109 protein-coding genes, 1 other RNA gene and 2 riboswitches (1 of these 112 running past the window's edge) are annotated in these 115,343 nt (G+C 56.2%); of the genes, 41 read left to right on the top strand and 69 right to left on the bottom strand.

Annotation, left to right across the window (positions count from 1 at the left end; translation table 11 throughout):
* The 5 genes from WC600_10365 to WC600_10345 all read left to right on the top strand — a co-directional run.
* A protein-coding gene (locus tag WC600_10365; protein ID MFA4903139.1) for a hypothetical protein crosses the window boundary here: on the top strand, window positions 1–100 show its final stretch. The gene continues 968 nt to the left of window position 1, outside the view; 100 of the gene's 1,068 nt are visible here — the last part of the coding sequence; its start codon lies off the left edge, out of view; it ends in the stop codon at window positions 98–100.
* Entirely contained in the window at window positions 97–1,836 is a 1,740-nt protein-coding gene (ispH, locus tag WC600_10360; protein MFA4903138.1) for a 4-hydroxy-3-methylbut-2-enyl diphosphate reductase, read from the top strand. The genes WC600_10365 and ispH overlap by 4 nt, the downstream gene beginning before the upstream one ends.
* A 226-nt stretch (window positions 1,837–2,062) precedes the next feature.
* On the top strand, window positions 2,063–3,502 hold the full coding sequence (locus WC600_10355) for a hypothetical protein (GenBank protein ID MFA4903137.1): 1,440 nt from the start codon (window positions 2,063–2,065) through the stop codon (window positions 3,500–3,502).
* 94 nt (window positions 3,503–3,596) lie between these two features.
* Entirely contained in the window at window positions 3,597–3,968 is a 372-nt protein-coding gene (locus WC600_10350) for a four helix bundle protein (GenBank protein MFA4903136.1), read from the top strand.
* Window positions 3,969–4,060: 92 nt separating this feature from the next.
* Entirely contained in the window at window positions 4,061–5,167 is a 1,107-nt protein-coding gene (locus tag WC600_10345) for a hypothetical protein (protein ID MFA4903135.1), read from the top strand.
* Between the two features lie 145 nt (window positions 5,168–5,312).
* On the opposite strand, the gene serS is transcribed toward WC600_10345, so the two are convergent.
* The 11 genes from serS to tsaD form a co-directional block, all read right to left on the bottom strand.
* Complete coding sequence (gene serS, locus WC600_10340) at window positions 5,313–6,590, bottom strand: serine--tRNA ligase (GenBank protein MFA4903134.1); 1,278 nt, start codon at window positions 6,588–6,590, stop codon at window positions 5,313–5,315.
* A gap of 126 nt (window positions 6,591–6,716) precedes the next feature.
* Entirely contained in the window at window positions 6,717–7,475 is a 759-nt protein-coding gene (locus tag WC600_10335; GenBank protein ID MFA4903133.1) for a prephenate dehydrogenase/arogenate dehydrogenase family protein, read from the bottom strand.
* An 86-nt stretch (window positions 7,476–7,561) separates the two neighbouring features.
* Complete coding sequence (aroC, locus tag WC600_10330) at window positions 7,562–8,614, bottom strand: chorismate synthase (GenBank protein MFA4903132.1); 1,053 nt, start codon at window positions 8,612–8,614, stop codon at window positions 7,562–7,564.
* Window positions 8,604–9,179 (bottom strand): shikimate kinase, encoded by a 576-nt coding sequence (locus WC600_10325; protein ID MFA4903131.1) that lies wholly within the window; start codon window positions 9,177–9,179, stop codon window positions 8,604–8,606. The genes aroC and WC600_10325 overlap by 11 nt, the downstream gene beginning before the upstream one ends.
* Window positions 9,180–9,428: 249 nt before the next feature.
* Window positions 9,429–9,701, bottom strand: a complete 273-nt coding sequence (locus tag WC600_10320; protein MFA4903130.1) for a TMEM165/GDT1 family protein — start codon at window positions 9,699–9,701, stop codon at window positions 9,429–9,431.
* A gap of 77 nt (window positions 9,702–9,778) precedes the next feature.
* Window positions 9,779–10,621, bottom strand: a complete 843-nt coding sequence (locus WC600_10315; protein ID MFA4903129.1) for an MBL fold metallo-hydrolase — start codon at window positions 10,619–10,621, stop codon at window positions 9,779–9,781.
* Window positions 10,622–10,687: 66 nt separating this feature from the next.
* Window positions 10,688–11,746, bottom strand: coding sequence for a DUF1786 domain-containing protein (locus WC600_10310; protein MFA4903128.1), 1,059 nt, complete (start codon window positions 11,744–11,746; stop codon window positions 10,688–10,690).
* Window positions 11,739–12,521 (bottom strand): nucleoside phosphorylase, encoded by a 783-nt coding sequence (locus tag WC600_10305; GenBank protein ID MFA4903127.1) that lies wholly within the window; start codon window positions 12,519–12,521, stop codon window positions 11,739–11,741. The genes WC600_10310 and WC600_10305 overlap by 8 nt, the downstream gene beginning before the upstream one ends.
* Before the next feature lie 21 nt (window positions 12,522–12,542).
* A complete protein-coding gene (locus tag WC600_10300; GenBank protein ID MFA4903126.1) occupies window positions 12,543–13,154 on the bottom strand; it encodes a DedA family protein in 612 nt (203 codons plus the stop codon).
* Window positions 13,155–13,158: 4 nt separating this feature from the next.
* Window positions 13,159–14,574, bottom strand: a complete 1,416-nt coding sequence (locus tag WC600_10295; GenBank protein MFA4903125.1) for a nicotinate phosphoribosyltransferase — start codon at window positions 14,572–14,574, stop codon at window positions 13,159–13,161.
* Window positions 14,575–14,713: 139 nt separating this feature from the next.
* A complete protein-coding gene (gene tsaD / locus WC600_10290) occupies window positions 14,714–15,712 on the bottom strand; it encodes a tRNA (adenosine(37)-N6)-threonylcarbamoyltransferase complex transferase subunit TsaD (protein MFA4903124.1) in 999 nt (332 codons plus the stop codon).
* Between the two features lie 320 nt (window positions 15,713–16,032).
* Between tsaD and WC600_10285 the strand changes: the two genes are divergently transcribed.
* Window positions 16,033–16,818, top strand: a complete 786-nt coding sequence (locus WC600_10285) for a carotenoid biosynthesis protein (protein MFA4903123.1) — start codon at window positions 16,033–16,035, stop codon at window positions 16,816–16,818.
* 98 nt (window positions 16,819–16,916) lie between these two features.
* On the opposite strand, the gene WC600_10280 is transcribed toward WC600_10285, so the two are convergent.
* The 7 genes from WC600_10280 to WC600_10250 form a co-directional block, all read right to left on the bottom strand.
* Window positions 16,917–17,660 (bottom strand): hypothetical protein, encoded by a 744-nt coding sequence (locus WC600_10280; GenBank protein ID MFA4903122.1) that lies wholly within the window; start codon window positions 17,658–17,660, stop codon window positions 16,917–16,919.
* 59 nt (window positions 17,661–17,719) lie between these two features.
* Complete coding sequence (locus tag WC600_10275) at window positions 17,720–18,457, bottom strand: hypothetical protein (GenBank protein ID MFA4903121.1); 738 nt, start codon at window positions 18,455–18,457, stop codon at window positions 17,720–17,722.
* 1,366 nt (window positions 18,458–19,823) lie between these two features.
* A complete protein-coding gene (locus WC600_10270) occupies window positions 19,824–20,033 on the bottom strand; it encodes a cold-shock protein (protein ID MFA4903120.1) in 210 nt (69 codons plus the stop codon).
* A 287-nt stretch (window positions 20,034–20,320) separates the two neighbouring features.
* Entirely contained in the window at window positions 20,321–21,427 is a 1,107-nt protein-coding gene (locus tag WC600_10265) for a hybrid sensor histidine kinase/response regulator (GenBank protein ID MFA4903119.1), read from the bottom strand.
* A gap of 148 nt (window positions 21,428–21,575) precedes the next feature.
* Window positions 21,576–22,082: a response regulator transcription factor gene (locus WC600_10260; GenBank protein ID MFA4903118.1), complete on the bottom strand. Its 507-nt coding sequence runs from the start codon at window positions 22,080–22,082 to the stop codon at window positions 21,576–21,578.
* Between the two features lie 205 nt (window positions 22,083–22,287).
* A complete protein-coding gene (locus tag WC600_10255) occupies window positions 22,288–22,959 on the bottom strand; it encodes a response regulator transcription factor (protein ID MFA4903117.1) in 672 nt (223 codons plus the stop codon).
* A 100-nt stretch (window positions 22,960–23,059) separates the two neighbouring features.
* Window positions 23,060–24,961, bottom strand: coding sequence for a PAS domain S-box protein (locus tag WC600_10250; protein MFA4903116.1), 1,902 nt, complete (start codon window positions 24,959–24,961; stop codon window positions 23,060–23,062).
* A gap of 584 nt (window positions 24,962–25,545) precedes the next feature.
* Here WC600_10250 and hypF point away from each other — a divergent pair.
* From hypF to WC600_10220, 6 genes are all read left to right on the top strand, one after another.
* Entirely contained in the window at window positions 25,546–27,864 is a 2,319-nt protein-coding gene (gene hypF / locus WC600_10245; GenBank protein MFA4903115.1) for a carbamoyltransferase HypF, read from the top strand.
* A 180-nt stretch (window positions 27,865–28,044) separates the two neighbouring features.
* A complete protein-coding gene (locus tag WC600_10240; GenBank protein ID MFA4903114.1) occupies window positions 28,045–28,266 on the top strand; it encodes a HypC/HybG/HupF family hydrogenase formation chaperone in 222 nt (73 codons plus the stop codon).
* Complete coding sequence (gene hypD, locus WC600_10235) at window positions 28,253–29,341, top strand: hydrogenase formation protein HypD (protein MFA4903113.1); 1,089 nt, start codon at window positions 28,253–28,255, stop codon at window positions 29,339–29,341. Before WC600_10240 ends, hypD begins: the two co-directional genes overlap by 14 nt.
* Window positions 29,342–29,485: 144 nt before the next feature.
* On the top strand, window positions 29,486–30,484 hold the full coding sequence (gene hypE, locus WC600_10230; GenBank protein MFA4903112.1) for a hydrogenase expression/formation protein HypE: 999 nt from the start codon (window positions 29,486–29,488) through the stop codon (window positions 30,482–30,484).
* Between the two features lie 77 nt (window positions 30,485–30,561).
* The gene (locus tag WC600_10225) at window positions 30,562–30,684 is read left to right on the top strand and encodes a hypothetical protein (GenBank protein ID MFA4903111.1); all 123 of its coding nucleotides are present in this window, start codon (window positions 30,562–30,564) and stop codon (window positions 30,682–30,684) included.
* Window positions 30,674–30,892: a type II toxin-antitoxin system HicB family antitoxin gene (locus tag WC600_10220; protein MFA4903110.1), complete on the top strand. Its 219-nt coding sequence runs from the start codon at window positions 30,674–30,676 to the stop codon at window positions 30,890–30,892. Before WC600_10225 ends, WC600_10220 begins: the two co-directional genes overlap by 11 nt.
* 22 nt (window positions 30,893–30,914) lie before the next feature.
* Here the strand turns inward: WC600_10220 and WC600_10215 are convergent, their stop codons facing one another.
* The 8 genes from WC600_10215 to WC600_10180 all read right to left on the bottom strand — a co-directional run bounded on the left by WC600_10215 (window position 30,915) and on the right by WC600_10180 (window position 41,540).
* Entirely contained in the window at window positions 30,915–34,070 is a 3,156-nt protein-coding gene (locus tag WC600_10215; GenBank protein MFA4903109.1) for an efflux RND transporter permease subunit, read from the bottom strand.
* Window positions 34,071–34,088: 18 nt separating this feature from the next.
* Window positions 34,089–35,237: an efflux RND transporter periplasmic adaptor subunit gene (locus tag WC600_10210; protein ID MFA4903108.1), complete on the bottom strand. Its 1,149-nt coding sequence runs from the start codon at window positions 35,235–35,237 to the stop codon at window positions 34,089–34,091.
* A 146-nt stretch (window positions 35,238–35,383) separates the two neighbouring features.
* Window positions 35,384–36,520 (bottom strand): ABC transporter permease, encoded by a 1,137-nt coding sequence (locus tag WC600_10205; GenBank protein ID MFA4903107.1) that lies wholly within the window; start codon window positions 36,518–36,520, stop codon window positions 35,384–35,386.
* 74 nt (window positions 36,521–36,594) lie between these two features.
* Window positions 36,595–37,257 (bottom strand): MarC family protein, encoded by a 663-nt coding sequence (locus WC600_10200; GenBank protein ID MFA4903106.1) that lies wholly within the window; start codon window positions 37,255–37,257, stop codon window positions 36,595–36,597.
* 35 nt (window positions 37,258–37,292) lie between these two features.
* Window positions 37,293–38,426, bottom strand: coding sequence for an ABC transporter permease (locus WC600_10195; GenBank protein ID MFA4903105.1), 1,134 nt, complete (start codon window positions 38,424–38,426; stop codon window positions 37,293–37,295).
* A 102-nt stretch (window positions 38,427–38,528) separates the two neighbouring features.
* Window positions 38,529–39,464: an ABC transporter ATP-binding protein gene (locus WC600_10190; GenBank protein MFA4903104.1), complete on the bottom strand. Its 936-nt coding sequence runs from the start codon at window positions 39,462–39,464 to the stop codon at window positions 38,529–38,531.
* 83 nt (window positions 39,465–39,547) lie between these two features.
* Window positions 39,548–40,552: an ABC transporter ATP-binding protein gene (locus tag WC600_10185; GenBank protein MFA4903103.1), complete on the bottom strand. Its 1,005-nt coding sequence runs from the start codon at window positions 40,550–40,552 to the stop codon at window positions 39,548–39,550.
* Entirely contained in the window at window positions 40,518–41,540 is a 1,023-nt protein-coding gene (locus WC600_10180; GenBank protein ID MFA4903102.1) for an efflux RND transporter periplasmic adaptor subunit, read from the bottom strand. The genes WC600_10185 and WC600_10180 overlap by 35 nt, the downstream gene beginning before the upstream one ends.
* A 662-nt stretch (window positions 41,541–42,202) precedes the next feature.
* On the opposite strand from WC600_10180, the gene WC600_10175 reads away from it, so the two are divergent.
* Window positions 42,203–42,901, top strand: coding sequence for a hypothetical protein (locus WC600_10175; protein ID MFA4903101.1), 699 nt, complete (start codon window positions 42,203–42,205; stop codon window positions 42,899–42,901).
* A gap of 320 nt (window positions 42,902–43,221) precedes the next feature.
* Window positions 43,222–43,935: a hypothetical protein gene (locus WC600_10170; GenBank protein MFA4903100.1), complete on the top strand. Its 714-nt coding sequence runs from the start codon at window positions 43,222–43,224 to the stop codon at window positions 43,933–43,935.
* Window positions 43,936–44,054: 119 nt separating this feature from the next.
* Here WC600_10170 and WC600_10165 read toward each other — a convergent pair whose 3' ends face one another.
* A complete protein-coding gene (locus WC600_10165; GenBank protein ID MFA4903099.1) occupies window positions 44,055–44,996 on the bottom strand; it encodes a GNAT family N-acetyltransferase in 942 nt (313 codons plus the stop codon).
* 221 nt (window positions 44,997–45,217) lie between these two features.
* Between WC600_10165 and WC600_10160 the strand changes: the two genes are divergently transcribed.
* The 4 genes from WC600_10160 (at window position 45,218) to WC600_10145 (ending at window position 50,538) form a co-directional block, all read left to right on the top strand.
* Entirely contained in the window at window positions 45,218–45,517 is a 300-nt protein-coding gene (locus tag WC600_10160) for an AF1514 family protein (GenBank protein ID MFA4903098.1), read from the top strand.
* Window positions 45,518–45,835: 318 nt separating this feature from the next.
* Window positions 45,836–45,921, top strand: a riboswitch (cyclic di-GMP riboswitch).
* 394 nt (window positions 45,922–46,315) lie between these two features.
* Window positions 46,316–49,126, top strand: a complete 2,811-nt coding sequence (locus tag WC600_10155; GenBank protein MFA4903097.1) for a PAS domain S-box protein — start codon at window positions 46,316–46,318, stop codon at window positions 49,124–49,126.
* Between the two features lie 127 nt (window positions 49,127–49,253).
* Complete coding sequence (locus tag WC600_10150) at window positions 49,254–49,673, top strand: metalloregulator ArsR/SmtB family transcription factor (protein MFA4903096.1); 420 nt, start codon at window positions 49,254–49,256, stop codon at window positions 49,671–49,673.
* 85 nt (window positions 49,674–49,758) lie between these two features.
* Window positions 49,759–50,538, top strand: coding sequence for a 4Fe-4S binding protein (locus WC600_10145; GenBank protein MFA4903095.1), 780 nt, complete (start codon window positions 49,759–49,761; stop codon window positions 50,536–50,538).
* 25 nt (window positions 50,539–50,563) lie between these two features.
* Here WC600_10145 and WC600_10140 read toward each other — a convergent pair whose 3' ends face one another.
* The 12 genes from WC600_10140 to WC600_10085 form a co-directional block, all read right to left on the bottom strand.
* Window positions 50,564–51,112, bottom strand: a complete 549-nt coding sequence (locus tag WC600_10140) for a YbhB/YbcL family Raf kinase inhibitor-like protein (GenBank protein ID MFA4903094.1) — start codon at window positions 51,110–51,112, stop codon at window positions 50,564–50,566.
* A 37-nt stretch (window positions 51,113–51,149) separates the two neighbouring features.
* Window positions 51,150–51,542: a DUF488 domain-containing protein gene (locus tag WC600_10135; GenBank protein MFA4903093.1), complete on the bottom strand. Its 393-nt coding sequence runs from the start codon at window positions 51,540–51,542 to the stop codon at window positions 51,150–51,152.
* Between the two features lie 82 nt (window positions 51,543–51,624).
* On the bottom strand, window positions 51,625–52,461 hold the full coding sequence (locus tag WC600_10130) for a tetratricopeptide repeat protein (GenBank protein ID MFA4903092.1): 837 nt from the start codon (window positions 52,459–52,461) through the stop codon (window positions 51,625–51,627).
* A 292-nt stretch (window positions 52,462–52,753) separates the two neighbouring features.
* Window positions 52,754–53,824, bottom strand: a complete 1,071-nt coding sequence (gene corA, locus WC600_10125; GenBank protein ID MFA4903091.1) for a magnesium/cobalt transporter CorA — start codon at window positions 53,822–53,824, stop codon at window positions 52,754–52,756.
* A 138-nt stretch (window positions 53,825–53,962) separates the two neighbouring features.
* Window positions 53,963–54,793, bottom strand: coding sequence for a phosphate ABC transporter ATP-binding protein PstB (gene pstB, locus WC600_10120; GenBank protein ID MFA4903090.1), 831 nt, complete (start codon window positions 54,791–54,793; stop codon window positions 53,963–53,965).
* Between the two features lie 59 nt (window positions 54,794–54,852).
* Complete coding sequence (gene pstB / locus WC600_10115; GenBank protein MFA4903089.1) at window positions 54,853–55,710, bottom strand: phosphate ABC transporter ATP-binding protein PstB; 858 nt, start codon at window positions 55,708–55,710, stop codon at window positions 54,853–54,855.
* An 18-nt stretch (window positions 55,711–55,728) separates the two neighbouring features.
* On the bottom strand, window positions 55,729–56,571 hold the full coding sequence (gene pstA, locus WC600_10110; GenBank protein ID MFA4903088.1) for a phosphate ABC transporter permease PstA: 843 nt from the start codon (window positions 56,569–56,571) through the stop codon (window positions 55,729–55,731).
* On the bottom strand, window positions 56,568–57,503 hold the full coding sequence (gene pstC / locus WC600_10105) for a phosphate ABC transporter permease subunit PstC (GenBank protein ID MFA4903087.1): 936 nt from the start codon (window positions 57,501–57,503) through the stop codon (window positions 56,568–56,570). The genes pstA and pstC overlap by 4 nt, the downstream gene beginning before the upstream one ends.
* A gap of 79 nt (window positions 57,504–57,582) precedes the next feature.
* Entirely contained in the window at window positions 57,583–58,635 is a 1,053-nt protein-coding gene (gene pstS / locus WC600_10100; GenBank protein ID MFA4903086.1) for a phosphate ABC transporter substrate-binding protein PstS, read from the bottom strand.
* Window positions 58,636–59,067: 432 nt separating this feature from the next.
* Window positions 59,068–60,843 (bottom strand): ATP-binding protein, encoded by a 1,776-nt coding sequence (locus WC600_10095; GenBank protein MFA4903085.1) that lies wholly within the window; start codon window positions 60,841–60,843, stop codon window positions 59,068–59,070.
* A gap of 90 nt (window positions 60,844–60,933) precedes the next feature.
* Window positions 60,934–61,620: a response regulator transcription factor gene (locus WC600_10090; GenBank protein ID MFA4903084.1), complete on the bottom strand. Its 687-nt coding sequence runs from the start codon at window positions 61,618–61,620 to the stop codon at window positions 60,934–60,936.
* Window positions 61,621–61,658: 38 nt separating this feature from the next.
* Window positions 61,659–62,240, bottom strand: a complete 582-nt coding sequence (locus WC600_10085) for a PAS domain S-box protein (protein ID MFA4903083.1) — start codon at window positions 62,238–62,240, stop codon at window positions 61,659–61,661.
* Between the two features lie 219 nt (window positions 62,241–62,459).
* Between WC600_10085 and WC600_10080 the strand changes: the two genes are divergently transcribed.
* Complete coding sequence (locus tag WC600_10080; protein MFA4903082.1) at window positions 62,460–62,849, top strand: thioredoxin family protein; 390 nt, start codon at window positions 62,460–62,462, stop codon at window positions 62,847–62,849.
* 87 nt (window positions 62,850–62,936) lie between these two features.
* Here WC600_10080 and WC600_10075 read toward each other — a convergent pair whose 3' ends face one another.
* Window positions 62,937–63,377 carry a universal stress protein gene (locus WC600_10075; GenBank protein MFA4903081.1) on the bottom strand — a complete coding sequence of 147 codons (441 nt, stop codon included), beginning with the start codon at window positions 63,375–63,377 and terminating at the stop codon, window positions 62,937–62,939.
* 250 nt (window positions 63,378–63,627) lie between these two features.
* Between WC600_10075 and WC600_10070 the strand changes: the two genes are divergently transcribed.
* The 3 genes from WC600_10070 to ccsA all read left to right on the top strand — a co-directional run bounded on the left by WC600_10070 (window position 63,628) and on the right by ccsA (window position 66,338).
* Entirely contained in the window at window positions 63,628–64,032 is a 405-nt protein-coding gene (locus WC600_10070) for a glycine cleavage system protein H (protein MFA4903080.1), read from the top strand.
* 102 nt (window positions 64,033–64,134) lie between these two features.
* On the top strand, window positions 64,135–65,481 hold the full coding sequence (locus tag WC600_10065; GenBank protein MFA4903079.1) for a cytochrome c biogenesis protein ResB: 1,347 nt from the start codon (window positions 64,135–64,137) through the stop codon (window positions 65,479–65,481).
* On the top strand, window positions 65,478–66,338 hold the full coding sequence (gene ccsA, locus WC600_10060) for a cytochrome c biogenesis protein CcsA (GenBank protein ID MFA4903078.1): 861 nt from the start codon (window positions 65,478–65,480) through the stop codon (window positions 66,336–66,338). The genes WC600_10065 and ccsA overlap by 4 nt, the downstream gene beginning before the upstream one ends.
* 89 nt (window positions 66,339–66,427) lie before the next feature.
* Here the strand turns inward: ccsA and WC600_10055 are convergent, their stop codons facing one another.
* From WC600_10055 to WC600_10045, 3 genes are all read right to left on the bottom strand, one after another.
* Complete coding sequence (locus WC600_10055) at window positions 66,428–66,664, bottom strand: hypothetical protein (protein MFA4903077.1); 237 nt, start codon at window positions 66,662–66,664, stop codon at window positions 66,428–66,430.
* Between the two features lie 144 nt (window positions 66,665–66,808).
* Window positions 66,809–67,717: an LD-carboxypeptidase gene (locus tag WC600_10050; GenBank protein ID MFA4903076.1), complete on the bottom strand. Its 909-nt coding sequence runs from the start codon at window positions 67,715–67,717 to the stop codon at window positions 66,809–66,811.
* Between the two features lie 2 nt (window positions 67,718–67,719).
* On the bottom strand, window positions 67,720–68,244 hold the full coding sequence (locus tag WC600_10045; GenBank protein MFA4903075.1) for a hypothetical protein: 525 nt from the start codon (window positions 68,242–68,244) through the stop codon (window positions 67,720–67,722).
* A 225-nt stretch (window positions 68,245–68,469) separates the two neighbouring features.
* Here WC600_10045 and WC600_10040 point away from each other — a divergent pair, with 225 nt between their 5' ends.
* A complete protein-coding gene (locus WC600_10040; GenBank protein MFA4903074.1) occupies window positions 68,470–70,050 on the top strand; it encodes a glycosyltransferase family 39 protein in 1,581 nt (526 codons plus the stop codon).
* On the opposite strand, the gene WC600_10035 is transcribed toward WC600_10040, so the two are convergent.
* The 6 genes from WC600_10035 to ilvA form a co-directional block, all read right to left on the bottom strand.
* Window positions 69,950–70,348: a response regulator gene (locus WC600_10035; protein MFA4903073.1), complete on the bottom strand. Its 399-nt coding sequence runs from the start codon at window positions 70,346–70,348 to the stop codon at window positions 69,950–69,952. The two genes, WC600_10040 and WC600_10035, sit on opposite strands and share 101 nt — an antisense overlap.
* A 342-nt stretch (window positions 70,349–70,690) precedes the next feature.
* On the bottom strand, window positions 70,691–71,062 hold the full coding sequence (locus WC600_10030) for a DUF721 domain-containing protein (GenBank protein MFA4903072.1): 372 nt from the start codon (window positions 71,060–71,062) through the stop codon (window positions 70,691–70,693).
* A 137-nt stretch (window positions 71,063–71,199) separates the two neighbouring features.
* Window positions 71,200–72,429 carry a pyridoxal phosphate-dependent aminotransferase gene (locus WC600_10025; GenBank protein ID MFA4903071.1) on the bottom strand — a complete coding sequence of 410 codons (1,230 nt, stop codon included), beginning with the start codon at window positions 72,427–72,429 and terminating at the stop codon, window positions 71,200–71,202.
* A 1,156-nt stretch (window positions 72,430–73,585) separates the two neighbouring features.
* Window positions 73,586–74,866, bottom strand: coding sequence for a hypothetical protein (locus tag WC600_10020; GenBank protein ID MFA4903070.1), 1,281 nt, complete (start codon window positions 74,864–74,866; stop codon window positions 73,586–73,588).
* Window positions 74,853–75,443 carry an HAD-IA family hydrolase gene (locus WC600_10015; protein MFA4903069.1) on the bottom strand — a complete coding sequence of 197 codons (591 nt, stop codon included), beginning with the start codon at window positions 75,441–75,443 and terminating at the stop codon, window positions 74,853–74,855. Before WC600_10015 ends, WC600_10020 begins: the two co-directional genes overlap by 14 nt.
* A 546-nt stretch (window positions 75,444–75,989) precedes the next feature.
* Complete coding sequence (gene ilvA, locus WC600_10010) at window positions 75,990–77,204, bottom strand: threonine ammonia-lyase (GenBank protein ID MFA4903068.1); 1,215 nt, start codon at window positions 77,202–77,204, stop codon at window positions 75,990–75,992.
* A 125-nt stretch (window positions 77,205–77,329) separates the two neighbouring features.
* Between ilvA and WC600_10005 the strand changes: the two genes are divergently transcribed.
* On the top strand, window positions 77,330–77,752 hold the full coding sequence (locus tag WC600_10005) for an HIT family protein (protein MFA4903067.1): 423 nt from the start codon (window positions 77,330–77,332) through the stop codon (window positions 77,750–77,752).
* Window positions 77,753–77,811: 59 nt separating this feature from the next.
* Here WC600_10005 and WC600_10000 read toward each other — a convergent pair whose 3' ends face one another.
* From WC600_10000 to WC600_09985, 4 genes are all read right to left on the bottom strand, one after another.
* The gene (locus WC600_10000; protein MFA4903066.1) at window positions 77,812–78,651 is read right to left on the bottom strand and encodes an aminotransferase class IV; all 840 of its coding nucleotides are present in this window, start codon (window positions 78,649–78,651) and stop codon (window positions 77,812–77,814) included.
* 187 nt (window positions 78,652–78,838) lie between these two features.
* Window positions 78,839–80,227, bottom strand: coding sequence for an aminodeoxychorismate synthase component I (gene pabB, locus WC600_09995; GenBank protein ID MFA4903065.1), 1,389 nt, complete (start codon window positions 80,225–80,227; stop codon window positions 78,839–78,841).
* 397 nt (window positions 80,228–80,624) lie between these two features.
* The gene (locus WC600_09990) at window positions 80,625–81,263 is read right to left on the bottom strand and encodes an aminodeoxychorismate/anthranilate synthase component II (protein ID MFA4903064.1); all 639 of its coding nucleotides are present in this window, start codon (window positions 81,261–81,263) and stop codon (window positions 80,625–80,627) included.
* Window positions 81,264–81,362: 99 nt separating this feature from the next.
* A complete protein-coding gene (locus tag WC600_09985; protein MFA4903063.1) occupies window positions 81,363–82,160 on the bottom strand; it encodes a HAMP domain-containing sensor histidine kinase in 798 nt (265 codons plus the stop codon).
* Window positions 82,161–82,982: 822 nt separating this feature from the next.
* Between WC600_09985 and WC600_09980 the strand changes: the two genes are divergently transcribed.
* Window positions 82,983–83,726 (top strand): hypothetical protein, encoded by a 744-nt coding sequence (locus WC600_09980; protein ID MFA4903062.1) that lies wholly within the window; start codon window positions 82,983–82,985, stop codon window positions 83,724–83,726.
* 178 nt (window positions 83,727–83,904) lie between these two features.
* Here WC600_09980 and WC600_09975 read toward each other — a convergent pair whose 3' ends face one another.
* Window positions 83,905–84,261, bottom strand: coding sequence for a hypothetical protein (locus tag WC600_09975; GenBank protein MFA4903061.1), 357 nt, complete (start codon window positions 84,259–84,261; stop codon window positions 83,905–83,907).
* Between the two features lie 339 nt (window positions 84,262–84,600).
* Between WC600_09975 and WC600_09970 the strand changes: the two genes are divergently transcribed.
* The 11 genes from WC600_09970 to WC600_09920 all read left to right on the top strand — a co-directional run bounded on the left by WC600_09970 (window position 84,601) and on the right by WC600_09920 (window position 94,483).
* Complete coding sequence (locus tag WC600_09970; GenBank protein ID MFA4903060.1) at window positions 84,601–84,771, top strand: hypothetical protein; 171 nt, start codon at window positions 84,601–84,603, stop codon at window positions 84,769–84,771.
* Window positions 84,772–84,917: 146 nt separating this feature from the next.
* A complete protein-coding gene (locus tag WC600_09965; GenBank protein ID MFA4903059.1) occupies window positions 84,918–85,079 on the top strand; it encodes a hypothetical protein in 162 nt (53 codons plus the stop codon).
* A 38-nt stretch (window positions 85,080–85,117) separates the two neighbouring features.
* Window positions 85,118–85,750: a metallophosphoesterase family protein gene (locus WC600_09960; GenBank protein MFA4903058.1), complete on the top strand. Its 633-nt coding sequence runs from the start codon at window positions 85,118–85,120 to the stop codon at window positions 85,748–85,750.
* A gap of 197 nt (window positions 85,751–85,947) precedes the next feature.
* Window positions 85,948–87,984 carry an elongation factor G gene (fusA, locus tag WC600_09955; GenBank protein ID MFA4903057.1) on the top strand — a complete coding sequence of 679 codons (2,037 nt, stop codon included), beginning with the start codon at window positions 85,948–85,950 and terminating at the stop codon, window positions 87,982–87,984.
* A gap of 143 nt (window positions 87,985–88,127) precedes the next feature.
* Window positions 88,128–88,547, top strand: coding sequence for a nucleoside-diphosphate kinase (ndk, locus tag WC600_09950; protein ID MFA4903056.1), 420 nt, complete (start codon window positions 88,128–88,130; stop codon window positions 88,545–88,547).
* Window positions 88,548–89,059: 512 nt separating this feature from the next.
* Window positions 89,060–89,791 (top strand): RibD family protein, encoded by a 732-nt coding sequence (locus tag WC600_09945; GenBank protein MFA4903055.1) that lies wholly within the window; start codon window positions 89,060–89,062, stop codon window positions 89,789–89,791.
* On the top strand, window positions 89,792–90,817 hold the full coding sequence (locus WC600_09940) for a zinc-binding alcohol dehydrogenase (GenBank protein ID MFA4903054.1): 1,026 nt from the start codon (window positions 89,792–89,794) through the stop codon (window positions 90,815–90,817). It abuts the gene before it with no gap.
* A gap of 246 nt (window positions 90,818–91,063) precedes the next feature.
* Window positions 91,064–91,444 (top strand): 6-carboxytetrahydropterin synthase, encoded by a 381-nt coding sequence (locus tag WC600_09935; GenBank protein ID MFA4903053.1) that lies wholly within the window; start codon window positions 91,064–91,066, stop codon window positions 91,442–91,444.
* 5 nt (window positions 91,445–91,449) lie between these two features.
* Window positions 91,450–92,523, top strand: coding sequence for a glycosyltransferase family 4 protein (locus WC600_09930; protein ID MFA4903052.1), 1,074 nt, complete (start codon window positions 91,450–91,452; stop codon window positions 92,521–92,523).
* Window positions 92,524–92,701: 178 nt separating this feature from the next.
* Window positions 92,702–93,691: a methyltransferase gene (locus tag WC600_09925; GenBank protein MFA4903051.1), complete on the top strand. Its 990-nt coding sequence runs from the start codon at window positions 92,702–92,704 to the stop codon at window positions 93,689–93,691.
* A gap of 180 nt (window positions 93,692–93,871) precedes the next feature.
* The gene (locus tag WC600_09920) at window positions 93,872–94,483 is read left to right on the top strand and encodes an HAD-IA family hydrolase (GenBank protein ID MFA4903050.1); all 612 of its coding nucleotides are present in this window, start codon (window positions 93,872–93,874) and stop codon (window positions 94,481–94,483) included.
* Window positions 94,484–94,636: 153 nt separating this feature from the next.
* On the opposite strand, the gene WC600_09915 is transcribed toward WC600_09920, so the two are convergent.
* The 9 genes from WC600_09915 to WC600_09875 form a co-directional block, all read right to left on the bottom strand.
* Complete coding sequence (locus WC600_09915) at window positions 94,637–95,230, bottom strand: hypothetical protein (GenBank protein MFA4903049.1); 594 nt, start codon at window positions 95,228–95,230, stop codon at window positions 94,637–94,639.
* Between the two features lie 264 nt (window positions 95,231–95,494).
* Window positions 95,495–96,091, bottom strand: a complete 597-nt coding sequence (locus WC600_09910; GenBank protein MFA4903048.1) for an NAD(P)H-dependent oxidoreductase — start codon at window positions 96,089–96,091, stop codon at window positions 95,495–95,497.
* 189 nt (window positions 96,092–96,280) lie between these two features.
* Window positions 96,281–96,542: signal recognition particle sRNA large type (gene ffs / locus WC600_09905), an RNA gene on the bottom strand.
* A 19-nt stretch (window positions 96,543–96,561) separates the two neighbouring features.
* Window positions 96,562–96,837, bottom strand: a complete 276-nt coding sequence (locus WC600_09900; protein ID MFA4903047.1) for an HU family DNA-binding protein — start codon at window positions 96,835–96,837, stop codon at window positions 96,562–96,564.
* A 784-nt stretch (window positions 96,838–97,621) separates the two neighbouring features.
* Window positions 97,622–99,901 carry a hypothetical protein gene (locus WC600_09895; protein MFA4903046.1) on the bottom strand — a complete coding sequence of 760 codons (2,280 nt, stop codon included), beginning with the start codon at window positions 99,899–99,901 and terminating at the stop codon, window positions 97,622–97,624.
* A 64-nt stretch (window positions 99,902–99,965) separates the two neighbouring features.
* Window positions 99,966–100,496, bottom strand: a complete 531-nt coding sequence (locus WC600_09890) for a transposase (protein ID MFA4903045.1) — start codon at window positions 100,494–100,496, stop codon at window positions 99,966–99,968.
* A complete protein-coding gene (locus tag WC600_09885; GenBank protein MFA4903044.1) occupies window positions 100,489–100,788 on the bottom strand; it encodes a hypothetical protein in 300 nt (99 codons plus the stop codon). Before WC600_09885 ends, WC600_09890 begins: the two co-directional genes overlap by 8 nt.
* 95 nt (window positions 100,789–100,883) lie before the next feature.
* Window positions 100,884–101,564 carry a hypothetical protein gene (locus WC600_09880; GenBank protein MFA4903043.1) on the bottom strand — a complete coding sequence of 227 codons (681 nt, stop codon included), beginning with the start codon at window positions 101,562–101,564 and terminating at the stop codon, window positions 100,884–100,886.
* A 63-nt stretch (window positions 101,565–101,627) separates the two neighbouring features.
* Window positions 101,628–102,977 carry a sigma-54 dependent transcriptional regulator gene (locus WC600_09875; GenBank protein ID MFA4903042.1) on the bottom strand — a complete coding sequence of 450 codons (1,350 nt, stop codon included), beginning with the start codon at window positions 102,975–102,977 and terminating at the stop codon, window positions 101,628–101,630.
* 224 nt (window positions 102,978–103,201) lie between these two features.
* Between WC600_09875 and WC600_09870 the strand changes: the two genes are divergently transcribed.
* Window positions 103,202–103,906 carry a (Fe-S)-binding protein gene (locus tag WC600_09870; GenBank protein ID MFA4903041.1) on the top strand — a complete coding sequence of 235 codons (705 nt, stop codon included), beginning with the start codon at window positions 103,202–103,204 and terminating at the stop codon, window positions 103,904–103,906.
* Between the two features lie 39 nt (window positions 103,907–103,945).
* Complete coding sequence (nagZ, locus tag WC600_09865; protein ID MFA4903040.1) at window positions 103,946–104,992, top strand: beta-N-acetylhexosaminidase; 1,047 nt, start codon at window positions 103,946–103,948, stop codon at window positions 104,990–104,992.
* Window positions 104,993–105,630: 638 nt separating this feature from the next.
* On the opposite strand, the gene WC600_09860 is transcribed toward nagZ, so the two are convergent.
* The 4 genes from WC600_09860 to WC600_09845 all read right to left on the bottom strand — a co-directional run bounded on the left by WC600_09860 (window position 105,631) and on the right by WC600_09845 (window position 108,761).
* Complete coding sequence (locus tag WC600_09860) at window positions 105,631–106,623, bottom strand: glycosyltransferase family 9 protein (protein ID MFA4903039.1); 993 nt, start codon at window positions 106,621–106,623, stop codon at window positions 105,631–105,633.
* Window positions 106,624–106,836: 213 nt separating this feature from the next.
* A complete protein-coding gene (locus WC600_09855; GenBank protein ID MFA4903038.1) occupies window positions 106,837–107,226 on the bottom strand; it encodes a DUF1622 domain-containing protein in 390 nt (129 codons plus the stop codon).
* A gap of 175 nt (window positions 107,227–107,401) precedes the next feature.
* Entirely contained in the window at window positions 107,402–108,019 is a 618-nt protein-coding gene (locus tag WC600_09850; protein MFA4903037.1) for a hypothetical protein, read from the bottom strand.
* Window positions 108,020–108,026: 7 nt separating this feature from the next.
* The gene (locus WC600_09845) at window positions 108,027–108,761 is read right to left on the bottom strand and encodes a 4Fe-4S dicluster domain-containing protein (protein MFA4903036.1); all 735 of its coding nucleotides are present in this window, start codon (window positions 108,759–108,761) and stop codon (window positions 108,027–108,029) included.
* 321 nt (window positions 108,762–109,082) lie between these two features.
* On the opposite strand from WC600_09845, the gene WC600_09840 reads away from it, so the two are divergent.
* Complete coding sequence (locus WC600_09840; GenBank protein ID MFA4903035.1) at window positions 109,083–110,306, top strand: glycosyltransferase family 87 protein; 1,224 nt, start codon at window positions 109,083–109,085, stop codon at window positions 110,304–110,306.
* A gap of 13 nt (window positions 110,307–110,319) precedes the next feature.
* Here the strand turns inward: WC600_09840 and WC600_09835 are convergent, their stop codons facing one another.
* The gene (locus tag WC600_09835) at window positions 110,320–111,741 is read right to left on the bottom strand and encodes an NAD(P)/FAD-dependent oxidoreductase (GenBank protein ID MFA4903034.1); all 1,422 of its coding nucleotides are present in this window, start codon (window positions 111,739–111,741) and stop codon (window positions 110,320–110,322) included.
* Between the two features lie 113 nt (window positions 111,742–111,854).
* On the bottom strand, window positions 111,855–113,180 hold the full coding sequence (locus WC600_09830; protein ID MFA4903033.1) for a hypothetical protein: 1,326 nt from the start codon (window positions 113,178–113,180) through the stop codon (window positions 111,855–111,857).
* Window positions 113,181–113,428: 248 nt separating this feature from the next.
* A riboswitch (cyclic di-GMP riboswitch) is annotated at window positions 113,429–113,513 on the top strand.
* Between the two features lie 146 nt (window positions 113,514–113,659).
* Here WC600_09830 and WC600_09825 point away from each other — a divergent pair.
* Window positions 113,660–113,836 carry a Flp family type IVb pilin gene (locus WC600_09825; GenBank protein ID MFA4903032.1) on the top strand — a complete coding sequence of 59 codons (177 nt, stop codon included), beginning with the start codon at window positions 113,660–113,662 and terminating at the stop codon, window positions 113,834–113,836.
* Window positions 113,837–114,354: 518 nt separating this feature from the next.
* Window positions 114,355–115,161 carry a Flp pilus assembly protein CpaB gene (gene cpaB, locus WC600_09820; protein ID MFA4903031.1) on the top strand — a complete coding sequence of 269 codons (807 nt, stop codon included), beginning with the start codon at window positions 114,355–114,357 and terminating at the stop codon, window positions 115,159–115,161.
* The last annotated feature ends 182 nt before the right edge of the window (window positions 115,162–115,343 follow it).

Below are 115,343 nucleotides of genomic sequence, written 5' to 3'. Positions count from 1 at the left end.
TTTGCAGGATGCCGGCCGGGAAATGGTAGCGGGCCAGATGGCTCGCTATCTTAAGGCGCCGGGTTCGCACACCGCCGGAGTGGGAGGAAGTCCTCGTTGAAGGTAGTCCTGGCCGAAACCGCCGGGTTTTGCATCGGCGTCAAGCGGGCCTTGGAACTGGTCCTCAAGGCCATCAATGAAAAACAGACCAAGATCTACACCTATGGGCCGTTGATCCACAACCCCCAGGTCTTGGAACTCTTGCGGGAGCGGGGGATTTCGATCCTTGAACCCGGAGAAGCCGTGCCACCGGGACTGGTGGTGATCCGGGCTCACGGCATTCCCCCCCAGGAACGGCACCTGCTGGAGATGGGCGGTGGCCAGATCATCGACGCCACTTGCCCCCGGGTGGCCAAGGTGCAGGCCATCATCCGGCGCTGGGCCGCCAAGGGCTCCGCCACTCTGATCGTGGGGGATGCCGATCATCCGGAGGTCCGGGGTTTGCTGGGCTATACCGAGGGGCGGGGCTACGTGGTCTCCACCTCCCAGGATGTGGCGGACCTTCCGGACCTGTCTGAATTGATCGTGGTGGCCCAAACCACCCAGAGCAAGTGCCAGTTCGAGGCCCGGGTCCAGGAAATTACCGGCCGGTTTTCCCGGGTCCAGATTTATAACACCATCTGTGATGCCACTGCCTCCCGCCAGGCCGAGGTCCAGGAGCTGGCCCAGCAGGCGGAAGCCCTGGTGGTGGTGGGAGGGCGCAACAGCGGCAATACCCAAAGACTGGTGGAGATCTCCCAGGGGACCGGGATTCCTACTTACCATGTGGAGACCGAACAGGAACTGGACCTGGTGGAGATGAGCCGGTATCAAGCGGTAGCGGTGACCGCCGGCGCTTCCACGCCCCACTGGCTCATCGGCAATGTGGTGAACACCTTGAAACATGCCTGGGCCTTTCGCCCCGGCTCCTGGACCAACTATCTGTACCGGGCCTGGCGCTTTTTCCTTAAATCCAATATTTATGTGGCCACCGGCGCCGGTTCCCTCAGTTACGTCTCGTCCTTGCTTCAGCAAGTGGAACCTCAGTTTATCTATTTTTTCGTGGCCTTTTTCTATGTCTATTCCATGCACCTGCTCAACCATTTTACCGACAAGGCCTCAAAGCTCAACGACCCGGTACAGACCATGTTTTATGGCCGCCACCGGCGCTTTCTGTTGGTTACCGGCATGGCTTCAGCGTTCATGGCCTTAATCTTGGGAGCTTATTTGGGTCTGGTGCCTTTTGCCTTTATCCTGGTGATGAGCGCCATCGGCTTGCTCTATAATTTCAAGATCATCCCGGACCGCATCGCCCGGGTCACGCTCATCACCACCCTTAAAGAAATCCCCGGCTCCAAGACCATGTTCACCGCGGTGGCCTGGGGCGTCCTGGCGGCGCTGATCCCGGTAGTCTGCTCCGACCAGCCCATCTCCGGCGCCACCGCCATCGCCTTTTTCTTCGTGGCGGGGATGATCTTCATCCGCTCCGGCATCTTCGAGATCATGGCCATCGAGGGGGACCGGGTGGTAGGCAAGGAAACCATGGCCATCGCTTTAGGCAAGGAGCGCACCTTCACGCTGCTCTTTGTGAGTGCCATGGTCTTTATCGCCGTGGTGCTGGGGGCCGCCTGGCGCGGGGTCATCCCCTCCCTGGGTTACTCCCTGAGTCTGTGCGGGTTTTATATGCTGGCTTATCTCGTCCTCTACCACCGCGACCACCTGGAATCCAGCCTGATGCTCGAATCCCTGATTGAAGGCAATATGATCCTGGCGGGAATTCTTGCCTTCATCTGGGACCCCTATAACGTGATTTTCTAAGCCTGGCCCTCCCAAAATCACCTATCGTCACCCCTGGCTGAGGCTCCCTTAGGGGGTGCATTTTTTTGCAATTTTTTATTGACAAAAGTCGCAGCCCAATTTAATATGGCCGTGGATAAAACCGATAGGCGGAAGGAGGTGGGCGAGAAATCAACAATTACTGTTAGTTAGGTGAAAACGGAAAGGAGAATGTGGTTAGCACTTTCCTAAATTAAAGGGGGGAACAATGAAAAAGATTTTGGCTTTTGCTGTAGTTTTGGCCCTGCTGCTGCCCGCAGCCGCATTTGCGGCAGCGGAATTCACTTTGGGCGGTTTCATCAAGTTGGATACGTTCTGGTCTTCCGTCCAGAACGGCAAGAACGCCAACACGCCCATCGCTCGTAACAACGACCTTAACGGGCACCATGGCCGGTTGAAATTCACCGCCCAGGGCTCCCGGTTTAACCTGACCATCAAGGGACCTGACCTCTGGGGCGCCAAGACCTCCGGTTTCATTGAAATGGACTTTGATGCGAATGAAAACCCGGGTTTAGGCGGTGCTTTAAGCGCATCCAACAACTATACCCCGCGGCTCCGCCATGCCATGTTCCGGTTTAACTGGCCCACCACTGAATTGCTGTTCGGCCAGTACTTTTCCATGTTCTGCGAATTCTACAATGAATCCGTCCAGGACGGTCCGTTGCAGGGCTTCGGCATGCCCACTGCCCGTCTGGCCCAGATCCGGGTGAGCCAGAAGTTCGGTGACGGCTTCACCATTGCCGCCTTGGTTGGTGAACCAACTGGCGTGAATGGCGTTAATGGTCTTAACTATACCCTACCGAATAACGGTGAGAACTCCGAAACCCCTCAGGTCCAGGCAAAACTCATGTATCAGAAGGACCTCTGGGGCAAGGCCGCCTATTACGGCGCTCCCATGCCCTTCACGGCCCGGGTCATCGGTGGCTGGCAGCGGAATGTCTACCGTAGTAATGCGACTTTAGTGAACACCGCCGTCAACACCTTTGGTCAAAACCAATATAATGCGACTACCGTCTCTTTTGGGAACCATCAGTACCTGGACCCCTGGATGTTGATGGCTAACGTGTTCCTGCCCGTCATCCCCACCCACTCCGCCAACCTGGCGGGGACCGCTTCTTTAAGTGTCCAGGGTTTTATCGGCCAGGGCCTGGGAGCGTTTGGGAACAACGCTGTCGGGGTTAATGATGTGTATGGCGCCTATGAAGCGACTTCTGTAGCCCCTGGCGTGGTCAATATTCACGCTTTTAATGAGAAACTCTACCAGCAGTTTGGCGGCTACGTTCAGGCTCAATATTACTTCACCAACCACTGGTTCACCAACGTGACCTATGGTATGCAAAAGCAATTCGGCGTATCTCAGAGCACGTATAATCAGCTGGCACGGTTTGCGACACCAGCCGGCAGCAACGCTGGTGGCTATGGGTGGGCCGGGGCTGATAACCCGAATTCCCAGCAGGAAGTTGACGTCACTCTGTGGTATCGTCCCATCCAGGCCTTCAAGTTTGGCTTGCAGTATACCTGGCAGCGGACTCAATGGATGCAGATTCTATCCGGTGGTGCGACACCAACTACTACGTCTAATGGCACCAACGCCACTAACGTGGGTACCGCCTCTCGGGTAGAGTTCGTCGGGTTCTTCTACTTCTAAACTCTTAAGCGGTTGACTTCCAAAAGCCCACGGGGTAATATCCCTGTGGGCTTTTTAATTCGTTTTTGGTTTTTCGTTTTTGGTGTTGGTGATAATGGCTGAAGCAAGAAAATCAAGGTCATATAAGGATCTGGAGGATTGGCAATTATCACTCGAACTCGCGAAGGACATTTATCGGGTAACAGCCGATTTCCCTCCTTCAGAGAAGTTTGGGCTGGTCCAACAAATAAGAAGAGCCGCAGTATCTATTCCATCCAATATAGCCGAAGGTCAGTTCAGGAATTCCTCCAAAGAATTCAGACAATTTTTGTCAGTTGCCTTGGGATCGTCAGCCGAATTAGAGACCCAATTGATAATTGCACGGGAAATAGAATACTTATCTACTGAAGGGACTGCTGTGCTTCTGATTACTCTGGAAAGATTAATGAAAATGCTCAAAAAATTGTCTCTCAGCTTGAAAACCTGATTCATGCGATACGAAAAACCAAAAACGACAAACGGGGTTCCAGCATGTCAAGAAGCTTACTGAAGTCATTGAGAATGGGTTTATTGTTGCTTATGTCAGTCGCTCTGTTGGCGGTGGGCTGCTCCACGGTGAAAAAATGGACCGGGTATGACTCCGGCGATGATACGGATGCAGAGATGGCCCCCCCTGAGTCTCAACAAGAGACCGTTATCATTGATGGCAAACCCTTTATACGCAGTAAAAACCCCTATTGGATGAGCGTCGCCGACTCGCCCGAATATCTCTATGTGCAAAAAGGGGAGCAGTTCGTGGGGGCCCAGCAGCACCTGATCAACTCCCTGGTCAAGGCCGTCGGCTTACAGCAGGAAAAGGCCGCGGGTAAGGGGATTCCCCCGGATAAGCTCCAGGAAATGGTCCGGTCTGAAGTGGACCGCATCCTCCGGGAGCAGGGGTTGGGAGGCTTTGTTTCCCAGGCCAAAGGAAGAGGCGATACGGCCGTGGTGGGCCGGGCCGTGGCGGTCATTCCCGACCTGGATACACCTAGCAACTTAGACGGCTTGAACCGAACTTTGGGCATGGCCCTGGGTGATGCCTTGGGGCGGACCAAAGACCTTAGAGTGAGCAGCCCGGTTCAGGTCGACGAGGCCCTGCGTAAGGCCGGAGTAGCCGATAAAAAGACTATTACCACCAAAATCAAGGACTTAGGGGATGTCCTGGGGGTTCAGGGTATTGTCCTTACTGGACTGGTTCCCCCGCAGAGTGGGTCTCAGGGGGCGCTGGTCATGCAAGTTTATGACACCTTCACCGGTGTCCAGGAAGATGCCATTGTGGCTTCTGCGCCCGCGAGCGGGCTGACCCCCGAAAACGTTACCAAGTTCGCCCAGAATAATACTCTACGGGTATCCGGAGACCTCGTCAAGATTGCCTGGTTTGGCCGGGTGGAGTTCGTCAAAGAAGGCAAGGTCTACCTGAACCTGGGACAAAACTCGGGCCTTAAGGTGGGTGACCGCCTGAAGGTTGTGCAACCGGGCAAAGAGGTGGTGAACCCCACGACGCATAAAGTCCTGGGTTACACGGCCGATGTCCCTCAAGGGGAGATCAAGGTGACGGAACTTCTGGGCAACAGCGGTGCGGTGGCCCAGCCTCTGAGCGGGGGGCCCTTCAATGCCAACGATAAGGTGAAGGCCGCGGCCAAATAAAGAAGGTTTTCAGTTTTCGGTTTTCAGTAGCAAAGGAAACAGACAATTACCTTCGTTCCCAAGCTTCGCTTGGGAACGATTTTTATTGCCTAAGCTGCGCTTGGGCACGACTATTAATGATTTTTTCGAAAAACGGCACACTTCCCTACCCGATCTTCTCTGTTCCCCCCATATACGGTCTGAGGTTCTCCGGGATCACCACGCTGCCGTCGGCCTGCTGGTAGTTCTCCAGGATAGCCACCATGGTGCGGCCCACCGCCAGGCCGGAGCCATTCAGCGTGTGCACCAGTTCCGTGCCCTTGGACCCGGCGCGGCGGAAGCGGATGCCAGCCCGCCGGGCCTGATAATTTTCAAAATTGCTGCAGGATGAAATCTCCCGGTAGAGGTCCTGTCCCGGCAGCCAGACTTCGATGTCGTAGGTCTTGGCCGCGGCAAAACCCATATCGCCGGTACACAGCAGCACTACCCGGTAGTGCAGGCCCAACTCCTGCAAGACCTCTTCCGCATCGGCAAGCAGGCGCTCCAGCTCGTCGTAGGAATTCTCCGGTAAAGTAAACTTCACCAACTCCACCTTGTTGAACTGATGCTGGCGAATCAAGCCCCGGACGTCCTTGCCGTAAGAACCCGCCTCGGAGCGGAAACAGGGGGTGTAGGCCGTATAATATAAGGGCAGGTCCTCCCCCTTAAGTATTTCATCCCGGTGGATATTGGTGACCGGCACCTCCGCGGTGGGCACCAGGTAGTAAGGCAGCCCTTCCAGCTTGAAGAGATCCTCTTGAAACTTGGGAAGCTGCCCGGTGGCTCGCAGGGAATCTGCATTGGCAATAAATGGTGGCAGCACTTCCAGATAGCCGTGCTTCTTGGTGTGCAAATCCAGCATGAAGTTGATCAGGGCCCGTTCCAGCCTCGCCCCGGCTCCCTTCAGGAGAGCAAAGCGAGCCCCGGTGATCTTGGCGGCCCGTTCGAAATCCAGGATGCCCAGGTTCTCACCGATGTCCCAGTGGGCTTGAGGAGTAAAGTCGAACTCCGGGGCCTGCCCCCAGGTTTTTACCACCGGATTATCCTCGGCGGAAGCCCCCAGGGGAACCGACGCGTGGGGAAGGTTGGGCAGGTTGAGGAGGAATTCCCGCACCCAGGCATCCTGGGCGTCCGCCTGGGCCTCCAGGTCTTTACTTTCCTCATTGATGGCGGTGACCCGGTTTCGCAGAGGCTGGGCCTCGTCGCGCTTGCCGGCCTTCATCAAGTCCCCCACCTCTTTGGACAGGGTGTTGCGTTCATGGCGCAATTCTTCCACCCGGGTGAGCAACTGGCGGCGCTCCGTCTCCCGCCAGCGGTATTCATCCAGGGAGATCTCCTGGCCCCGGTTTTTCAAGGCCTGTTCCACTTCTTCCAGATGTTCTCGTACAAATTTGATATCTAGCATGAGTAGGTTCCCGTTACGAAAAACTCCCGAGTAAATGGAGGACAGCCTCGGATGTTCTCAAAGGCTGATTTTTAATTTATTGATAATCCTTATTCTTTTAACTGAAACTGAAAACCTGAAACCGTATTATTTAATCTCCTCAATCAGACGCACCAGCCCGTCGGCGTCCTGGCGTTGAATGAAGTAGAGAATATCGGCCACCGCCCCCTCCAGGGCCCGCAATACTATCCGGTTGGCAGGATTCTGTAACTGGATGCAGGCGTACAGTTTGGCGTCCTGGCTCAACAGGCGGCGGGCCAGATTGTGCAGGGTGGCAAAAGTAGGGGTGGAAAATTCCTCCAGGTCTTCCGGGGAAACGCCCAACTCCTGAATGACTGAACCGAAAGAGATGAGCAGGAAATGCGCCAACCCCTGCACCACAGCCATGAGGCGGTCATGTTCGGCCGCGCTGGTGACCTTCACCCGGGCACCGGCCTCGGTCAACAGGTCCTTCAGCCACAGGAACCAGCGCTCTCCCCGGCCCTGGCACAGGACCACGGTCCGCCCTTTGATGCTTTCTTCTCCGGGGCCGAAAAGGGGATGGGTGCCCACCACCTCTCCGGTGAACGCCGACAACATGGCCGCCATGGGCCTCTGCTTCACGGAGGTCAGGTCCATCAGGGCCGCGTCCGGCTTGAGAAACGGGGCCACTTCCCCGGCCAATTCGGTCACTTTGGGAATGGGCACCGAAAGGATCACCACATCGGCCAAGGCCGCGACCTCTGGCGCCGTCTGCGGAGTGTCGACGTCCGCCACCAGGACCTCAATGTCATGGCTTACAAAGAAGCGCTTAAACCAGCGGCCCATCTGGCCGTTCCCGCCAATGATGGCTATGGTTGGTTTCATAGTAGTTATGGGCACTTAAAATTGCCTTTCGAAAATCCGATTTTTTTGCTGAAACCTGAACCCTGGAACCTGGAACCTGACAGCTTTCATCTGATGGCCCTCTGACGCAGGAGAAAGTCCGCCAGGGTGAGGCGCACCATGGCGGCAATGACCGGGACGATGCGGGGAATGGCGCTGATGTCGTGTCTGCCCTTTACTGAAAGGGTGCGCGGCTGACCCGTCAAATCGATGGTTTGCTGCTCCCGGGCGATAGAAGGAATCGGTTTTACCGCGGCGGTCAGCACAAGATCATCGCCGTTGGAGATACCCGCCAGGATACCTCCGGCCCGATTGGAGGCGAACCCCCCCGGGATCAGGGGATCATTGTTTTCTGAGCCTAGCATCCGGGCGGCGGCAAATCCTGCGCCGATTTCCACGCCTTTCACCGCACCCACGGACATCACCGCCTGGGCTAAGGCCGCGTCTAGTTTATCAAAAACCGGCTCCCCCAATCCTGGTGGGCAGCCTTTGACGCGCACCTGGACCACCCCGCCCAGGGAGTCGCCCTGGGCCCTGACTTCGGAAACCCGGGTCTCCATGGCCGCAACGGCCTCGGGGTCGGGGCAGGCGTAAGGGTTATCCCAGATGCGGCCCTCGTCCACGCTTTGAGCCCGCACCCCTCCCAACTCCAGGGTATAGGCCAGTACCTGGATGCCTTCTTGGTCCAAGAGCTTTTGGGCTACTGCGCCCGCGGCCACCCGGGCTGCGGTTTCCCTGGCCGAAGCCCGGCCCCCGCCCCGATGGTCCCTTATGCCGTACTTGGCCTGATAGGTAAAATCGCCGTGGCCGGGACGAAAGAGGCGCCGCAGTTCGTCATAATCCTGACTTTTAACATCCCGATTATAAATGATCAAGCTGATGGGAGTGCCGGTGGTCAGGCCCTCGAATACTCCAGACAGAATCTCAACTTTATCGGGCTCCCGACGGCTGGTGGCATGGGCCTGCACTCCGGGGCGCCGTCGGGCCAGTTCCGCTTCGATATCTCCGACGCTTAAGGACAAACGGGGCGGACAGCCGTCAATGACGGCTCCTAAGGCCGGACCATGGGATTCACCCCAGGTGGTCACTCGAAACAGACGTCCAAAGGTATTACCTGCCAAGGTTTCCGGCCTCCTTCAATTTTACGGCCGCCAGCACCGCGTCCACTACCTGGGCCACATCCCGGTGCGTCGTGTCCACCGTAATCTGTGCCGCGGCCTGATAGAGGGGATAACGCTGCTCCAGCACCGCCGCTACTTCCCGGATAGTGTCACCCCCGGTAAGACTGGGGCGATTGGGGTCCCGGGGCAGATCTATCGTCAGGCGAGCCTGGATGGTCTCCGGGTCCGCGGTTAGCCAGATGATGATGCCATTTTCCCGCAGGGCCGAGATATTGTCCGGGTCCAACACCACACCGCCCCCGGTAGCCAGCACCTGCCCCTGGGTACGCCGGAAGCTGGCTGCCAGCTCTTTTTCCCGCCGCCGGAACTCGGCCCAGCCGCCTTTGGCCACGATGTCTACAATGGACTCACCGGCCTCCTGAACCAGCACCTGATCCAGGTCCACAAAAGGACGGCCCAGGACCCGGGCCAGCCGTGCGCCCACGGCAGTCTTGCCGGTGGCCCGATAGCCGATGAGGACCAGGTTGGGTTGACGCAACTCCTGATGCTTATTCAAACTCGCCATGAAGTGATCGCAAAAAAAGGTTAATAAAGGCAATCAGTTAGCTTAGTCTACTAAATTTCGCTCAGGAAATAAAGGGGCTGAAGGCTGAAAACCTGCGAGAACCGCGGAAACCAGGTCTTGAATCAGGCGGCTTTAATGAGGATTATATTCATTGCCAAAAAGTTTTTCTTATTAGCCCTTCACCCTACCCTCTCCCACAAGGGGAGAGGGGAATAAAAGGAAAAAACTTTTTGGCTATCGCTATATCTGTTACCATTTTCCCAACAGAATTAATCCCCCGATAACAATGAAGCTCGCTCCGGCGATTTTTTTCAGCAGGCCCTCGGGCAGCCATTGGGACGCAAGGCCACCGAGGGCTACCCCCAACAGCGTAACCAGGCATAAGGCCGCGCTGGCTCCCAGGAAGACCGACAAGGGCAGGCGGGTCTCTGCGGACATGGTAAGAGCCGCCAGTTGGGTTTTGTCCCCCATTTCCGCCAAAAAAATCGTCCCAAAAGTAACCCAGAAGACTTTCCAATCCATATAGACATCCTTTCTCAAAAGTCTGCCAGTCCTGGCAGTAAGGTATGGGGATCTTACTGAGAGTCCAGAACCCGTTCTTAAGGCAGCCGGTAACAAGCCCCTTCCCGGGCAGCGTCGATAACATGCAGTCCGTTATGTTTGGCCGACATTTCCCGGGACAGGGCCACGATCTCTTTGACCTCCGCATCGCTGCGGCAGGGATCGTGATGTGTGAGTATCAGGTTGTGCACCTCCGCCTCGTGAGCCAGGGCCACCACCTCCTCAAAGGTGGAGTGTCCCCACCCCCGCCGCCCCGCAATTTCCGACGGTAAGTACTGAGCATCGTGGATCAACAGGTCGCATCCCTGGCAAAATTCGACAAATTCCGGGATGCGCTTGCCCCGGGCCGCGCCCAACTCGTTATCGGTAATAAAGACCATGGTATGCCGACCTTCCCGAAAGCGAAACCCCAACCCCCCTTGGGGATGGTTGAGGCGCATGGCGTCAATGAGCACCCCATCTAAATCCAGAGGGTCGTGGGCCAGGGTATTGAGATAATCGATCCTGGCCTTGAGATGGTCGAAAGCCACCGGAAAAAAGCCGTCCCCCATGTGACTGTCGAAGACCCGGGTCATGGCCTGGAAGGCGGGAGGCCAGCCGTCGACGATAACCTTGGTGGATTCGTGGTAGATGGGCTCGAAAAACGGAATACCCAGCAGGTGATCCCAGTGACCATGGGTGAGAAGCAGGTGAAACTGGCTAGAAATCTTGTTCTCGATCATATGCTGGCCCAGGAGCCTGAGGCCGGTGCCGCCGTCGATCACAACTCGTTGCCCGTTGTTCAGGACCACTTCAACACAGGTAGTATTTCCGCCGAACTCCAGGGTTTGGACACCGGGAGCCGGGATTGAACCCCTGGTGCCCCAGAATTTAATCTCCATATGGTCCGTCTCCTGCTGAGCGAGTCGTGAGAAAAGGATTCTCACATCCCCTTAATGGCGTCCCTGTTAATTATCTGTCAGATCCGCCGGATAGCCTTCCTGTTCCAAATAAGCCGCCACCAGGCCGAAACAGCCGGACAGCATCATGTCGCCGAACGGCGCGGCCATGACCCCAGGCCAACCTTGGGCCAGGCGCCGGCGGGGGCCGGTGATAACGGTGAAAGCATATTCGCCTTTGGGGTTAAAATTCGGAACATAGGCGCAGCCATGCCCCTGGCCCTCAAAAATTTCAGCGTTGCCCAGTTCGCCCTGTTGAAACCTTTCCAGATGAGAAAAGAATTTCTCCGGACTTAAAAGCCCGGTGTGATGTTCGTAAATCCCGCACATATGCCCCCCCCGGACCAAAGCCGCAAAGGTGTGGGCATTGCCCGCATTGACCACCGTGAGCCCGCTATCCAGGTGTTCTGCCGCTTGGGGGTCCAGGAGCGCCCCCCGGACGCCTGCGGCGCAGGTATCCATCAGCAAGGCTCCGGGCAGGGTTGCGGCTACGGCCGCCATCCGGGTAAAGTGGCTGGGGGGCTGGCGGTAGGCCAAGTCCGCCAGTCTGCCTCCCTGAGCCAGAAAGTCTTCCCAGCACTGGAAGCGGAAGCGCCGGTTGCTGCCCTGAGGATAAAAGCCGTGGTCCTGCACCGCCACCGCAAAGTGGTCAGGGAAAGGGACCTCAAAGGCCGCCAGAACCTGGCGCAGGGCCTCCACATCAACATCGCCCAGGCTCAGGGTAACGGTCTCGGGAGGCGGGGTCTCGGTGATGATTACGCCCCAATCCTCCGGGACCTCCAAGCGGTCGCTGAAGGTGAAAGCCGCCTGGGGCGTAGCATACACCGGCAGGCCGTGGCCCATATGGTTGCGCACCGCCTGCGTCACCGCGCCGCCGCCCATGACCCGGCCAGTCAGAAAAATGGGCAGCGCCTGCGCGGTGAGGCGTCGTATCCGCCGGCCCAGGACCTGGGTAGGGGACGGCAGGACCAGTTTGACGCCGTTTTCCACGGTCTGGCCCGGCTGCCAAATAAAGATATCCTGGGTGCCGCCGCCTACGTCAATGGCCAGGACAGAGCCGTTAAGCATGGCTTCCGTCCCATTGGGCCGCCGCGGCCAACACCAGGCGGGCAGCTTGATCCCGCGCCCGGCGAAACCGCTCCGAACGGTAGCCCGGGTTCCAGTGCAGGGTGGCCAATTCATCGGAAACCACCAAGAGACCGGCCACCGGCACCCGCCGGAACCGGCCTAGGGTGAACAAGGCGGCCATTTCCATATCCACCCCCAGGACCCCTTGGGCCTGGTAGTGCTGCACCAGTTCCACCGTCTCCCGGTAAAAGCCGTCGGTGGACCAGACCGTGCCCTCCTGGCAACTGGCGTCCGTTGTTTCCAAAAGGTTTTGCAAGATCCGGGCCAGACCCGGGTCAGGGTCCGGGGGTTGGCCGTCCAGGGGATAGTGCCGGGAAGTGCCTTCGGTACTCACCGTGGTGGTGGGGAGCACCAGATCGCCGATGGCCAGATGAGGCTGGAGGGAACCGCACCAACCCAAAGCCAGGACCATACGGGCTCCCAGGGCGATTAGTTTTTCCAGCACCATGACCGCATAGGGCGCCCCCAGGGCCGGGGCCATGAGGGTGATGGTCCGGTTTTCCCAGTGGCCTTCCCGCACCGCGCAATTGTAAATATAACGAGGCGGCTCTTTAGGTTGCGTGAGGCGGCAGAGATACCGGTAGTCCGGCAGAGTGAACGTCAGGATGACCCGATCCGTTACCGGCGGGTCCCATGGTTCCCGAGTCGGGTTGATGATGGCCTCAGAAGGCAGGCTGCTCCGACGCTCCTGAGGCTTGGGTGCATCAACCCTCACAGCCACCCCCAATCCCACTGCTTATGCGGGGTTCCGGGCATTTTTGAGCTTCCAACACAAGTAAACTACCACGGCGAGGAGGGCTGCGACCACAAAATAGTCCAGAATATGGGTATACCGCTGAATAACCATCCAATTTTCTCTGAGTCGCATTCCCAGGAAGGTAAGAAATCCGTTCCATAGGGTGGCGCCGGCAAAGGTAAAGAGAATAAACGGGATCAGCGGCATACGAGCCAGGCCCGCAGGAATGGAGATGAGATGGCGCACTACCGGGATAAACCGGGAGATGAAAATCGTCTTACCACCATGCCGGAAGAAGAATAACTCGGTCCATTCCAGGTGATGTTTATTGAGCAACAGGTAGCGGCCGTATCGTAATACTACGGGCTCTCCCAAGGTTCCCATACCGTAGGACAAAAGTGACCCCGCAATGGACCCCAGGCTGCTGGCCACCATCACCCATACGGGATCGAACTGACCTGTGACGATCAGAAAGCCGGCAAAGGGCATGATCAGTTCGCTGGGAATGGGGAAAATCATGGACTCCAGGGCCATAAGTATGAAGATGCCGCCGTATCCTAAGTAATGGATGAGCAGCGTATTATAGTGGACAAGAAATTCGGTCAATCCCATGAGGTTAACTCTCTCCCAATTCCCGGTGCCGGATGTCCTGTTCTACCCGGGATTGCAGCTTCTTAAGCCCAACGCTCAGACTCACCGGGTAACGGGCCGGGTCCTGGAGGGTCTTGTAGGTTTCGGGCAACTTAGCAAACTGGGCCTGGAAATAGTCCCGGCTTGCGGAAAGCGTCGGCAACTTCCCGGTAATTCGGCCGCCCGCCATCACCGGCTCAAGCAGTGGGCTGCCTTCCGAAACCGCTTCATCCTTGAGGGCGATGACGTCCCTCTGCATGGCGCCCTGAGCGTTATAAGTGCGCCAAACCTGCTTTTTGTCCACTAAGGTCACCTTGCCGCTGGACAGCTTCATCACCGGCCGATCGGCGTAGCGTACCAGTTTATAGGCGATATCGAAATACGGGGCGTCTGCCGAGACCCCCATCTTGGTGCCCACGGCAAAGGCGTCAATTTTGGCCCCGTCGGCCAGCAGCCCGGCGATTTTGTGCTCATCAAAGCCGCCGCTGGCCAGGATGCGGACATAACCCAGGCCGTTATCATCCAGGATGCGGCGCACGTCCTTACTGATGGCCGCCATATCGCCGCTATCCAGGCGCACAAACCCAAGGCGCTGGCCTTTGGCCTCCAGCTCCTTGGCCACGGTTACGGCGTGCTGCGCCCCGGATATATTGTCATAAGTGTCGATCAACAGGGTGGGGCCGACCGGAAAGTTCCGGACGAACGCCCGGAACGCCTCTATTTCGCTATTAAAACTGGTAATGTAGGAATGGGCCATGGTCCCGAAAATGGGCAGGCCGTAGAGCTTTCCCGCCAAAACGTTGCTTGTGCCACCAAATCCCGCCAGGTAGCTGGCCCGGGCCACCTTGAGACCCGCGTCGCTGCCCTGGGTCCGCCTCAGAGAAAAGTCCACCAGCGGCCGGCCCGCAGCTGCGTGCATAACCCGGGAGGCCTTGGTGGCGATCATGGTTTGGAGGTTGACGGCGTTGATAATAAATGTCTCCGCCAATTGCGCCTCGATGATGGGGGCGCTTACCTCCAGGATAGGTTCATCAATGAAAAAAATACTGCCTTCGGGCAGCGCCCGGACCGAACCTGTGAAACGCACATCTTTCAGGTAATCCAGGAAGCGGGTCTGAAAAAGGCCGGTGGAGGCGAGATAAGCCAGGTCTGCGGCCGTAACCCGCAGGGTTTCCAGGTAATTTAAGGCTTCGGCCAGCCCCGCAGCCACAAAGTACCCCCGCTGGGCCGGATATTTGCGGATGAAAAGGCTGAAGGTGGCCTCGCCCTGCATATCCTGGTCGAAATAGCAGGCCGCCATGGTCAACTGGTAGAGGTCCGTCAGCAGGGCGAGGCGTTCACCCAAAGGTTGTTGGTCCACATTCTCCTCAGTGAGCACATATGGCGCGCCGGCGCGAGCCATGTCCATGCCCCGATGAGCAAATTTTTAATAGTTTATTATAATAACTCGGTGGTTTCTATCTTTTTGGTTAATTTTTCAGGATAGCGGAACAGGGCTGAGTCTGGTCAAGGCGATATGACAATGGCAGGCATCGGGATTGTCAACCCCGGGAAAAGACGTCGCCATCCAGGTTCAGACGCTCCCCGGCCACCAGCCGCCGGTAGCCTAAAGCCGCCACCATGGCGGCGTTGTCGGTGCAGAGCGCCAGAGGCGGCAGACACAACTCGAAGCCATCCGTCCGGGCCTGGGTCGTCAGCGCCCGGCGCAGTTGGCCGTTGGCGGCCACCCCGCCGCAGACCACCAGGCGGGTGCAGCCCATCTCGATCAAAGCCAGCCCGGCCCGGCTCGTGAGGCTCTCCACCGCCGCCGCCTGAAAGCTGGCCGCCAGATCACGGCGGGACGTTTCATCCCCGAGAATTTCCGGGTGCAACTTCAGTTGGTGAGCCACCGCGGTCTTAAGCCCTGAAAATGAGAAGGTGAGAGGTTCTTCCCGGATGCGGGGCCGGGGCAGGTTGAAGGCCTTGGGGTTGCCGGATGCGGCCAGGGCTTCGATTCTGACCCCGCCCGGGTAACCCAACTCCATGAGTTTGGCCACCTTGTCAAAGGCCTCGCCCGCGGCATCATCCCGACTCCTGCCCAACAGGGTCATCGCGGTAAAGCCGTCTACCCGGTAGAGGTTGGTGTGGCCACCGGAGACCACCAGGGCCACGAACGGGAACGCGGGCGGGGTCTCCGTCAAGAACGCCGCCATTATGTGGGCCTGTAAATGGTTGACACCCACGAGGGGCTTATTTAAGGTGAAGGCCAAGGCCTTGGCCGCGGCCATGCCGATGATCAGGGCGCCGATGAGGCCGGGCCTCTGGGTCACGGCCAGGCCGTCCAGGTCGTTTAAGGTAATCTTGGCCTGATCCAGAGCCGCCTGGATCACCGGCAGGATGTTTTCCAGATGCCGCCGGGCCGCGATTTCCGGCACCACCCCGCCGTAAGCGGCGTGGGACTCGAACTGGGTGGCCACCACCGACGACATGACTACGCGCCCGTCCGCCACCACCGCCGCGGCGGTCTCATCGCAAGAAGTTTCGATGCCTAAGACTAGCATGGAGAAATCTCTCTAAAGAAAAGCTCCAAAATCCAACGCAACCGAAACAATTGTTTCTGACAGGCCCTTCTCGATATCAAATTGTTTCGAAATTGCAGCAAATTGAGAGTTTTCGATTGCATGGTCTCTCCGATTTGCTATCTATTATAATCAATTGTAGCAAATTAGCTGGAGCTTAAGGCGATAATCTCACTATAATTTATGACATTCAGGCAGGGAACCGGGGTGAGGCTTTAGGGAAATGTCCCGCCTTGCAAGCCGCCCTGGTGGCTGAGGTCGCCGGTCGCTTCGGCCCTCGCACCTGAAAAGGAACAAGAAACATGCTTGATGGCCTGGGGCTTTTGGCGGGAACCATCTGGTTGCGGCCTTACGTGTTTATCTTTTTAGGGGCTTATCTGGTGATCGCCACCTGGCATTTGGGCGCGGGCCGGGCCCTGTCTTTTGTGGTTTTGGGATATGTCATCTCCTGGATGGCGGAATTTTCCTCCATTCATAGCGGGTTTCCTTTTGGCGAGTACCTATACATCCCCGCCACACGGGACCAGGAATTGTGGGTGGCCGGGGTGCCCTTCATGGATTCCCTGTCCTACGTCTTTTTGGCCTATGCGAGCTTCGCCCTGGCCCTGGTGGCGTTGACGCCGGGGGGCTGGAAAGGGCGCGGTTTTTTCCTGAAGGGGGAAGCCGCCATGCAGGGGTCCTGGCGCGTCTTGATCCTCGGGGCGGTGTTGATGGTCACCCTGGATATCGTCATCGATCCCCTGGCGCTCAGGGGGTACCGCTGGTTTTTGGGGCAAATTTACGGCTATCCCGAGGGCGGGACCTATTTCGGGATCACGTTGACCAACTTCGGCGGCTGGTTCCTGGTGGCCCTGGTGCTCATCCGGGTCTTGCAGCTGGTGATTACCCGGGTGCCGTCAGCCCCTTATTGGGATTGGGGCAGGTTAAGCTTTCCTTCCCAGGCGCTCCTGGGTCCCGCCTTCTACCTGGGTATCCTGGGCTTTAACCTGGCCATGACCTTTATCATCGGCGAGACCTGCTTGGGCTGGGTGGGGTTCTTTATTTATGTTCCCTTCCTGACGTGGCTGGTGCTCAAAATTGCTCCTTAGTATCACAATTGCGTTTTAGGGGTGGTGCCCAAGCAGAGCTTGGGCGGAGAGTTGCGTTCCCAAGCTGGAGCTTGGGAATGAGGGCATAAAAACGAATTTCAGTGTTCAGTGAAAAGAAGGTGAGGCCAGAGGATCATCAAGGCTTCGGAAAGAGCTTGGGCGGCGCGGCGGCTGGCGCGCCAGAGTCTCAAGAGGTCTTGTACGCGGCGGAAATCCTGGGCCAGCCACTTGAGGGCTTCCCGGACGCCGACGGTCGCGTCCGGGTCTCCGGCATGACGGAGAAATTCCGGAATCTCCTCCCCGGCCGTATCGGTAATCGCCCTGAGGCTTAGAAACGGCAGGTTATGCGCGGCGGCGAGTTCGGCCAGGACGCCGGTTTCCAGATCCAAAACCGGGTGCGGCAAAGCGGTTAAGGGCTCTCCCTGGTCTTTTTTATGGATGATGCGGGTGGTGGTAACCAGGCTGGCGCTGACGGTGGTGAGTCCCGCGGTCTTCAAGGCCTGACGCAGCTGTATAAGGGGTCGCGGGGCAGGTGGCCGGGCTCCGGCGGTAAGTTTTCGGATGTCAGGGTTATAGTGCCAGAAGGTTTCTCCCAGGACCACATTTCCGGTAGCCAACCCCGGGACCAAAGCACCGCCGAACCCCATCGAGACCAGAAGCTCGGGCCGGCAGAGGCTGATCAGGGTCTCGGCGGCCCGGCGCGCTGCGGCGGGTCCCATCCCGGACAGGGCCACCACGGCCGCTTCAGGCTCCCAATCCCAGGCCGGCAATCCCAGATCCCGGCGGGGCCTGGCCCGGACCCGGCGCAAAAAAGGCCGCACTTCTTGGGGCAGTGCAGCCATAATAAGGGTCCGGCAGGTCCGGGAGGTAGAGCTGCCCCCCCAGTCCGGAGAGGTTGAGATCATTCGGGTTTGGGCAACGACAGGTGGTCCGGGTTGGGTGGTTCCGGAGAATATAATTCCGGGGGATTGGTAGCCTTGCCCACCTGCTTGGGTCCCCGCCACCGCCGTCCCTTCACCAGGAGATTCCCATTTCTCGCCAGGACAGTGCGGTCATCCAAGATAATGAGCCCGTGCTTGTCGCCTATATCAGAGTAATACTGATATTTCATATGCTTATGGTTAAGGCGGTATTTGAAGAAGAGAAAGAACATCAGGTAGATGACCACAATCACACCCAATCCGGCCAGCACATAGCTTAGGAAGCGGAAGGTGTTATAGCCCAAGGAACCCAGCCAGGCCATGATGTGGTTCATGTTGTAGAGGGCGAAGATGGTCACCAGCAGCAGGAATAAAATGCTCAGGTAGGGCAGGCGCTTGATCTGGCCGATCAGCGCGTCCATCTGGTTAGCAGGGTCTTCACCACTTTCCGCCTTGACTTCTGCTTCGCCTCCCAGGAAGTAATTGAATCCGGTGATGATCACTCCCATGAGGAAGGTGAAGACAATGGGGAAGGCAAAGGCCACAAAGACGTATTCCCGCCAGGGAAAGGCGGACTGCACCCGGTGGTACTTATCATCCGAGGCCCACAGGACCACCACGATAAAAATAATGATTTCGAGGATGCCCACGAGCTTGAGATAGTCGAAGAAGAGTTTCTTGCGGTCAGCCTTGGTAAAGTAATTGGCAAGCTTGGACATACTGACGCCCTTAAAAACAGTTTTCAGTTTTCGGCAAAAAAACTTGATTCAATATCCGTGCATTCAGAGTGCATATGCTCCTACATGTTACAAAATAACAATTCAGAGGGTCCCGGTCAATCCTTTTCTGGACGCAGGGCCGGGTGAAGCGGCTATGCGAGGTTGTCATACAAAGTTGCTCTCATAGAAGGAAAAATAGCTTCGGTTTTATAGAAACGCACCTGCAGGTGCGACCATCTGAGGGCGGGCACATTGGACCGCCCTTACAAAAAACTAAAATTCATAGATGACAGCATGTGGTAAAAACATGTCCTATTCCGGGCAATATTGAGCGCTTTTTTGCCGTTTTTTAGTGTTTTAAGCGCGTTTTAGGGCAACTAGCACCCTTGTGAAAACCCTTTTTTGCCCCTTTTTGTGCCATGTACCGGATAATCCCGAAACAATTAGCCGCAACATATGGAACTTGATACGCTTTCTGCCGCTGTACTTCGCCTGGGGGCCATCATGGACCGCTTACTTCCAGTTCGCAACCGCCCGTGTGCCGCTGCCAGGGGACTTTGTGCCGTCATCGGCGCGCTTGGTTTTGGCCAGTTTCCCAGGAAAGCCACCAAAGCGGCACAAGGCTCTGTTACCCGGTAATTTAATCTGAGCAGGGGGATCAGATAACGCTTTTTCCATGTCAGGATTTCTTTCAGTGCCAGAGGTTTTTCATAATCAGGCGTTTAGCAGATACGCAATGAGGTGGCGAAGCAGAGCTTCGCCGGAAATTTACATTCCCAGGGCTTGCGCTTGGGAACGAGAAAAAATAGACGTCTTGCATATGCCGGGACAGGCTAAAGTCTGCGACTACCAAAATTAACCAAAGGGACCGTTTGCATGATGACTTCAGCTAACTATAGGCTGGCTCGCAGATATTGCCAGAAAGGTGAGGAGCCATGACTCAGTTTTAAGACTTTGCAAAGAGAGCTCAACGAAAAACAGACCTCTGTCACCGGGTGAAGAGGCGATAAGGTGGCGAAGCAGAGCTCCGCCAGAAATTTGCGTTCCCAAGGCTTGTGCTTGGGAACGAGAAAAAAGGCGGGATGCGCTACGCTTTCCCGCCCTACGGTTGCTCTGAGGGGGACCATATAGGTCCGCCCCTAAAAAACTAAATTTACCTGTATGACCGCAACTAGGTATCAGAGGGTGGCGGCAGCGAGCAGCCCTAGTGCCCGGCCCTGGGGCCGGGTGTGGAGGGCGAAGCCAAAAAGCCGCGCCGGAAATGGCCTATCCGGAAGGCAGGGCGACGCGGAAGGGCTTGGGTCTGCAGCGCTGAGACAGCAAGACTCCAGGGGGCCCTACCCCTGGAGCCGCACGGGGTTAGTCCCTAACGTCCAAGTTTGACGACGTTTTGGGCCTGGAGGCCTTTGGGGCCCTGAACCACTTCAAACTCAACTTCCTGGTTTTCCTGGAGAGATTTAAACCCTTCCCCCTGGATGGCGGAATGATGCACAAAGACATCGGTGCCGTCTTCCTGAGAAATGAAGCCAAACCCTTTGGCATCATTGAACCATTTTACCTTACCCTTCACCTTCATGTTGGATACATCCTCCTCGTTGTTACTGCCCTCTTGCTTGCGGCGGCATCGCCTGTTTCATCCTATATTTATTTACTTATACTGCAAATCGCTGTCAAGTAAAAACAAAAAAAGCAAGGATCTAAGCGCAGGGGGATGATGTGGCCCCCCAGGGAATCACAACCAAAAAAAGGGGTGAAGGCCCCCGTTAGCCTTCTACCCCGGTTACTCCCAAAATTTTTCTAACTTCCTCTGGAAAAAGAGGCCCCAGAAGCTCCTTGGGTTCACGGATTTTTAAACCTGGTTCGTTATTGGGGTAACGACACTACAAAGTTGGAGCCATCGCTTTTGGGTTCGTACCAGATGTCGCCGCCGTAATCCTGGAGGATGTCCCGACTGAGCGGCAGCCCCAGACCCAGCCCTGAGCGTCCCTTTTTCGAGCGCCGCATCTCCGGGCCATACGTAAAGAGCATGGAGCGGTAGGCTTCGGGAACGGTCTTGCCGGTATTATAGACATTCAACCGGCAGTTGGACCCTTGAGTCTCGAAATCCACGACGATGGTGCAGCCGTTGCCGCCGTATTTAATGCCATTACTGATAAGGTTTCTGAAGACGCTTTTCAGCCACGGTTTACTGCCCCGGACCGGAATCTTGCCTTCCAGCCGGTTGGGCAAGCGGTTGACCAGGGTAATTTTATGGTCTCGGATGTCGGAGGCCAGTTCAGTCAGGACCGGTTCGACGATATCTGCTCTTAAATCGAGGCGGTCCCGTTTTCTTTCACCCAGACCAGGGATCCCCAGGGCCTTACCGAGAAACTCATCGGTCAGGTGAATCAAGTTTTCGACCCTGCCGGAGACCTCCTGCAGTCGAGACCGGGCCCCCTCGCTCATGTCGCCATAGGTGCCCCGGACCATGAGCTTCATGGCTGCGGCGGTGGACACCATGGCACCCCTGAGGTCGTGGAGCATCAGCATCGTTTGAGGCCTGGCCTGGTCGCGCTCTTGGGGAAGGTCCGCCGGAAGCCGCAGGGGTTGGAGTTCCACCACCTCGTGGTCTGTCAGGCATTGACTCACCCGGCGCCACAGTTCAGCAGGGCTCACCGGCATCAGGATGTAGTCGTCGATCTCCAGTTCGTAGGCTTCCAGGGGGAAGATGGCCTCGCCATTGGCGCTGATTACCATGACCTTGACGTCGGGATTGAGCCGCTTGGCCCGATCCAGGATGTCAAAAATCTCACGGTCATCCGCAGTGAGCTTGCCAATGACCATATCGTAGTTCTTTTTTACCAGGGCTTCCAGAGCGGCCTCCGGGCTCGCCGTGGCTTTTACCGCAAAGCCTTTATATTCCAAAACCCAACCAATGGTCCGCAGGAGGTTCGTGCCGTCGCCAACCAAGAGAACGTCGTATTTAGCCATCGGTCTGCTCCTTGTCTGCCTACTGAGGTGGACGGAAGATGTCTGCATAGAGGACGAGGGAACCAGATTAAGCATGATGCTATTTAACACATTTTCTTGTATTGAAATCAATCCGCCAAATTACCTATTTGCCGTTAGGTAAAAATGCCTAGGCGGGCTCAACAAATGTCTCATTCACCGTGACCGTCTTCGCCAAAGGTTGGGCATCACCCCAGAACCGGGGGGGGATATAGACTTCGCCCCGACGGACGGCGGCAATGGCCAGGAAGATTTGTCCCGCCACATATTGTTTCGGGAGAACCCCGGCGGCTCCGGTCGCCAATCCTTGAAATAAATATTCCGGTTCCAGTTCCAGGACCATGATCAAGACCTTCACCTCGGGATAGTGCAATTTGATGAGTCGAATTCCTTCCCGGGCCCGAAGATCGGGCATAGATACATCGAGGATCACCAGGGCCGGGGGCGATTGTTTTAAGAGATCGAACAACTCGTAACGATTGCCGGCTTCCCCCGAGACCTTGAGGCCAGGATGTTCTTCGAGAATTTTTCGCATTGCGCGGCGGAACCGCGCATGGGCGTCGGCCAAAATGATGGGGTAATGGCCCTCTATGGGGTTCGCCTCAGTAGGAAGATTGACATTCACGCTGGATACCATCTTGGTTCCCAGTGTAATGGAGAAGACGGCGGAAAGGAATTGGCACTACTGCCCATTTGCCTATAGGTAAAATTACCTATAGTTGGTCAACAATACCCAGATCCGCCCCGACAGGATACTTCAAGATGGAATTATTTTCCTGGGGAATGCGGTCGAAGCGGTTGAGGAATGAAGAAAAACGAATTGCAGCAGTTGCCGCAAGCCGTCACAGGTCTTGGGCTGTAACGTAACCTTTCTGGATGGCGTACATCACCAGGTCTGCGGTTTTCTTGAGGTTCAATTTTCTCATGATGTTGGCGCGGTGATGCTGGACCGTCCGGCTGCTGATAAAGAGGAGTTGGCCGATCTCCTTGCTAGATTTGCCTTCGGCGATGAGCTTGATGATCTCCCGTTCCCTGACGGTGAGAGGTTCTTCCGGGGCGGTCAAGGACTCGCCGCCGGGCCGGAACTTATCCACAAAGATATCGGCCATTTGGGCCGAAAGCAATGAGGATATAAAGGTGCCGCCCTTGCGCAGGGTTTCGATGGCGGAGATCAGTTCGCCATCGGCATCTTCCTTGAGCAAATACCCTTCCGCGCCTGCAGTCAGGGCATGATACAGGTATTCCCGGTCTTTGTGCATGGTCAGGATCAAAACCTTGACCCGGGAATCGACACTTTTGATCTCCCGGGTGGCTTCCAAGCCGCGGAGGTTGGGCATGGAAATATCCATAATCACCAAATTGGGGTCGAGATCCTTCAAAAGTCGCAGGAGTTCGAGGCCGTCACTGGCTTCTCCAACTACCTCCACATTGTCTAATCCTTGAATAATTCTTCGGACGCCCCGGCGAAACATCACATGGTCATCGGCCAACAAGATCTTGAAAGGGCTGTCCATTATGTGCCTCCGTTATTATGCAGCGATCGGCAAAAGGGCCAGAAAATATCTCCAAGCCTGGGCTACGGTTTGCTGTTTTCTGTAAGCCGGAAACCCGCTCTCAACGGTCAATCGACTCATAAGGATGACCGATGGGAATAATACAGGTCACCTTGGTGCCGGTCCCGGGCTGGCTCCGGATATCCAGAGTCCCGCCCAACATCCGGGCCCGTTCGTTGAGAGCGGCCAGTCCCAGACCTCGACCGGCGACCCGGCGGGCCGAAATTTGGCGCGGATCGAACCCCGCGCCGTTGTCTTCCAAGACAATGGAAACCAAGTCGTCTTTTTTGCGTATCGCAATGGAGACTTGGCTGGCGTCGGCATGCTTCGAGATGTTGGTCAAGCATTCCTGAAAGATGCGATAAATAATGATTTGGGCGTCAGAGGTGAAGAGCTGGTCCAAATCCTCAACTTCAAAGGAATGGGAGACCGTATAATGCTTGCTGACCCCGTTTATCAAGTACTTCAGGGCCGACTGCAGGCCCAGGTCCTCCAGGATGGCGGGGCTCAGATCCCGGGACAGGCGTCGAACATTGTCAATCACTCCGTCCAGGTATTCAAGCAATTCCCGACACTCCACCCTTAAGTCCAGCTGACCTTCATCCAGGCCACGTTCAATGGCCCGGATTTGCAGCTTCAAGACCGCCAGGCTCTGGCCCAACTCGTCGTGCAGCTCCATGGAAATCCGTTTCCGTTCCCGCTCCTGGGCGGTGAGGAGTTGGGAGGTGAGGAAGCGCAGCCGCTGCTCCGAGTCCCACAGGGCTTCTTCGGCTCGCCGCCGCCGAGTAATGTCTATGCCCACCGCGCCGATGATAATGGGTTTGCCGTCTTTGTCCAGAATGGGAAATTTATTGACCAGCCAGATATGGGCGCCGTCATCCTGAGAAATCTCTTCGATATTCTGCACCGGCTCGCCCCGGGTGAGAACGCGCCGGTCGCCTTCATTTAATTGTGCGACCTTTTCGGCCGGCCACACCTCATTGAAGACTTTCCCAACCACGGATTGAAGTTGGCGCTGCCGAACCTTCTCCCAGGTTTCATTGACATAGAGATAACGCCCTTGGATGTCACGCATAAAGGCGATGCCGGGGAGGTAGCGCATAAAGGAAGCGAAGCGATTTTCGCTCTCCCTCAAGGCTTCTTGAACCTGCCGGCGTTCGGTGACGTCAAAGAACACGCCGTGTATGTAATCCACCCCGCCATCCGGACCACAAAAGATTTGGCCCCGATCCTGGATCCAGATGACCTCTCCGTCTTTTCTTTTGACCCGGTATTCCCGGATGTAGGACTTGGAACCCTTCAGTCCTTCCCGGAAGGCCTCTTTAAATCCCGGCAGGTCTTCTTGGAGCAAGACGTCCGACCACCTCACTTTCCGGGAATCGAAGTTGTTCTTGGAATAACCGGTGATTTCCTCCACTTTCCCATCGACAAAATCCACCGCATAATCGAGGTAGCCTTTATACACCACGGCCGGGATGTTCTTGAGGAGGAGGCGAAATTGTGCCTCGCTGTCTCGCAGCGCGGCCTGGGCCTGGCGACGCTCCAGGCGCTCCTCGGCCTCCCGCAGGGCCCGTTGGACCGCAGGCCCCAACCGGGAGAGGCGGTCTTTGAGAACGTAGTCGGTGGCCCCGCGCTTCAAGGATTCGATGGCGACTTCCTCACCCATGGCTCCAGAGACAAAGATGAAGGGTACTTCGGGGTACCTGGCCTGGGCCAGGGCCAGGGCTTCCAGGCCATCAAACCCCGGCAGGTGGAAGTCGGAAAGGATCACATCCGGCTTTTCTTCGTCCAGGGCGGCGAGAAATTGTTCCCGGTCCGTGACGCGCCGATAAGAAAAATCGATCCTGGCTTGCCGCAACTCATAGGTCATGAGTTCGGCGTCGCTAGCCATATCTTCGAGAATTAAAATACGCAGGGACCCCGTACTGCACTCTGAGTCTTTGCGCAGATCAGCCGCTTCCATAGAAAAATGACCTAAGTGGTCTCAGTTGGGGACTTTGTTCAGGAGGAGCCAGTAGAGGCCTAATTCCTCCACTACCTGAAAATACTTGTCAAAATCCACCGGCTTGACCATGTAGCTGTTGACCTCACCGCCCGTCGGAGACCGATTCCGGCACCCCAAGACGCCTTAATAATGAACCATTTCGGGATATTTTATCATAATTTTTTCTATATTTTCAGTTTTTCACCAAGTTCAATATCGGCTAGAACGCTTGAGGGCAGCCGAGCCATCCAAGGCCGTGGTGCGGTGAATGGCGCGCCTGAAGACGAGCCGTAACCAGGGAAAAACTGAGCTGAACCAATGCTACTATTGTTTATCGATACCACAGTTACAATGATTAATATACTTTTTTCTTTAATTATAATAGCTTTTGTCAAAGCAACTTAGTCAAGCATAACGTCTCTGTGGTGATCCGTAATAGCGCTTTCGCCGCATTGATCTTCTCGTCTCGCGGCGGCAATTTGCTCCTGGGGATCATCGCAATATTTTGTTATACTTTTATTATCTATACGTAAATCCGGGAGTTTTTCAGCCCCGAGACAAAGATGTTCATGGCGATTTCCGAGAATCTGGCCCGCAAACGGCTACAGGTCACCGGCGTGGTGCAAGGCGTCGGGTTTCGGCCCTTTATCTACCGGCTGGCCCGGCGGCATCACCTGGCCGGTTGGGTGTGCAATACGTCCCTTTGCGTGGAAATCGAAGTCGAAGGCTCCCCCGCGGCGGTGGCCACGTTTATCGGCGAACTGCAACACCAGGCCCCGGCCCTGGCCCGTATCGAGGCGGTGGTGAGCCAGGCCACGCCGCCTCAAGGGAGCCAAGGCTTTACCATCCGGGAGAGCCGGCACCTTAAAGCTACCCAGGCCCTGATCCCCGCGGACGTGGCTACCTGCGACGACTGTCTGAACGACATCACCGACCCCTTAAACCGCCGTTATCAGTATCCTTTTACCAACTGCACCAACTGCGGCCCCCGGTTCACCATCATCCGGGAAGTGCCCTATGACCGCCCCCACACCACTATGGCGGCCTTTGAACTGTGCCCCCAATGCCGGGCGGAATATGAGGACCCCGAGGACCGGCGCTTTCATGCCGAACCCACCGCCTGCCCCCTTTGCGGCCCCCTGGTCTGGCTGGAACAGGGTGAGAAGCGCCTGGATGAGGAAGCTATCCTCGCCGCGGCCCGGCTGCTCAAAGATGGCAAGATTGTGGCCGTCAAGGGGCTGGGGGGCTTTCACCTGGCGGCCGACGCTAGCGTTGACGCGGCCGTCCAAAGCTTAAGGGCACGCAAGGGCCGGGTGGCCAAACCCTTTGCCCTCATGGTCCGGGATTTGACTGAGGCTCAGCGCCTGTGCCATTTAGGCGAGGCGGAACGGGTCCGGTTGATCTCCCGGGAGCGCCCCATCGTCTTGGTCCGCCGGCGGGACCAAAGCGGCATCTCGCGCCACGTGGCCCCGAACCATAAGTACCTGGGGCTTATGCTGCCCTACACGCCCCTGCATTTTTTGCTCATGGAGCATGCCCCCGCTCTGGTGATGACCAGCGGCAACTTGAGCGAAGAGCCCCTGGTTTATGGTAATGATGAGGCCCGCAGCAAACTAAAGGGGATGGCCGACGCCTTTCTGATGCATAACCGGGACATCCAGGTGCCATGTGATGACTCCGTGGTCCGGCCCGTGGTCGGCGGCGCCGCCATTTATCTGCGGCGGGCCCGGGGTTTTGTCCCGGACCCTATTTATCTGCCCCTTGACTCAGAACCGATTTTGGGGGTAGGGGCTGAACAAAAGAATACTTTCTGCGTGGCCGCTCAGGGAGTGGCGTTGCTCAGTCAGCATATCGGCGACCTGGACAGCGTGGAGACCTTCGACTATTACCAGCGGGCCATCACCCATTTTAAGGCCCTGTGCCGCCAGGACCCGGTGATCGTGGCGCACGATCTGCACCCGCATTATCTCAGTACCCGTTATGCTAAAGGGCTGACCGGGGTGCGGCTTATCGGGGTGCAGCACCATCACGCCCATATCGCCGCGTGTCTCGCGGAAAACCGCCGCACCGACAAATGTATCGGCATCGCCCTGGACGGCACGGGCTACGGCGAAGACGACACCGTGTGGGGTGGCGAACTCCTGGTGGCGGATCTGGCCGATTTTACCCGGGCCGGTCATCTCGCGCGCGTGCGCCTGCCGGGTGGGGAAGCCGCGGTCAAAGACCCCAAGCGCATGGCTGCAGCCTACCTGTATGCCCTCCATGGCGACGACTTTTTAAGTCAGGCCGGGCAGCTAGGGATAGATTTCGTTCCCTTGGAAGCCCGTATTCTGCACCGCCAACTGGCCGAGGGGCTCAATTCACCCCTCACCACCAGCGCCGGACGCCTCTTTGACGCGCTGGCCGGGGCCCTGAACGTCTGCCGCACCCGGACCTACGAAGGCCAACCCGCCATGGAACTGGAAATGGCCGCGGATGAAAACGAAGACGGCTTCTACCCCGCGGCCGTTCGTGCTCAAGGTGATGTCCTGGTCCTGGATACTCATGCCATCTTCGGCGGTGCGGTGACGGACTACCTGGCCGGCGTTGCCACCGCCGCCATTGCGGGCCGTTTCCATAATTCCCTGGTGCGGCTCCTGGCCGACGCCTGCGACCTGGTTCGGGAGCGGACCGGGCTTAACCTCGCGGCCCTGTCCGGCGGGGTGATGCAGAACGCCTTGCTCTTTAGCCGGCTGCACCAGACCCTTGCAGAACGGGGCTTTGAGGTGCTGACCCACACCCTGGCGCCGCCCAACGACGGCGCCATCGCCCTGGGCCAGGTGGCCGTGGCCGCGCAAAGAGAGGGGGAAAAGGCGAAAAGGCGAAGAGGGAAAAAGGAATGACTTGGCCATCCACTAAAAATATTAGTCTTCATTTAGCCGGAGGCGAAAGCACGCGTCTATACAGGCTGGAAAGCCTGTACCACGGGTATTTCCCCTTTTACCCTTTTACCCTTTTACCCCATAGCTTATAAACACCTTAAGCTTTGTAAAATGAGAAAAATCTGTTAAACAGGAAATATTATGTGTATTGCCATTCCCATGCGACTCATTGAAATCGACGGGACTATCGCCGTAGCCGAAGTGGATGGGGTGACCCGCCAGGTGCGCCTCGATCTGCTTCCCGAGGCGGTGTTAGGCGATTACGTGCTCATTCACGCCGGACTGGCCATTGCCCGGGTGGATGCCGAGCATGCCGCGGAGACCCTCTCCATGATCAGGACCCTGGTCGATGAAGTTTATTGACGAGTTTCGGGACCAGGCCCTGGTCCAGGAACTCGTCCGGCGCCTGGCGAACTTGGCGGAAGGCCCCGCCACGGTCATGGAGGTTTGCGGCACCCATACCATGGCTGCGGCCCGCTTCGGGCTGAAAACGCTGTTGCCTCCCGATGTTAAGCTGATTTCCGGTCCCGGCTGCCCGGTGTGCGTCACCGCGCAAATAGACCTGGACGCCTTTCTGGCCCTGGGGACCGAACCGCATATAATCCTGGCCTCCTTCGGCGACATGCTCCGGGTCCCCGGCACGAACATCACCCTGGAAGGTCTGCGGGCCCAAGGGGCCGACGTGCGGGTGGTTTACTCCCCTCTGGATGCGGTGGAGTTGGCCCGGCAAACCCCTGAGAACCATGTGGTCTTCTTCGGGGTGGGCTTTGAGACCACCATGCCTGCCACCGCCCTGGCCATAAAAACCGCGGCGCACTATGACCTGGACAATTTTTCCGTCTGGTGCGTCCACAAGACCATGCCCGCGGCGCTTAAGGCGTTGCTGTCCAGCGGCGAGGTGCGGGTCTCCGGGCTGCTTTGTCCGGGGCATGTTACCACCATTATCGGGGCCGAAGCCTACGATTTTATTCCCGCCGAATTTGGCCTGCCTTGCGCGGTCACCGGCTTTGAGCCCATCGACATGCTCCTGGGGATAGAGTCGATTTTGCGGCAACTGCACCAGGGCCAGGCCATCGTAGACAACGTCTATACCCGGGCGGTCCAGGTCCCCGCCAACCCCCGGGCTCAGGCGCTGCTGGCAGAGGTCTTCGCACCCGAAGACGCCCAGTGGCGGGGGTTGGGAATCATTTGCGGCAGCGGCGCCGGGATTCGCTCAACTTACGCTCGCTTCGACGCCCGAGCCCGGTTTCCTAAAATATGGGAAAATCTTACGCCCCCGCCCCCTTCGGCCTGCCGCTGCGGCGAGGTCCTGCGGGGCGTGCTGCGTCCGGTGGAATGCCCCCTGTTCGCAACCCGCTGCACCCCGGTCCAACCCCTGGGACCTTGCATGGTCTCCAATGAGGGCGCTTGCGCCGCAGCGTATAGGTACGAGAGATAACTTGAAAAAGGGGGAAAAGGGGAAAAGGATAAAAGGCGAAAAGGGAAGGGATAAAAATTTATTGCTTTTATCCTTTTCGCCCCTTCGCCTCTTTCCCTTTTGCCCCCGGTCCTCCCTTCACTGTCCCGAAAGGACCATCCTTTTATGTCACGAATTCTTTTGAGTCACGGCGCCGGCGGCCGGGAGATGGCGACGCTCATCGATGAGGTCTTCCTGGCCCGGTATGGCGACCCGAACCGGGTCGGCGACGACAGCGCCACCGTCCTGGTGGGTTCCCACCAACTGGCGTTTACCACCGACTCCTTTGTGGTGGACCCGCTATTTTTTCCCGGCGGCGACATCGGCCGGTTGGCGGTGGCGGGCACGGTGAACGATCTGCTCACCGCCGCGGCCCGGCCTTTGGTCCTATCAGCGTCTTTTATATTGGAGGAGGGGCTGGAAATCTCGGTTTTGCAGGCCATCGCCGAGTCCATGCAGGCGACTGCGGCTGAAGCCGGGGTGGCTATCGTGACCGGGGATACCAAGGTGGTGCCCAAGGGGTCCGCGGACAAGGTTTTTATCACCACCGCTGGGGTGGGGTTGGTGTTGCGGCCTGGGGTATCGGGGGCGGCCGCGAGGCCTGGGGACGAGATCATCCTTACCGGGTCGGTGGGGGATCACGGCACCGCGGTAATGCTGGCCCGGGAAAAACTCCTGGACGGCGAGGCCATTGCCAGCGACGCCGCGCCCCTTTCCGGGTTGGTGCTGAACCTGTTGGAGGAAGACTGTAAGATTCACGCCATGCGGGACCCCACCCGGGGCGGGATTGCCGCGGCCTTGAACGAAATCGCCCGGCAGTCTCAAGTTTCCATGGAAATCATCGAGAACCGGGTGCCGGTGCAACCCGCGGTGGCCGCGGCCTGCGAGGCGTTGGGGCTGGATGTCTTCAAGGTGGCCAATGAAGGCAAGATGCTCATCCTCGTGGCCCCGGAGGATGCGGCCAAGGCGCTGTTCATCATTCGGCGCAGCCCTTACGGGGAGACGGCCCGGGTCATCGGCAAGGTGGGCGAGGGGCCAGCGGGCCGGGTGCAGGTGCGCACCGTTATCGGCACCGCCCGCATCCTGGACCCGCCGTCGGGGGATTTGCTGCCGCGGATTTGTTAGAGCCGCTTTCGTTCCCAAGCGCAACTAAGGTGCCCAAGCAGAGCTTGGGCGAAAATTATTCGTTCCCAAGCAGGAGCTTGGGAACGAGGAAAATTCTCAGTCTCCAGAGTAAGGCTGGCAAGGCCAAACCTTACCAGGTCAAACAGGTGAGGCAGGTGATACTCAAGTATCTCCTGGGAGGCAAGGAAGATGAGCAGTAAGTATCGCTATGAAATCATCATGTATTGGAGCCAGGAAGACCAGGCGTTCATCGCCGAGGTTCCGGAGTTACCGGGTTGCGCCGCCGACGGTGCTTCATATCTCGAAACCCTGGCCAATTTGGAACAGATTATTGACGAATGGATCGGGACGGCCCAGGAATTGGGACGCACCATTCCCGAACCCAAAGGACGGTTGATGTATGCCTGAGGGCAACCGGATTAATCCAGACTCAGCGGAGCTTTTTGGGCGGATCGAAAGGTGAGGTGTCCGGGGTGGGGAGGAACTCAGTTGGCTGGCTGGCCAGGCTCGTGCGGCGGCGGAAGAATTTGCCGGCCTTTTTCTGGAGGGATTCCATATACAGGTAAAAGACCGGGGTGATGTAGAGGGTGAGGAGTTGGGAGACCAACAGGCCGCCCACCACCGAGATGCCCAGAGTTTGGCGGGATTCGCCCCCGGCGCCTAACCCTAAGGCGATGGGCAGCGCGCCCATGAGCGCCGCCATGGTGGTCATCATGATGGGCCGGAAGCGGACCAGGGCTCCGGCGTAGATGGCTTCTTTAGGAGTTTTGCCTTCGTTGCGCTGGACCTCCAGAGCGAAGTCGATCATCATGATGGCATTCTTCTTGACAATGCCCACCAGCATAATAATTCCCACAAAGCCATAGATGTTCAGGTCCAGGTGAAAGAGCAACAGGGCTAACAAGGCGCCCACCCCGGCGGACGGCAGACCCGAAAGGATGGTCACGGGGTGGATAAAGCTCTCGTAGAGGATGCCCAGGATCATGTAGATCACCAGGATGCACATGGCCAGCAGCAGCCACAGGCCCTGCATGGAGGCCTGGAAGGCTTGGGCCGCGCCCTGAAAGCTGGTGCTGATGGTGGCCGGCAGCATTTGCCGGGCTTCTTTTTGCACCGCGGCCACGGCATCCCCCAGGGCCGCTCCGGGCTTGAGGTTGAAGGAGATGGTCACCGCGGGCAGCTGCCCCGCATGGTTGATGGTGAGGGGTCCCAGGGTCTGGGTGAAGTTGGCCAACACATTCAACGGCACCTGTTGCCCGTCACTCGACCTCACGTAAAGCCATTGCAGGGCCGTAGGGTCCAACTGGTAACGGGGCTCCAGTTCCATGATGACCTGATACTCGTTGTTCGGGGCATAGATGGTGGAGATCTGCCGGGAGCCGTAAGCGTAGTAGAGGGCATCCTCGATCTGCTGGGCCGAAACCCTCAGGGTGGCCGCCTTGTCCCGGTCGATCACCACGTTCACTTGGGGGTTTTTGATCTGCAGGTCGCTGTTGATATCCACCAGACCCGGCAAAGCCCGCATCTTGTCTTGAAGCAAGGGGGCATACTTGAAGAGTTCGGCAGTGTCCGGGCTCTGCAGGGTAAGCTGATAGAGGCCCTTGGTCAGCATACCGCCGATGCGGATTGGCGGGAGGTTCTGCGGATAGGCCCGGATACCCGGGACGGTGGCCAGTTGGACTCGCAAGTCCTGAATGATCTCGTCCACCCCCGGACGCTGATTGCGGGGGATGAGGCGGATGAACATGCGGCCGGTATTGCCCGCCACGTTGGGGCCGCCGGCTCCGACACTGGAGAAAAAATTCTTCATATAGGGGTTTTGCAACACGATGGCCATCAACGCTTTTTGTTCCTTAACCATGGCCTCGAAGGAAATGCCTTCGGCCGCTTCGGTGAAGGTAAAGATGGAGCCCGTGTCTTCGCTGGGCAGGAAACCTTTGGGAACCATGGCGAAAAGCACAAAGGTGACCACCAGGAGCAGGCCGGAGAACAGCATGGTGCTCCGCCGATGCCTGAGAACCCATTGCAGGGTGGTATCATAAAGCCGGAGCATGCCGTCGAAAAAGCGCTCTGTTGCCATGTAGAGACGACCGTGATGCTCTTGTTTGGGCGGTTTTAAGAAACGGCTGCACAACATGGGGGTAAGGGTCAGGGAGACCAAGCCGGAGACCAGGATAGCGGCCACGATGGTCACCGCGAACTCATGGAGCAGACGCCCCAATATACCGCCCATAAAGAAGACCGGAATAAAGACCGCGGCCAGAGACAGGGTCATGGAGAGAATTGTGAAACCGATCTCCCGAGACCCCTTAAGGGCCGCCTCAAAGGGCTTCTCACCCATCTCCATGTGGCGCACGATATTTTCCAGCACCACGATGGCGTCGTCCACCACGAAGCCCACCGCCAGGATCAGGGCCATCAAAGAGAGATTATCCAGGCTGTAGCCCAACAGATACATCACGCCAAAAGTACCCACGATGGACATGGGCAGCGCCAGGCTGGGGATGATGGTGGCGGACAGGTTGCGCAGGAAAAGGAAGATCACCAGGACAACCAAACCCAGGGCCAACAACAGGGTGAACTGGACGTCATTCACCGATTCCCGGATGGTGGCGGAGCGGTCATACAGCGTGTAGATTCCCACCGACGCCGGAATCTGGCTCCGCAGGACCGGCAAAATCTTGTTGATTGAATCCACAACCTCGATGGTGTTGGTGCCCGGCTGGCGCTGGATGGCCAGGACGATGCCCCGGGTGTTCCTGTACCAGGAGGCGATCTTGTCATTTTCGACGCTGTTGATCACCCGGCCCAGTTCAGACAGGCGCACGGGTTGGCCGCCTCTGTAGGCCACGATGAGCGGCCGGTAAGCCTCGGCGTTGGTAAGCTGGCCGGTGGCCTGGACCGTAACGGCCTTGTGGGCGCCATACAGAGTCCCCGTGGGCAGGTTGACGTTTTGGCTCTTGACTGCGTCCCCCACCTCGTTGATGCCAAGCCCCCGGCTGGCCAGGGCTTTGGGGTCCAGTTGGATGCGCACCGCATACTTTTGGGTACCGAAAACCTGGACCTGAGCCACCCCATTCACCATGGAGATGCGCTGGGCCATGAGGGTTTGACCATATTCGTCTACGGTGGAAAGCGGCAGGGTGTCGGAAGTTAAAGCCAGGTAGAGCACCGGCTGGTCTGCCGGGTTAACTTTCTGATAAGTTGGGGGGGTGAGCATTTCCGGCGGCAGTTGGGCCCCGGCTTTGGCAATGGCCGCTTGGACGTCCTGGGCGGCGGCATCGATGCTCCGGCTCAAAGCGAATTGCAGGGTGATCTGGCTCAAGCCCAGGGCGTTGGTGGAACTCATGGAATCCAGGCCCGCGATGGTGGAGAACTGGCGTTCCAGGGGGGTGGCCACCGCAGCAGCCATGGTCTCGGGTGAGGCCCCAGGCAGGGTGGCACTCACCATGACGGTGGGAAAATCGACGTTGGGCAGATCGCTTACCGGGAGGTAGCGATAACTCATGGCTCCGAAGATCAGGATGGACAGCATGACCAGGGTGGTCATGATCGGCCGGCGGATAAAGAGTTCGGTGAAGTGCATAGGGCCGCCCAAGGACCTTTAGAGCCCGCTCTTGATCTGGACCTTGGCTCCGGGCGAAAGGCGCAGTTGGCCGTCGGTCACGACCTGTTCCCCAGGTTTGAGCCCTTTCTTAATGATGATTTCGCCATCGATATTACGGTCCACTTCCACGGGACGCACTTCAACGCTAAGGTCGGGTTTCACCACAAAGACGATCTGACCTTCCTGGCTGGTTTGAATAGCCTGGGAGGGAACCAGAACGGTATGGGGCTGCGTGGCGAGCTTCACCACCACGTTAACGAACAGGCCCGGCCACAGCCGTTTGGGCTCGTTGGCAAAAGTGGCCTTGCACAAGATGGTTCCCGTCGCTTTATCCACGGTGTTGTCGATAAAAGTGAGGACGCCCACCTCGGGGTTGTCCTCCTGTTTGGCAATGATGGCCTCCACCGGAACTTTCCCTGCCGCCATGTATTTCCGGATTTCCGCCAGGCTCTGCTCGGGGAGAGCAAACGATACATAGATGGGCTGGATCTGGTTGATGATCACCATGGCGGTATCGGCGTTTTCTTTGATCATGTTTCCCTGTTGGGCGATCAGGGCGCCGGTGCGGCCGCTGATGGGGGCCTTGATATAACAATAACTGAGATTGAGCTGGGCATTTTGCACGGCCACCTGGTCGGCATTAACCGTGGCGCCCAGGGATTCGGCGGTGGCCTTAGCCTGGTCGTACTCCTGCTGGCTGACGAAGTGCTTGCGGATCAACTCGGCGTAACGCACCGCATCGGCCTTGGCCTTGTTAGCCAGGGCCTTATCTCTTTCCAGGTTGGCTTGGACCTGCTTTAAAGCCGCCTCATAAGGGCGGGGATCTATAACGAAAAGGAGCTCCCCCGCTTTGACGTCCTGGCCTTCCTTGAAATTGACCTGGACCAACTGACCTGCCAGCCGGGACTTGATGGATACGGTGGAGTAGGCCTCGACGTTGGCGATGGCCTTTAATTCCACGGGCACCGTCCTTTCGGTCACGGTAGCCACCAGGACCGGCACCGGCGGGGGTGCGGGCTTCTTTTTTTCGCTGGAGCAGGAGGTGAACTGCAGACAGGCAATCATAAGGACAGCCAGGGCGGCTCGGGCCAAACCCGTGGAGCCAACCAGCCAGGGGAAATTATTGGGGTTCAGTCGAGATTTCAAGGGTGTCAAAAATAACTCATTTATAATGGTTCGAGCCTGAGATATCTAGAGCCCCGGCTCCTAAGCAGATATAGACCCATTTTCAGTTAGTATAATAACTATTTTCCTTTTTATCCAGAATAATGAAAGTGGATTTTCCCAAACTTTTACGCCAGATGGACCTTGAAGCGGGCTACGGCCAGGGCCAGCATGCCCAGGCCTAAAACGGTCATGGAGAGCATTTCGGGCCACAGCAGGGCCAGACCGGCGCCCTTGAGGAAGACCCCTTGGGTCACGACGATGAAGTACATTAAGGGGTTAAGTTTCGTCAGTAATTGGAAAAACACCGGCATGTTGGCGATGGGAAAGACCAGCCCCGACAAGAGAATGGCCGGGGTTAAATAGAGGTTGCCGGCCATCATGGCCTGCTGCTGGGTGGAGGAAATGGTGGAAATGAGCAATCCCACCCCAACGGAATTGAAAAGAAAGGCCAGGGTGCCCAGGAGCAACACTATGATGCTGCCCCGGAAGGGCACCTCGAACCACAAAACCCCGACTATAGTAACCATGACCACTTCCAGCATGGAGATGATGACAAAGGGAATGGTCTTGCCAAGCATCAACTCGATGGGCCGGATGGGGGTCACCAGGATTTGCTCCAGGGTGCCGATCTCTTTTTCCCGGACCACGGACAGGGCCGTGAGCATCAGGCTGATCAAGAGCACCACCATGGCGATGACTCCGGGCACCATGGAGAACCGGCTGATGAGGTTTTCGTTGAACCAGGCCCGAGGCTCCACCTCCAGGGGGAGGCTGAAACGGCCGACCCAATCATGGCCTCTGCTGTTAAAGCGCTGCTCCAGTTGTTCCTGGTTGTAAGTGGCGATGACCGTACCGGCATAACGGTTGACGATAAGCGCGGCGTTGGAATCGGTGGCGTCGACAATCACCTGGATCTTGCCCGATTTGCCCTGGCGCATCCGGGTGGCGAAATCCCACTGAATCCATAAGGCCATGGTGATGTCGCCTGCGTCGATGCGGCGGAGAATCTCGTTTTTGCTGTTGACGAAGTACTTGACATAAAACCAGTCAGTAGAAGTGAAGCGGTCGATGAGCTGCCGGGATTCCATGGTACGGCTTTCATCGAAGACGGCCACGGCCACTTTTTTGATGTCGAAGTTGACCACGTAGCCGTAAGTGAGGAGCTGCACCAAAGGCGGCACGATGAGAAAAAAGCGGAGCTTTTTGTCCCGCAGGACCTGGATGAATTCTTTGATGATGATATGGCGGATGCGGCGAAACATAGCGATTAGCTCTCAGCGTTCAGTCTTCAGTATGCCGATAAAACAACCTGACGACAGCACGGTCTTGCCGGCCGTCATCCCACGGGGATAACATGATAATTTTGCAAGGCCTCGATTATGCCATGGAAGACCAGCCCCATGCCCATGGCGGAAACGAAAAAGCCGACGATACGGGTGGCGGCGTCTATCCCCTTGGCGCCGAGGCGACGCATAAGATACCTGGCATAGGCCAGGGTCAGGTAAATGACGAACATCGCAGCCAGACAGGCGAAGGATATGGCGAGCAGTGAGGTGAACTCGGTGATGGGATGGCGCACCAGCGAACACATGCCCAGTACGGTGGCCAGGACTCCCGGACCGAACATCAGCGGCATGGCCAACGGCACGAAGGCGATGTCCAATTCTTGCCCATTGGCACCGCTCCCTCCTGTATGAAGCACCCCGCCCGAAGGGGAGGGTAAAAACAGAGAAAACCCGATGCGCATCAGAATGATGCCGCCGACGATGCGAACCATGCTGAGCGATACTGAAAAGATCTGCAGCATGACGGTACCGAACACCAGAAAGAAAAAAATTAATAACGTGGCATAAAGACAGGAAAGGCGGGCGACCCGGAGGTGAGCCTGTTCATCCTGCCCTGACAGGAGTTTCAGATAAATGGGGAGGGATTCCAGGGGATTGACGACTGCCAACATCGTGGTAAAAGTACCGATAAACAGAGTCAGCGGGTTTTCCATCGTTTTCCCCTCTTAGGCTGATTTCAGGGCGTTGTTCATCTGATCTTTTTGACGAACTTCTTGATGGACAAGACCACAAAAAAGGTGGCGGCCCCGGCCAGCATCAGGGCGCTGGGCCACAAATACTCCATGCCCAGGCCCTTGAGATAGATGCCCTTGGAAATGGTCACCAGGTACCGGGCCGGGACGATATACGAGACGATCTGGAAGGGGACGGGCATCAGATAGATGGAAAATACGAACCCGGACAACAAAAAGGCCGGTAGAAAGGTAGTGAGCATGGCCGATTGAAAGGCCTGCAACTGGTTTTCGGAGGTCACCGAGATGAGCAGGCCCTGTCCCAGGGTGGCGATGAGGAAGAGGGCCGACATGCCGATCATAAGCAGGGGGCTGCCCCTGAGGGGCACCTGAAAGAGAAACTGGCCCATCCCCATAACCATCGCCATGTCAAACATGCCGATGAGGAAATAGGGCCCCAACTTCCCCAACAGCAGTTCCGTGCGTTTGAGGGGGGTGGCCATGAGGCCCTCCATACTGCCCCGCTCCAACTCCCTTACTACGGTCAGGGCGGTGAGCAGGGCTCCCACCACCGTCATGATCACGGCAATGAGCCCCGGGACGATATAGTTGCGGGACTCCAGATCCTCGTTGAACCAGAAGCGGGTCTGGGAATCCACCGGCATCTCGCCGCGGCCTGGCCCTTTAGCCATGATTCGCTGGGCCAGGAGCTTTTGATTATAAGCGGAAGTCACCGCCTGGATGTACCCCAGGATGATGTTGGCGGTGTTGGAATCGGTGCCGTCTACCAGGGCCTGGCAGGAGGCGGTCTGCCCCGTTTGAAACTGCCGGGAAAAATCGAAGGGCAGCAGGATGCCCACCTGGACTCGATGATCCATGATCATACGCTTCAACTCATCGTAATCTTGAGTGAATTTCACCAAGCGGAAATAGTCGGCGCCCCGGAACTGGTTGATAAAGTCTTCGCTGAACTGGCTTTTCTCCTGGTCATAGACCGCCACGGTGACGTTCTTGATGTCGAAGGTGAGGGCGTAGCCGTAGAGCAAAAGCAGGACGATGGGCAGCAGGATGACCTGCAGGAGGCTGATGGGGTCCCGCCGGATGTGAATCAACTCTTTGCGGGATATGGCCCAGGTGCGTTTTAGGTCCATGGGGGATAGCTTTCAGCTTTCAGCGGTCAGCTTTCAGCTTTAGTTTTCTGTTTTCTGTTTTCTGTTTTTAGCATTCATGATTTTTCTTGGCTGACAGCTTCCTTACCCCTCGGCCTGTTGTACCAGGGAAATGAAGGCGTCTTCCAGGCTCGGGGGCACCCGTTCGATGCGGCCAAAGGCAATGTGGTTGGCGGTCAGGGTTTGGGCGATGGCCGGTTCGGTTTCGTCGGGCCGGGGGGTGGCGATGTGAAGGCCGTCCCCGAAGACTGCGACCTCGGACACTTGGGGGAGTTTTTTGATCAAAGCCAGGGCGTTGTCCAGGTTGTCGGGAGAAATCGCCAAGATCGTTTCCGTCACCTTGCCTTTGAGTTCGCCGGGCGTACCCTGGGCGATGATGCGCCCCTGGTAGATCAAAACCAGCCGGTCGCAGAACTCGGCTTCCTCCATGTAGTGGGTGGTGACCAGGATGGTCCGGCCTTCCTGGGCCATGGCGTAGATCAGGTCCCAAAAATTGCGTCGGGAAATGGGGTCCACCCCGCTGGTTGCTTCATCCAGAAACAGGATGGAGGGCTCGTGGATGATGGCCGAAGCCAAAGCCAGGCGCTGCTTCAGACCCAGGGGCAGGATGCGGGTCAGGGTGTGCCGGCGGTCCTCCAGCCCCACCAGGTTCAGCACTTCGGTGATGCGCGCCTCAAGCCGGTCCGGGTCCAGGCCGTAGACGCCCCCGAAAAAGGTGAGGTTCTCCTGGGCGGTCAGGTCATCATAGAGGGAAAAGCGCTGGGACATATAGCCGATATTCTCTTTGATGTGGGCGTTTTCCCTGATGATGTCAAAGCCCCCCACCCGGCCCTCGCCGCTGGTGGGCAGGAGCAGCCCGTTGAGCATGCGGATGGTGGTGGATTTGCCGGCGCCGTTGGGCCCCAGGAAGCCGAAGATCTCCCCCCGGTTGACCTCAAAGCTCACGTTGTCCACGGCCTTGAAGGTCCCGAAATGGCGGGAGAGATTTTTTACGACAATGGCCTTTTCCTGGTCCGGCATCGTTTTAATACCGTTTTTGGTTTTTGGTTTTTCGTTAAAGACAGCAATCCCATGTTGCGCTGTGCGCACCATACAGAAAACTTTTAATCCCGCCCTTTTTCGCCTTTTCGCCTTTTCCCCTTTTCGCCCTCGGTTTTTTCATCCCGGCGGACCACCTGGACAAAGAGGTCCTCCAGGTTGGGCGCGGCCCGCTCCATGGATATATCGGTGAGGCCGGCCTCCTCCAGGACTTTTTGTAAGGGGCCCGCGGCTGCGGCAGCGTCGTCCACCGTGATCATCAGGCGGTCGCCCATGGCCAGGGTTTGGCGCGCCAGGGGGTGATCGCCGAGCACCTTCCTGGCCGTCCACAGGTTGGAGGCCCGGGCCTGAAGGAGTTGGCCCTGGAAGGAACTCTTGATGGTCTTGGGAGAATCCACCATCAGCAGGCGGCCGTTGTGCATCAGGCCCACGCGGTGGGCCCGTTCGGCCTCATCCATGTAGGCGGTGGATAAAAAGATGGTAAGGCCGGTGCCCAGGAGCCGATAGAGAATTTCCCAGAATTCCCGCCGGGAGATGGGGTCCACCCCAAAGGTGGGTTCATCCAGGAAGAGCAGCCGGGGGGTGTGGATCAGGGCGCAGGCCAGGCCCAACTTCTGGCGCATCCCGCCGGAAAGATTGCTGGCCAGCCGGTCCTGGAAGGGGGTCAGGTTGGAAAAGCCCAGGAGTTGGGGCATTCGCTGATCCCGTTCCTTCCGGGAGACCCGGTAAATGTCGGCATAGAAGACCAAGTTTTCGGTCACGGTCAGGTCGTCGTAGAGGCCGAAGCGCTGGGGCATGTAACCGATCTGCTCTTTGAGGGCCTCCGAGTCTTTGACCGTATCGAAACCCAGGACCTGGGCCTGACCGTCGTCCGGGTCCATGATGCCCACCAGCATGCGCATGGTGGTGGTCTTGCCCGCCGCATCCGGCCCCACCAGGGCAAAGGCCTCTCCGGAAGCCACCTCCAGGTCCAGATGATCCACCGCGGTCAGCGTCCCGAACCGTTTGGTCAGCCCCTGGATGCGAATGGCAGGGTCAGGGCTTAGGCTGCTGGTCTGGTTGGCTGTCAAGGAGAATGACCGCTTCCGCCGGCATTCCCGGCTTCAAATCGTAGTTGAGGTTTTGCGCCCGGATCTTACAGCGGTAGACCAGGGTGACCCGCTCTTTATGGGTCTCCACCGTCTTGGGAGTAAATTCCGCCTTGGCACTGATGAAAGAGACCCAGGCCGGGTATTTCTTGCCGGGATAAGAGTCGGTGGTAACGTAGGCCTGCATGCCGAACTTGACCTTGGCCAGGTCGGTTTCCGGGATGTAGCCCTGGAAATAGATATTGTCCATATCCCCCAGGGTAAGGACCGGCGCGCCCACCGCGGCGGTCATACCGGGTTCCATGGGCCGCACCAGGACCACGCCGTTTACCGGGGAAGCGATGGTGCCGTAGCCCAAGCGGGTAAGGGCCAACTCCAGACCGGCCTGGACCTCTTTGAACTGGCCCCGGGCCTGGTCGATATCTTCCACCCGGAAGCCTTCTTTGAGCATATTGAATTGTTCCTGGGCGCTCTTATGAGATTCTTTGGCCATGAGATAATCGGCCTCGAACTTGTCCCGGGTGAGGGCGGGGACGACTTTTCTTTGATAGAGGCTTTCGTAGCGCTGGTAATCCAACTTCTTGTTCACCAGGTCGGCCTTGGTCTTGCCCACCTGAGCCTCGGCTTCCTTGATCTCCTGAGGCCGATAGCCGGTCTCAAACTTGGTGAGATTGGCCTTGGAGGCGGCCAGGGTGGCCCGGGCCCGGTCCACCTCGTCTTTCAGGTCCTTGGCCTCCAGGCCGGCCACCACCTGGCTCATAGAGACCCATTCACCCTCCTGGAAAAAGATGTACTGAATGATGCCAGCCACCTTAAAGGCCAGGTCAGTTTCGGTGGCCTCCATATGCCCTTCCAAGGGCAAAATGTTTTTGGGGGGCCGGGACTCCCACCATACCAGCCAGTAGACCAGGACACCCACCACCGCCACCGCGGCCAGGATGATCGGGATAAATCGCCGGGTTAGCTTCATGAATCCTCCACGTCGGCTGGGCAATCTTGCGAAATTTCGCATCGAGGCTAAGCCGACCCTATTTTACCGGGAAAAGCTCGGTAAGGCAAAGAGATACTCAAGTCAAAGGGGCCTATGGTCCAGATTAGCTGTCAGTCTGGGGAATGAATCTCAATAAATCGGTCGTGGAGCAGAAAAACCAGGGGACCGCGCTGATTCCGAAGCACCATGTTCACCTGCCCTGACATGCTGTTCATCGGTTTAGACATTTTTTATTATTTTATATTATTAATAAATAAATTTTATAATTAATGATCATCATTAAAGCCTTCTCAAATCGTCTCGGGAAGAATGTCTGCTCGCCTTTAAATCGATACCTGGGGCAAGGGGCACAATAAATGCATTTTGACCGGTAACGCCAGAAGTGGCCCAAACGTTCAGCCGCTTGTGCGACAGGACCTAAACGAGCGGGATGCATTGGCGTAACATAGCGAATTAAAATGTAAATTAGACAGCAGGGGTTCCCCTGATGGTAACCCGTCTTTTTCAAAGGGGGTGGTCGATAAGGTCGATATGGCCCATGGGAGCGGGAGGGTTTTCTTGATTTAAAGGAAATTCTCCGGGGAAAGCCTCAATTTCAGCTTCGGGAGAGCGAAATTGATTAACTCAGGAGGAAGGCCATTATGGCAAAATTGTTTAAGCTGAGACCTCGAAAAATATTAACTGTCCTGGCTTTCGCCTTAGTGCTGTGTGGCGCTTTCGCCATGTCAGCCCAGGCGAATTATATTGATTTCTTTATCGGACCGCCACACTCTGGCGCGAGCATTTCCTATGCGGGCGGAGCGACCCCACTCATCGGTTCCAACATTACCGTCAAGAGTGTCATCGGGGTGGACACCACGTCGAACAGTTTGGATGAACTGGTCATCCTTAGTGGTGAACTGAACTTTACCACCGGCGCTCTTACCGGTTCCAGCTCCAATGAATGGGACTTCGGCCCCGGTGGCACGTTCACGATCACTGGCGCCATTCCCACCCTTGGCATCAACGACATAACTACGGTTCTGGTAACCGGCAGTTTTGATTCTGCCGCGGTTTTCCAAGGTTCTACATACTTTAAGCTTGGCTTCGGGGACATCACTGACACCAAAAATGAAGAGTTGGTCGAGTATTACGGCTTTCCCGAAAGCCAGGTTTTTGAAGGCTTGATGAACCTGTCATTCATTACGAACTCCGTAATCCCTCCCAATGCATTCTGTTCCGTTATTGTTGGGAGCGGCGACCTGCAAAACAATCCTGTGCCAGTGCCCCCTTCCATGCTGTTGCTGGGCACCGGCCTTTTGGGCCTGGGTCTTATCCCCCGGCAGAAAGCTGTTGAATAATCTGCACGACCTGGACAAAACGTGAGGTCTCCGTCCCTATTTCGCCGGGGGCCTCAGGTTTACCGGGAAAGTTACTGTGACCCTTTGGAATCCTACCCGCCGTGTCATCTTGCCGGAAAAAATAAGGGCAAATGGCTCCGGCTGACGACCTCAAGGGGGCGAGGAGGTGATGCATAATAGATAGTCTTGGAAGCAAAACATATTGTGGGTAAGCCAGGTCTACCAAGTCGATGGACAGCAGAGGTAGCACCTCCCACTCCCCACAAGCTCCAGGGAAGGAGGTGGCCAGATCTGATTTCTGGATAATCGCAGGAGGTTTTATGAAAACGATAGTTTCCTTCGCATGTGCGTTGGTACTGGTCTTGGGGCTTTGTGTCGGCGGCGCATTGGCCTATGACATCGACGACAACACCCTGGTGCAGCCCTGGCGGGGCAACAGCGCCACTGGCGCGGCCTGGACAGATGTCATCGGCAATGCCGACCTGTTCAACACCTTCGGGGCTAACCGGAGTGGCGATACTTTGTCCATCTTTACCAACTGGAACCCTGGCAAAAATGGCTCGGTCAACACCGCGGTAAAAACTGCCGACCTCTTCATCGATGTGGGCTGTGACGGCAGCTGGGACTATGCCATTGTGTTGGATTCAACCCGGGCCGACTTTGGTTACGCCTATGAAGCACCTTTAAGCATCACCACTTCCCAAGATATCTTCTCGACTCTGGACGGCTTGACTTACGGCGGACGTTACGATGAGGCGGACCCCAAACCAGCTCCCACTTTGGGCACCAGCACTGATTGGGACATCGCCACCATAACCTGGATCATTGGTAGCGGTGGCCTCAACAACCAGGTGGATATCGATCTGTCGGGTTTGGACGAACTGTCCCAGCCCTGGAGTTTCTATTGGGGCACTGCTACCTGCTCCAATGACGGCTTTGCCGGTTGTGTCCCGGTACCGCCCTCGGTGCTGCTTCTGGGCTCGGGGTTGATCGGGCTGGCCCTTCTGCCCCTGAGGAGGAAAGTCGAAGCCTGATCTCCACGGTTATCTGAAACCTGGAGCCCCCGACTCCTTAACCCGGGGCGGAGAGACTTCGCCCCTACAGGACGGGATGCTTCAGGCATTCAATGAAGATTAACTTAGCATCAAAGATGCTATCGCCAATCATCGATGACGAACGCATCCGGGCGGTGGTAGCCCGGTTCGTTGGGTTTGTGCATGTTCACGCCCACTAGGTCGATGGTAAAGCCCCTGGCCCGCATTTGCTCATAGGCGGGCTGGCGGGCCAGACTCATTCCGGCGGTGAGTTGCGCCGCGCCCCGAGAGGCGGCAAAAACTTCGCAGGCATATAAAAGCCGGCCGAAATATTCCTGAGCCCGAGGTCCGGGGCGGGTTGCTCCGAACTTAATGAAACAGGCGCCGCTGCCGGCTTCGGAGCCGGGGCCGCAGTGCACTGCGGCAAACTCCACCAGTCCCGACTCGTCCCAGAGCAGCAGAGTATCGCCCAATTCCTGGCTCTGTAGAGCATGGATCTCCCGGCGCACATCCAGCCCGAAATAAATGGCGTCGGTGAGCCGGGCGCAGGCCTTGATCAGCCCGGGGCGCTCATGGGGTTGGGCCTGAGAATAATAGCTGACCTCCCCCTGGGGGCGGAGGGACCGGATTTTTAGTGACATGATGGCCGTAAGGAACCGGGGCCAAAAGCCGAATTTCTGGTACAACGCCAGGTGCTTCGGGCTGCACGAATAGGTGTAGAGGCCGGTGTGGCGGCAGCCCCAGGTGTTGAATAAGGTCAGGGCGGGATCCAAAAGTTTCTGGCCGATGGACCGGTCCCAATAATCCGGGTCTACCGTCAGGGGGCCGAAAAAACCGACGCTGCCCCAATGGGTGACAAAATTTGAGGCCACCAGGGCGCCGTCAACCTCCGCGCCAAAGGCCGCGGCCGGGTCCGCCAGCCAGCGGGTGCGAATTTTGTCGATATCGCCGCCGAATTCGAGGGGATTTGCCAGGCCGTTGAAGGTGCCGAAGGCCAGCCGGAAGACGCGGTGGGCGTGAGGCAGGTCGGCTTCTTGTAAGGGTCGCACCAGAATGTTCATGGCAATTACCCGGGAACCTTGGTCTTCCCGTGCCGGCAGCCCCCGGTGCGGCTCCGGCGTCGAATACAGATGATTCCCTTTTGATATTAATAATTCATGGTGCCAATATCAATGGCAATCACCTCCCTTCCAAGCTTTACTTTTGGCGTGTTATTCCTTAACCTTAGGTCTGAAGGTTTGCGAAGATAAGATCTGGACAGAAAACTATCCCGGGAGGTCACATGGCCGAATGCATCCCTTTGAAAAGGGATATGTTGAAGGACCCTATCCACCTACGGGTGGCGGGTGAACTGGATTTTGCCCGGGCCCGGACCTTGGCCGACCGGCGTGCCGGGGAGACCGGGGAGGAACCCATGCTTTTGGCCTGGTATAACGGAGGCACTGGCGAGTTCTCCCCGCAGGTGACGTGCTGCACGGAAGACAAGCCCGCCTGGCTCACCTATGCCGAATCCCGGGGCGGCGACCTGGTGATTGACATCAATGATGAGGCATATGTGTTCGTATATTATGGAGCCGGATGAATAACCGTCTCCATGTCAAAATTGGACCCCGTGAGTTTCCCCGCACTTCATTATTGAGGTATTGACCCGAAAAAAAATATTGCTCCTTGATATTCTTTTGGACGCGTTATCCTCTAAAAAAATGATCATGATGTATCAAAAATTAATCAAACTGCACATCAAGCCGATAGATTTCAATGAGTGCCCGAGTTCTAAGGTACGGTGCACCCAAAATTCAAAAAGGTCCCCAAGACCCTTTTCGATGGGGGGCCAAGAGCGCCCGTATAAAAAAACCCCAAATTTATGCATTTTAAAAAAAATCCTGATAAACTTTCTCACCACGGAAAATGGCAAACTCTCCCGAAAGGGAAGGACGCAAAACCACCGGCCTAATGCCTTCGGGTTAAGGTAGCGAGGTTGCCGAAGTGAAAGAAAATCATATAATATTTCACCTCTTTTTTGCCCGCCATCCTGACTACTATCAGCCCTCAGAGGCACGGACCGAGAAGGTGGCCCGCTTGGGAGACGCTGTAAGACATGGCGTATACCAAGTGGATGCCCGGAAAGTGGTCCAGGCCCTTCTGAAAAACCACTTTATTAATCAGCCGATAATGTAGGTCCGGCTCATGCAAAAATAAAATTATCACCTTGTATGTCCATTGGATTTTCCTTGCCAAGAGGTTCTGTAATCCATTTTTGGGCAGAGGCGTGCAAGATTGCGACGCAATCAGAGAGGCCCAAGGCCTCACCAATGCAAATAATCAATCAGCCAATTCCTCAGTAATGCGCTGATTGCTTCTGTTGTAGGGGGGAGAGATTTTGAGCGCGAGACCGGATTTCGCCCAGATGTTACAGGAAGTTCCGTGGGGTTGGGCCGTCAGTAATGCGGCCAGCCATGAACTGCTCATGGTGAACCCGGCTTTTGCCCGGCTCCATGGCTATACCGTGAAGGAACTGCAGGGCCAGCGCCTGCCTGAATTGGTGGCACCGGGGAGCCGGCAGGAATTTCATGAACATATACGACGGTCTCGGGAGAACGGTTACCATAGCTATGAATCCCTGCATCTGCGGAAAAACGGCGAGGTCTTTCCGGTCCAGGTGAGTTTGACCGCGCACAAGGATGCATCCGGGAACACAGAATTCCACAGCGCCATGGTCCATGACCTTGCCGAACGCCCGCATACTAACGCCAGACTACGGGAAGGACATTGGCGGGCCGGGGTGCAAATCTCCAACGACGCCGTCATCACCACCGACTCCACGGACAAAATCATCTTCTTGAATAAACGGGCTCAGAAAATGTTCGGTTATTTGGAAGAGGAATTGCGAGGCCTGGACTTTTCCCAGTTGATCGGCGACCGCCACGTTGGCAACTTTCAACAAGAAATCGAGCGGTTGCTTGTTCTGGGGGAGACCGCCCCTTCCGGGGACACCCTTAAGATCACAGGCCGCAGGAAGGATGGCAGTAAAATTCCTCTGGAGATGTCCCTCTCCATCTGGTACGCCCAGAAGCAAAGGTTTGTTACTGCAATTATTAAGGATATCACGCACCGGAAGCGGGCCGCCGACGCCCTCCATAAGAGCCAGGCCATTTTGGCCAAAGCTCAACGTCTTACCCATTTTGGCAGTTGGGATTGGGACCTTGCTAAGAATGAAATTTCATTGTCGGACGAGATTTATCAAATCTTCGGCTTAACTCCGGAGGGATTTGGCGGAAGTTACGATGAGTTTGTCGCTTTAATTCATCCGGAAGACCGGGATACGGTGAAGTCATCTGTCAGCCGGGTCCTGTCGAAAAACCTCCCTTTTGAGCTCAACTACCGGGTGGTCCGCCCGGATGGCACGGTACGGGTGGTACAGAGCCAGGGCGAGGTTTATTTCGACGAAGGGGGTCAGCCCCAGCGGATGGTGGGCACGGTCCACGACGTCACTGAAACGAAAAGGGCCGAAGAAGAGAGACGTAAGCTCTCCATGGCCGTGGAGCAAGCCAGTGATTGGGTAATGATTACCGATAAGCAAGGCACAATTGAGTATGTCAATCCGGCGGTGACAGCCACCACCGGCTATGCGAGAAAAGACCTGGTCGGGAAGAGCCCCGCGATTTTTAAGTCCGGGAAACACGATCCGAGTTTTTACCAAAAATTATGGCAGACAATCAGTTCGGGCAATACCTACCGGAATATTTTCATCAATCGGAAAAAGAACCACGAACTCTTTCATCTCGACATGACGATCACCCCCTTACGGGATGATCAAGGGATCATAACCCACTATCTGGCCACCGCTAAAGACATAACCCAGCAGCTCAACTTAGAAGAACGCCTCAATCATCTGGCTTATTATGATGCCCTCACAGGTATTCCCAACCGCAACCTGGCCAAGGACCGGATGAAGCAGGCGCTGGCGCGAGCCGAAGCCAACAAGAAAGTGGTTGCCGTTTTATTCCTGGATCTGGACCGGTTTAAATTTCTCAACGACACCTTTGGTCCCGATATTGGGGATAAAATTTTGAAAGAAACTGCGGCTCGGCTGGTGGGCGCCCTGGGAGAAGGAGAATCGGTAGGCCGCGTGGGCAGTGACGAATTCACTTTAGTAATGGCGAACCTGAATCATCCTGATGATGTCGTCATGATGATTGAGCAAATCAATGCGGCGGCTTCCCGACCCATAAAGGTAAATGGCGAGGAAATCATCGTCACGTCAAGCATCGGGGTCAGCATCTATCCCCAGGATGGCACAGATCACGTGACACTTATGAAAAATGCCACTACCGCCTGTTTCCGGGCGAAAAGCCTCGGGGGCAATAACTATCAGTTTTATAATCCCGGTATGAACATCATAGCGGAAGAGTTTGTCGCTCTGGGGAAAAAACTCTTTCAAGCCACCAAGAAGGAAGAATTCGTTCTGCACTATCAACCATATTTCCAAATAGACAACGATAAATTAGTGGGCTTGGAGGCCCTCATCAGATGGCAGCGCCCGGAATATGGCTTGCTCCCCCCAGGGACCTTTATCCCGGTGCTGGAAGAGACCGGGATTATCAGAGAAGTGGGCGAATGGACCATGAGGGAGACCTGGCGGCAGATCAAGGCCTGGCTGGCGGCAGGATATCCCGTGGTGCCGGTGTCCGTCAACTTCTCCCCGATCCAATTCCGCTGCTGCGAGTTGCCGACGATGGTGGAACGGGTCATGAACGAAACGGGTATGGATCCCCGCTATATCTTTTTGGAAATTACCGAAACCGCCTTGATGCAGGATGTAGAATTCACCCGATCGGTCCTGAAACAGTTCAAAGAAATGGGATTCGGCATCGCCATTGATGATTTCGGCACCGGCTATTCTTCTTTGAATTATTTGAAAAAGTTCCCCATTGATTACCTGAAGATCGACATCTCTTTTATCAAGGACATCACCAGCGACCCCGACGCCGCAGCAATTGTGACGGCTATCATCTCCATGGCCCACAACCTGGGTTTAAAAACCGTTGCCGAAGGGGTGGAAACCAAGGAACAGTATCAAATCTTGCGACTGTTGCGTTGCGATATCGTGCAAGGGTTCTATTGCAGCCATCCGCAGCCGGCCGCAGAAATCGAAAAAATCTTTGCCGGGGCCGGGATTAAGAATCGATAAGCCGACCAAAGAGCGGCCCGTATAAGGCCTCTCTTTCCTGGCACCTATCCTCAGCCGAGCTCATTTTTGATCACGAATTTTGTCAGGGGCGCTTGACAGGATAATTTTCCCAAACTATATTGTTAAGATGATTCGAAACAATGAAAATAAGGGGCCTGCCGATCAGGGGTGTGATCCGAAGGATTTGCGGCTCTGGGAGATGCAGGCCGATATCTGCCAGACCCTGGCGAACCCCAAGAGGCTACAGATTCTTAACCTTTTGCAAGGGCAGGAACTTTCCGTGGGCGCGATGGTTTCGGCCCTTAAGGTCGCTAAAGCCAATCTGTCCCAGCATCTGAGTGTGATGCGGCAAAAAGGCATCTTGGCGACCCGCCGGGAGGGCACTGTGATTTACTACCGCCTTGTCACCCCGCGTATCACCGAAGCCTGTAAGATCATGCGCCAGGTGCTTATGGAAGTGCTGGCCGCGAAAGAGGCGTTTTCCCAAAGGCTCATGGACTCTGGAAATGGTGCAGTGGCGGCCCCGGAGGGAGGAGATATTATCTAAGGTTCGTATTGAGATTTTTTTTGGCTTCATAGTTTCATTAATTCTAATCATTGAAACATTAAATCTTGAGGGGGATCTCATAACCATGAGAGGAAAAATATACCGGGCGGTGCAGGAGGGGCGGATGCACCCGGAGGGCGTCAAGCGGGTTGAGATGAGCAAGGACCACAAGAAGAGAAAAGTCAGGATGGACAAGGCGCAGTGGCGCCGCCGGATAAAGCAGACGGTAGTGGGGACGGCCTTCCTGGCGGTCCTGGGCGCTGGTTGGCTCTATCCCCTGGTGGGATATTTTATCCCAATATGTATGCTTGTGGGTATCGGGCTGGCAGCCTTCCGGGGCAGGTCCTGGTGCAACTGGCTCTGCCCGCGGGGATCGTTCGAGGATGCCTGGCTTGCTAAAATCAGCCGGAAGCGGCAGATTCCCAAGGTGTTGCGCTCGGCCCCCTTGCGCCTCAGCGTCATGACCGGCCTCATGGGGTTGCTGACCTGGCAGATTATCCGGCGCTGGCCCGACCCCTGGGCCATTGGCGGCATTTTCGTGCTGATGCTTTCGGTTACCACCACCATGGCCGTAATTTTAGGCGTGGTGTGGCAGCAGCGGACCTGGTGCTATCTCTGTCCCATCGGCACCATGGCGAGCTGGGTGGGGAAAAACCGGCGCCCGCTGCTCATGGCGCCGGAGCTCTGCACCCAATGTAACTTATGCGCCAGAAAATGCCCGATGCAACTTGCGCCGGTGGAATTGAAGGCCCAGGCAGCCATGCGCTACCACGGCGACTGCCTCAAGTGCAGTCTGTGCGTGGAGAGCTGCCCACAGTCGGCGTTGACCTTCAGAGGCGGCGGCAGACGCAGCATTGCGGCCTGACGCCCGGGGAGCCGGACCTTTTTCCTTACCTGCCGAAATAGCCGGTAATGGTGGCAGTGGCCAGGGTCTTGCCCTCCAGGGCTTGCTTGAACGCGGCCAGGTTAGTGCTCTTAGGCAGGTCGACTTTGGGCGCGTTCAAGGCAAAGAGGGTGAAGACATAGGGGTGGTCGCCGCTGCCGGACGGGGGTTGGGGGCCGCCATAGCCGGGTTTGCCATAAGAGTTTTGTAATTCTACCGCGCCCGCGGGCATATTTTTGCCGGAGGCTCCCTCGGGAATAGAGGTGGCGTCTTTGGGCAGGTTGACCACCAGCCAGTGGACCCAGTTGCGGGCTACGGGGTGGGGGTCCACCATGGCCAGGGCAAAGGACTGGGTGCCCGCGGGGGCGCCGGACCAGGTTAGGGGGACGGAGACGTTTTTGCCGCTCGCGCCCGGCATGACGTATTGTAGGGGAATTTTGCCGCCAGCTTGAAAGGCGCTGGATGTAATCTGCATGGTGGGTCCTCCTGAGCCGGATACGGCGGTGAAGGTAAGAACTATTGCGATGACGCACCCCAGGGTTATGAGCCGCTGCATGGGATTACCTCCCGGTTCTTTATATGGTTTTCGGTTTTCAGTTTTCGGTTTTCAGTAAAAAGGCTCCTTCCAGAAATTCTTTCAGGGCTACGGCGGCGTTGTGGGTCTCATCTTTGGAGCCGTACACCAAGGTGACCTTGCCCTGGCGCAGTTTCTCCTTGAGGAGCTTGACCGCGTCTGTCCGGTCCGCAAGTTCGGCCCAGTAACGGCGGCAAAATTCCTCCCATTTGGTCGGATCGTGTGCGAACCACTGGCGCAGCTCGGGGCTGGGGGCGATCTCTTTGAGCCACAGGTCCAGGGCCGCGTCGGCTTTCGTCAGGCCCCGAGGCCAGAGGCGCTCCACCAGGACCCGGAAGCCGTCTGCCGGGGAGGGTGGCGCGTAGGCCCGTTTCAGGGTGAGGACTGGCCTATCTTTGGGTTCGGCAGCCATATGCCTTGAGAAAATCGAGAGAGGCCTTGCCCCTTGAGGGATGACACACAGGTTCCCCCCGATAAATACTGTCCTGGAAAGATCAGGGTTCGTCCAGGCGCCGTTTGATGAAATCCACCCATTTGCTTTCGGGGTCCAGATCCAGGTAGCGCAGCCAGTGTTCCCGGGCCCGGGCGGCGTTTCCCAGGGCCTCCAAGACCATGGCCAGATTGAAGTGGGCGTCGGCAAAATCCGGTTCGGCCTGGACGGCCTTTTTATAAAAAAGTACCGCGGCATCCAGTTCCCCCTGCCCTTCCAGGAGATTGGCCAGGTTGTAGTTGCCTTCGACGTGATCCGGGTTGATGGCCAGGGCCTGAAGGTAGCGGGAGGCTGCGGCGGTTTCGGCATCCGACAAAAAGAGGATGGTGCCCAGGTTCACCAAGGCGTCCACATGGTCCGGGGTCATCGCCACGATCTTTTCATATTTTTCCCGGGCTTCGCTCAGCCGTCCGGCGTCTTCATCTTCCAGGGCTTGAAAGAAGAGCTCGTCGGAGGCTTCCGTAGCCCGGGTCACCTTGGCGATCTCCTCCCCGGCAAAATCCATGAATAACTGGCCTTCCGGGGTAAAGCGGCGGCGGTTTTTGCCCAGCACGAGTTGATCCTGGACCAAGGAGATCCGGACCTCAGACAGGGGCTGTTTGAGGCCGGGCATGATTTTGCGTAGTTTTTCCACGCAATTCCTGATCTTGCGGAGAGACACGCCCTGCAGGCGCAAATCCCTGACCGTGCGGAAGGCCACCAGGCTCTGGAAGTCGAACCAGAGGCGGCCCCGGTCTTTTTCCAGATGGGTGATGAGACCTTGCCGGTCCCAGTAGCGAATCTGGCTTTCGGAGATGCCGGTGAGCTTGGACACCTCCCGCTGGTCATAGAGCTTTTTCACTCGATGAGCCTTTTGAAGGCCGGGGCCCGGAAATGCCCCCCAGATGGGAGGCCGGGTTGGTCAGAACTGGTGCCTCCGGTGCCGCTTGTAAATGAAATTTATCTCATTATAGGGATGTTACCTCCGGGAAGCAAGGGGGAATGAAGACCTGGCATATGTCCCGGAGGCGCCGCCTTGGCTGGAAATTCAGGGTGAGCGTTGATCTTTAAATCCCCTTAAATCTAACCCAGGGCGGGGAGACCCCGCCCCTACAGGCAGGAGAAAGCATCGCTGTTTGAGCCCACAGCGGCGCTTAAATCCAGTGCTTTCTTCGGAAGTACCACAGCATGGCACCCGTGATCGCCAACATCAATAGTATGGAGAGCGATTGCCCGTATTCCCAGTGCAACTCGGCCATAAATTTAAAATTCATGCCGAAAAACCCGGTGATAAATGTCAGGGGCATGAAGATGGTGGCGATGATGGTCAACACCTTCATGATCTCGTTGAGGCGGTTGCTCATGGAGGAGAGGTAAATATCCAGCATCCCCGACAGGATATCCCGGTAGGTCTCCACCGTCTCAATGGCGATGATGGTGTGGTCGTAAACGTCCTTGAGGAACATGGTGAGATTTTCGCTGATCAGGGGCGATTCGCGCCGCTCCAGCCGGGAGATCACTTCCCGCAAAGGCCACAGGGACTTACGCAACATGATCATGTCATTCTTGAAGCGGTGCACCGCGCGCAGGGTTTGGGGTGTGGGCTTAACCACCACCTCATCTTCCAGATATTCCACTTTTTCGCTGAAGGCTTCCAGTGCCACGAAATAGTTATCCACGAGCAAGTCAATGATGCTATAGGCCAGGTAATCGGCCCCCAGCTTTCTGGTGCGGCCTTTGCCTTTTTGGAGCCGTTCCCGGATGGGGGCAAAGAGATCACCGCCGTCTTCGTGGAAGGAAATGACGTAATCGGACCCCAGGATCAGGCTCACCTGATCTGAGTGGACGTCGATCTCCCGGTCATCAGAGAGGTGCCTGAGGGCTTTCAAGACGATGAAGAGATACGAGTCATAGTCTTCGATCTTGGGCCGCTGCTCGACGTCCAAAATGTCTTCCAGCACCAGGGGGTGAATTGAGAAGCTTTCTCCCAGCTTTTCCAGAGTCTTGACATGGGAGACGCCATTGACATTTATCCAGGTCACGCCTTCCTTCCGGTCGAGGGGCAGGCATTGGGCGAACTCATCGAACTCGTTTTCGACGAAGTCGGTGTCGCTATAGCGAATGACGGTGATACAGGCCGGTGCCTGTCCCGGTTCCTCGTGAGACACCAGGGAACCGGGGGGCATGCCGGCTTTGCGGGCCATTCTTCTCAGGATTTTGGGCATGGGGCGCTCCCGACGGTAATGATGTTATTATCGGCTCATAATGCTTTTAGCATAATCAAGTCAGTGGGGGAAATACCGTTTAGGGTTTTTCGCTTTTCGTTTTTGGTAGGAAAGCTGGAGAATCGTGCAGTCGGAGGCTCAACCGAAGCGGCCGGTGATGTATTGCTCGGTTTGCTTATTGGCGGGATTGGTGAAAATTTGTTGGGTGGTGCCGAATTCTATGACCCTGCCGACGTAAAAAAAGGCGGTGAAGTCTGAGACCCGGGCCGCCTGCTGCATGTTATGGGTCACGATGACAATGGAGTATTCGGCTTTCAATTCGTTAATCAGCTCTTCCACCTTGGCGGTGCCGATGGGGTCGATGGCCGAACAGGGCTCGTCCATGAGCAGGAGTTCCGGCTCCACCACGATGGTTCGGGCGATACAGAGGCGCTGCTGTTGTCCGCCGGACAGGGCGGTGCCCGGGCGATGCAGGACGTCTTTGACTTCATCCCACAAGGCGCTACGCTTTAAGGCATCCTCCACCCGGTCCGCCAGTTCGCTCTTGCTCAAGGAGTAGTGCATCTTGAGGCCGTAAGCGACATTTTCAAAGACGCTCATGGGAAACGGCGTGGGTTTCTGGAAGATCATGCCGATCTTCTTGCGGAGTTCCATGACATCCTGTTTGGGGTCCAGGATATTGACGCCGTCCAGCCAGATTTCGCCTTCGGCGCGCTGGTCCCGGTACAGCTCAAAGATGCGGTTATAAACTCTTAGATGGGTGGACTTGCCGCAGCCAGAGGGGCCGATAATGGCGGTCACATGATGTTCGGCAATATCCAGGTTGTTGTCGAACAGGGCCTGGGTTTCGCCGTAGTAAAAATTCAGGTGCCGGACGGAAAGCTTGACGGGCAGGCCCAGACTTTTCAGCAGGACGGCGGACGGAAAGGTGTCTTCCATAGCGCTGGTATGGTTGGAATCGTTGGCCACGGGCTGGTCTTCTCTGGTTTTCTGCGCCAGACTAAACATGCTCATTATAGTAGGGCAAATCAAGAAAGGCTTTCATATTTTGGTTGATTTTCCAGGAGTTCCCTCAGTTTTTCCTTAGGGGGCACCTCGTCCAGCAGAGAATGCCGGTCAAAGATTTCTTCGGTGGTGCCGAAATCGATGATATGCCCCTCGAAAAAAAAGGCGGTGAAATCCGATACCCGGAGCGCCTGGGCCATGTTGTGGGTGACGATGGTAATGGTGTACCGGGATTTCAATTCATGGATCAGGGCTTCGATCTTGTTAGTGCTCAAGGGGTCGATGGCAGAACAGGGTTCGTCCATGAGCAGGACCTCCGGCTCCACCACAATGGCCCGGGCGATACAGAGGCGCTGCTGCTGCCCCCCGGACAGAGAGGTCCCTGGCCGATCCAGATGGTCCTTGACTTCGTCCCAAATGGCCGCGCCCTTAAGGGCCTTTTCCACCCGGTCGGCGGTCTCGCTCTTGTTCAGGCGATAATGCTGTTTTAAGCCGAAGGCCACGTTCTCGAAGATGGACATGGGAAAGGGGACGGGCCGTTGAAAAACCATGCCCACCTTCTTACGGAGTTCCATGACATTCGTCTTGGGAGAAAGGACGTCCAGGCCATTCACCTGCACCTGACCCTCGGCATAGAAATCAGGATAGAGTTCGTAAATCCGGTTATAGATCCGCAGGTGGGTGGATTTGCCGCAGCCGGAGGGGCCGATGATGGCCGTCACTTTATGTTCGGCGATATCCAGGTTGTTGTCAAACAGGGCCTGGGTCTCGCCATAAAAAAAATTCAGGTGGCGCACCGAAATCTTGGGAACGGGGGTTCCAGGAACCGTATCATAATACGGCGCCGCCAGATTTTCGGGTTGCAGGGTATCGCTTGTCATCTTAGGCTCCAAAACTTACTATTGTTTTGTCCTCAAGACAAAACGGGCTGCTAGGGTGAAGGCTAGCACCGACACCGTAATCAGCAGGGACGCCGCCCAGGCAATCCGCTGCCAATCCTCATAGGGCGACACGGCATAGTTGAAGATGGTGACAGTGAGGTTGGGAGTGGGGCCTGACAGGGAAGAAAACCAATACGGGCTGTTGAGCGCGGTGAATAGCAAGGGCGCGGTCTCGCCGCTGACCCGGGCCACGGATAGCAGAATCCCCGTAAGCAAGCCGGCCTTGGCCGCCCGGAACACCACCGCCAAGGTGACTTTCCAGCGTGGGGCGCCCAGGGCCAGGGCTGATTCCCGCAGGGTGTTGGGCACCAGGCGTAGCATGTCTTCGGTGGTCCGTGTGACCACCGGTATCATGAGGATGGCCAGGGCCACGACGCCGGCATACCCCGAAAAGTGTCCCAAGGGGAGCACGACCAGGGTATAGGCGAACACCCCCACGATGATGGAGGGCATGCCCATGAGGACGTTGGCGGAGAACCGGCTTTGGTCGGCGATCCAGGATTCCTGGCCGAACTCCGCCAGGTAGATGCCAGCCAACAAACCGATGGGCACGGATAGGAGGGTGGCGACCACGGTCATGGCCAGGGTCCCCAGGAGGGCGTTGGCCAAGCCGCCGCCGCCCAAGCCGGGCGGGGTGGGCAACCGGGTGAAAAAGTCAAGATTCAAGGCCCCCACACCCCGGATAATCACCCCGGATAAGATCCAAATCAGGGCGCCGATGCCCAGCAAGGCCGAGATCACGGACCAGACGCTTACCATCAGGTCCATGAGGCGGCGACCCGTAGGCGGCCGGGGCTTCATAAGCCCACACTCCAGGATTTGTACATCTTTCGCAGCATGTACTGAGCCAGCATCTGCACCAGATAAGTGATGACAAACAATACCAGGCCCAGTTCAATCAAGGAGCTGAGATAGATCAGCTCCGTGGCTTCGGTGAACTCATTGGCCAGGGTGGAGGCGATACTGTTGCCCGGAGCAAAAAGGGAGGGAGAGATGCGGTGGGCGTTGCCGATCACGAAAGTGACCGCCATGGTCTCTCCCAGGGCACGGCCCAGGCCCAGAAACAGGGCTCCGATAATCCCCACCAACCCGTAAGGGATGGTCACTTTATAGGTGACTTCCCAGGTGGTGGCCCCCATGCCGTGGGCCGATTCCTTGACCACGTTGGGCACCAACTGGAACACGTCCCTGGTAATGGCGCAGATAAAGGGCAGGATCATGAAGGCCAGGATAATCCCCGCGGTCAGCATCCCCAACCCCATGGGCGGCCCTTGAAAGAAAGGCAAAAAACCCAGGGTGCCTTGGAGCAGCGGTTGCACGTACTTGGCCATGAAAGGCCCGAACACGAACATGCCCCACATGCCGTAAATGATGCTGGGAATGGCGGCCAATAGCTCGATCATGGTGCCCACCGTCTTGCTGAGCTTGGGCCGAGCCAGCTCCACCAGGAATATGGCGATGGCGATGCTCAAGGGCACCGCGATGACCATGGCGATGAGGGTAGACACGATAGTCCCGAAGATGCTGCTAGCGGCCCCGAATTGCTCAGTAACCGGGTTCCAGTTTTGCGAGAATAAGAATCCGACCCCGAATTTTTTGATGGACGGCATCGAATTGCTCAGCAATTCAAAGAAGATTCCCGCCATGAGCAGGGGCGTAATGAAGGCACAGACGGCGCTCAGCCACTTAAAGTAGTAGTCGCCTCTTGAAGTCAGTGGGGATGATTTTGACATAATTCGGAAGCCGAGTCTGATTGCATGAATCGAGATCAGGTAGGGTAGGTTACCCCTACCCTACCCATACAGGAAGAGATTATTTGAATTTTACAGGGTTGCCGCCGGCCTTCACTTCTTTGGCCCAGGTGGCTTCAACCATCTCGACGACATTTTTCGGCATGGGCACATAGTCCAGTTTCTTAGCCATCTCGTCGCCGTGCTCGTAGCACCACGTGAAGTATTTGAGCATGGCCTCGGCCTTGGCGGCGTTAGGCTGATCCTTATGGATCAAGATGTAGGTGGCGCCGGTAATGGGCCAACTCTGCTCGCCCGGCTCATTGGTAATCATCAGATAGTAACCGGGGGCGTTTTTCCAGTCGGCATTGGCCGCGGCGGCCTGGAAGACCTCGATGTTCGGGGATAAAAACTTTCCGTCTTTATTCTTAAGTTGGGTATAGGCCATTTTATTTTGCAGGGCATAAGCATATTCCACGTAGCCGATGGAGCCGTTCACCACTTTTACCTGGCCGGCCACGCCTTCATTGCCTTTGCCGCCGATGCTGTTGGGGGCCGGCCACTTCACTGATTTCCCCGCTCCCACCTTCTCTTTCCACTCCGATGAAACCTGTGACAGGTAGGTGGTGAAAACATAGCTGGTGCCGGAACCATCGCTGCGGTGCACCACAGTGATGGCCTGGGAAGGGAGCTTAAGGTCGGGGTTGAGGGCCTTAAGGGCAGGATCATCCCACTTGCTGATCTTACCGAGATAGATATTGGCCAAGGTTTCGCTCGTGAGCTTTAACTGACCTGGGCCGATTCCGGGAGCATTGACTACAAGCACCACGCCGCCCATGATCATGGGAAACTGCACCAGGCCGGCCTCGGTCAGGGCTTCCGGCTTCAGGGGTTCTTCAGAAGCCCCGAAATCCACGGTCTTGGCCTTGATCTGGGCGATGCCGCCACCGGAGCCGATGGACTGGTAATTGAGCTTGACGCCGGTGAGAGAGTTATACTTGTGGGCCCACTGGGAAAAGATGGGGTAAGGAAACGTCGCGCCAGCCCCATTAATGGATATGTTATCCGCCTGGGCCAAACCGACTGCGGCCATGAGGCCCGCCATTACTGCTGTCAACCATGCTGCTTTTTTCATCAATGCTCTCCCTTGTAAAGTTAATGTATATGTCAGGTTTATTAGGAAATTGTTAGCGTCCTGTTAGGATTGGGCAAAGATCGGGAAATTACCCGCGGCAGTCCTTTCACCCTGGCGCCACCTTTTTCTGCGCCCAAAACCCCCGTTTTCAAAGGGGGACTTGGGTCAGTTGCAGATATGGCCGGTCCCGGCAGATGACGCGCACCGGCGATATTTCCGTAAGGATAGCTTGTGAAAATTAGCAAGCAGTGAGCGGTCGGCTAGATTTTGGCAAGAATTAGCTGGATGGTGTTTAGCAGGGGGGTATTGGGCGAGACCTAACCCCTACGGGCGGTGCCCAACCAGAGCTTGGGCGGAAAGTGGCGTTCCCAAGTGCAACTTGGGAACGAGAGCGCGAACCTAACTTTGAACCTTGAACGTTATGACGTTGAACTAACTCTGAGGCAAGTGGATGAAGAACGTGCTGCCTTTGCCAGGGGCGCTCTGGAGGGTAACATAGCCCTCGTGGGCTTGGGCGATGTGTTTGACGATGGCCAATCCCAAGCCGGTGCCACCCACCTTGCGGCTGCGGCCAGCGTCTACGCGGTAGAAGCGTTCGAAGAGCCGGGGCAGGTGTTCCGGGGCGATGCCGGGACCCTGATCCCGCACCAGGATCAGAACTTCGCCGAATTCGGCGCGGGCCTCCACCTGCACGGGCCGGGCCGCGGGACTGTATTTGACGGCGTTGTCGATGAGGTTGACCACGGCCTGCTCCAGGAGGGGGGCGTTGATCTGTGCGGCCAGGTCATCAGGGCAGGTGAGGTCAATGGCGATGTCCTTGGCTGCGGCCCGTTCCCGGCAGACCTGGATGGCATTGCGCAGGACTTCCTTGAGGCGGCCAAGGGACAGGGCAATTTTGCCCTGCTCCGAATCCTGCTCGATGCGGGACAGGCTTAAGAGGTCGTCGATGATTTCGTTGAGGCGGTCGGCGTGCCTGGCGATGATCTGCAAAAAACTCAGGGCATTTTCCGGTTCCTGCATGGCCCCGTCCAGGAGGGTTTCCACGAAGCCTTTGATGGAGGTGATGGGGGTCTTGAGCTCATGAGAGACATTGGCGACAAAATCCCGCCGGGCCTGCTCCAGGCGACGCAACCGGGTCACGTCGTTGAGGACGATCAGGGCCCCGAAGGCCTTGCCCTGGAGATCCCGAAGGGTGGTGCCCGTGACCTGGAGGAGCCGGTCCCGGCTGTTATCCCGGAGAATGATCTCCCCGTCCACCTGTCTGGGGCTGGCCAGGGCGCGGGTCACAAAGTTTTGGAGATCGGGATTCCGCACCACTTCCGGGAGGGGACGCTCACGGGCGGCCTCAGGGTCAACCCCTAGCAGCCGGGCACCGGCCTGGTTCAGGGTGATGAGGCGTTCCAGGTGGTCCACGGCCATGACGCCCTCCACCATGGATGCCAGCACTGCGTCCTGCTCCTGACGCTGGATGATGATGGTACGGATGCGTTGGTCCAGTTGAGCCGCCATGGAGTTCAAGGCCTCGGCCAGGCTGGCCAGTTCGTCGGAGGCGGGCACGGGCACCTTGACTCTTAAATCCCCCTGAGCAAACCGCTGGGCCCCTAGCTTCATTTCTTCCAGAGGACGGGACAGGCGGCGGGCCATGAGCAGACTGAGGAGGGCCGCTAGAAGGGCGGCGCCCATGCCTCCCAGGGCGACTTTAAAATACATGCCGTTGAGCGCCCGGCCGATAAAGAGAACGGGCAGGGAAGCCCGCACCACACCGATAACCCGGTTCTGCTCCATGAGCGGCGCCGCCACGTACATCATGGGGGTTTCTTCCGTGTAGCTATGCCGGGTGGAGATGCCGATCTTGCCTCCAAAAGCCTGTTGGATTTCGGGCCGGTCGGCGTGATTGTCCATCGAGGCCGGGTTTTGGGCGGAATCGCCCACGACCTTCCCGGAGGGCAGAATTACCGTCAGGCGGGTGTGGCTGAGTTGGCCCAATTCCTTGCAGAGGCGGTCCACAGCCGCGGGATTTAGAGGGTTGAGCAGTTCCTGAAATTGCGGTTTGACCAGATCGGCCCGGACCGTCAAGTCCGCGGCGGTCTGCTCCAGGAAAGAATGACGCCAGGCCTGGGACACGTACCAAGTGACCGCCAACAGGGCCAACAGGACAATGACCAGGTATGAGGGAAAGAGTTGGGCTACCAGGCGGCGGCGGCGCATTTGAAATCCGTTTCCAGTTTTCGGTTTTCAGTTAAAAAAACAAGAGAATCATTAAGCATTACATAAATGTTTTGCATTTGAAAGCGATGCTTATTCTTTGAAGCGGTAGCCCACGCCCCGCACCGTCTCGACGTATTTGCCGGCGGCGCCCAGTTTTTTGCGCAGGCCCACGATCTGAACGTCCACGGCCCGCTCGGACACGGAATAGTCTTCGCCCTGGACCCCCTGGACGATCTGGGACCGGGTAAAGACCCAGCCGGGCCGCCGGGCCAGGAAGGCGAGGAGACGGAACTCGGTGGAGGTCAGGTCCACGGGCCGGCCCTGGACCAGGACTTCATGGCGGCCGGGGTGGATGGCCAGTTCGTGGAGTTCGAGGCTATCGGCTTCCACCGTGGGTTCCGCCTGGCGGCGGCGGAGCACGGCCCGGAGCCGGGCCAGCAGCACCCGGGGGCTGAAGGGTTTGGTGACGTAGTCGTCGGCGCCCAACTCCAGGCCCGCTACGATGTCGGCCTCTTCGCCTTTGGCGGTGAGGATGATGATGGGGAGATCCCGGGTCTTGGCGTCCATCTTGAGTTCCCGGCAGATCGTCAGCCCATCGATCCCCGGCAACATCAGGTCCAGGATGATGAGGTCCGGCGGCTGGGATCGGGCGGTGCGCATGCCCTCCTCGCCGGAGAGCACTCCGGTCACCCGGTACCCTTCCTTCGTCAGGTTGTAGCGCAACAACTCCAGGATGTCTTCCTCATCCTCCACCACCAGGATGTGCTCTTTGGGCATGAAAATCTCCCTCAGACCTCGATATGTCCAAAAGTTCTTTAAGGTTTGGTGGCACAGGTTTTCAACCTGTGCAGCGTGTGCTTTCGCTTGCGGCAACCCGGTGCCGCCGAGGGCGGCGGCGCTACATTTTCATGGTTTTGGTTGCGCCAATGGCCCATGAATGGCTCGTTCCCGAGCTCCCTTGTCCCCGTGGCCTCCAACTCAGCCAGGCGTCTTTTTAATTCCTGGTCCCGCTGCCAGCGAGTGGTGACGTCCCGGATGAGGGCCGCGGCCCCCAGGACCGCACCCTGGTCGTCTTTAATCAGGGTGATGGTGAACTCCAGGGATATCCGGCTGCCGTTTTGCTTGAGGCCCGGCACTGCCAGGAGTTCCGTGGCGTAGCGGCTGACACCCGTGGCCATGACCCGGCGGTAGCCCTGGTTATGCCGGTCCCGCAGCTTCTCGGGGATGATCACCGCCAAATCGTGGCCTAGTACCTCGGCGGCCTGGTAGCCGAACATAGCCTCGGCCCCGGCATTCCAGAGGCGAATGCGGCCCTCGCGGTCGGCAAAGATGATGGCGTCCCGGCTCTCGGTAACGATACGGCGGCAGAGCCAGTCCTGAAAATCCGCAGCAGCCATACACACCCGCCATGCGATGCAGATCAGCAAATCCCCATTGCTAGTATTTTGATATACACCCGTTAGGGAACAATTATAAAGGGAAAATTGCGGCCCGGGGGAGAAAGTGCGGCTGGTGGCTTCCTGCCATTGATTTTTCCCTGTTCCTGTTTTACTGATGTTTAAGGATCTGAAACTTCCGAATAGGGGATACTTAACGTTAGCGAAGGAGATAGCGGGATGATGCAGAAACCAAACTGCGGCAAAATCTTGATCCTATTGCTGGTGGGGTGGATGTGGCTGGCTCCGGTGCTTCCGGCGCGGGCCCAGAGTCTGGCGGCCCGGACAGCCCTGCCGGTGTTGCTGGAGTTCGACCGTAAATTCTGCCCCATCTGCCGGGCGTCGGAAATCGTGATTCTGGCCGTCAAGGAGGAGTATCCCGGACAGTTCCAGGTGCGGAAACTCTATATGGATGAGGACGAAGCCTGGTTTCGCCGGTTTAAAGTGGCCATCGTGCCTTCCCAGGTGTTTTTGGACCCTGCGGGCCAGGAAGTCTACCGCCACGAAGGTGTCTTCAAGAAGGAAGACTTGATCCAGAAACTGCGAGAGTTGAAGTTTATCGGGGATTAATTACGGGAGTTGCGAGCGAGACTGACACAGAAACCCCTCCGGCGGAACCGGAGGGGTTGGAGATAGCACCCGTAGGAGAGATGCGCTTTAGGGATGGATGGTGAGCACCGGGCAGGGGGCGCTTGCCACCACTTTGTCGGCCACACTGCCGAAAATGGCCCGGTCCAACCCTTTGCGGCCATGGGCGCCCATGATGATCATATCGATCTTTTCTTTCTTGGCCAACTCCAGGATTTTTTCCGCGGGGGAGCCCACGTCCACCCGGGTTTCCAGCTTGGGAAACCCTTTAAAGAATTCCTGCGCGGTGCCAGCCATTTTCTTTTTGGCCGAGTTTACCGCCTCTTCCTGAAAACTCTGGATGTTGCCGTGGGGCACGAAAAAAGTGGAGAAATTCGACAGATCCTGCGTGACAAACAGGACATACACGGTGGCGCCAAATTTTTCCGCAAGGGTGGAGACCCAGGGCACTAAGCTTTCAAAATGCGAGGCAAAATCAATGGGAAAGAGAATTTTTTGAACCTGTTTCATCGAGCAAGCCTCCCTTCGGCTGTTCTGCGTGGGGATTGTGAAATTTAGAGTAAACTAATCAATGCCCCGGTTCTTGTCAAGTTAAAAAGCCAGAGTTGCCCCGAGATGCAGAACGAAGAGAAAAATGATGCAATAACCACTAAGATAGACATGCCACGCAAAAAACCCTTGCCAAACCTTTTGTGGGTTATTATATTTCCCCAGCGTCTGCCCTTAAAGGGAATGGAATCAGACTATCTCGAGGATTGGGGTGAGTACCATCGGTGAGATGCGCTTTAGTCCGGACCATGTCTGGGTCCGGATGGATGATGACACGCAGGCGACCATCGGCCTGACGGATTACCTCCAGGAGAAATTGGGGGAGATCTATGGGTTGCGGCTGCCCGAGGAAGGCGAGGAGTTCATCAAGGATGAGCCCTTCAGCATGATCGAAGCCAAGAATGGGCGCCGGGAGTTGAAGGCCCCGATCTCCGGCGAGGTTGTCGAGGTTAACTACGAAGCGGCGGAAGTGCCGGAAATCATCAATGAGGACCCGCTCACGGAGGGTTGGTTGGTTAGAGTGGAGATGACTTCCGGTCAGGAATTCGATGAGTTGCTCACCGAAGAGGAATACGAGGATCACTTGAGCGAAGAAGAAGATCTGGAAGAAGACTGAGTTTAACCCCAGTTATTCCACAGGTCATTCTCCCTCCCCCAGTAATACGGGCGCTGCCTGATGCCTCGATATCGTTAGAAGGTCACCAGCGCCGGTCAATGCATGTCTGCCAGCCGAATTCATTCTAAACCCAAGTCATGGCTATGGGGGACCTTAACCTCCATCCGCCTGACCGTCTTTGTCCTGCTGATCCTGGCCGCGGTGGCGGTCATCGGTACCGTGGTGCCCCAGAACCAGCCTCCGAGCCAGTACGTGGGCCGGTTTGGAGAAGCCTGGGGAGAATTGCTTTGGCGGGGCGGCTTTACCAACGTCTACTTCAGCCCCTGGTTTCTGGCGCCCATCGTCCTGTTGGCGCTCAATATCCTGGCCTGCATAGTCCACGGCCTGCCCCAGGCGGTGAGACGCGCGGTGCGCCCGCTCACCCGAGAGTCAGCCCTGGCTTTGCCCGAACGGGGCCAGGTTACCTGGCCGGCGAACGTCGACCCCCATGCAAGGATCACGGAGGTCCTGCACCGGGAGTTGGGCCACTGCCGCCGGGAAACTTTCCAGGATCAAGAGGTTTATCTCCTGGAGCGGGGCCGCTGGCGTCCGTTGGGCCCTTACCTGATCCATGTGGCCCTGCTATTGATTCTGGCGGGGGGGCTGATCGGCAAATTCTGGGGAGTGGACGGCCAGTTGTCCATAGACCAGGGGGAAGTGGCCAGCGCCTTTCAGGTGGGACCCCGGACGGAGAAGCCGCTTAACTTCCAGGTGCGCCTGGACAACTTCCAGGTTTCCTATTATGAACCGGGAGGGACCCCCAAGGAATTTCGCTCAGATCTGACCTTTTTTAAAAATGGCCGGGAGGGTTTCCGGGCTACTTGCCGGGTCAATGAGCCCGTGAGCTTCGGAGGCTTAACTTTCTATCAGTCCTCTTATGGTACTGAAGCCACCGGCCCCATCCGCCTGAGCGTGCAAATGGGGGAGCAACGCCAAACCATCGAGGCGCCCCTGCGCCAGCCGGTGGAGTTGCCCGGGGACCGGGGCAAGGTCATCGCGGTCCGGGTGGACGGCAACTTTCAGGGCTACGGCCCGGCGGTGCTTATGGCTTATAGTCCCGGCGGCGGTCATCCTCAGGTATTTTGGGCACTCAAAGACCATCCCGAGTTGGGCGAGCAACCCGGCCCCTATCGGTTCACCGTAGAGTCCGTCCCTTTGAGGTATTATTCGGTTTTCCAGGTCAAGCATGATCCCGGGGTCTGGTGGGTGTACGCCGGCTTTCTCTTGTTTCTGCCCGGGCTGTATCTGGCCTTTTTCCGGCCAACGGAGCGCTGGGCCCTGGTCTTGGCTAAAACCCCTAAAAGGCGATGGCAAGCGCGCCTGCTGGGGGCCAGTCCCCGCCAGCGAGAAGAATTCGCCGCCCGCCAGGAACGGCTCCTTATGGAGTTGAAGCGAGGGACTCCGTCATGATCAGCCAGATCTTCGGCCTCGTCATGCTGGTCTATTTATTGGTGGCTATCCTGTTTCTGATGGAGGAGTTGTGGTCGTCGTCCCGCTTGCAAGCCGCGGGCCGGAACGTGCTCTGGCTGGGGCTGGGAATCCAGACCGTTGGCCTCATCGGCCGCTGGATCGAAAACTACCAACTGGCGCTGGAACATTCCCCGACGGCAGCTTTAGCCGAAAAACTGCGGCTTATCACCCTGCACGCCCCGTTGTCTAATTTCTATGAGTCCCTGATCTTCTTTGCCTGGTGTCTGCCGGTGTTGAGCCTGCTGGCCTTCCGGCGCTACCTCAAGGGCTACCTGGGTGCCCTGATCGCCGTGCTCTCCACTCTCCTTTTGGCCTATGCCTCTTTCGGGGTAGACAGCCACATCAAACCCCTGATGCCTGCCTTAAAGAGCAACTGGCTGCTCGTCCATGTGGTGACCTGCTTTTTGGGCTACGCCGCCTTTGCTCTGGCCTTCGGGAGCGCCATCCTTTATTTGATCCAGGAGCGGCGGCCCCGGCCTGCTCTGCCGCCTTTGCCCGCTCTGGACAGCCTTATCTACCGCACCACCGTATTGGGATTTCTGCTGCTGACCCTGGGAATTGTCACCGGTGCGGTGTGGGCGGAAACCGCCTGGGGGCGCTACTGGAGTTGGGACCCCAAGGAGACCTGGTCGCTGATCACCTGGTTTATTTATGCGGCCTTACTCCATGCCAGGCTCCTGAAGGGCTGGCAGGGACACCGCATCGCCTGGCTGGCGGTGCTGGGGTTTATGGCGGTATTGTTCACCTACTTCGGCGTCAGCTTCCTGCTTACCGGTCTGCACTCCTACCTGACCTGAAAAGGTAAGGGGCTGAGAACGGAGAAATTCTCAACCCCTCGGGTATGGAGATGCGGTAATGGGTATAGGGAAATGGGTTGAACCGGCCCTCAGACTGCCGGCACTTTGCTGGGTTTACAAAGCAAATCTTCGGAAGGCGCCAGCCGGCCACACTGCTCGCACACATATTTCAGGTCTTCCATCTTGCCCTTGCAATAATGTTTGGCATGGGGTACCTGTTTGCTGCAATAGGCACAAGTGGCCATTTCTTCAATAGGGGCACATAGATGGCCCTTTTCCGTCGCCACTGCCCCACAGGTTTTACAGGTATATACTTTTTCAGCCATAACTCCTCCTCACAGAGATGGGGTTTACCAAAAACATAAGGCCCAAAAAGCGCTTGTCAATGGGAACAGCTGGGCATTTATATTATAAAATTTAAAAGACCAGGGTGGCTTGCTGGGCGGGAGGACTGCGGAACAACGCAGGAGTTAGGCCAGGAGAATCAAGGAGGCGGAGTCGGCATCCAGGCGCGCCCGAGCCCCTAAAGGCAGGGTGTGGTTATCCGGCTGGTGGCCCACCGGGAAGTCCGCCAGCACCGGCACCTTAAGGGACGCCAGGGCCGTGGTGAAGACCTCCAGGAGGCCGTCTTGGGAGCCGCAGTTGCTAAAGGCCCCTAACACTACTCCCCGGACGCCGTCCAGGACCCCGGCCAGGAGCAGGTGGTGGAGCATGCGGTCCAGGCGGTACAGGGCTTCGCTATGGTCTTCCAGAAAGACCAGGTAACCGTTAAATTGCGGAGCGTAGGGGGTACCCACCAGGTGGCACAGGGTGGTAAGGTTGCCGCCGGCCAGGGGACCAACGGCTGCGCCGGGGTGGAGCACGGTAAGGTTTTTGTAGGTTATGGCTTGCGGACCCATCGCTGTAAGCCAGGCATAGAAATTTTCACGGGCCGCGGTGGTCAGCTCGGGGAGCTGGGCCACCACGGGGCCGTGAAAGGTCACCAGCTTCAAACGCCGGTGCAGGTCCCAGAGGAGATTGGTGAGGTCGCTGAAACCTACCAGCCGCTTGGGGGCAGTCTTAAGCGCGGCAAGATTCAGGTATGGCAGCACCTTGAGGGAGCCATAGCCTCCTCTGACCCCGATGACGGCCTTGACTTCCGGGTCCAGCCAGAGTTCCTCAAAACGCCGGGCCACCAACTTATCGGTAGCCACCCCATATTGGCGGGGTTCTAAAACCTCCGGACCGCAGCGCACCTGAAAGCCCCAATCCCGGAGGATCCGCATCCCGGCTTCCCAGGGAGCCCGGCTGACCTGGCTGGCCGGGGCCGCCACGGCCACCAGGTCCCCGGGGAGCACCGGGGGAGGCCAATGGAAAAGCGGAAGCGAGTTGCTGTCCAAATTCAAGGTTCCGAGGGTGAGTCTGGAGAATCAGGCTTTTTAAAATATTCCAGCATTCCCATGAGCATAAAGGCCTTGGTTATGCCGGCAAAGAATGCGCAGTAGCAGAGCATCATGGGGATTTCAAAAATCAAATGTTTCGGGTCTCCCGACTCCCAACGAATTATTGTGTCCCAGCGAGGGAAGAAGTAAAGAGCAAGATAAGTTATCAACATAAGGAAACCGAATGCAAACGCCTTCCAGGCTTGACGCCGCAGGGCTGATCCGAAGATTAACATACGCTTGCTGAAGGTGTCTAAAATGACAAACAGCGTGACGAGGGTGGCGAGGGCGGTAATCAGATCGGGGGAGAGTATCCTATAGCTGCCATCATTGGCCATGTTTTCCAGCGGGATGAGCTTGGTGAAGGCGTTGGAAAGGGGAAATAAGACGGAGATGCTTCCCAGGAGGCCCCAAAGGCTTTGGAGAAACCTGAGAAAATCCCTGAATTGCTCAAGAAAGGCCGCTCCTTGCTTTCCTCCGTCCATGATCACCTCCGACATACATGGCCCAAGGTGGCTAATGTCAGCATCCGACCTCTAGCCCTTCCTTCTCCTAATTCTTTATTCTTTGCAAGATGCCGATTTTCCTATTTAATACCAGGGAAAAGAGTACCGTTTTTTAGCAAATCTATCAAATATGACAAAAAAATTGTATATTAATAACGTTCGATATTAATTGCTTACTATATCTCCCACTGCCCGGCAAGTAAGTTGATCAAGAGCACTTATCGTCTACCCATTAACGCCACCTGGGCGGCCCTGATTATCCTCTTTGGTGTGGCGGTCTATTTCCGTCTCTATGACTTGGGGGGCCGGGACCTGTGGACCGATGAGGCCTGGTTGGCTCTGGCGGCCATGCAGCCCAGCGCCCTGGCCGCCCTGGCCGCGAGGCAGTCCACCCCGCCCTTTTATTTGCTGAGCGTGTGGGGCGCGGTGCAGCTCTGGGGCCACAGTGAACTGGTGCTCCGGGGGCTCTCCTTTCTGTTTGGCGTCGGCACCCTTGTGGTCGTCTGGCGGCTCGGCCGTGCTCTCTTGGAAGGTCCGGCCGCGCTGCTGGCCCTGGCCGCAGTGGCCTTCTCCCCCATCATGGTCTACTATTCCAAGGAACTCAAGCAGTATAGCGGGGACGCCTTTTTTGCCATCCTGGCGGTTTGGCTGGCGGAACGTCTGCGAACCTCCCAGGGTGAGCGAGGCTGGCTGGTCCTGGCCCTGGCTGGGGTAGTTGGTTTGGGCTTTTCGCACGCCCTGATTTTCACCTTGCCGGTAGTGGGGGTGGTCTTGTGGGCCGCCCTGCCCCCGGGCCATAGAGGCCGTCTGGCCCTGGTGGGCGGGGCCTGGGTCCTGGCCTTCGCCATCTACTATATCGTGTTTTTTCGGCGGGAGATAGACCCCGGACTGATGGCGTATTGGGCCCAGGACTTCCCGAATCTTTCCGGGGTGGCGCCATTTTTTAAATGGCTGGGGCCAGCTCTCTACCGCTATTTCTGGTATTTCCTGGGTGAGTGGGGGGTATTCTGGGGGCCGGTTTTGCTGGCGGCCGGCGTGGTCGCGTTAATCCACCAGAACCGTGGTAAGTTCTTATGGTACTTGGCGGGGCCGCTGCTGCTGGCCTTCGGGGCCGCCTGCCTGCACCGTTATCCGTTCATGGCCCACTACGGCGGCAACCGCCTGATGTTGTTCAGCGCCCCGTTTCTCTATCTGACCGTAGCGGCAGGGAGTTGGGCTGTGTTCGCCTGGCTCTGGCATCGGCGCCAACGCTGGCTGGCCCTGGTCCTGACCGTAGCGTTCCTGGTGGCCCTCAACCCGCGGGCCGGGCTCCGTGAAAACCTTTATCCCCTCAATAACCGGGAAGAGATCCAACCCCTGGTGACCCACCTGGAAGCCAACCTCAAACCCCGGGATCTGGTTTACGTCTATTATTTTGCGGTGGCGCCCTTCAAATACTATTACCGGGGACCAGCTGCCGGGGTCTGTTGGGGTCAATCCTGCATAGAAAAGGGGCTGGACACTACGGAGTCAGACGGAGCCTCTCCCCAGAGGCTCTGGCTCATTGCCTCCCACATTCCGGACCTGAATTTTCTGCGCCAGTTCGCCGCCAACCTCTTGGGCCCGGACTGGCGGGAAGCTGCTTGCCTCACCCGCGTTGGCGCAGTATTGCTCAGGTTTGACCGGCAGAACCAGCCGGCGGCCGCTAAAACCCCGACCGGCCCTTCAACACCGCCTGAATCCGGCGCTCCAGATCAGTCAACCGGTACGGCTTATAAATCAACCCCAGGGCGCCTTCATCCTTGAGCGCCGCAGCCTCCTGAAAAGAAAAGAATCCCGACGCCATCAGCACCCGGGCCCTGGCGTCCAGGGCCTTGAAATCCTTGAGAACCTGGCGGCCATTCTTGTCCGGCAGGTAATAATCCAAAACCACCAGGTCAACCTGCTCCAGTCTTTTGTACTTGTTCAGGGCTTCAGTGCCGTCCCCCGCGGTCTCCACCCGGTATCCCAGGTGTTCCAGCAGTTCCCGGCATAGATCCCGAATCAAGGGATCGTCTTCCACCAGCAGGATCGTAAGCGGTGACTTTTTTACTATTCTGGTCATGGGCACCCATCACTCCATGGCAACGGCGTAACTGAGCGGTCACTGGGTTCGAGATGAACAAACTTTGATGGTGCTTACTGATTTTATTTTTTTGTATTAAATTTATAATATCAAATTTTATTATCTTTTTGAATTAGTTGTGAACCCTCTGCGAAAGTCTCACGTACCGCTCCCTTTAGTCAAAATGTAGCGCAGACGCCCTCGCCTGCGCTTAACTGAAGTGTGGACAGCCGAGAGCGGCTATCCTACGCCAGTATCTAAAAGGGAAAACGGCGTTAAAGCTTTATTCGGATGGATTAGGGAATTTCTTTAGGACTGATTGAGATTTTTTTTTTGGGGGATCTATGAGAACTGCCCTATCCGGACCCGCAGGTCTTTGACCTTGCCGGGTCCCAGGGCTTGCTCCAGGGCTGCCAGGATTTTCGGCTTCAGGAATTGCAGTTCCTGGCTCCAGGGGCTGTCGCTGACTTCCACCCAGAGTTCCTTGCGGCGCAGGTCCACCAGCCGGGAATGCGCCAAGAGCGCGGCCGGGATCGCCTTTTCCCAGACCCGACGGATATGCTGGCGCAGTTCCAGGTCGTCTTTGTCGCCGGGGGACAAAATCCCCTGGACCACCTCTTTGACCGGCACCGGCCGGGGCAACTTGGGGCGTTTGGCCATGAGACACCGCACCTGTTTTCGGTTTTCAGTTTTGATGAACTCGTAAAAAGTCATTTTCCCCCTGGTTAAGCGGATTAAGGGGGAAAATAACTGGTCGAAGACGGATTATTTCACCCCCACCCTAACCCTCCTCCATCAAGGGGGAGGGAATTTTTGACTTTTTACGAAGCTATCAAATTTCAGTCAAAAAATTATCCCACCAATTTTTGTTTAGTCCGGGCAAAACCGGGGGCTGCGGCCTGGATGACCTGCTCAGGCACGCAGAAGGCCAGGCGGAAATAGCCGGCCCGGCCAAAACCTCGCCCCGGCACCGCCAAAATATTTTCTTCCTTGAGGGCCGCCACGAAGCTTAAGTCATCCCCGCCGGGGGCCTGGGGGAAGAGATAGAAGGCGCCCTTGGGCTTGAGGAATTTATAGCCCGCGCCGGCGAGGAGGTCGCAGAGGAGGTCCCGGCGCCGGGCGTAAGGGGTGATATCCAACGTCACTTCGGTCAAGTTCGCTACCAGCCGCTGCATCAAGGCCGGGGCGTTGACAAATCCCAGGATGCGGTTGGCCAGCACCATGGCGCCTTCCAGTTCACCGCGGCCGGTGGCCTTGGGGCTCACGGCGATATAGCCCAGGCGCTCCCCGGGGATGGACAGGTCCTTGGAAAATGAGGTGACCAGCAGGGTGTTGGGGTAGGCCGCAAAGACGCTGGGGACCTCCATGCCGTCATAGACTATGTGCCGGTAAGGCTCATCCGCGACCAGGTAAACCGGCCGGCCGTGGCGCCCGGCGTGGTGGGCCAAAAACCGCCCCAACTCTTTCAAGGTGGCGGCGTCGTACATCTGGCCGGTGGGGTTATTGGGGGAATTGATGATCACCGCCCGGGTCCGGGGGCTTAAGGCCTCACCCAGGCGGTACAGATCGATCTCAAAGTTCTCGTCCGTTTCCACCACCCGGGCAATGCCGCCGTGGTTATCGGCATAAAACAGGTATTCGGGAAAATAGGGGGCCAGAATCAGGACTTCATCCCCCGGGTCCAGCAAGGCCTTGAGGACGACGTTGAGCCCGCCGGCGGCCCCGCAGGTGAGGATCAGGTCCTGGGCCTTGAATTCCAGGCCGTGGTGCCGGCAGAGCATGTCAGCCAGGGCCTGACGGGTATTAAGGAGCCCGGCGTTGGGCATATAACTGTGTAGGCCGGGACGCAGGTCCGCGGCCACTTTGACCAGTTCCTCTTTGAGCCGGGGCGGCGGCTCCAAATCGGGATTGCCCAGGGTGAAATCATAGACCCGGTCCGGCCCCAGGCGAGCCTTGAGTTCAGCGCCCTCTTCGAACATGCGCCTGATCCAGGAGGAGTTTTGCATTGCAGCTCTGATGCGGGCGGAAATGGCCATGGTTGGGGTTTCCTGTTTGCCGTTTTCGATTTCTAATTTTTCCATTTTTTCTTTGGGAATAGACCTTATAGATTAGCCAGTCAGGCGGTCCGCCATTCAGGAGGTTAAGAGCCGACGGAGCCCATGACAAGTCATTTCAACCTGCGTTCGATAAGAATGGTCAGGCTGAGCGCAGCGAAGTTTCTCATATTCTAACAAGTAAGTGCTCATCCGAAAACGTTTAAAAATGCGACGGCCTTCAAAGTCCTCCTTTGGTAAGGTATTTGATTTAAAGCTGTTTCCGGATAGTAACATAATTACAGCCGGCGTTTTGTTCAAAATGATAGAGAAAAACGCTCTTTAAATGCGCTTTTTCCCCTCAAAACTACCCAAAAAATCGCTGGAAATATCCGGGCGCGGGCTGATTTGAAGGGCAAATCCGGCACATGTGCCGGGACATTGCCAAGGTACCCTCGCCATATACCCGGCCTAAACCCGCATGAAAGCGCGTTCCGGTCGAGGCAGTGCCAAGGTTGTCACGCGCTTGTCCCGCGCCTGTCCCAGGGTAATAATCCGACTTTCGCATAATTTAGTCATTAATATCAATAAATTAATGATGGGCTGGCATCCCCGTGCCGGGACGCGGTACAGGCGGGGCGGCTTGCGCCTGCCGATTTCCCTCAGGTTGGCCAGCAGTGAGCCGCTTTTATCCCGGCAAGGCATGGAGACAGCATAAACTGGGGACTGGGAGGGCATCCAGCAAGGATGAGAAAGGTGACAGGCTTTTGAAGGGGTCAGGATCACTTGCAACCACGCCATAAACGATGGCGTGGGAGGATTCTAGCGTTTGCCATAAATTCATACTGCTGGCTGATTTTTAAATCCCCCTTAAATCCCCCTTTGGCAAAGGGGGACTTTAGAAGTAATTCCTTAACGTTCCCAAAGGAGGGTCAGAAGAAATTTAGGTTTTAGATCATTCTCCATTACGGAAAATAATTTTGACATAATATAATGATACCATATTGAATATTCATTTTTCCTTGCCTGCCAACACATGAATAGCAGTAATTAGCTATTACAAGCGCAACTCAAACCCAACCCATCAAAAGATTTGCCCAATTAATGAAAATCAGGCAGGAAAACTTGCGGATAAAATAAGTTTCTTTGTTATCACGGCGTGGTATAAAGGTCTATCTATGGATTGGGTTATCTATAAAAAGTTTTAAATAGTTAGGTCATTGATACACCTAAATATTAATGGCCCCACTGTTCTTACTATTTGTTTATCTCTATCAGTGAATCTACGAAGAAATCTCCTATTTCTTGTTAATTTGTTAAAGATGATAAAATAATATCGAGGTTCTGTATTAGAAATAGAAGTACATATATATGTTGTATATATGGCCTCCCGAATTAAACCTTCATATTCATGCTTACTATTAATAAGTTCACTCCTCAATTCATGATTAATACCATCATTGATTCCCACTGTAGAACTTTTTATTAATATGGCATTAAATATACTCATGTTGTTTAAATTTGCAAATTCTGTCTTTGGCAACGAAGTTTTTTCATTCATTGAATATCCATGCGATATAAATGTGCGTTGACCATCCTTGCAAATTATTAAACCTAATTCGATATTTAATCTTTCACATAATATTTGTATAATTGAGGTTATACATGTTTTCTTATCAAGGCATTCAGATATGTCCTCCATTAATTTTTTATGATTAAATTCTTTTCTTCTTTCTACAGCAAAAATAGAACCAACTAATATCAATATTGGAATTTCAATATAATATCTTTTTATGAACCATTCAATATTATTATAATTATCAATTTGGATGCTAAATGCTCTAACAGTTTCTGGAATACTAATAACATGAAACAATCTATAATTTAAAGAGATTGATAAAATGTAGAAAATTCCAGTAAGAAAAATACAAGAGTATATTTCAATATCTGAATTATATCGCGATATTACACATATAGGGATAAATAATAGTAAATAAAAAATAAAGAAAGGATCACCACAAAAAACGCAAAAAATAAAAGAAAATATTATATCAATAATAGTTCTTGCAACCCTTCCATCAGCATATGTTGGACTTTTAAACCAACTTGTTAAAACAAGACAATAAATAAGATAAAAGAAACTAATTATTACTAAAAAAGGATTACTAGTGCCGAGATATTCAAGATAAAATATATAAGCAATAAATATAGCAGCAAAAATAAACCTAAAAGTAGTTGCTATAGTTGGAATGAATTTTATAGATTTCAAGCTGATCGATCTGTAAATATATATACAAACAAGGAAAAATAATAAAAAATAAGGAGGAATCTCAGTAATCGAACCAATACCAAAGATGGTATTTATCTTTTTAACAATTCTTGGGAGCGTTACAATGAGAGAACATAATGCGGCAAACAATCCAATAATTTTTGTAATTGGATGGTTTAGAAATGAATATATGTGTCTAAATCTATTTAATTTCATTTTTATTAATATTAACGAAATATTTTATAATTTTGACCAGTATTTGTTCAAAAATCCTTGGGATAGTTACCATCAGTACTGGATCTAGTTTCCAGTTTATAGGCTTAACTAAAATTGATATCATTCCAATATTATTAGCCCCTATAATATCAGTTAGGATACGATCACCTATAACTACGGTATTGTTAACATTTGTCCCAAGAGCATATAGTGCTTCTTTAAACGCTAAAGGATCAGGTTTCTTATACTTGCTTCTGATCATTGGAATTCCGATTTGTCTCTCGATATTTCTGAGCCGAATATCTGCATATGTCTGATTTGGATAATTAGATAAAAAGCAACATTTATACTTTGAACTAAAATAATGTATGATCATTTCAGTATTCTTATCAATCGTATTTCTATTAAAACCAATAAGAGTTTGATCTACATCAAATATTATCCCACGAACATTCTTAAGATTGGGAAGCAAATCATACAACGTATTAATATCATTAATCTCATACGAAGGCAGAAGAAGCTTCGGTTTTAATAACAAATTTATATTATGAAAAAAATCTTTATTGAATAAATGCATATAAACCCCTTCTTGAAGGAGTACCTTAGCATACAATCTCAATTAGAGGAATATTTTTGAGGAGAGATTTTCACAAACCAGCTATTTTGAGAAGTACGGGGAAATTGATGCATTATAGATAAGTTTCTAGTGTTCATTATGCTATCTAGAAAAATGTTAACCCGCACAGGCTGGAAAGCCTATACACCCGCTTTTATGGTTCATGGCTTGCCAGCAGGTCAGGTTCAATCGCTCACTGCGCACTCACTCTTGATTATGCCGCAAGAATTGTTAGAAAAATAACATAGGTGCATTAGCTGCCGGTTTCTTGCCACCAGCAAAACTTATCAAAAATTCCAAAGGATTGCCGATAGGATCAACATGTTATCCTTTTCAGGCGTCGCTAACCTGCCAAGGTTGCGGACAGGTTTGGATTTTTGAGGATACAACAGAAAAAGATAGAGAACCGTCGAGCCTCTATCAAAATTCAAGTTGAGGCTGCCTAGACAAGCGTTGGCTAAAGCCTGCGGCTATCCTATATTACAAGTTTTGCAGGGGGCTCCGTCTTTAAGGCTTTTCTTCAACTTTATAGCCCGCCTCCTGCAGGGCCTTGAGGACCGTGTCGCCGTGTTCCGGGCCACGGGTTTCCAGGTTGAGTTCCACCCGGGTGTGATCCAGGGGCAGTTCCTGGGCCAGGCGGTCGTGGAAGAGATGGAGGATGTTGGCACCCTGTTCACCCAACAGGCTGGTGAGCCGGCCTAAAGAGCCGGGGGAATCGGGGAGGGCCACCCTCAGGGTCAAGAGGCGGCGTTTGGCCAGCAAGGCCCGGGGCACCACCCGCTCCAGCAGGGGGATGTCGATATTGCCGCCGCTCACCAGCAGGACCACCCGGCGGCCCAGGTCCCGGCCCGCCAGGGGGCCCAGCAAAGCCGCCGCGGCCACCGCGCCCGCCCCTTCGGCCAGGACTTTTTTCCTCTCCAGCAAAAGGAGCAGCGCCTGGACGATTTCCTGCTCCGAAACCTGCACCACTTCGCTCAAGTGCTGCTGCAAGACGGGGAAGGGGTGGCGGCCAATGAGGGGGACGTTAATGCCGTCGGCCAGGGTGGGGCGGGACGGCACCGGGGTGGGGGCGCCCGCCTGCAAGGCCGCGGCCAGGGAAGGCACCTGGGCCGTCTGGACGCCGATGAGACGCACCTGGGGTTTGCACGCCTTTAAGGCCACGGCCACACCTGCGGCCAGGCCACCGCCTCCCACCGGCACCACCACGGTTTCCACTTCGGGCAAGTCCTCGATGATCTCGAGTCCCAGAGTGCCCTGCCCGGCAATCACTTCGGGGTCGTCATAGGGGTGAATGAAGGTGTACCCCTGAGCCACCAGTTCCTGGGCCCGAGTCAGGGCCTCCCCCAGGTCCCGGCCATGGAGGAGCACTTCGGCGCCATAACCCCGGGTGGCCAGTTGCTTGGAGATAGAGGCCCCCTGAGGCATGACGATGGTCGCCGGCAGATTCAGGTGGGCCGCAGCGAAGGCCACGCCCTGGCCGTGGTTGCCTGCGGAGGCGGCCACCACGCGGGCGCCTTCCCCCCGTTCTTTGAGCAGGGTCAGGCGGTTGATGGCCCCCCGCAACTTGAAGGAACCGGTGGTCTGGAGGTTTTCCAGTTTCAGGAAGACTTCCCGGCCACTGACCCGGCTCAAGGTATGGGAGTAGATGAGGGGAGTGCGAAGGACCACTCCGGCCTGCCGCACTCTCGCGGCCTCGATCTCTTGGATGGTTATGGCGGTCATTACTCTGGGTTCCGCGGCCCTGGCTAAAAAAGAACCTTGGTGAAGTGCGGACATACATACTATTTTTCGGCTATAATGACAAGGAACTAAACTTCCAGAGACAGATTACCGATGAAAGGATAGTAATGCGAGACTGCATTTTTTGCCGGATAGCGGCGGGGGAGATGCCGGCGGTGCGCATCCTGGAGACGCCTACGGCCTTGGCCTTTCTGGATATCGCGCCGGTGCACTATGGGCACACCCTGGTCATCCCCAAGGCGCATCACCAGAACCTGTTGGAGCTGCCGGATGGCCTCTGGATGGAGATGGGCCAGGTCTGCCGGCAGGTGGCCCAGGCCCTGCAGGCCACGTTACAGGCCCCGGGATTCAACGTCCACATGAACAATTTCGAGGCCGCGGGGCAGGTGGTGTTCCATGCGCATCTACACGTCATCCCCCGCTACCACAGCGACGGCCTGCAACTCTTTCCCCAAGGGGACTACCAGCCCGGTGACATGGAGAAGACCGGCGAGCAGTTGCGCCGGGTGTTGGAAAGGATGGGGGGATGATTAAAGACAGGTTTCAGGTGTCAGGTGTTAGTTAATAAGGAAAACCTTCGATCCTGTACTTATGTGGCTTCCAGAAGCTCTTGAAGAAATGATGTAGCGGCGCTGATAGTGAGCGGCGTGCCGTCGATGGCGGCCACCGGCATGAGGCCCATGAGGGAGTTGGCCAGCCAGAGGCCGTCGGCCGCTTGAAGCTGAGCGACGCTGGTGGGACGGGCAGAAAGGGTCCGGCCCCGGGCGCTTAAGCCCCGGCGCAGCACCGCCAGGGTGATGCCGGGAAGGGAGCTTAAGGCTTCTGGGGTATAAAATTGCCCCTGATGAAGGTAGACCAGGCTGGTGGCGGCGCCTTCGGAGACCAGGCCATCGGCCTCCAGGATAAGGGCCTCTTGAGCCCCGTGGTCCAGGGCGTACTGCCGGGCTGCCAGGTAGAAGAGGTAGTTGAGGCTCTTGTGGCGGCCTACGAAGGTGGAGCGGCCTTCAGGGAAGACCGCTACCGCCCAGCCCGCGGCGTATTCGGCCGGGGTGGGAGGGGTATAAGGGTGGGCCCAGATGACCAGGGTGGGCCGGCAGTCCTCCGGCAGGCCCAGACCGGGCGCGATTCCCCGAGTGAGCAGGATTTTTATCCGGGCCGGTCCCTGGGTCAGGCTGTTGGCCGTGAGCAACCGGCCTAGACGCTCTTCCCAGGGGAGTTCGGCGGGAAACGGCAGACGAAAAGCCTGGGCAGATGACTTGAGACGCTCCAGGTGCTCGTTAAGAAACTGCACCCGGCCTGAGTCCGCGCGCAGGGTTTCAAACAGGCCGTCCCCGAACTGGAAACCCCGGTCGTTCACCGATATGTGGGCCTGGGCCAGGGGCAGCAGGTCGTCATTGAGCCAGATGAATTGGAGGTCCGTTTCATTCATTACGGTTGCCCTTGCACTTAGCCTCGGGAAATAGGAACTTACAATCCCTTTTTGGAATGAAGGAATTATATTTTTATCAGATAGTTAAGCAAATCCCCCCTACCCCCCTTTTACAAAGGGGGAATAAAAACGCCTCGGCAATCAGCGGTTCCTTCATTATTCACAAACCTGCCTATTCTTCAAGCTCTTACAAGTCGCCCTCGATAAGGCGGAATAGGGTGCGGCCCTTGTGGAGGGTTTCTTCGTATTCGTCTGCTGCGATGGAGTCATAGACCACGCCGCCGCCTACCGCGAAATGGCCCTGGCCTTGGGAGACGATGGCGGTGCGGATGGCCACGTTCAAGTCCAGGTTGCGGTGCAGCCCCAGGTAGCCGATGGCCCCGCAGTAGACGTGGCGCACATGGGGCTCCAACTCGTCGATGATCTCCATGGCCCGAATCTTGGGGCAGCCGGTGATGGAGCCCCCGGGAAAGGTGGCCCGCAAAATATCCACCGCGGTGCATTCGGGGCGGAGCTCGCCGGTGACAATGGATACCAGGTGGTAGACATTCTGGTAGGCTTCCAGGCGTTTGTGCTCCGTGACCTGCACGGTGCGGGGGAGGCAGACCTTGCCCAGGTCGTTGCGTAACAGGTCCACGATCATGGACAGTTCGGCGTCGTCCTTCAAGCTCGCGGCCAACTCCCGGCGCAACTCGGCGTCCGCGGCCGGGGTGGCGCCCCGGGGGCGGGTGCCTTTGATGGGCCGGGTCTCGAGATAATCCCCCCTCCGGTAGAGAAAGCGCTCCATGGAAGTGGATAGTATCTGAAAATCATCACAGTGGAGATAGGCATAAAAGGGGGCGGGATTTAATTGGAAGAGGCGCTGGAATAGATAATACGGCTCCCCGGACAGCGGGAAAGAAAAGCGCTGGGTTAAATTGACCTGGTAGACGTCGCCATTACTGATGTACTCCCGGATGCGGGTGAGGGCTTTCAAGTAGGCGTCCCGGGTAAAGTTGCTTTGGGGCTGGCCCACCCGGTAGGGGCCCACGGGCGTGGCCGGTGGCCAGGCCAGGGGCTCAGGTGAGGCTGTACGCCTCCCCTTCACGTCTTCATGGGTGATGCCGACCTGATGGAAGCGCCCGGCCCGGCGATCATGGACTATGAGCCTCCGGGGGAAGGCGAAGACCATTTCGGGTAAGTGCAGGTCGTCCACCGCGGTGGCGGGCAGGCGCTCCAGATGGTTTTTCAGGTCATAAGCCAGAAACCCCAGGGCGCCCGCGGCCATGGGGGCCAGCGGGGTATCCCCCGGCAACTCCAGCGCCCCCATCACTTCGGCAAGCACGTCAAAGGGGTTGGCATCAAGGACCCGGGTGTCGCCGTTCTGCTGCACCGTAACCCGGCGGCCTTTGGCCCGGAGGACCAGGTACGGGTCCCAGCCCATGAGGGAATGACCGGCGCAGTCCAGGTCCCCGCCGCTTAAGAGCAACATGGCATAAGCGCGCTGCCGCACAGCGCCGAAGAGCGCCGCCAGGCCGGCAACCCCCGGTGGCGGCTCGTAGGGCTTGACCTCTATATCGACTACCCGGCCGATCATAATTTGCTCCAGAAGCAGTTTTTGAGGGGAGGACCGGGGAACGTTTTCGTAAGTGTCCCCCGCCCTCCCCTCAAACTCCCCTCTCATCCCAGTAGTGTCCGGCAAGCATTTTGCAAAGACCGTTCCCCATCAGAATATCAAAAGGTAGCCGCAGCTTAAGCCTGCGGCCGCACAGGCTGGAAAGCCTGTGCCACCAAAATCCCCTCTCCCCTTCGAGGGGGAGAGGGTTAGGGTGAGGGGTGGCTTCGTCTGCGATTCACTTCCCCCTCACCCTGCCCTCTCCCCCATTGGGGGAGAGGGAAAATACATTAAAAATCTGGAAGTTAGGTAATGGCCTCTTTTAAGAAATCATTTTCTCGTCTATTTATAGCAAAAACCTTGCCGGACACTACTGCTCTCATCCCCCTATAAGGGGTTGGGGATAGGGGTTTGGGGGAATGAGTAGGCTCACGCCCTTAGCCCCTCCCCCACCTGGCCTTTCCTCCAGGAAATTCGCGGCCAGGGTGTGGCCGTGGCTGGTGAGGAAGGATTCCGGGTGGAACTGGACCCCGTGGAGGGGAAAGTGGCGGTGCTTCAGGCCCATGATGACGCCGTCCTCGGTCCAGGCGGTGACCTCCAGGTCCGGGGAGGTGGGGTGCGCCATGAGGGAGTGATAACGCGCGGCCGGAAAGGGCGAAGGTAAGCCTTTGAAGACCCCCTGGCCCCTATGAAACACCTGATGGCGTTTGCCGTGCACCGGTATGGGGGCCTTGACGGTGGCGCCGCCGAAGACTTCGTTTAAGGCCTGGTGTCCCAGGCAGACCCCTAAGATGGGGATGGCGCGATAAAAATGGGCGATGGCCGCCTTACTGATCCCCGCCTGGTCCGGGGCCTTGGGGCCCGGAGAGATACAGAGCCAGTCCGGTTTGAGGACGGCAATCCCGTCCAGGTCGATGTCGTCGTGGCGGAAGACCAGGACCTCCAGGTCGAACTCGTAGAAAAGTTGGACCAGGTTATAGGTGAAGGAGTCGTAGTTGTCGATCATCACCAAGCGCATCAGACCGCCCCTAAGAAAATAAAAAACCACCCAGTTGAGTCTGGGTGGCTTGGCCTGTCATAACTCTTGTAGTTTATATATTGAACCTGTCCGAACCTGTCAACTGATTTCTGGACCATGAAGCTGTTCTTGATAAGCAGGCAGGCGAACCGAAAAGCACGACCCCTTGCCCGGTTCACTCTCACACCAGATTGACCCACCCAGTTGCTCCACCAATTCCTTGGCGACTGCCAGGCCGTAGCCGGATGAGGGCTCACCTCCGGTGGGGACAGGGCTGAGCCGGACCCCGCGCTGAAACAATTGCGCCTGTTCCTCCGGACTGAGGCCAGGTCCTTCGTCACATACCCTGCAGACGATGCTGTCCTGCTCGTTATGTAAGGATATATGAACATTTTTACCGGGTGGGGAAAACTTCAAGGCGTTCGAAAGCAGGTTGTCCAGAACCGCGCCGGCGGCGACACGATCAGTCCAAACCGGCGGCAACTCGATGAAGGGGCCGCAGATAAGGCGGAGCTGTTTCTCAGCGGCTTTGGATTGATAATAATTGCAGATCCTCCGAACCCCGAGGAATGCATCCACTTTCTCAAACCGAAGCTTGGTCTCAGAAGTAATCGTGGTATTTATCAACTGGCTTACGGTTCGAGTCATCAAGTTGGTGGCATGTTGTAAATTTCCAAGCCAAACACCGATGGCGGGGTCGGGATGGTCTGCCAGGGACAACATGAGAAATTCGATAGTTACTTCGGTGACGGTCAGAAAGTTATTGAGGGCGTGCGCCACAAAGGCGACCGAGTCCCGGTCGATGGGCGGTAACTTATCCAGGTCTAATAACGCCTGATCCAAATCGGTTTGCGCCCTGATGATCGCCGCAGCAATGTGTTCCTTCGCGTCCGTCAAAGTCACACCTCCAAATCTGGAGATAAAGCGTTTGCCATAAATTTATGCCGCTGGCTGATTTTTAAATCCCCCTCAATCCCCCTTTTTCAAAGGGGGACTTTATAAGTAATTCCTTATAGTTCCCCCTTTACCAAAGGGGGGGTTAGGGGGGATTTGGGGTGTTAAAGTATCTCCTAATTACGGAAAAAGCTTTTGGCAAACGCTATAAATCGGTTTTCTCAAGACCTATATTAGCTCGTTTAAGTTAATAAATATATAATTATATATAAATAATTATTTAAACAGAGCAAAATTATGCGTTTGATACTTGAGGGCGGAAGAACGTTAGCCACATTCCGGCAGCATTCTTGGCGCGCCGGGACAGTTGAGGCTCAAGGCCTAACCTAATTCCGGGCCTGGTAAGCAATTCTGCGTTGGTTTTAAGCTGAATCCCGTCTAGTTTAGAACCCAGTGCGCACTTCCAGATGTCAAATAAATAGACTGGTCTTTTTGATTTCCTTAAAATCTTCTATAAATAACAATTAGCTACACCTCAACTATTTTCTGCTTTTCCTCGTCCCAACCCTCTTTCAGCAAATGTCTAAATTCTATGGCATGGTTTGTCAGCCCGCATAAAACTATTTTCTTGTAAATTTTTATTGACATTATTTATAAAGTATGCCTATCATGTAAACCCTAGGAAAAGCTAAACCGGATGTGGGGGGGGGTGGGACGGAAAGCCACGGGTTTTCTTTAGGAAAAAAAGGGGGGGGCGGGATGCGTGGAATGGGCAGTTTTTCTATTACACTGATTGTGTGGTAATCAGAGTAAGGAAGGTGAAAGATGAAAAAAATCAAAATCTTAATGTTGGTTTTAATCACGGTACTTTGCTCGGTTGCAAATGGATGGGCCGATATCCCGACAGCAAGCTTTACGCATTATCCTCCCCAACTCCCGGGAGGCCTAATTGAGAATGTATATACCATCCCTCTTACTCCGAGCGGAGATGCATTTGATTTTGGGTCCGGGGGCAACTGGACTTTAAACACAGCAGATTTTCAGGTTCAGCTTTCGGGTTTTATGGACCCCTCTTATAAAACCATAGGTGCGGTCATTATATCCAATATTGACCTGACGAACTCAACCGCGAACCCTCAATCATTCGTTTTCGCTTTTCATTTCCCCTTAGAAACATACCCAGTCTGGCGTTCAACAAGAAAAGAGTCAGGTTTAAGAGCTACAGTAACTCCTCCTTATATTCCATTTCCATTTAATGATTTTCTTATTGGCCCATATAATCAGCCTTTTCTCCAGGTGAACGATTCAGTGGGCATAGGAGACTTTTATATACTTGATCACTACTATAGTGAATCTATTACTGGTACTGGCTATTTACCCAATTTACCCATCACCGGCCGCCCCTTTTTGGATGAGACCATAGCCTTTACTCTCGCTGGTAATGCCGATGTGTCCATCACGAGTTATGCTTATGTTGTCCCTTTGCCGCCATCGGCTTTCATGTTTGGCAGTTGCCTCTTGGGTCTTTTAGGTATCGGCGGACTGCGAAGAGGGGTTAATCGCCAATAAAATATAAAATTGTCTTGAATCGTGACTCCGGTCACCAGATTCCTATAAGGTCCTTTAGTAACAAAACCTGTTGGCAAAGGGACAGCCGTGCTTTGCCCATTTGGCTAGATGGCCCTGCAACATATCATGCCCTTATGGGCATGCTCATCTTTTTTGTTTTAAGGTTCGATTATCAAAATCAGGAACCTGCGGCGCCGCTCCGCAGGCGGACGCAGTACAGGGTGCCGAAGGAGTTGGGGTCCAGGCGGTGGAGTTCGGAGTTGTATTTCTCGACGTAGCCGCAGTCATAATCTTCGCCCTCGCTCAGTCCCATGGCCCGGTCCATGTCGCCACCCGCGGCCATGAGCAGGGCCTGCAAAAACGCGGCGCCGCCGTTTCTGGCGGTGGGATCAAGGGCAAAAACCGCGCCGCAGCCGCAGAAGCCGCCGGAAAGCTCGTACCATTGATCGCCCTCTACCTCCGCCGGGCGCAGAAGCTGGGCGCGGCAGAAGGGGCATTGAGCCGGGAGGCTATGGTCACGGAATAATTTCGGCATCTTTCTTACCTCAAGCAAATTGGATTAAGGAGGCCAGGAACCGGGCCTGAAGGCCGGGCGCCGGCAGCCTCGATTTTCTCTGAATAGGTACTATACTCATTGCCAAAGTTTTTTCTTATTAACCCTCCACGCTACCCTCTCCCAGAAGGGGAGAGGAGAATTAGCGGAAAAAACGTTTGGCAAGCGCTCTAGGTCTGAAATTTTGGCGGAAGCGAGCGCCTGTTTCTATTATCGCTGATTTCGTCAAATACGCAAATGTCGCGCCTTTCTATTGACACCGCGATACCTTGATCTTAAATTGTGTCCACTGAGCAATAAATGAAAGGAGAGGTTGCGGATATGGTCATTACCTTTTCGGATCAGGAGCAGCAGAAGGTTGAGGGTATCCTCATTGACAAGGACGGGGACGAAGCCCTGCGGTACTTAGGTGACTTGGTCCATAAATTCAAGTCCGTGGAGGGCCACGCCTGCGGCCCCAAAGCCGCCGACACTCCTCCGGGGCATGGTTGAGAGGCCGGGAGCCGGGTGAATCGTGGTTCATCTGCTCCCCTCCCACTGAGATGGCATTTTGACCCGGTGCTTGTGGCCGGCTTTTTCCAACTTCACGAGAGGCTGCGTTGCGGCCCGTGATTACCTCAGGACTAAGGTGAGAAGCTATGGCAGAAAAGCAGATCGTATTTTCGGAACAAGAAAAGATGCAGGTTGAGGCCATCGTCATTGATAAGGACAAAGAAGAAGCCATTAAGTATCTGGCCGGCCTGGTGCAGCGCTTCAAAGGCACCGAAGGGCACGCCTGTGGCCCCAAACCGGCCAAGTAAAGCTTCCTGATTCTTTCTTAGTGGCTTCCCAAGAGATCATGGAAAGGCTGGCCCTGGTGGCGGATACGCATGCCTACCAGGCCGGCCTTCCCGCGTTGCTGGATTTTTTCCAGAGCCAGGGGCTGCACCATCTGGCCTGCCTGGGTGACTGTCAGCCGGAGCCCTTTCGGCCGTGGCTCACGATGGACCCCGAAAACCGGCTTTATTGGGTGTACGACGTTTTCGGACCGCAGCTGCCCGAGGCCACCGGCTGCGCCATCGCCCTGGAGGTGGCGGGCCGGGTCTTTCTGGCCCATACCCGGGCCTTTATCTGGACCCACTACAATGAGCGCATCCGGGCTTATAGCCACGGCCCCCATACTTATCGCCCGCCGCTCTTAGCCTGCCACGGACATACCCATGTCCCCTGCGTCACCCGCTTTACCCCGCCCTTCAGCCGTATCCTCTATAGCAATGACGCGCTGCGTCCCGAGGAGTTTCAGGCGCGCCAGGCCTGCCTGAGCCTGGACCCGGACACCACCTATCTCATCGTGCCGGGTGCTTTTACCATGGAGGAACAGCGGCATCCTACCTTCAGCTTCGCGGTCCTGGATCTGGTCGCCTCCCGGGTGGCCATGGTTTCTTTGAAAGATTTGAAAGACTTGCCGACGGTTACGCTTTTCCCAGAATAATCTTGCTCCGTATGGCGCGTCCGACGCGCCATTCTTGGTGCGTAAGACGCACTCTACGAAAACTGCACAGGCGAGACGCCTGTGCCACCATTTGATTGCATAATTGGTCCTCAAGTACTGCTCTAGAATATTAAGGCTTGAAAGTCAGGGGAAATTCATTTACAAAAGTCGAGGTTGCTAATTTCGGAGTGTACCCCGTGACTACCCCCCGACTCAAGGCCATTCGCAATATCGGCATCATCGCCCACATCGACGCCGGCAAGACCACTTTGACGGAGCGCATCCTCTATTATACCGGCCGCACCCACAAGATGGGGGAGGTGCACGACGGGGCCGCGGTCATGGACTGGATGCCCGAAGAACAGGAGCGGGGCATCACCATCACCGCGGCGGTGACTACCTGCCAATGGAAAGGGTGCGTCGTCAATATTATCGACACGCCCGGGCATGTGGATTTTACCATCGAAGTGGAACGGTCGCTGAGGGTGCTGGACGGGGCTATCGGGGTCTTCGATGCGGTGAGCGGCGTGGAGCCCCAATCCGAAACCGTCTGGCATCAGGCGGACAAGTACCGGGTGCCCAAGCTGGCCTTCATCAACAAGATGGACCGCATGGGCGCCAATTTTGGGGCGGCGGTTAAGTCGCTGCAGGAAAGATTGGGCGCGCACCCCCTGGTCCTCACCATCCCCTGGGGGGAAGAAGACCGCTTCCAGGGGGTCATCGACGTGGTGAACCTGAAGGCCATCCGCTGGCAGGAAGAGACTCTGGGCGTGGTCTTTGCCGAGCTGGATATTCCAGCGGACTATCGGGAACGGACGGAAGAAGCCCGGGAGGCATTGGTTGAGGCCGTGGCGGAAGTGGACGACGAGGTCATGGAGGTCTATCTGGCGGAGCAGCCCTTGACCGCGGAGGCCCTGAAAGCCGGTATCCAGCGGGCCACCCTGGCCCTGAAGGGAGTGCCCACCTACTGTGGTTCGGCCCTTCGCAACAAGGGCATTCAGCCCCTCTTGGACGGCATCAGGGACTTCTTGCCCAATCCCGCCCAGGTGCCGCCGGTGACGGGGCAGAATCCCCGCACGGGAGAAACCGAGACCCGGCCGCCCCGGGATGACGCTCCCCTGGCCGCTCTGGCCTTTAAGATCATGGTGGACCAGAGCCAGCGCCTCACCTATGTGCGCATCTACTCCGGCACCCTGAAATTCGGCCAGGAAGTCTACAACTCCATCAAGCAGACCACGGAGAAGGTGGCTCGCATCCTGCGCATGCACGCCAACAAACGTGAGCCTTTAGAGGAAGCCCACGCCGGGGCCATCGTGGCGCTTTTGGGCCTGAAGGCCACCACCACCGGCGATACCCTGTGCAGCCGCCAGCACACCATCGTGTTGGAACCCATTTCTGCGTATGTGCCGGTGATCTCTCTAGCCATCGAACCGATGACCCGGGAGGACCAGGAACGCCTGGGGCCGGCCCTGGAGCGGGTAACCGAGGAAGACCCCAGCCTCAAGATCCATACCGACGAAGACACGGGCCAGACTTTGCTGTCCGGCATGGGGGAACTCCACCTGGAGGTGATCATCCACCGCCTGGAGCGGGAGTTCCACGCCCACGTGCGGGCGGGCCGCCCCCAGGTGGTTTACCGGGAAACCATTGCTCAAAGCATAGAAGAAACCGGGGCCTTCGACCGGGAGCTGGCCGGCAAGCACCATTTCGGCGAAGTTAAATTATCCCTGAGCCCCCGGCCCCGGGGCTCGGGCAACAGTTTTGTATCGCTTTTGCCCGAGGGACATCCCGCCCAGGGCTTTGTGCCCATGATTGCGCAGGCGGTCTCTGAAGCCCTGGAAGGCGGCGCGGTCTACGGCCACCCGGCGGTGGACATCGCCGTGGCTTTGGCCGACGCCACGGTCAAGGAAGGCCAAGCCTCGGAGATGGCCTTTAGGGTCGCGGCCATGACCGCGGTGAAGCAGGGCCTGCACCAAGGACAGCCGCAACTGCTGCAACCGATTATGAAGGTGGAGATCATCGCGCCGGAGGAGTTCACCGGCGAAGTCATGGGCGATTTTGCCTCCCGAAAAGGCAAGGTGGAGCATCTGCTGGCCAAAGGGCCGGTGCGCTTCATTTCGGGGCTGGCGCCGCTGTCCGAGATGTTCGGGTATGCCACGGCGCTGCGCTCGCTCACCCAGGGCCGGGGCACCTTTACGTTGCAATTTGATCATCACGGGTATGTGGAAAGATAGCTGTCAGCTTTCAGCTATCAGCGGTCAGCTAAAAGGCAGTGATCAGTCATCAGTGGTCAGTGACATAGGGCGGCCCGTGGCCGCCAAAAAAAGGCGTGCACGGCACGCCCTATAATAATGATGATAAATGGAGAATAAGCATAATGCCTATAGAACAGACTTTATCCATGATCAAACCTGACGGCGTGCAGCGCGGTCTTATCGGCGACGTGATCGGCCGGTTTGAGAAAAACGGCCTGAAGATCAAGGCCATGAAGATGCTGCATCTTTCCCTGGCCCAGGCCCGGGCCTTTTACGCGGTGCATAAGGAGCGGCCCTTTTACGACAGCCTGACGCAATTCATGAGTTCCGGTCCCATCGTGGCCATGATCTTGGCAGGCGAGAACGCCATTCAGGTCAACCGGGACCTGATGGGAGCTACGGATTACCGCAAGGCCGCGGCCGGCACCATTAGAGCGGATTTTGCTAAGGATATCGAAGCCAATATCGTCCACGGCTCTGACGCCCCGGAGACCGCGCACGTCGAAATCGGTTTCTTTTTCAACGCCCTGGAGCAAGTCTGAGTGGCACCGCGCCGACGTCTCGGTATGCAAGCGCAGGTTGAAAAGCCTGCGGATACCAAAAACCTTGCAGGGCAGAGCCTGGGACATTCCTCAATCATGAGAAGGTGATGCAGGCTGGTAGCACAGCCTTTCCAGGCTGTGCCCGGCTAACCGGCTTCGTCGCCACAGGCTGGAAAGCCTGTGCCACCAAGGCGGCGGGCACGGAGGCCCGCCCCACCGGTTTATCTTCATATTAAAATAAAAAATCAACTTAGTTGAAAATGCGAGAAGCTGCGCGGCGCTCGACCTGACCGTTTTCTCCGCTGCGAGTTTTACAATAACTTTAATTATCTCTTCCCTTTGCCGGCGATCACTTTTTTATATGGGTTCGAAACCCGGTCCCAGCTTGACAAAGCCCTCAGCTATTCCCATTTTTATCCATAGAACCCCAGGGACCCTGGCGGGGCTTTAAACCGGGAATGTGCCTGCACTCGCCTGGGGCGCGTGCCGGAGGCGGCACCAGGAGAGATGTCATGCCTGTAAAAAAAATGATCCCGATCTTGGAACAGGTATGGGAAATCTTGCAGTCCGCCGCGGCCCACCGGCAGCGCACCGGCCGCCCCCTGGTCACCCTTAGTTACGCCCAGAGCCTGGACGGGAGCATAGCGGATCGCCCCGGGCGCCCGCTGGCCTTGAGCGGCGACGCATCCAGGGCCATGACCCACGGGCTCAGGGCCGCCCACGAAGCCATCCTGGTGGGCATCGGCACGGTGCTGGCCGACAATCCCCGCCTCAACGTCAGGCTGACGGCAGGCAAAGATCCCCAACCCATAGTGGTGGACAGCCGCCTCCGGTTTCCCTCATACGCCAACCTCCTGAAAAACGGCCGCGTTCCCTGGATTGCCACCAACCAGGGCGCCGACGCGGAGCGGCAGCAGGCTCTGGAAGCGGCGGGGGCCAAGGTCCTGCGCCTGGCCGGGAACAACGGTTGGGTCGATCTGGCCGAGCTCCTGCAATCCCTGGGGTCCATGGGCATCAACAGCCTGATGGTGGAAGGGGGGGCCCAGATCATTACGAGTTTCCTGGCCTCCCGGCTGGTGGACCAGGTGGTCCTGACCATCGCCCCCTTGCTCGTGGGCGGCCTCCGGGTGGTGGACCACCTGGGGCATTCATCTATGCGGCGGTTCCCGCGCTTACGCCATCTCAGCTACCAGCAACTGGGTGAAGACCTGGTGCTGCGCGGCGACCCGGACTGGGACAGCTAAATGGAACGACAAGCCCTGTATTTTACGGCGCCGCGCCAGGTAGCGTTGGAGCGTGAATCCCTGCCCTCCCCTTCTTTTGGGCAGATATTGGTGCAAACCATCATTTCCGCCATCAGTCCTGGCACCGAGTTGTTGATTTATCGCGGACTGGCGCCGGCCGACCTGGCCAAAGATGAGACCATCTCCGCCCTGCCCGGCGACTTCTCCTTTCCCCTGAAGTATGGCTATGCCGTGGTGGGCCGGGTGCTGGAGGTGGGGCGGGGGGTGGCGCCAGGGTGGGAGGACCGTCTGGTCTTCGCCTTCCACCCCCACGAAAGCCATTTTCTCGCCACCCCGGATGAACTGCTCAGGTTGCCCAACGGCCTGAACCCTGAGGATGCGGTATTCTTTCCCAACATGGAAACCGCGGTGACCTTCCTGCTGGACGGCCAACCGCTCATGGGGGAACAGGTGGCGATCTTCGGCCAGGGCATTGTGGGGCTGCTCCTCACCGCCCTTTTGAGCCGCTGGCCCCTGACGTCTTTAGTGACCCTGGACCTCTATCCCAAGCGCCGCCAGCTCTCCGAAGAATTAGGGGCCCACGTGAGCCTGGACCCCTCGGAGGCGGATGCCCCGGAGCGCCTCTGCGGTTATCTCCAGGGAACCGGCCCCTATCCCGGGGCCGACCTCAGCTATGAGATTTCCGGCAATCCCGCGGCCCTGGACCAGGCCATCGCGGCCACCGGGTTTTCCGGCCGGGTGGTCATCGGCTCCTGGTACGGACAAAAGCGGTCCGACCTGAACCTGGGAGGGCGCTTCCATCGCAGCCGGGTGCGGCTCATCGGCAGCCAGGTCAGCAGCATTGCGCCTGAGCTCACCGGCCGGTGGAACAAGACCCGCCGTTATCAGGCCACCTGGCAGATGCTGACGCAGGTAAAGCCGGCCCGCTTCATCACGCATCGGATTCCCATCGGCCAGGCCGCCGAGGCTTATGAATTGATCGATCGTCATCCGGAGGACGTCATCCAACTCATTCTGACGTATTGATTTTGCCCGGAAGTTGGCCGTGAAGTGGCGGGCGGGTTTATGGCAATTGCCAAAATCTTTTCCTTATATTGGGAAATGCTCTAAAAACCAAATCCCCCCTAACCCCCCTTTTCCAAAGGGGGGGAACTTAGCGGAATTACTTTATAAGTCCCCCTTTGAAAAAGGGGGATTTCGAGGATTTAAAAAATCAGCAATCGGCAGAAATTATTGGCAAACGCTATAGCTGGTTAACCTGAGGAGCGGATCATGCACAGATACACGCTGGCGGTGACACGAGACTTTGTGGCGCGGCATTATCTGGTGGGCGGTGATTGGGGCGCGGAAAATGAAATCCACTCCCACCACTACCAGGTCGAGGTTCAACTGGAAGGGAAAATCCTGGACGAACACGGCTACCTGGTGGACATTGTGGCGGTGGAGGCCCACCTTGAGGAACTGGCGGCGTATTACCGCGAGCAGACCTTGAACGATCTCCCCGAATTTATCGGACTCAATCCCAGCATCGAGCACTTTGCCCGCATCCTGTGCCAGGAGCTTTTAAGCCGGGTGAAAGAACCCTTAAGCGCCGTCACAGTGCGCATCTGGGAAAACGACATCGCCTGGGCCGCCTACCGCGAGGAACGTTAGTGTATGTGGGCCTGCTCATTTATGGCAGTCTTTCGACCATCTCCGGGGGCTTCATCTATGACCGCCATATGGTGCATTATCTCACGGAACAGGGTGACCGGGTGGAGGTCATCGCCCTGCCCTGGCGCGCTTACGGCCGCAGCCTGCTGGACAACCTGAACGTTGGGCTCAAACGCCGTCTGCAGAAGGCCTCATTCGACGTCCTCTTACAAGATGAACTGGTCCACCCCTCCTGTTTCTGGCTCAACCGACGCCTGCGTCCCGGAATTACCTACCCCATCGTGGCCATCGTGCACCACCTGCGCTGCCGGGAGCCCCGCTCCGCGCTGCACAACCGGCTCTACCGGGTGATAGAAAAACGTTATCTGGCCTCCGTGGACGGCTTTATCTGCGTCAGCCGCACCACCAGAAAGGACGTGGAGGATTTGGTGGGCCTTAACCTGCCCTTGGTGGTGGCAGCGCCCGGCCGGGACGGTCTGCCCGGCACTATCACCCCCGGGGAGATCATGGCCCGGGCCGCGGTCCCCGGCCCTTTACAAATTTTGTTTGTGGGCAACCTGATTCCCCGCAAAGAGCTGCACACCCTCTTGACGGCTTTGGCGCAGATCGAAGGTGACTGTTGGCGGCTGACGGCGGCCGGCAGCCCGGATATGGATACGGCTTATGTCCAGTCTATCCGCCGCCAGATCGAGGAGTTAGGTTTAGCATCCCGGGTAGCCTTGCTGGGGGCTCTGCCCGCCCGGGAACTGGCGGCCCGGTGCGCGGCCAGCCACGTCCTGGCGGTACCGTCGTCGTATGAAGGTTTCGGCATGGTCTACCTGGAGGGCATGCATTTCGGCCTGCCGGCCATCGCCTCCACGGCCGGCGCCGCCAAAGAGATTATCACGGATGGGCAAAACGGCTTTCTGGTGGACCCGGGCGATGCCGCCGCGCTGGCCCAAGGTTTGAAGACTTTGATGACGGATCGCCAGCGGTTGTTGGAAATGAGTCTGATGGCGCAGCGCCGGGCCGCCGCACACCCCACGTGGGACGAGAGCGCCGCCCGGGTTCGGGGCTTTCTGCAGCGTCTTTTGGTATAAAACTGGTTTTGGTTTTTGATGATTAAATTTTAAAAAATCAATAAGTTATTATTCGGGGTGGAAAGAGATTACTTCCCCCTCACCCTAACCCTCTCCCCCATCGGGGGAGAGGGGATAAAGATGGAATCCCTTTAGCGCTCGCATATAAAAAGTTGATTTGCAGTATTCGCAAGGACACATGGCAAAACTCATGTCCAATCCGGCAGTTTCAAGTTATATCCGCTATCTCGCCTCTAAAAAAGCCCTGGATGACCGTTCCCTGAACCGCCACGTTTGGGACCGGCTGGTACAAGCGGTTCGGGGCCGGTCTGGCTTCGCCCCGCTTCAGGTCCTGGAGGTGGGCTGCGGTATCGGCACCATGCTGGAGCGGTTGCTGGATTGGGGTTTGCTGACGCGAGCGGCTTACACCGGTATCGACGTGGAAGCGGAGTTCATCCGGGAGGCCCGGCGGCGCTTGCGCGGTTATGCTGCGGAGAAAAATGCCAAGCCAAAGCCCCCTCCCCCCAACCCCCTCCCACGAGGGCAGGGGGAGTTCAATGGACCTGCGCAGCACGGCGCGCCCCTGGTCTTAAGGACCACTGAGCAAGACGTCCGGGTGACCTTCACAGCCATCGACTTGTTTGATTTCCTGACCCGGGAGCAGGGCAAATCTTCTTGGGACCTGATCGTGGCCCATGCCGTCTTAGACCTGGTCGATCTTCCTGCGGCTCTGCCCCGGCTTTTGTCGTTGCTGGTTCCCGGCGGACTCTTCTATTTCACCCTCAATTTTGACGGCGCCACGATCTTTGAGCCTGTTATTGACCTGGACCTGGACCGCCGTATCGAAACCTTGTACCACCGCACCATGGACACGCGCCGCCGTCAGGGTCTGTCCGCGGGGAGCAGTGTCACCGGCCGCGAACTCATAAGGCGCCTGCGGGATGCCGGGACCCATATGGTCGCGGCCGGCAGCTCTGACTGGGTGGTCTTTCCGGGACCGGACGGCTATCTCGGCGATGAGGCCTATTTTCTGCACTCCATCATCGAGACCATCGGCCGGGCTTTGTACCAGCATTCCGAGTTGGATGACAGCCGGTTCGAGAGTTGGCTGGCTTTGCGTCACCGCCAGATCGACGCGGCCGAATTGATCTACATTGCCCACCAATTGGATGTTATGGGTTATATTTAAAGACAGTTTTCGGTTCATACCAGGTTGCACTCATAGAAGTAAGAATAGATTCGGTCGGTAAGGACGCACTTGCGCGTGCTTGCAACCTGAAGGCGGACACACAGGTCCGCCCCTACAAAAATTAAATACCCGTATGACAGCACCTTAGTATCAAGTGATATCAAAGCGCAGGGAGGCAGGTTGTTTCAGGTCATCATTTATGACTGCGACGGGGTGTTGATTGATTCCCGGGAATCGAACCGGGCCTTTTACAATCACATCCTGGGGCGTTTTGGGTTGCCGCCCATGATTGAGGAGCAACTGGAGGTGGTGCATGTCAGCACCGCCCAGGGGGCCATTGATTATCTTTTCCAGGGTCAACCCGCTTTGGAGGAAGCCCAGGCTTATCAAAGGACCATTAATAACGACCCGTTTCTGGCCCTCCTGAACCTTACGCCCCATATTCGGGAGGTGCTGGCTCAGTTGCGGACCCGGTATCACACCGCCATTGCCACCAACCGGGGCAAAAGCCTGCCCCTGGTGCTTAAGACCCTGGGAATAGCTGATTATTTCGATCTGACCATCTCGGCCTACGACGTAAGCCGTCCCAAACCCCACCCGGAATGCCTTCTGAAGATTCTCACCCACTTCCGCTTGGCGCCGGAAGCCGCCCTCTACATCGGGGACGCGGCCCTGGACCAGGAAGTGGCCGCCACTGCCGGGGTGCCCTTCGCGGCTTACAAAAATCCGGGGTTGAAAGCCCGTTATCACCTCCACGACCATCTGGATCTGTTGCCGATTTTGAAGCTTTAATGGTCAAAAAAAACTTGACCGGATATATTCATTACTTTTTTCTCTTTCACCCTCCCCTATCCCTCTCCCCTCAAAAAGGGGAGAGGGAATACAGGAAAGGAACTTTTGGCAGATGCGTTTAATTGCTCCATCAACGTCTGGCCCGGAGTACCCTTAGGGCTTGCTGGCCAAAAAGGTGGCGATATCAACCTCCTGTTGGGCGATGGCGCCCATGCGATCCAGAAGAGCCAGAAAAATAGGGGCCGCCTGGGGCAGGCAGAGACCCTCGATCATGCGTTCCTCGTGCTCCGTGGCAAAGGCTAGGCACGCCTGCCCCAGCTTGCGGCTTTCTTCCAGGACGAACTTCTTCAGGAACTCATTATCGGTTTTAAAGATATCCAACACCGAGCGAATTATGCCGGTGTGCTGATCAAAGAGAAAATTAACCTGGGTCACGGCCTTGTCAGAGAATAGGACCCCTCCCCGGATTTTCTGATCGATGGGGTCCACACACCCACCGATGTTGTCCCTAATTACCATCAGGTGGTCAAAGATGGCGTGGACTCGCATCAAACCCGGCTGGTCATCTCCTAATTTCCGGGCGATCAACGATTTTAATTCCCTCCCCTGAGGGGACCGCAGTTCCTCCAGGCTATTGCGACTATGGCGGTTAAAAGCATTCCGGGCTGCTCCTATCATGGTTAGCAGCCTGTCGACAATCGGGCTAAGCACCGCGACCTGCTCTTCGGTAAACCGGTTTGCCACCATGTGAGCCTCCTCTTGTTCTTTTTTTACAATTTAAAGATAGTCATCTTGAGCGAAAAAACCAGCCTCTGGAGCCGCTAGAACTGCTTGGTCTTGCAGGAGCCGGATGCCTGTTAATGTCAGCATCATGCGCTCAAAGCAGATGGTTTTATGGGGAAAAATGGAGGGATTATATGAGCAGGATGCAAAGTGCGGCGTGGAGGAACCTACTGCAGCCGGGACTCTTTTCCCTTCGGGCCTGCCCCCGCACGCGGGGGCAGCCTAAGATCAGGTGGGGCAAAAGAGGCCGACCATCTCCTTAATTTCCTCCAGCCAGGCCTGCCGTTGGGCGTCGGTGCTGGTGACCACCACGGCGAAATTTTTGCGGTAAACCAGGGGAACGCCGCACAAGCCAAAGATACAGTTTTTCCAGAGGGTTTCCAGGGGGTCGCCGAAGACCGCCAGTTCCCGGTCCGGCGGAGTATTGGAGGTGGTAAACACCAGCGCAGCCTTGGCCTTAAGCAGCCCGACCGGAACGCCTTCGCCGGTGTCACCCTCCAGGAATCGGTAGGCCACATCCGGGCGCATCACCCGGTCCACCCAGCCCTTCAGGATGGCCGGCGGCTGGCCCCACCAGTTGGGATGGACGATGACGATGCCTTGGGCCTGGGCGATCTCCCGGCAATGTTGCTCGAGGTGTGGGGACAGAAAGGCCTCCCGCTCCAGTTCCGGTGCGAGGAGGATGGAATCGAAATTTTCCTGGTAGAGATCATGGAACCAGACCTCATGCCCCTGGGCCTCCAGGGTTTGCATCACGGTGGCGGCAATGGCGTGATTGAAGCTGCCGTGCCGCGGGTGCGCCAGAATTACGGAAATGAGGGCCATCTTAACTCCAAGGAGAGTAGGTCAGGGAGATGCCGGCATCCATAACCCCTGTATCCCCGCCGGGGTCTTGATTTCAGGCCGCAAGCCCGGCCGGTGGCAGTCGGACACGGGCCGGAGAGAATATCTGTAAGGCACTTGAAAGTATGGGGAAGGATGGCCTTGAAGGGGATATCCAGAAAAATAGCCTGACCGTGCACCCTCCATCGAATCCGCCACAACCGAGGACACCTGCCAGAGGGTTTATGGATTAGTAACCACCGCGACACAGACCGCCTTGTTTACCGCTGCTTCCTTCCGGACCTGACGGGGTTCACAAGCGTCTGTTGCGCAGGGTCCAACCCGCCCCCTGGTCAGCCATCAACGGCAGCGCTGCGATCCTCAAAGAGGGAATTCAATCCCGCTTAAGCGGATTTCGGGCTACAGGGCACCGCTAGCTCCCCATCTAGCACGGCCAGGTTGCAAAAAACGGCTCAGCGATCGACGCGCTCCCGTAATTCCTTCCCCACCTTGAAGAAGGGCAATTTCTTGCCGTCTACCTTGATGAGGTCGCCGGTCTTGGGGTTGCGGCCTTTATAGCCATTGTAGAATTTCACTTTAAAGCTGCCAAAGCCGCGAATTTCGATGCGTTCTTTTTGCACCAGGGCATCCGCCATGTTCTCAAAAACGGCGTTGACCACCATTTCCGCCTTTTTCAAGGTGATATTCTCAGCTTTGGCCAGAGCTTCGATGAGTTGCGACTTGTTCATCCCGCTCGACTCCTTGGTGGCGTTTGCCTGAGTCCGTGCCGGTCTCGGCAGCTTGATCGCCGGTAGCTTATTTAGTTAAAATAATAAATAAAATCCCGCCGGAGGTAAAGAAAAAAATGCATATTAACGCTTCACCCACCAGCCCAGCGACGGAATTTGGTGAAGTCCTGTCCTCGGGGAAAAAGTCTGGTCCTCTTTTCTGAACTGGTTTTGCCTTTATTCGTACCACTATCCTGCTCGGCAGACCGGAGCCGGGGACTCCCATGGATCGCAACAGTCTCAAATTTCGGGTAGCAGGGATGTGGAGGAGTGCGATTGCGTGTGAGGCGGCTACCCTAACCACGCGGGAGCCGCCATCACCGCTCTTTCGGGCATCGGCCACCGTAGCTTACAACACCCAAGAGGACTGGTGCGCGGTCAGCTTCTACCCAGAACAGATGCTAATTAAAGCTCCAGGGGCTTTTCTTGGGGACGTATCTCCGGGTGGGCAGGCAACCCGTTGTCGTCTCCAGCCAGGAAAAAGGAAAAGAGGGACATTAATAAGCAGCCAACCAAAATACCAACGATTAACCCGGCATAAAAGGCGACCATGGCCATTTTGCTGCCTCCCGTATCCCCCAGGATGACCCCCCTTGGCCTTCACCTTATGACGTATTTTATTATTATCATTCTCCACGCAAAGTTCAATCGGTAAAAGTACCTATATTGTATGGTTATATTGAGAGTTATTCAGACCTAACCGAGATTAGCGCAGATCACCACCGATCGCCGGTCTGTTTCCGGGTCATGACCCGCTAAGCATTGACGAGCTTTGCGGGAAGAGCGCCATAAGGCCTGCCCCGGCATGGAGAAACGCCACCACCCCAAGGGTTGGGATAATGCCCCAGACCGGCAACACCAGCAGGCTGACCCCCAGAGTCCCCAAAGTGGCCCCCAACAGGTCCGCGGCATAGAGCTTGCCGCCCTGGCCCCGGATATCGGGCGCGATCTTGGCCCAAAGTGCGGCGCTGAGCGCGAAGACCCCGCCGCCGCCGCAGCCCGCCGCGGCCAGGACCAGGACATACCCCGCCTGAGTCGGCAACTCCCAGCTCGAGGACCCCGGGGAGAAGCCCCACTCTAACCACAGGGCCAGACCCGCAGCCAGGACTGTCAGCCCCCCTTGCAGTCCCGCCAGCAGGTGCGGCCAATTTTTATACCGGTCGCACCAGCGGGAAACCAGGGCGCTGCCCGCGGCCATCCCGACCATGAAGGCTGCCACCAGCACCCCCAACTCCCGGTAGATAGAGCCCAGCCGGATCTGGTACAAGATGAGCACCAGGATTTCCAGGGCCATGGTGCCCAGGCCCATCACCATCACCTGATAAAGGGCATTAAGACCAGGGCGGCTGCGGACTCCAGCCCCCACCAATACCGTGGCCAGGGCCAAGGCCGCCCAGGGGGCTGCTGGCGGCAGGTTTTGCAGTCCCAGGAGCAGCTCTTTGATGCCCAGGCCTGCTTCGACGGTGCTCAGCACCAGGTCGTAGAAGTAGCAGCGGGGGTTCAGGTCGGTATTGATTTCCAGCGGCTGCTGGCGCAGGATTTGGTTGAGGTACTGGCGGCGCCAGGGCGAGAGGTCCTGGAGCAGATAGTATTCCCGGACATACTGCAAATCGAGGCGCCGGTCCTTGAGCCGCTGCACCAAGAGCTGCGGGTCGGTGGTGAGAGTGTTGCGGCTGGGGGAGGCGAAGAAGCGGGTCTGCCTTCCCGGAAAGGCCACCACGTCCGGGAAGACCTGCCTCAGGGTGTTATCAGCCATGGCCAGATACGCGGCCCGCAAGGGGTTTAAGCTGGTTTCGGCCCCGGTGAGCGCAAAGCTGAAGACGCCGCCGGGCAACAATTTGCGGGACACGGTGCGGAAAAATTCCCGGGTGTAGAAGCGGTTCAGTTGGGCGCTCTTGGGCTCCGGCAAGGCCATGAGGATGACGTCATAGCGGTTGGGTGTGGTGGCCAAGAAGCGGCCGGCATCCTGGTAAATGAGGTGGACCCGGCGGTCCAGGTTCTGGCCGGCTACCGCGGGGAGGGTCTTTTGGGCCAGGTTCACCAGGAAGGGGTCCAGTTCAACATAATCCAGATGGGTGATGGTGGGGGTCTTGAGAATCTCTGCGCTTAAGCCCGCCACTCCGCCCCCCAGCAGGAGCACCCGGCGGGGATTTGGGTGTTCCAGCAAGGCTACCTGGACTTGATGTTCGGCGGTCAGGGGATCGGGATAGGTGAACTGCCAGAGGTTATTGGCAAAAAAACTGATTTGCTCGGCCTCCCGCTGGGCCGACAACAGGGCATAGGGGCTGTCCACGGTGGCGATGACCTGGCGGCCGGGCCAGAGCCAGGCGCGGCTAACCAATTCCAACCGGGGCGCGAAGATCAGGGCCGCGGCCAGGACCAGGAGATTGATGGTTACGGCGGCCCGGGCGGTGATCGACCGGGGCTTGGCCAGGAGCCAGGGGGCCAGGGCCAGGAGGAACCCCACGGCCAGCCCTAGACTCAGGTTGGCAAAGCGGCCGATGCATAGCAGTTGCAAGAGCGCCACCCCCAAGGCCGCGCCCAGGGTCTCCAGATAGTACACCCGGCCGGTGGCCCCTTGGGGGTTTTTGTTCATGGCCGTGAGGACCTGGACCGCGCTGGGGAAAAAGTAGCCGGAGACCGAGCCAAAGGGGGCCAGCAGGATAAAAAAGAGAAGAAACGTGGTGGACAGGGGCAGGGATTGGCCTAATGGCAGGTGGGCCAGGGTGGGGAGAGCTCGGCCCGCCAGGATGGTGGCCGGGAGCAGCAGCCCCAACAGCGCCAGCAGCCCGCCCAGGCGGCCCGGCCCCTCGCCGACGGGGGTGAAGCGCCCTCCCGCCAGGCTGCCCAAGCCGACCCAGAGGAGCCAGCACCATAGCCCCAGGGCCAGCTTCAACTCCTGCCCCTGGGCCAGGACCAGGAGTTCCCGGAGGATCAGGACCTGGGCCACCATGGTCCCGGCGCCGTAGAGGAGGATGAGGGTTTGGAGTCGCGTGAGGCGAAAGGAATTTAGATTATTCTTCAAATTACCCTCGTGCCCAAGTTGCACTTGGGCACGCAAACATGGCGCAAAGCTGTGCTTTGCTCCACTAGTCAATCAAATCAATTTCCAACAATCCATCCTGGCCCAAGTAATTTCGGGCACTGGAATAACGCCAGTCTTCGGGTCGGTCCACTAAACCAAGCCTCACGGGATTATAGTGAATATAATCCAGCTTCTGGGTGAGCATATCCTCGGTGATGATCGCCTGAGGGTGGACCCCCTCCTGCCAGACTTGATGCTGGCTTTTGCCTTTATGCACGCCTTTGAAGAATTCGAACTGCTTGAGCAGCCATTGCTTGTTTTCTTGACTGGCGGCCGCCAGGATTTCCTTGGCGGTATGTCTTTTAAAGTCTCGAATCACCTGGGACAGATTATCTGCGGAGACTATCAAGTGCAGATGATTATCGAGGATAACATAGGCGTGGAGGCGCAGGCCTTTTTGTTGTCGGCAGAAGGTTAAAGAGGCGGTGATAATGTCCAGATATTTTGTGCGGGTAAAGACGGGCAGCCAGGCCACAATGGTGCAGGTAATGAAGTGGGGGGATTCCAATTCGGTGATCTTATAGCGGCTACGCATAATGATGATAAGGTCTCAAAGCACAGCTTTGAGCAATATTCCGTTCCCAAGTGCAACTTGGGAACGAGGGGGTAACCTGGGACAGATCATCTGCGGAGACTATCAGGTGCAGATGATTATCGAGGATGACATAGGCGTGGAGGCGCAGGCCTTTTTGTTGTCGCCAGAAGGTTAAAGAGGCGGTGATAATGTCCAGATACCTTGGGCGGGTAAAGACGGGTAGCCAGGCCACAATGGTGCAGGTAATGAAATGAGGGGATTTTAATTCGCTGATCTTATATCGGCTACGCATAATGATGATAAGGTCTCAAAGCACAGCTTTGAGCAATATTGCGTTCCCAAGTGCAACTTGGGAACGAGGGGTGAAAGGGTAGAATGTTATCAGTCCTATTTGACTGGTATTTTGATGCCCTTCCACGGCGGCAGTGACATGTTATGTAATTCATTTCTAAAATCGCACATTGATAAAAATATTACTTTCATCTTCTGATAATCCAGTTCAACGAAGTTATCCGGCTTGAACCACTTAAAGATATTACATTTTACTATTTCTGAGTTTGCGACACCTTTATTATGAATAATTGAATTTCTTAGAAGACGTATATCACCCCATAGATCACTGACAACGTACTTATTTAATATTTTTCTTGTTTTCTTATCATTTTTAGCACCTTCGCCTATAACACCGATAGCTTTGCCAATTTCAATTCGAAGATATTCTTCCCAGTATAAGTACGCTGAAACCACACATTGGGCACCTAATAGCAAACAATTTTTGCCGTCTTCTTTTGTTCTTTCCTTTATGTCACCCTGTTTCATTACCGGCCATATAGCTACAGGTGTGAAATCCTTATCGCACAAGTCCTTATATAGCATCGAACATGTATCTTGGAACTGCTCAGTTGCATATTCGTGATTTCCCAATAAATGTTTCATTTGTTGCTGATGAGCAAGAAGACGTTCATGCAGAATCGAATAACCAGCAATGCTATCTAAATAAAGTGTATGCAGGGATTCAAGGTACCTTGCAAATTCCCAAAACAGTTCTAAAAGCCTTTGATAGTTCATGTTCGCCGATCACATTCTATTTTCTTCTCGTTCCCAAGTGCAACTTGGGAACGAGAGGTTGTTTTATTCAAGGTTATACCGCTTCAACTTCTCCCGGAGGGTTTTGCGGTCGATGCCCAGGGCTCGGGCGGTTTCGCTTTTGTGGCCGTCGTAGCGTTGGAGGGTTTGGATGATGTGGTCCCGTTCCAGGTTTTTAAGCGACCCGCCTTCGGAGGATTCGGGAGGCGGGGTTAAGACGGTACCGGCAAAGACCAGGTCCGCGGGTTCGAGATACGGGCCGGAACTCAAGACCACCAGGCGCTCCATGGTATTTTCCAACTCCCGGACATTGCCGGGCCAGTCATGGCGCGTCAGCAGGTCCAGGGCATCCGGCGAGATGCCGCGGATTTCTTTGCGCAGCCGGGCATTATACTTGTCTAAAAAGTGTTGGATCAGCATGGGAATATCGCTTTTGCGCTCCCGCAAGGGCGGCATCTTGATCAGGACGACGTTGAGGCGGTAAAACAGGTCTTCCCGAAAGGAGCCATCCCGGATGGCCTTGGTAAGGTCTTTGTTGGTGGCGGCGATGATGCGCACATCCACGGTAATCACCCGGTGGCTGCCCACCTTGGAAATCTTGCGTTCCTCCACCGCCCGGAGCAGCTTGGCCTGGACCTCGAGGCCGATGTTACTGACTTCGTCAAAGAACAGGGTGCCGTTTTGGGCCAACTCGAATTTACCGACTTTGTTGGCGTCGGCCCCGGTGAAGGAGCCTTTGACGTGCCCGAAGAGTTCGCTTTCGAACAGGGTCTCAACCAAAGTGCCGCAATCCACGGTAATGAAGGGACGCCGGGAGCGCTGGCTCAACTGGTGCAGCTTGCGGGCCACCAGCCCCTTGCCGGTGCCGGATTCGCCGGTGATGAGCACGGTGCTGTCCGTGGGGGCGACCCGGGTAACCATGTCCACGATCCGGACCATGGGTTCGCTCTCGTAGACCAGCGTGTTGCGTTCGTCTTTGGCGCGCAGTTCCTGGCGCAGGTAGAGGTTTTCCAGGTCCATGCGGCGTTTCTCCAGGGCCCGGCCCACCAGGTTGCGCAGGTCGTCGGGCACAAAGGGCTTGGAAAGGAAATGGAAGGCGCCGGCCTTGATGGATTCCACCGCGGACTGGATGGTGCCGTAGCCCGTGATGATGATGACTTCGACGTCGGGGTCCAGGGTCCGGATTTTTTTCAGGGCTTCCAGGCCGTCCATGTCGGGCATAACCAGGTCCAGGAGAATGGCGTCGAAGGATTGGCGCTCCAGCAGCGCCAGGCCCTGTTTGGCGCCGGCAGCCAACTCCACCTGGAAACCTTTGCGGGAAAGGATTTGGTAGCAAGCGTCCCGCATGGCTTTGTCATCATCGATCACCAGAATATGAGCCGAGGCTTCGGTCATGGGAAAGGGATTTCCTTTTAGGAGTCAAGCACTTATTATTTCGTAAATTTTTGATTTCATTCTATAAAAACCACCCCAAGCCTGTCAAGGGAAAGGATTTCCTGGCAGCCGGTTCCGAGGCGCAACCACGAGGGCACACAAGCGCCCCGGCTCGGGGGAACCTGAGGACAAGTCCTTCCCCCGGTGAGGGCATTTGTGATAAAAGAGCGATGGGAGGAGTTGGATTGGGTTTAATCAAGCTCTTCATACCCTGCTTCCTGGACCAGAGTGCGCCCGGCGTGGCTAACGCGGTGACCAAACTTCTGGATCGCCTGAACGTTCCCTGGGAATACCCGGAGGACCAGACCTGCTGCGGCCAGTTTGCCTGGACCGCGGGAGATACGGCCACGGCCCGGAGGCTCATGCGCCATTTTCTCCGGGTCTTTGCCGGAGACGAGACTATCGTCTGCCCCAGCGCCTCCTGCACTTATCTGGTGCGGCACTGTTTCCCCGAGCTGGCCGAAGGCCTTAAGGAACGCCGGGCCGTGGAGTCCCTGGCGGCCCGGGTTCTGGAATTAAGCGAGTGGCTGGTTAAGGCGGGGCCGTTCCCCTTGCGCCCCCGGTTTGAGGGATCTCTGGTCCTGCACCAGTCTTGTAAGGCCAGGCAGTTGGAGGTCTTGGCGTGCGCCCGGGAGGTCTTGTCCACGGTAAAGGGTTTGGAGGTGCTGACGGTTTCACCTTATTACACCTGCTGCGGCTTTGGCGGGACGTTCAGTCTGATGCAGCCTGAACTTTCCCGGGAGATCGGCGAGGCCTACCTGGCTGCTGTGGCAGCCACGGGCGCATCGGGGCTGGTGTCTTTGGATTATAGCTGTCTCCTGCATTTACAGGGGCTGGGGGTTCCGGCAGCCCGAAAGTTGAATTTTTATTATCTGGCGGAGCTCCTCTAGGCGAGCTGATCATCCACAAAAGTGAACTGGGGAGATTAAATGGCCATTGATAAAGCGGCGAAGACCGATCACCCGGCGTTTTGGGGGCAACTTCTCATGGTGGGAATTCCCGGCCCCCGGATGGACGCGGTGGCCCGTGAACTAATCCGGGACCTGAAGGTGGGGGGCGTGATCCTCTTTGCCCGCAATATTGAGAACCCCGAGCAGGTTTGGGAGTTGAACCGGGATTTGCAACACGAGGCCATGGCCGCGACAGGGCGGCCGCTTTTGATCGCGGTGGATCAGGAGGGGGGGCGGGTCCAGCGCCTGAAAGAGCCTTTTACGATCATCCCGCCAGCCCGGACGTTGGGGACGACCAAGACCCCCAAGGACGTGGCGCGCCTGGCCCGGCACGTGGCCCGGGAACTGTCTCTGGTGGGGATCAATGTTAACCTGGCTCCGGTCCTGGATGTGCCGCGCTCACCACGCTGCCCCCTGTGGGATCGGGCTTACGGCAGGGACCCGGAGCACGTGGCCCGCTATGCACTCGCGGCCATTAAGGGGTATATGTCCGGCGGGATCATTCCGGTGGCCAAACATTTTCCGGGCCTGGGGGACACCGGGGTGGACTCCCACGAAGTTCTGCCTCTGGCCCAATCAGGCGATGCCGAACGCGTTGTAGACCTGCTCCCTTTCAAGCAGGTGGTGGCCGCGGGGGTGCCCATGGTGATGACCGCGCACCTAAAGGTGCCAGAGTGGGATGAGCGCCCGGCGACGCTCTCGCCGGTAGCTTTGCAGGAGCGGCTCAGGGGGCGTCTGGGGTTTAAGGGGGTGATTATCACCGACGACCTGGAGATGGGGGCCATCGCCACCCGGCTGCCGGCACCTCACGGAGCCAAAGAAGCCCTGGCCGCGGGGGCCGATTTGCTGCTCATCTGCAACAACTGGGAGGCTGCGTGGGAGACTGCGCGTCTTTTGGCAACGGAGACGGCCTTAATTGAGCGGGGCCGGGAGGCGGCAGCACGTCTAGGTGTGCTGCGGGAGACTTTGTCTGCCCGGCAATCGGAGTTAAAGACGGTGCGGGCATACTTTGGCGGCGGGAGCTGACGGTCAGCGGCGAACGCACCGGATACCGGTAAATTATACCGTTTGCCCTAAATTTATGCCGCTGGCTGATTTTTAAATCCCCCTAAATCCCCCTTTTTCAAAGGGGGATTTTATAAGTAATTCCTTATAGTTCACCCCTTTAACAAAGGGGGTTAGGGGGGATTTAGGGTGTTAAAGTATCTCCTAATTACGGAAAAAACTTTTGGCAAACGCTATATGAGGGTCGGGGCAAGCTATCCGGCCCAATTTTTTTTGCATATTGAGGGAGTCCGGCTAAGAAGAGGGCAAAAATATAATGGCCGGGAGGGGGGCCCGGCCATTTGGAGAAAGGAGAAATTGGTATAGGGTATTTTCGGGGGTAACCTGCTTTAAGATAGATGCAGGAATAGTGCCAAACAGCGGCAAAAGCCGCTAACCCACTACTGACAAGGGTCTTTTGAGACCGGAGGAAGTGGCGAGCCTGAATTTAGTTCAAATTATTGTACGGGTCAGGCTAACAAAATTGTCTGCCGCGGGGCTTCCCGATGGGAAACTAAGGCCATTACCCGCCCAAAGCGGCTGACCAAAAATTTTAACCGGTTTGAGTGAAGCAATAAAGGAAGCACCCTGGGGCAAAATTTCTTAACCCGTCTTGCCGCCTATCGGGCTTGGGCCGATAAGAGGGGCGCCGCCGCGGCCAGGACCGTTTCCGGCAAGAGCGCTTCCAGACAGTAGGGTTCCGGACAGGGAATGGTGCGGCCCTCGGCGCACGGGGCCTGGGGACAAGACGCGGATAGAACATGGACCTGCGGCCCCAGCGGCGCCCAGACCCGGGGATCGGTGGGGCCGAAGAGGGCAAGAACATCAGGGCCTGCCACCGCTGCGGCCAGGTGGGTCAGGCCGCTATCGTTGCCCAGATATAGCCGGCAGCGGGATAAAACCCGGGCTACCCGGGCCAGGGGGCGGTTCGCCAGGAGAATATGGCACTGGGCTTGAGCCAGGGCTTCCAGATACGGCAGCGCAGCTTCCTCCGCCGGACCGGTCAGCCATACTACTTTTAGAGAAAACTGCCAGGCCAGGGTCCGGCTGACTTCATAGTAGTGGGACAGAGGCCAGTTCTTGCGAGCCTGACCACTCCCCGGGGCCAGCGCCAGCCAGGGACCGGGGCCGGGAAGCTCGATCGGTTCATCCACCGGACTGTCACCTGCCACCAGTTGAAACGGCGCGGGCACATACTGAAGCCCTAACGCGGCGAGATGGCGGGCCTGGAGGGCCGCCACCGCGTCCGTGCCGGTTTCCGGAAAGGAGGGAAGCCAGTGGACCAATGGAATTCCGGCCCGGTGTATCCGGTCCTGAAGGGTGGTTTGGGGTCTGGGACTGAAGATCAGAGCCAACTGGAACCGGGCCAGGCGCTCCCGAATCCCGGGGGGCAAAGCCCCATTACCGAACAAGGGGGCCCACATGGCCTCGCTGCTGTTCCACACCTCATCCAGAGGCAGGCTCTTGGCCAGCAAGCTCCAGCGCTCCGGATAGCCCAGAGCGGTGATCCGAGCCCCGGGATAATGGCGGCTGACGGCTGCCAGGGCCGGACCGGCCAGCAGCAGATCCCCCAAGGCCCCCTGGTGCCAGATGAGAATTTTAGTTATTGCCAACGAAGACAATCTCAGTAGATAAGGCCTTGGTTAATATGCCTGCATTGCATCGGAACCAATTATACTCATTGCCAAAAGTTTTTTCTATCCACCCCTCACCCTAGCCCTCTCCCACAAGGGGAGAGGGGATAATAAGGAAAGAACTTTTGGCAATCGCTATATCCAGGCAAGGCATGATTCATAGGAAACGCAGCGTCAGACAATGATTGAACTTCATTTTGAGCCGTTATCAGTGAGGCTTTTTTGCCAGGGCCAGCGACCGGTGATCTCCAGTTCCAGAGAAAAACTCAGAAAGGTGCGGATGACCACCAAGAGGGCCAAAATCCCCAGGTCTTGAAAAGTCGGGCCGATCGCCACCGTGCCGACGATATCGGAAGCAATGAGAAATTCCAAACCCAGCAAAACGGCTTTGCCGAAATCGCTGCGAAATCTCCGGTAACAAGCCTCGAGGCTGCCCTCTTGGATAATTCGCCAGATAAAGATGAGGGTGGTGGTGATAGCGCCCACCACGATAATGCCGATGGCAATGGATTCGATGCCCACCGCGACCCATTTTATGGATTGATCGAAGCCTTCAAAACCCCTGCCCGCGCCCACCATCATTAATACCGTTTTCCGTTTGACGTTTTTGGTTTTTCGTTTAAATACCTCGAAAATGCAAATATTACAAATTATGCCCGGTTTTTTTAAGTGGACCTGGGCGGCATTGTCTAGGAAAGCTTATCGGATTATTCTCGGATTCTCATAAAAACCGCAGCATCGCCGGACAGACGGCAGCTTAATGCGGCAATGCCTCAGCCAAGCGCTGGGCCGTGCGAGTGCTGAACTGCCGGGGGGTTTCGGCTGCTTCGGCAAGCAGGGTCAGGATATCCTGATAGAGCTGCCGGTTCAGATCACGTTCTGCACCCCGACCGGCCAGCAATTCGAGGATGGACTCGGTGATCTCCGGTTCGGTTTCCAACTCGGCCAGAAATTCCTGGGCCTTGGCCGGCTCCACTTCATGGAGCAATACCGCGGCCAGGACCACTTTGGGATCGCCCCCTTCGGCTTTGAGCAAATCTTGGGCGAATTGCACGCCCTGGGCGGTCCGGTCCCAGGCCGCCTGGTTTCCCTCCAGATGAGACTTGACCATCTCGGCGAGTAAATCCCTGAAATTCTGAGCCGCTTTTTTGGCCCGCACCAGGTCCGGCACGCACTTTTCGGCGTATTGACACCATTCGGCGCAGCCCAGCTCGATTTTGGGGTTGTAGAACATATGCCCGCACCAGGCGCAGCGGCGCCGGGTGTCATCTTTAAAGAACTCGATTTCCGCCCCACATTTGGGGCATTCCGCCACAAAGATATCATCGGGCTTCCAGTAGCGGGTATCCTGGCCGGGGCATTTCATCTGTTCCATGGCGACCTCATTTTCCCTTGATCTTCTGCTGTTGGAGGACCTGGCCGGTGGTGCCCAGGGTGCAGATGGTCACCGGCAGGTTTTTGCCCGAGGCCTCCAGGGCCTGGCGGACGATTTGAACCAGTCCGAAGCAGCACGGCACCTCCATATTGACAATGGAAATCTCCCGGATGTCGTTTTCTTTCAGGATGGCGGTGAGCTTGGCCACGTGCTCCGGGACATCGTCGAATTTGGGGCAGCCGCAGACCATGGCCTTGCCCTCCAGATAGCGGGAATGGAAATCTGCGGTGGCAAAGGGAGCGCAGTCGGCCGCCACCAAAAGGCTGGCCCCTTTGAGGAAGGGGGCCTTGGGCGTCACCAGACGCAGCTTGATGGGCCAATGAGATAACGCCGAGGTTTCGGCGCCGGGGACTTTCTCGCGAGCTTCCCGCTTAAATTGCTGCATACGGCTGCCCGGACAGGCGAAGACCTCTCCCGCCGGTTCCGGGGCCGGAGCCGGAGCGTCCGGATGCGGGGCCCCAGGCGCCGGACCCTCAAACTCGTCGGCATCCCGGGTCTCGATGATCAGGGCTCCCTGGGGACACTCCCCCAGGCAGGCTCCCAAACCGTCACAGAACCGATCCTCCAGCAACTGCGCCTTGCCGTCCACGATTTGAATGGCCCCTTCGGCGCACGATGGCACGCACATGCCGCAGCCATCACACTTGTCTTGATCTATCCGGATGATTTGTCTTTTTGCCATTTGTCTGCTTCCTTTGTGGCGCAGGCGTCCCCGCCTGCGATCCTAATAGTTTCCGGTGCAATCAGGTTCCCTGTTAGCATTCGGGATCAACAAATTCGCCTCATCAACTGATTAGATTTTAACCATGAAGATTGGCAAAACCATGACGTAAGTCAATGGTTGGCCAGAATTCTTAAGGCGAGAAGAAAACATATGGGGGGAATCTGTGCTATCATGGGTCTCCGCAAGAAAAATTGGCTCCAAAATTAAGGAATATATGTTTGGGACTGAACTTGGGATGGGAGGTTTTAAACCATCTTTACTGCATAGTGGAGAAATATTTTGAGCTGGCATGAGGGCGAGCGGGCTACGGTGATAGGAGGCCTTGTCCTGGCTGGGGTCTTTTTAGCACTTTATATTCTCTTAGTCTCCTCCTTGTGGGATTTTTCCACACTCAGAACCTCCACTGGACTACCGTTAGCTGCGGATTTTTCCAATTTCTGGGCGGCTTCCAAGCTTGCCCTGGCGGGAAAACCGGCCCTCGCCTATAATATTAATGATCTGCATGAGTTAGAACTACAACTCTTGGGGTCAGCGCATCGCCATTTGAGCGGATTTTATTATCCCCCTGTTTTCCTCCTGATGGCTCTTCCTTTAGGTCTTTTGCCTTACCTTCTATCGTTCTCAATATGGATTGGCGTTACGTTACTCTTATATATGATCGTATTATCCAAGATCAGTCCACATAAAATTTTTTTACCTTTAATTTTGTTGTTCCCAGGAATATACGAGAATTTTATATATGGACAAAACGCCTTTCTGTCAGGTTTTTTCTTAGGTAGCGGACTATTACTTTTGAATAGTTCACCATTATTGGCAGGATGTTTAATCGGTTTCCTGTGTTATAAACCACAATTTATCATGCTTGTTCTCTTTGCCTTACTGGTGGGTCGTTTTTGGAAGACATTAATAGCCGCGCTTGCGACGTCTTTAATGCTAATGTTCGCTAGCTACATAGTATTCGGCCATGAAGTATGGCATACATATTTCACGGTAATGTCTTTACCGATGAAGCTGCTGGAAATAGGTTGGGCGCCCTGGAGCATCATGCCGACCTTTTTTGCCGCGACTCTGTCTGCAGGGTTCGATGCTAAGGCCGCTTATCTGGTTCAGGGCATGGTGATGCTGGTGGTAATCGGCGGGGTAGCCTGGGTGTGGATGAGCAAGACCAACCTGGCCCTACGGGGGTCGGTTTTGACCCTGAGCCTCCTTATGTTCACTCCGTATGCCTTTATTCACGAACTCGCCTTAATGGCGCTCCCCCTTGGCTGGCTCTGGGAAGATGGCCGGGTGAGAGGAAGGCTGCCGGGGGAACTCATTCTTTTATTGTGCGGCTGGCTGATGCCTTTCACCGTGTCTTTGATGTGGGATAGCGTTAATATATTGAACGGGAAATTACAGATTGGCCCTCCGGTTTTAATGGCGCTCTTTCTTTTCGCCCTGATCAAAGCTAAAATGCGGACCTTGACTCCGAGAAAAATCTCCCCGGAAGCAAGCCAGGCTTAAACAGAAAGCTTCTTTAAGGTATGGCTTTCTCGGCTTTTTCCTCAAGATATTCGCCCTCGGAATTTACCGACCAGGGATCAATATCCTCACCTAGCATGCGCCGGGCCGCCAGAATGCCGGTCATCATGGAATGGTCCATGTTGTTATAGCGAAATTGACCATATCTGCCGATGCAATAGAGATTGGAAAATTGAGACAGCCAACCTCTGATTACCGCTAGATGCTTCTCGTATGCGTCTTCATACATGGGATAAGCCTTGGCATAGCGCACAACAAAGCCATCGAGCCAATCTTCCTGATTATAAAAACCTAAGTGGGATAAATCTTGCCGGGCTTTTCCGATGAGTTCGGCATCAGGTAAATTCCACAATTCATCCTCTTCAAAACAAAAATATTCGAAGCCCACCGAACTATGGTCGCCGGCCGGCGCCATGGCGGGACTCCAATTCTTATACAACTGCAAACGCCCCGCCGTCACCTCCGGGCTATGCAGGTAGATCCAATTATCGGGCAAGGCGACGCTTCTCTTGAAAAGCAAATTAACCGTGATAATGGAGCGATATCGAAGAGCCCGAGCCGCGTTCAAGACCTCATCAGGGGGTGAAGGAGACATGCGTTGAACCAGGTCAGTGATAGGCATGCTGGAAAAACAATGAGAACAATTTAATAACTCCCCTCCTCCCCCATTGCGCGTGAGGAGAGCAGTTACCTGATGGTGAGCGTGGCGGACTTCCACTACTTCCAAACCCTTGCGGACCTCGCCGCCATTGCTGTGGAGACGCGACGCCATGGCTTCATACATTTGGCCGGGACCCAAGCGGGGATAGTGAAAATTATCAATAAGGCTTGCCACCTTCGAGCTATTTTTCAGGCCTACGGCATTGATTAGGGCGCGGCCCAAGGATAGGTTGCGGATGCGTTGCGCCGCCCAATCGGCGCTCAATACCGTACAGGGAACACCCCAGACTTTTTCGGTATAGGTTTTGAAAAAAATGTTGAATAGAACCCGGCCGAATCGGTTGGAGACCCAATCATCAAAACTTATTTCAGGTTTGGTCGGAAAGACCTGGGACTTGAGATAGCTTATAACAATTTTTAGGGATTCGGCTGCTCCCAGGCCGGCTAAAGCATTCGCGACTTTCAGAGGATAGTTAAAGAATTTGCCACGGTAATAGATACGCGACACCCTGGGACGCACGAGAAATTGATCTCCTAGCGTTTTTTCCCATATGGTCTGGATTTCCCGGTTCTTGGTAAAAAATCGGTGTCCTCCGATATCACACCTGAAACCTTTGTATGTCACCGTCTTACAGAGGCCGCCCATCTGCTTATCTTTTTCTAACAGCAAACATGGAATCTTCCGTTCTGCCAGGGTGGTGGCGGCAGAAATTCCGGCTGGGCCCCCACCAATAATCACGGGATACAAAGATGACATGTATTGTTCTCCAAGATAAGAATCCTCTTATCTCATCTTAACTTGCCGAAAGTGCAAACTTTGCGAAACCCAAAATTTAATCTCATTTAATCGCTCGCAAAAAGTCCTCCTTCTTAAGAAACAAAATAGCTTTGACAGGCCCGGTCCAGATGTTCCGGCGTCAGGCGGGGAGGAATCTGGTGATAGCGGGAATAATCCAGAATCTTCTCCATCAGATCCCGGGGATGGCAGGCCGTCAGGGGATGCTGGCCGCCATCATAATACGTGGCCAGCAGGTACTCGACCACGTTCGGGTCAAACTCCATCTGGTATTGAGTGCAGCAGCGACGAAAAATCTCCACGAACTGGTCTCGATTTACATTTTCCACCTTAACCTTGGAGCGTAAGCGCCGCAGAAAGGCGTCATCCACCAGGGTCCGAGGTTCCAGATTGGTGGCAAAGACAATAAATAGATCAAAGGGAATGGCGATCTTCTGGCCGGTGCGCAGGTGAAGGAAATCCTGGCGATTCTCCAGGGGGATAATCCAGCGATTGAGCAATTCCTGGGGTGACAGGCGCTGGCGACCGAAGTCGTCTACAATGAACAAGCCATTGTTGGCCTTTAATTGCAAGGGAGCCTCATAATACTTGAGGGCGGGATTATAGGCCAGATCCAGCATGTCCAGGGTAAGTTCGCCCCCCACAACCACCGTCGGCCGATGGCACCGTACCCACCTGCGGTCTTCCCTATCCGCCCCGGGGACTTCCTTCTGGACGGGGGAGTGGATCATTTCATCCCACACCTGAATCACCTGGCCAGCTACATAGATGGCATAAGGGACCAAGATATTGTCATCCCAAATCTTGCCTAACTGGAGGGAGATGACAGTTTTACCGTTACCGGAAGGACCATAGAGAAACAAGGGGTTACCGCTTACGGCAGCCACTCCCAATTGGTCTATAATCTCGGGAGCCAGTACCAACCCCTGGAAGGACCGCTGGAGATGACCTGGGGTGACCTCCACCTGCCTGATGCTTTGTTGATTGACCTGGCGCCAGTATTCTTCCAACGTTACCGGCACCGGACCGGTGTAGGCATCATATTCCAATAACTGGCCAGCCCGCTTTTTCCCACCTTCGGTCAGAGTATGCCGGTGAGCCAGACTCAGCGCACTAACCACCGGGCTTAAGGGGTCGGGGCCCCGCATCTCCACATATTTTTCTTTTTTCAGGTAATCCAGCACCTTCGAGATGATACTGGCGGACACCTTCAGTCGTTCCACCAGATCTCCCAGGATAAAAACGTCCAAAAAGAAACAGTGCTTCAAGGCCAGCTGGGCCAAAAAGATCGGCGGCAAGCCCAATTCCTCTAATGACTGGGGCAAATTGGTACTGTTCGCCCCCTTCCTGCTCTCTACCGGTGAGAATGAGGAGTTGACATCGAGCCTGGTCTGGTCCATTGAATCCTCCACTAACTATGTTATTCGACCACTCCGGCCATAACTTAAATCTTAAGGTCAATTCTTCCGGCCCCAAGCATCTGTTCTGACCAACATAGCCTTATCCCCGTCTTTTTTGACGCCGCCTTTTGGGATGACCAGCCAAGAGTGGCGCGCAATGAAGCCGGCGCCGGGATTTTACAGCTTTCCTAAAAGATTCTTAAAGTTTCAAATGATGATGCCGATACACATATCAGAGATTTCCACGCCACCGAAAAAGGCAAACTCCACCGAAAGGTGAGGACGTAAAGTCTCCGACCTACAGCCTGGGGCCAGGGAAGCGGGACTGCCGAAGCGAAGGGTTAGGCCAAATGGTAGTTATGGAACCATACTGGCCAGAAACAGGAGGTGAGGAGCAAAAGGACCGTCCGAAGACGACACAGGCAAAAAATTACGTAATTGAGTTTTTTTCCCATCACTTAAAGGAAAGGAGAACCAAAATGCAAACCTATTTCCAGAAAACCATGACTTTCCTCCGGGATGAAGAAGGCGCCTCTGCCATCGAGTACGCCCTGTTGGTGGGCTTGATCGCGGTAGCTATTGTGGCGGCTGTGACTGCTCTGGGCACGAAGGTCGCCAGCACTTTCTCAAAAGCGACGACCGCTTTAGGGACGTAAGCCTTTTGTTACGTTTCCGGAATTTGGGCCGCGGCCTCAAGGCTGCGGCCCTCTCTTCCTTGGAAATTAAACTTCCCGGGTTTAAAGAAAAGGTGGCCGGCGGGAAGGTTTTGGTTTAATAATATATTGGGTAGAGTATAACCCAATCCAGGGCACTAAAGAGGTGGTAGCATTCAGGTGGCATCTCTTTTGCTGAACCATGGAGATAAACGAGAAAATACCTTAAATCACGCAATAAACCCATGATTTTCATCCAGGGTGAGGGCGATGCCCCTGTCATTGAAATGCCTTATTAATCTTTCTCATGGTTTTAGAAATGTGTTGGTAGTGGACAGTGTTATAGGAGAGGGTCTCCAAGTCCTCAATGTCATTTGTGGCTATTTAGCATAGTGGAACTCTTGCTGGCTGAGCCGGGATGCAGCGTCTTTGAGAAGATAAATTGCTGCCAGAAATGGCGGAACTTCTGAGATCGAAATGTGGATGGAAGAATCGCGACCCTATACAAGGAGTAAAGCATAATGCGTCAACTCCCTGGTTGGATATGGTTGCTCGTGGCTTTTATTTGCGCCAGCCTAGCCACCTACGTGTTTTTTGTATTGGTGAAGCGAGAGCCTGCCGTTCCCGTCGTTAAAGAAAAAACCAGTCTTGTGGTGGTGGCCACAACTCAGGTAGACCCGGCCAGTTCCCTGAATGCGGCGCAACTCAAGACGGAAGTCTGGCACCAAGAAAACCCCCCGCAAGGCTCCTTTGGGAACATACAAGAGTTGTTGGGACGAGTTACCGCCACATCTTTGTCGCCTGGCGAACTCGTTACGGAAAACAAACTTACTCCTAGAGGAACGATTCCGGGCCTCTCTGCACTGCTGAGCCCCGACCAACGGGCCATGACCGTAAAAGTGGACGAAGTCTCCGGGGTGGCTGGGTTCCCCGTAATTGGAGACCGGGTGGACGTGATGGTAACTGTGGATAAAGGTGAATACGATAAAGACCCCATCTCCAAGATACTCTTCCAGAATCTGAAAGTCTTGGGCGCAGATCAAAGGATGGAGTCTCGCCCAGGCGATAAACCTCTGATAGTGCGCACAGTGACCCTGGAAGTCAGCCCGGAAGAGGGAGAACGCCTGGCCTTGGCCGCTCAGGAACAACACATCTCCCTGGTGCTGCGCGGCCGAGGGGATCAAAAACTGGTGCGAACCACGGGGGTGGATACTGCAACGCTCCTTGGTTTACCGTCAAAGGCAAACAAAACGGTTCCCCCAGTTGCTCTACCTCGTCGAACGGTAGATGTGATCCGAGGTCTACAACGCTCACCCGTAGAGTTTTGAAGAGTCGACCCAAAGACCTGCTCGTCATTAGGATCGAAAACAGCGATGCCTATTCATTTTAGTATTTTTTTTCATGATCCAGCAAACCAGGAATACCTTCGTCAAATTATTGATGCTTCCGGTAACGGGCAATTGGTGGATAGTCAAGACCTGAATCATCTGCCTATTCAGGCAGTGAACGG

This window comes from Desulfobaccales bacterium (assembly GCA_041648175.1).
Lineage (GTDB): Bacteria > Desulfobacterota > Desulfobaccia > Desulfobaccales > 0-14-0-80-60-11 > 0-14-0-80-60-11.
The sequence above is the reverse complement of the archived record's forward strand: the minus strand, read 5'-3'. Positions and strand labels throughout refer to the sequence as shown.

Coding starts and splice junctions, on each gene's coding strand:
- WC600_10020 (MFA4903070.1), bottom strand. CDS start 74,866: ATGAAATTAAATAGATTTAGACACATATATTCATTTCTAAACCATCCA.
- WC600_09880 (MFA4903043.1), bottom strand. CDS start 101,564: ATGAACTATCAAAGGCTTTTAGAACTGTTTTGGGAATTTGCAAGGTAC.
- WC600_10325 (MFA4903131.1), bottom strand. CDS start 9,179: ATGGCGAGTTTGAATAAGCATCAGGAGTTGCGTCAACCCAACCTGGTC.
- WC600_10200 (MFA4903106.1), bottom strand. CDS start 37,257: ATGGAAAACCCGCTGACTCTGTTTATCGGTACTTTTACCACGATGTTG.
- WC600_10165 (MFA4903099.1), bottom strand. CDS start 44,996: ATGAACATTCTGGTGCGACCCTTACAAGAAGCCGACCTGCCTCACGCC.
- ilvA (MFA4903068.1), bottom strand. CDS start 77,204: ATGACCGCCATAACCATCCAAGAGATCGAGGCCGCGAGAGTGCGGCAG.
- WC600_09970 (MFA4903060.1), top strand. CDS start 84,601: ATGGTCATTACCTTTTCGGATCAGGAGCAGCAGAAGGTTGAGGGTATC.
- WC600_10135 (MFA4903093.1), bottom strand. CDS start 51,542: ATGGCTGCCGAACCCAAAGATAGGCCAGTCCTCACCCTGAAACGGGCC.
- WC600_10095 (MFA4903085.1), bottom strand. CDS start 60,843: ATGCGCCGCCGCCGCCTGGTAGCCCAACTCTTTCCCTCATACCTGGTC.
- WC600_09845 (MFA4903036.1), bottom strand. CDS start 108,761: ATGGCAAAAAGACAAATCATCCGGATAGATCAAGACAAGTGTGATGGC.
- WC600_10270 (MFA4903120.1), bottom strand. CDS start 20,033: ATGAAGGTGAAGGGTAAGGTAAAATGGTTCAATGATGCCAAAGGGTTT.
- WC600_10355 (MFA4903137.1), top strand. CDS start 2,063: ATGAAAAAGATTTTGGCTTTTGCTGTAGTTTTGGCCCTGCTGCTGCCC.
- pstB (MFA4903089.1), bottom strand. CDS start 55,710: ATGACAAGCGATACCCTGCAACCCGAAAATCTGGCGGCGCCGTATTAT.
- WC600_10280 (MFA4903122.1), bottom strand. CDS start 17,660: ATGGCTGCACTGCCCCAAGAAGTGCGGCCTTTTTTGCGCCGGGTCCGG.
- WC600_09825 (MFA4903032.1), top strand. CDS start 113,660: ATGCAAACCTATTTCCAGAAAACCATGACTTTCCTCCGGGATGAAGAA.
- WC600_09855 (MFA4903038.1), bottom strand. CDS start 107,226: ATGATGGTGGGCGCGGGCAGGGGTTTTGAAGGCTTCGATCAATCCATA.
- WC600_10170 (MFA4903100.1), top strand. CDS start 43,222: ATGAAAACGATAGTTTCCTTCGCATGTGCGTTGGTACTGGTCTTGGGG.
- WC600_10335 (MFA4903133.1), bottom strand. CDS start 7,475: ATGAAACCAACCATAGCCATCATTGGCGGGAACGGCCAGATGGGCCGC.
- WC600_10345 (MFA4903135.1), top strand. CDS start 4,061: ATGTCAGTCGCTCTGTTGGCGGTGGGCTGCTCCACGGTGAAAAAATGG.
- WC600_10175 (MFA4903101.1), top strand. CDS start 42,203: ATGGCAAAATTGTTTAAGCTGAGACCTCGAAAAATATTAACTGTCCTG.
- WC600_09900 (MFA4903047.1), bottom strand. CDS start 96,837: ATGAACAAGTCGCAACTCATCGAAGCTCTGGCCAAAGCTGAGAATATC.
- WC600_10045 (MFA4903075.1), bottom strand. CDS start 68,244: ATGGACGGAGGAAAGCAAGGAGCGGCCTTTCTTGAGCAATTCAGGGAT.
- WC600_09990 (MFA4903064.1), bottom strand. CDS start 81,263: ATGCGCTTGGTGATGATCGACAACTACGACTCCTTCACCTATAACCTG.
- WC600_10205 (MFA4903107.1), bottom strand. CDS start 36,520: ATGTTTCGCCGCATCCGCCATATCATCATCAAAGAATTCATCCAGGTC.
- WC600_09965 (MFA4903059.1), top strand. CDS start 84,918: ATGGCAGAAAAGCAGATCGTATTTTCGGAACAAGAAAAGATGCAGGTT.
- WC600_09975 (MFA4903061.1), bottom strand. CDS start 84,261: ATGCCGAAATTATTCCGTGACCATAGCCTCCCGGCTCAATGCCCCTTC.
- WC600_10215 (MFA4903109.1), bottom strand. CDS start 34,070: ATGCACTTCACCGAACTCTTTATCCGCCGGCCGATCATGACCACCCTG.
- WC600_10080 (MFA4903082.1), top strand. CDS start 62,460: ATGATGCAGAAACCAAACTGCGGCAAAATCTTGATCCTATTGCTGGTG.
- WC600_09830 (MFA4903033.1), bottom strand. CDS start 113,180: ATGGACCAGACCAGGCTCGATGTCAACTCCTCATTCTCACCGGTAGAG.
- WC600_10055 (MFA4903077.1), bottom strand. CDS start 66,664: ATGGCTGAAAAAGTATATACCTGTAAAACCTGTGGGGCAGTGGCGACG.
- WC600_09945 (MFA4903055.1), top strand. CDS start 89,060: ATGCCTGTAAAAAAAATGATCCCGATCTTGGAACAGGTATGGGAAATC.
- cpaB (MFA4903031.1), top strand. CDS start 114,355: ATGCGTCAACTCCCTGGTTGGATATGGTTGCTCGTGGCTTTTATTTGC.
- WC600_10065 (MFA4903079.1), top strand. CDS start 64,135: ATGTCTGCCAGCCGAATTCATTCTAAACCCAAGTCATGGCTATGGGGG.
- WC600_09835 (MFA4903034.1), bottom strand. CDS start 111,741: ATGTCATCTTTGTATCCCGTGATTATTGGTGGGGGCCCAGCCGGAATT.
- pstS (MFA4903086.1), bottom strand. CDS start 58,635: ATGAAAAAAGCAGCATGGTTGACAGCAGTAATGGCGGGCCTCATGGCC.
- WC600_10195 (MFA4903105.1), bottom strand. CDS start 38,426: ATGGACCTAAAACGCACCTGGGCCATATCCCGCAAAGAGTTGATTCAC.
- WC600_10160 (MFA4903098.1), top strand. CDS start 45,218: ATGGCCGAATGCATCCCTTTGAAAAGGGATATGTTGAAGGACCCTATC.
- WC600_09890 (MFA4903045.1), bottom strand. CDS start 100,496: ATGCGTAGCCGCTATAAGATCACCGAATTGGAATCCCCCCACTTCATT.
- serS (MFA4903134.1), bottom strand. CDS start 6,590: ATGCTAGATATCAAATTTGTACGAGAACATCTGGAAGAAGTGGAACAG.
- ndk (MFA4903056.1), top strand. CDS start 88,128: ATGCCTATAGAACAGACTTTATCCATGATCAAACCTGACGGCGTGCAG.
- WC600_10265 (MFA4903119.1), bottom strand. CDS start 21,427: ATGGCTAAATACGACGTTCTCTTGGTTGGCGACGGCACGAACCTCCTG.
- WC600_10180 (MFA4903102.1), bottom strand. CDS start 41,540: ATGAAGCTAACCCGGCGATTTATCCCGATCATCCTGGCCGCGGTGGCG.
- WC600_10035 (MFA4903073.1), bottom strand. CDS start 70,348: ATGACCAGAATAGTAAAAAAGTCACCGCTTACGATCCTGCTGGTGGAA.
- WC600_09850 (MFA4903037.1), bottom strand. CDS start 108,019: ATGGAACAGATGAAATGCCCCGGCCAGGATACCCGCTACTGGAAGCCC.
- WC600_09980 (MFA4903062.1), top strand. CDS start 82,983: ATGAAAAAAATCAAAATCTTAATGTTGGTTTTAATCACGGTACTTTGC.
- WC600_10240 (MFA4903114.1), top strand. CDS start 28,045: ATGTGTATTGCCATTCCCATGCGACTCATTGAAATCGACGGGACTATC.
- WC600_10310 (MFA4903128.1), bottom strand. CDS start 11,746: ATGCTTAACGGCTCTGTCCTGGCCATTGACGTAGGCGGCGGCACCCAG.
- WC600_09940 (MFA4903054.1), top strand. CDS start 89,792: ATGGAACGACAAGCCCTGTATTTTACGGCGCCGCGCCAGGTAGCGTTG.
- WC600_10075 (MFA4903081.1), bottom strand. CDS start 63,377: ATGAAACAGGTTCAAAAAATTCTCTTTCCCATTGATTTTGCCTCGCAT.
- WC600_10000 (MFA4903066.1), bottom strand. CDS start 78,651: ATGAATGAAACGGACCTCCAATTCATCTGGCTCAATGACGACCTGCTG.
- corA (MFA4903091.1), bottom strand. CDS start 53,824: ATGCCCAAAATCCTGAGAAGAATGGCCCGCAAAGCCGGCATGCCCCCC.
- WC600_10085 (MFA4903083.1), bottom strand. CDS start 62,240: ATGGCTGCTGCGGATTTTCAGGACTGGCTCTGCCGCCGTATCGTTACC.
- WC600_10015 (MFA4903069.1), bottom strand. CDS start 75,443: ATGCATTTATTCAATAAAGATTTTTTTCATAATATAAATTTGTTATTA.
- WC600_09935 (MFA4903053.1), top strand. CDS start 91,064: ATGCACAGATACACGCTGGCGGTGACACGAGACTTTGTGGCGCGGCAT.
- WC600_10140 (MFA4903094.1), bottom strand. CDS start 51,112: ATGCAGCGGCTCATAACCCTGGGGTGCGTCATCGCAATAGTTCTTACC.
- WC600_10145 (MFA4903095.1), top strand. CDS start 49,759: ATGAGAGGAAAAATATACCGGGCGGTGCAGGAGGGGCGGATGCACCCG.
- WC600_10005 (MFA4903067.1), top strand. CDS start 77,330: ATGCGAGACTGCATTTTTTGCCGGATAGCGGCGGGGGAGATGCCGGCG.
- WC600_10030 (MFA4903072.1), bottom strand. CDS start 71,062: ATGACTTTTTACGAGTTCATCAAAACTGAAAACCGAAAACAGGTGCGG.
- WC600_10300 (MFA4903126.1), bottom strand. CDS start 13,154: ATGGGATTGACCGAATTTCTTGTCCACTATAATACGCTGCTCATCCAT.
- hypF (MFA4903115.1), top strand. CDS start 25,546: ATGTTCATGGCGATTTCCGAGAATCTGGCCCGCAAACGGCTACAGGTC.
- WC600_10220 (MFA4903110.1), top strand. CDS start 30,674: ATGAGCAGTAAGTATCGCTATGAAATCATCATGTATTGGAGCCAGGAA.
- WC600_09875 (MFA4903042.1), bottom strand. CDS start 102,977: ATGACCGAAGCCTCGGCTCATATTCTGGTGATCGATGATGACAAAGCC.
- pabB (MFA4903065.1), bottom strand. CDS start 80,227: ATGATCGGCCGGGTAGTCGATATAGAGGTCAAGCCCTACGAGCCGCCA.
- WC600_09925 (MFA4903051.1), top strand. CDS start 92,702: ATGGCAAAACTCATGTCCAATCCGGCAGTTTCAAGTTATATCCGCTAT.
- WC600_10260 (MFA4903118.1), bottom strand. CDS start 22,082: ATGGTATCCAGCGTGAATGTCAATCTTCCTACTGAGGCGAACCCCATA.
- WC600_10275 (MFA4903121.1), bottom strand. CDS start 18,457: ATGTCCAAGCTTGCCAATTACTTTACCAAGGCTGACCGCAAGAAACTC.
- WC600_10255 (MFA4903117.1), bottom strand. CDS start 22,959: ATGGACAGCCCTTTCAAGATCTTGTTGGCCGATGACCATGTGATGTTT.
- WC600_10320 (MFA4903130.1), bottom strand. CDS start 9,701: ATGGATTGGAAAGTCTTCTGGGTTACTTTTGGGACGATTTTTTTGGCG.
- WC600_10025 (MFA4903071.1), bottom strand. CDS start 72,429: ATGGAAAAATTAGAAATCGAAAACGGCAAACAGGAAACCCCAACCATG.
- WC600_10315 (MFA4903129.1), bottom strand. CDS start 10,621: ATGGAGATTAAATTCTGGGGCACCAGGGGTTCAATCCCGGCTCCCGGT.
- WC600_10295 (MFA4903125.1), bottom strand. CDS start 14,574: ATGGCTCGCGCCGGCGCGCCATATGTGCTCACTGAGGAGAATGTGGAC.
- WC600_10150 (MFA4903096.1), top strand. CDS start 49,254: ATGATTCGAAACAATGAAAATAAGGGGCCTGCCGATCAGGGGTGTGAT.
- WC600_09960 (MFA4903058.1), top strand. CDS start 85,118: ATGGAAAGGCTGGCCCTGGTGGCGGATACGCATGCCTACCAGGCCGGC.
- tsaD (MFA4903124.1), bottom strand. CDS start 15,712: ATGCTAGTCTTAGGCATCGAAACTTCTTGCGATGAGACCGCCGCGGCG.
- WC600_10190 (MFA4903104.1), bottom strand. CDS start 39,464: ATGCCGGACCAGGAAAAGGCCATTGTCGTAAAAAATCTCTCCCGCCAT.
- ccsA (MFA4903078.1), top strand. CDS start 65,478: ATGATCAGCCAGATCTTCGGCCTCGTCATGCTGGTCTATTTATTGGTG.
- WC600_10250 (MFA4903116.1), bottom strand. CDS start 24,961: ATGGAAGCGGCTGATCTGCGCAAAGACTCAGAGTGCAGTACGGGGTCC.
- WC600_09885 (MFA4903044.1), bottom strand. CDS start 100,788: ATGCGTAGCCGATATAAGATCAGCGAATTAAAATCCCCTCATTTCATT.
- hypD (MFA4903113.1), top strand. CDS start 28,253: ATGAAGTTTATTGACGAGTTTCGGGACCAGGCCCTGGTCCAGGAACTC.
- WC600_10350 (MFA4903136.1), top strand. CDS start 3,597: ATGGCTGAAGCAAGAAAATCAAGGTCATATAAGGATCTGGAGGATTGG.
- nagZ (MFA4903040.1), top strand. CDS start 103,946: ATGGCCATTGATAAAGCGGCGAAGACCGATCACCCGGCGTTTTGGGGG.
- WC600_10090 (MFA4903084.1), bottom strand. CDS start 61,620: ATGCCCAAAGAGCACATCCTGGTGGTGGAGGATGAGGAAGACATCCTG.
- pstA (MFA4903088.1), bottom strand. CDS start 56,571: ATGAAGCCCCGGCCGCCTACGGGTCGCCGCCTCATGGACCTGATGGTA.
- hypE (MFA4903112.1), top strand. CDS start 29,486: ATGTCACGAATTCTTTTGAGTCACGGCGCCGGCGGCCGGGAGATGGCG.
- WC600_09915 (MFA4903049.1), bottom strand. CDS start 95,230: ATGGTGGCAAACCGGTTTACCGAAGAGCAGGTCGCGGTGCTTAGCCCG.
- pstC (MFA4903087.1), bottom strand. CDS start 57,503: ATGTCAAAATCATCCCCACTGACTTCAAGAGGCGACTACTACTTTAAG.
- WC600_10285 (MFA4903123.1), top strand. CDS start 16,033: ATGCTTGATGGCCTGGGGCTTTTGGCGGGAACCATCTGGTTGCGGCCT.
- WC600_09910 (MFA4903048.1), bottom strand. CDS start 96,091: ATGGCCCTCATTTCCGTAATTCTGGCGCACCCGCGGCACGGCAGCTTC.